The sequence below is a fragment of the Streptomyces silvisoli genome (assembly GCF_029269905.1).
GTDB lineage: Bacteria > Actinomycetota > Actinomycetes > Streptomycetales > Streptomycetaceae > Streptantibioticus_A > Streptantibioticus_A silvisoli_A.
Genome location: NZ_JARJBC010000010.1, coordinates 112,955 through 226,538, shown reverse-complemented (window position 1 = coordinate 226,538; position 113,584 = coordinate 112,955). Strand labels below are relative to the sequence as shown.

At 71.0% G+C, this 113,584-nt stretch carries 103 protein-coding genes, 2 pseudogenes and 2 riboswitches (1 of these 107 only partly in view); of the genes and pseudogenes, 40 read left to right on the top strand and 65 right to left on the bottom strand.

Going from position 1 to position 113,584, the window contains the following annotated elements:
• Positions 1-884, top strand: the 3' portion of a protein-coding gene (locus P3G67_RS18445; protein WP_276094418.1) for a phospho-sugar mutase. The gene continues 784 nt to the left of window position 1, outside the view; 884 of the gene's 1,668 nt are visible here — the last part of the coding sequence; its start codon lies off the left edge, out of view; its stop codon occupies positions 882-884.
• A 525-nt stretch (positions 885-1,409) separates the two neighbouring features.
• On the opposite strand, the gene P3G67_RS18440 is transcribed toward P3G67_RS18445, so the two are convergent.
• Positions 1,410-2,027, bottom strand: a complete 618-nt coding sequence (locus P3G67_RS18440) for a PH domain-containing protein (RefSeq protein WP_276094417.1) — start codon at positions 2,025-2,027, stop codon at positions 1,410-1,412.
• Between the two features lie 222 nt (positions 2,028-2,249).
• On the opposite strand from P3G67_RS18440, the gene deoC reads away from it, so the two are divergent.
• Genes deoC through P3G67_RS18425 form a run of 3 tightly spaced genes read left to right on the top strand, consistent with a single transcriptional unit; the run spans position 2,250 to position 5,546 of the window.
• Positions 2,250-3,254: a deoxyribose-phosphate aldolase gene (gene deoC / locus P3G67_RS18435; RefSeq protein WP_391858289.1), complete on the top strand. Its 1,005-nt coding sequence runs from the start codon at positions 2,250-2,252 to the stop codon at positions 3,252-3,254.
• A 5-nt stretch (positions 3,255-3,259) separates the two neighbouring features.
• Positions 3,260-4,690, top strand: coding sequence for an aldehyde dehydrogenase family protein (locus tag P3G67_RS18430; protein WP_276094416.1), 1,431 nt, complete (start codon positions 3,260-3,262; stop codon positions 4,688-4,690).
• Positions 4,683-5,546, top strand: coding sequence for an aldehyde dehydrogenase family protein (locus P3G67_RS18425; RefSeq protein ID WP_276094415.1), 864 nt, complete (start codon positions 4,683-4,685; stop codon positions 5,544-5,546). The genes P3G67_RS18430 and P3G67_RS18425 overlap by 8 nt, the downstream gene beginning before the upstream one ends.
• A gap of 36 nt (positions 5,547-5,582) precedes the next feature.
• Here the strand turns inward: P3G67_RS18425 and P3G67_RS18420 are convergent, their stop codons facing one another.
• Positions 5,583-5,951, bottom strand: a complete 369-nt coding sequence (locus P3G67_RS18420; RefSeq protein ID WP_276094414.1) for a hypothetical protein — start codon at positions 5,949-5,951, stop codon at positions 5,583-5,585.
• Between the two features lie 129 nt (positions 5,952-6,080).
• Between P3G67_RS18420 and P3G67_RS18415 the strand changes: the two genes are divergently transcribed.
• Complete coding sequence (locus P3G67_RS18415; protein WP_276094413.1) at positions 6,081-6,752, top strand: uridine kinase family protein; 672 nt, start codon at positions 6,081-6,083, stop codon at positions 6,750-6,752.
• A gap of 65 nt (positions 6,753-6,817) precedes the next feature.
• On the opposite strand, the gene P3G67_RS18410 is transcribed toward P3G67_RS18415, so the two are convergent.
• Positions 6,818-7,588 carry a SigE family RNA polymerase sigma factor gene (locus tag P3G67_RS18410; RefSeq protein ID WP_276094412.1) on the bottom strand — a complete coding sequence of 257 codons (771 nt, stop codon included), beginning with the start codon at positions 7,586-7,588 and terminating at the stop codon, positions 6,818-6,820.
• Between the two features lie 204 nt (positions 7,589-7,792).
• Here P3G67_RS18410 and P3G67_RS18405 point away from each other — a divergent pair, with 204 nt between their 5' ends.
• From P3G67_RS18405 to P3G67_RS18390, 4 genes are all read left to right on the top strand, one after another.
• Positions 7,793-8,470, top strand: coding sequence for a response regulator transcription factor (locus tag P3G67_RS18405; RefSeq protein WP_276094411.1), 678 nt, complete (start codon positions 7,793-7,795; stop codon positions 8,468-8,470).
• Positions 8,471-8,501: 31 nt separating this feature from the next.
• Entirely contained in the window at positions 8,502-10,079 is a 1,578-nt protein-coding gene (locus P3G67_RS18400; RefSeq protein ID WP_269853588.1) for a sensor histidine kinase, read from the top strand.
• Positions 10,076-10,669, top strand: a complete 594-nt coding sequence (locus P3G67_RS18395; RefSeq protein ID WP_276094410.1) for a hypothetical protein — start codon at positions 10,076-10,078, stop codon at positions 10,667-10,669. The genes P3G67_RS18400 and P3G67_RS18395 overlap by 4 nt, the downstream gene beginning before the upstream one ends.
• Before the next feature lie 76 nt (positions 10,670-10,745).
• Positions 10,746-11,288 carry a VanZ family protein gene (locus P3G67_RS18390; RefSeq protein ID WP_391858286.1) on the top strand — a complete coding sequence of 181 codons (543 nt, stop codon included), beginning with the start codon at positions 10,746-10,748 and terminating at the stop codon, positions 11,286-11,288.
• Between the two features lie 82 nt (positions 11,289-11,370).
• Here P3G67_RS18390 and P3G67_RS18385 read toward each other — a convergent pair whose 3' ends face one another.
• Together P3G67_RS18385 and P3G67_RS18380 are read right to left on the bottom strand one after the other, a co-directional pair.
• A complete protein-coding gene (locus tag P3G67_RS18385) occupies positions 11,371-11,700 on the bottom strand; it encodes a hypothetical protein (RefSeq protein ID WP_276094409.1) in 330 nt (109 codons plus the stop codon).
• Between the two features lie 177 nt (positions 11,701-11,877).
• Positions 11,878-13,098 (bottom strand): adenosine deaminase, encoded by a 1,221-nt coding sequence (locus P3G67_RS18380; RefSeq protein WP_276094408.1) that lies wholly within the window; start codon positions 13,096-13,098, stop codon positions 11,878-11,880.
• Positions 13,099-13,293: 195 nt separating this feature from the next.
• On the opposite strand from P3G67_RS18380, the gene P3G67_RS18375 reads away from it, so the two are divergent.
• Positions 13,294-14,004 (top strand): alpha/beta hydrolase, encoded by a 711-nt coding sequence (locus P3G67_RS18375; protein ID WP_269853592.1) that lies wholly within the window; start codon positions 13,294-13,296, stop codon positions 14,002-14,004.
• Between the two features lie 160 nt (positions 14,005-14,164).
• Here the strand turns inward: P3G67_RS18375 and P3G67_RS18370 are convergent, their stop codons facing one another.
• Positions 14,165-15,163, bottom strand: coding sequence for a LysR family transcriptional regulator (locus tag P3G67_RS18370; RefSeq protein WP_276094407.1), 999 nt, complete (start codon positions 15,161-15,163; stop codon positions 14,165-14,167).
• Positions 15,164-15,225: 62 nt separating this feature from the next.
• On the opposite strand from P3G67_RS18370, the gene P3G67_RS18365 reads away from it, so the two are divergent.
• Positions 15,226-16,482, top strand: coding sequence for an MFS transporter (locus P3G67_RS18365; protein WP_276094406.1), 1,257 nt, complete (start codon positions 15,226-15,228; stop codon positions 16,480-16,482).
• Here the strand turns inward: P3G67_RS18365 and P3G67_RS18360 are convergent.
• The 9 genes from P3G67_RS18360 to P3G67_RS18320 all read right to left on the bottom strand — a co-directional run bounded on the left by P3G67_RS18360 (position 16,479) and on the right by P3G67_RS18320 (position 25,656).
• Positions 16,479-17,069: a Uma2 family endonuclease gene (locus tag P3G67_RS18360; protein WP_276094405.1), complete on the bottom strand. Its 591-nt coding sequence runs from the start codon at positions 17,067-17,069 to the stop codon at positions 16,479-16,481. The genes P3G67_RS18365 and P3G67_RS18360 overlap by 4 nt on opposite strands.
• A gap of 97 nt (positions 17,070-17,166) precedes the next feature.
• Positions 17,167-18,444 carry a thymidine phosphorylase gene (locus P3G67_RS18355; RefSeq protein WP_276094404.1) on the bottom strand — a complete coding sequence of 426 codons (1,278 nt, stop codon included), beginning with the start codon at positions 18,442-18,444 and terminating at the stop codon, positions 17,167-17,169.
• Positions 18,445-18,475: 31 nt separating this feature from the next.
• The gene (locus P3G67_RS18350) at positions 18,476-18,874 is read right to left on the bottom strand and encodes a cytidine deaminase (RefSeq protein WP_269853597.1); all 399 of its coding nucleotides are present in this window, start codon (positions 18,872-18,874) and stop codon (positions 18,476-18,478) included.
• Positions 18,871-20,154, bottom strand: a complete 1,284-nt coding sequence (locus P3G67_RS18345) for an ABC transporter permease (RefSeq protein ID WP_269853598.1) — start codon at positions 20,152-20,154, stop codon at positions 18,871-18,873. Before P3G67_RS18345 ends, P3G67_RS18350 begins: the two co-directional genes overlap by 4 nt.
• Positions 20,151-21,284, bottom strand: a complete 1,134-nt coding sequence (locus P3G67_RS18340; protein ID WP_269853599.1) for an ABC transporter permease — start codon at positions 21,282-21,284, stop codon at positions 20,151-20,153. The genes P3G67_RS18345 and P3G67_RS18340 overlap by 4 nt, the downstream gene beginning before the upstream one ends.
• A complete protein-coding gene (locus tag P3G67_RS18335; RefSeq protein ID WP_276094445.1) occupies positions 21,281-22,849 on the bottom strand; it encodes an ABC transporter ATP-binding protein in 1,569 nt (522 codons plus the stop codon). Before P3G67_RS18335 ends, P3G67_RS18340 begins: the two co-directional genes overlap by 4 nt.
• Positions 22,850-23,067: 218 nt before the next feature.
• Positions 23,068-24,126, bottom strand: coding sequence for a BMP family lipoprotein (locus P3G67_RS18330; protein WP_269853600.1), 1,059 nt, complete (start codon positions 24,124-24,126; stop codon positions 23,068-23,070).
• A 505-nt stretch (positions 24,127-24,631) separates the two neighbouring features.
• Entirely contained in the window at positions 24,632-24,844 is a 213-nt protein-coding gene (locus P3G67_RS18325; RefSeq protein ID WP_276094403.1) for a DUF397 domain-containing protein, read from the bottom strand.
• Positions 24,820-25,656 (bottom strand): helix-turn-helix domain-containing protein, encoded by an 837-nt coding sequence (locus P3G67_RS18320; protein WP_276094402.1) that lies wholly within the window; start codon positions 25,654-25,656, stop codon positions 24,820-24,822. The genes P3G67_RS18325 and P3G67_RS18320 overlap by 25 nt, the downstream gene beginning before the upstream one ends.
• 151 nt (positions 25,657-25,807) lie before the next feature.
• Here P3G67_RS18320 and P3G67_RS18315 point away from each other — a divergent pair, with 151 nt between their 5' ends.
• The gene (locus P3G67_RS18315; protein ID WP_276094401.1) at positions 25,808-26,032 is read left to right on the top strand and encodes a hypothetical protein; all 225 of its coding nucleotides are present in this window, start codon (positions 25,808-25,810) and stop codon (positions 26,030-26,032) included.
• Positions 26,029-26,265 carry a DUF7848 domain-containing protein gene (locus P3G67_RS18310; RefSeq protein ID WP_276094400.1) on the top strand — a complete coding sequence of 79 codons (237 nt, stop codon included), beginning with the start codon at positions 26,029-26,031 and terminating at the stop codon, positions 26,263-26,265. The genes P3G67_RS18315 and P3G67_RS18310 overlap by 4 nt, the downstream gene beginning before the upstream one ends.
• 6 nt (positions 26,266-26,271) lie before the next feature.
• Here P3G67_RS18310 and P3G67_RS18305 read toward each other — a convergent pair whose 3' ends face one another.
• The 7 genes and pseudogenes from P3G67_RS18305 to P3G67_RS18275 all read right to left on the bottom strand — a co-directional run bounded on the left by P3G67_RS18305 (position 26,272) and on the right by P3G67_RS18275 (position 34,525).
• The gene (locus P3G67_RS18305) at positions 26,272-27,483 is read right to left on the bottom strand and encodes a M20 family metallopeptidase (protein ID WP_276094399.1); all 1,212 of its coding nucleotides are present in this window, start codon (positions 27,481-27,483) and stop codon (positions 26,272-26,274) included.
• A 218-nt stretch (positions 27,484-27,701) separates the two neighbouring features.
• On the bottom strand, positions 27,702-29,252 hold the full coding sequence (locus P3G67_RS18300) for a glycosyltransferase family 4 protein (protein ID WP_276094398.1): 1,551 nt from the start codon (positions 29,250-29,252) through the stop codon (positions 27,702-27,704).
• A 114-nt stretch (positions 29,253-29,366) separates the two neighbouring features.
• Positions 29,367-30,266, bottom strand: coding sequence for an ABC transporter permease (locus P3G67_RS18295; protein ID WP_276094397.1), 900 nt, complete (start codon positions 30,264-30,266; stop codon positions 29,367-29,369).
• Positions 30,266-31,405 (bottom strand): hypothetical protein, encoded by a 1,140-nt coding sequence (locus P3G67_RS18290; protein ID WP_391858285.1) that lies wholly within the window; start codon positions 31,403-31,405, stop codon positions 30,266-30,268. The genes P3G67_RS18295 and P3G67_RS18290 overlap by 1 nt, the downstream gene beginning before the upstream one ends.
• A complete protein-coding gene (locus tag P3G67_RS18285) occupies positions 31,402-32,340 on the bottom strand; it encodes an N-acetylneuraminate synthase family protein (protein WP_269853609.1) in 939 nt (312 codons plus the stop codon). Before P3G67_RS18285 ends, P3G67_RS18290 begins: the two co-directional genes overlap by 4 nt.
• 59 nt (positions 32,341-32,399) lie before the next feature.
• A pseudogene (locus tag P3G67_RS18280) lies at positions 32,400-33,176 on the bottom strand (acylneuraminate cytidylyltransferase family protein); the annotation flags it as partial.
• A 47-nt stretch (positions 33,177-33,223) separates the two neighbouring features.
• A complete protein-coding gene (locus P3G67_RS18275) occupies positions 33,224-34,525 on the bottom strand; it encodes a DUF6716 putative glycosyltransferase (protein WP_276094396.1) in 1,302 nt (433 codons plus the stop codon).
• A 187-nt stretch (positions 34,526-34,712) separates the two neighbouring features.
• Here P3G67_RS18275 and P3G67_RS18270 point away from each other — a divergent pair, with 187 nt between their 5' ends.
• The 3 genes from P3G67_RS18270 to P3G67_RS18260 are packed head-to-tail and all read left to right on the top strand — an operon-like array spanning position 34,713 to position 38,199.
• Positions 34,713-35,726 (top strand): glycosyltransferase family 2 protein, encoded by a 1,014-nt coding sequence (locus tag P3G67_RS18270; RefSeq protein WP_276094395.1) that lies wholly within the window; start codon positions 34,713-34,715, stop codon positions 35,724-35,726.
• Entirely contained in the window at positions 35,726-37,075 is a 1,350-nt protein-coding gene (locus tag P3G67_RS18265; RefSeq protein ID WP_276094394.1) for an alpha-2,8-polysialyltransferase family protein, read from the top strand. Before P3G67_RS18270 ends, P3G67_RS18265 begins: the two co-directional genes overlap by 1 nt.
• Complete coding sequence (locus tag P3G67_RS18260; protein ID WP_391858284.1) at positions 37,072-38,199, top strand: acyltransferase family protein; 1,128 nt, start codon at positions 37,072-37,074, stop codon at positions 38,197-38,199. Before P3G67_RS18265 ends, P3G67_RS18260 begins: the two co-directional genes overlap by 4 nt.
• 98 nt (positions 38,200-38,297) lie before the next feature.
• On the opposite strand, the gene P3G67_RS18255 is transcribed toward P3G67_RS18260, so the two are convergent.
• The 3 genes from P3G67_RS18255 to P3G67_RS18245 form a co-directional block, all read right to left on the bottom strand.
• Complete coding sequence (locus P3G67_RS18255) at positions 38,298-39,896, bottom strand: acyl-CoA mutase large subunit family protein (RefSeq protein ID WP_269853613.1); 1,599 nt, start codon at positions 39,894-39,896, stop codon at positions 38,298-38,300.
• Between the two features lie 432 nt (positions 39,897-40,328).
• Positions 40,329-41,360, bottom strand: coding sequence for a hypothetical protein (locus P3G67_RS18250; protein ID WP_276094393.1), 1,032 nt, complete (start codon positions 41,358-41,360; stop codon positions 40,329-40,331).
• Positions 41,357-41,998 carry an RNA polymerase sigma factor gene (locus P3G67_RS18245; protein ID WP_276094442.1) on the bottom strand — a complete coding sequence of 214 codons (642 nt, stop codon included), beginning with the start codon at positions 41,996-41,998 and terminating at the stop codon, positions 41,357-41,359. The genes P3G67_RS18250 and P3G67_RS18245 overlap by 4 nt, the downstream gene beginning before the upstream one ends.
• Before the next feature lie 389 nt (positions 41,999-42,387).
• On the opposite strand from P3G67_RS18245, the gene P3G67_RS18240 reads away from it, so the two are divergent.
• The 5 genes from P3G67_RS18240 to P3G67_RS18220 all read left to right on the top strand — a co-directional run bounded on the left by P3G67_RS18240 (position 42,388) and on the right by P3G67_RS18220 (position 46,576).
• On the top strand, positions 42,388-43,017 hold the full coding sequence (locus P3G67_RS18240; protein WP_391858283.1) for a 2-oxo-4-hydroxy-4-carboxy-5-ureidoimidazoline decarboxylase: 630 nt from the start codon (positions 42,388-42,390) through the stop codon (positions 43,015-43,017).
• A 155-nt stretch (positions 43,018-43,172) separates the two neighbouring features.
• A complete protein-coding gene (gene sdhC, locus P3G67_RS18235; protein WP_269853616.1) occupies positions 43,173-43,553 on the top strand; it encodes a succinate dehydrogenase, cytochrome b556 subunit in 381 nt (126 codons plus the stop codon).
• Positions 43,554-43,555: 2 nt separating this feature from the next.
• On the top strand, positions 43,556-44,029 hold the full coding sequence (locus P3G67_RS18230; protein ID WP_276094392.1) for a succinate dehydrogenase hydrophobic membrane anchor subunit: 474 nt from the start codon (positions 43,556-43,558) through the stop codon (positions 44,027-44,029).
• A gap of 19 nt (positions 44,030-44,048) precedes the next feature.
• A complete protein-coding gene (gene sdhA, locus P3G67_RS18225) occupies positions 44,049-45,803 on the top strand; it encodes a succinate dehydrogenase flavoprotein subunit (protein ID WP_269853618.1) in 1,755 nt (584 codons plus the stop codon).
• Positions 45,803-46,576: a succinate dehydrogenase iron-sulfur subunit gene (locus tag P3G67_RS18220; RefSeq protein ID WP_276094391.1), complete on the top strand. Its 774-nt coding sequence runs from the start codon at positions 45,803-45,805 to the stop codon at positions 46,574-46,576. The genes sdhA and P3G67_RS18220 overlap by 1 nt, the downstream gene beginning before the upstream one ends.
• Before the next feature lie 119 nt (positions 46,577-46,695).
• Here P3G67_RS18220 and P3G67_RS18215 read toward each other — a convergent pair whose 3' ends face one another.
• Positions 46,696-46,944 (bottom strand): SCO4848 family membrane protein, encoded by a 249-nt coding sequence (locus P3G67_RS18215; protein WP_276094390.1) that lies wholly within the window; start codon positions 46,942-46,944, stop codon positions 46,696-46,698.
• A gap of 192 nt (positions 46,945-47,136) precedes the next feature.
• Here P3G67_RS18215 and P3G67_RS18210 point away from each other — a divergent pair, with 192 nt between their 5' ends.
• The gene (locus tag P3G67_RS18210; protein ID WP_313880594.1) at positions 47,137-48,390 is read left to right on the top strand and encodes a D-alanyl-D-alanine carboxypeptidase family protein; all 1,254 of its coding nucleotides are present in this window, start codon (positions 47,137-47,139) and stop codon (positions 48,388-48,390) included.
• Here the strand turns inward: P3G67_RS18210 and P3G67_RS18205 are convergent.
• From P3G67_RS18205 to P3G67_RS18190, 4 genes are all read right to left on the bottom strand, one after another.
• Positions 48,302-49,303, bottom strand: a complete 1,002-nt coding sequence (locus tag P3G67_RS18205) for a YihY/virulence factor BrkB family protein (RefSeq protein ID WP_276094388.1) — start codon at positions 49,301-49,303, stop codon at positions 48,302-48,304. The two genes, P3G67_RS18210 and P3G67_RS18205, sit on opposite strands and share 89 nt — an antisense overlap.
• 185 nt (positions 49,304-49,488) lie before the next feature.
• On the bottom strand, positions 49,489-50,085 hold the full coding sequence (locus P3G67_RS18200) for a 2'-5' RNA ligase family protein (RefSeq protein ID WP_276094387.1): 597 nt from the start codon (positions 50,083-50,085) through the stop codon (positions 49,489-49,491).
• 61 nt (positions 50,086-50,146) lie between these two features.
• Positions 50,147-51,157: a tryptophan--tRNA ligase gene (gene trpS, locus P3G67_RS18195; protein ID WP_276094386.1), complete on the bottom strand. Its 1,011-nt coding sequence runs from the start codon at positions 51,155-51,157 to the stop codon at positions 50,147-50,149.
• 63 nt (positions 51,158-51,220) lie between these two features.
• A complete protein-coding gene (locus P3G67_RS18190; protein WP_276094385.1) occupies positions 51,221-52,672 on the bottom strand; it encodes a glycine hydroxymethyltransferase in 1,452 nt (483 codons plus the stop codon).
• Between the two features lie 36 nt (positions 52,673-52,708).
• A riboswitch (ZMP/ZTP riboswitch) is annotated at positions 52,709-52,799 on the bottom strand.
• 194 nt (positions 52,800-52,993) lie between these two features.
• Between P3G67_RS18190 and rocD the strand changes: the two genes are divergently transcribed.
• A complete protein-coding gene (gene rocD, locus P3G67_RS18185; protein WP_276094384.1) occupies positions 52,994-54,208 on the top strand; it encodes an ornithine--oxo-acid transaminase in 1,215 nt (404 codons plus the stop codon).
• Between the two features lie 138 nt (positions 54,209-54,346).
• Here rocD and P3G67_RS18180 read toward each other — a convergent pair whose 3' ends face one another.
• Positions 54,347-56,641: an FUSC family protein gene (locus P3G67_RS18180; RefSeq protein WP_276094383.1), complete on the bottom strand. Its 2,295-nt coding sequence runs from the start codon at positions 56,639-56,641 to the stop codon at positions 54,347-54,349.
• Between the two features lie 214 nt (positions 56,642-56,855).
• Between P3G67_RS18180 and P3G67_RS18175 the strand changes: the two genes are divergently transcribed.
• The 3 genes from P3G67_RS18175 (at position 56,856) to P3G67_RS18165 (ending at position 59,752) form a co-directional block, all read left to right on the top strand.
• The gene (locus tag P3G67_RS18175; RefSeq protein ID WP_276094382.1) at positions 56,856-57,734 is read left to right on the top strand and encodes a hypothetical protein; all 879 of its coding nucleotides are present in this window, start codon (positions 56,856-56,858) and stop codon (positions 57,732-57,734) included.
• A 301-nt stretch (positions 57,735-58,035) separates the two neighbouring features.
• Positions 58,036-58,881, top strand: a complete 846-nt coding sequence (locus P3G67_RS18170) for a papain-like cysteine protease family protein (protein ID WP_276094381.1) — start codon at positions 58,036-58,038, stop codon at positions 58,879-58,881.
• A 13-nt stretch (positions 58,882-58,894) separates the two neighbouring features.
• Positions 58,895-59,752: a hypothetical protein gene (locus P3G67_RS18165; protein WP_276094380.1), complete on the top strand. Its 858-nt coding sequence runs from the start codon at positions 58,895-58,897 to the stop codon at positions 59,750-59,752.
• 66 nt (positions 59,753-59,818) lie between these two features.
• Here the strand turns inward: P3G67_RS18165 and P3G67_RS18160 are convergent, their stop codons facing one another.
• On the bottom strand, positions 59,819-60,307 hold the full coding sequence (locus P3G67_RS18160) for a carboxymuconolactone decarboxylase family protein (protein ID WP_276094379.1): 489 nt from the start codon (positions 60,305-60,307) through the stop codon (positions 59,819-59,821).
• Between the two features lie 155 nt (positions 60,308-60,462).
• On the opposite strand from P3G67_RS18160, the gene pdxR reads away from it, so the two are divergent.
• The gene (gene pdxR / locus P3G67_RS18155; RefSeq protein ID WP_276094378.1) at positions 60,463-61,836 is read left to right on the top strand and encodes a MocR-like pyridoxine biosynthesis transcription factor PdxR; all 1,374 of its coding nucleotides are present in this window, start codon (positions 60,463-60,465) and stop codon (positions 61,834-61,836) included.
• Positions 61,837-61,882: 46 nt separating this feature from the next.
• On the opposite strand, the gene P3G67_RS18150 is transcribed toward pdxR, so the two are convergent.
• From P3G67_RS18150 to P3G67_RS18120, 7 genes are all read right to left on the bottom strand, one after another.
• Complete coding sequence (locus P3G67_RS18150; RefSeq protein ID WP_276094377.1) at positions 61,883-62,845, bottom strand: ABC transporter substrate-binding protein; 963 nt, start codon at positions 62,843-62,845, stop codon at positions 61,883-61,885.
• Between the two features lie 8 nt (positions 62,846-62,853).
• Positions 62,854-64,806: an ABC transporter permease gene (locus P3G67_RS18145; RefSeq protein WP_391858288.1), complete on the bottom strand. Its 1,953-nt coding sequence runs from the start codon at positions 64,804-64,806 to the stop codon at positions 62,854-62,856.
• A gap of 5 nt (positions 64,807-64,811) precedes the next feature.
• Positions 64,812-65,882: a quaternary amine ABC transporter ATP-binding protein gene (locus P3G67_RS18140; protein WP_276094376.1), complete on the bottom strand. Its 1,071-nt coding sequence runs from the start codon at positions 65,880-65,882 to the stop codon at positions 64,812-64,814.
• Complete coding sequence (locus P3G67_RS18135; protein ID WP_276094375.1) at positions 65,879-67,429, bottom strand: GMC family oxidoreductase; 1,551 nt, start codon at positions 67,427-67,429, stop codon at positions 65,879-65,881. Before P3G67_RS18135 ends, P3G67_RS18140 begins: the two co-directional genes overlap by 4 nt.
• A 62-nt stretch (positions 67,430-67,491) precedes the next feature.
• Positions 67,492-68,994: an aldehyde dehydrogenase family protein gene (locus P3G67_RS18130; RefSeq protein WP_276094374.1), complete on the bottom strand. Its 1,503-nt coding sequence runs from the start codon at positions 68,992-68,994 to the stop codon at positions 67,492-67,494.
• A gap of 200 nt (positions 68,995-69,194) precedes the next feature.
• Positions 69,195-69,476 carry a hypothetical protein gene (locus P3G67_RS18125; protein ID WP_391858282.1) on the bottom strand — a complete coding sequence of 94 codons (282 nt, stop codon included), beginning with the start codon at positions 69,474-69,476 and terminating at the stop codon, positions 69,195-69,197.
• 99 nt (positions 69,477-69,575) lie between these two features.
• On the bottom strand, positions 69,576-69,875 hold the full coding sequence (locus tag P3G67_RS18120) for a DUF6415 family natural product biosynthesis protein (protein ID WP_276094372.1): 300 nt from the start codon (positions 69,873-69,875) through the stop codon (positions 69,576-69,578).
• Positions 69,876-70,116: 241 nt separating this feature from the next.
• Between P3G67_RS18120 and P3G67_RS18115 the strand changes: the two genes are divergently transcribed.
• Both P3G67_RS18115 and P3G67_RS18110 read left to right on the top strand, forming a co-directional pair.
• A complete protein-coding gene (locus P3G67_RS18115; protein WP_276094371.1) occupies positions 70,117-70,929 on the top strand; it encodes a helix-turn-helix domain-containing protein in 813 nt (270 codons plus the stop codon).
• Positions 70,926-71,177 carry a DUF397 domain-containing protein gene (locus P3G67_RS18110; protein ID WP_276094370.1) on the top strand — a complete coding sequence of 84 codons (252 nt, stop codon included), beginning with the start codon at positions 70,926-70,928 and terminating at the stop codon, positions 71,175-71,177. Before P3G67_RS18115 ends, P3G67_RS18110 begins: the two co-directional genes overlap by 4 nt.
• Positions 71,178-71,222: 45 nt before the next feature.
• Here the strand turns inward: P3G67_RS18110 and P3G67_RS18105 are convergent, their stop codons facing one another.
• From P3G67_RS18105 to P3G67_RS18070, 7 genes are all read right to left on the bottom strand, one after another.
• The gene (locus P3G67_RS18105; RefSeq protein WP_276094369.1) at positions 71,223-72,401 is read right to left on the bottom strand and encodes an FAD-dependent monooxygenase; all 1,179 of its coding nucleotides are present in this window, start codon (positions 72,399-72,401) and stop codon (positions 71,223-71,225) included.
• A 352-nt stretch (positions 72,402-72,753) separates the two neighbouring features.
• A complete protein-coding gene (locus P3G67_RS18095) occupies positions 72,754-73,743 on the bottom strand; it encodes a malate dehydrogenase (RefSeq protein ID WP_276094368.1) in 990 nt (329 codons plus the stop codon).
• A gap of 161 nt (positions 73,744-73,904) precedes the next feature.
• Entirely contained in the window at positions 73,905-74,513 is a 609-nt protein-coding gene (locus P3G67_RS18090; protein ID WP_276094367.1) for a DUF2690 domain-containing protein, read from the bottom strand.
• Positions 74,510-75,166 (bottom strand): peptidoglycan-binding domain-containing protein, encoded by a 657-nt coding sequence (locus P3G67_RS18085; protein ID WP_269853644.1) that lies wholly within the window; start codon positions 75,164-75,166, stop codon positions 74,510-74,512. Before P3G67_RS18085 ends, P3G67_RS18090 begins: the two co-directional genes overlap by 4 nt.
• A 131-nt stretch (positions 75,167-75,297) precedes the next feature.
• The gene (locus tag P3G67_RS18080; RefSeq protein ID WP_269853645.1) at positions 75,298-76,518 is read right to left on the bottom strand and encodes an NADP-dependent isocitrate dehydrogenase; all 1,221 of its coding nucleotides are present in this window, start codon (positions 76,516-76,518) and stop codon (positions 75,298-75,300) included.
• Between the two features lie 40 nt (positions 76,519-76,558).
• A complete protein-coding gene (locus P3G67_RS18075) occupies positions 76,559-77,179 on the bottom strand; it encodes a DUF3017 domain-containing protein (RefSeq protein WP_276094366.1) in 621 nt (206 codons plus the stop codon).
• A gap of 16 nt (positions 77,180-77,195) precedes the next feature.
• Complete coding sequence (locus P3G67_RS18070; protein WP_269853647.1) at positions 77,196-78,059, bottom strand: bifunctional methylenetetrahydrofolate dehydrogenase/methenyltetrahydrofolate cyclohydrolase; 864 nt, start codon at positions 78,057-78,059, stop codon at positions 77,196-77,198.
• Positions 78,060-78,288: 229 nt separating this feature from the next.
• On the opposite strand from P3G67_RS18070, the gene P3G67_RS18065 reads away from it, so the two are divergent.
• The gene (locus P3G67_RS18065) at positions 78,289-79,071 is read left to right on the top strand and encodes an RDD family protein (RefSeq protein ID WP_276094365.1); all 783 of its coding nucleotides are present in this window, start codon (positions 78,289-78,291) and stop codon (positions 79,069-79,071) included.
• Between the two features lie 73 nt (positions 79,072-79,144).
• Here the strand turns inward: P3G67_RS18065 and purH are convergent, their stop codons facing one another.
• A complete protein-coding gene (gene purH / locus P3G67_RS18060; protein ID WP_276094364.1) occupies positions 79,145-80,698 on the bottom strand; it encodes a bifunctional phosphoribosylaminoimidazolecarboxamide formyltransferase/IMP cyclohydrolase in 1,554 nt (517 codons plus the stop codon).
• Entirely contained in the window at positions 80,695-81,333 is a 639-nt protein-coding gene (gene purN / locus P3G67_RS18055; RefSeq protein ID WP_276094363.1) for a phosphoribosylglycinamide formyltransferase, read from the bottom strand. The genes purH and purN overlap by 4 nt, the downstream gene beginning before the upstream one ends.
• A 217-nt stretch (positions 81,334-81,550) precedes the next feature.
• Here purN and P3G67_RS18050 point away from each other — a divergent pair, with 217 nt between their 5' ends.
• Entirely contained in the window at positions 81,551-82,177 is a 627-nt protein-coding gene (locus tag P3G67_RS18050) for a hypothetical protein (RefSeq protein ID WP_276094362.1), read from the top strand.
• 130 nt (positions 82,178-82,307) lie between these two features.
• Here P3G67_RS18050 and P3G67_RS18045 read toward each other — a convergent pair whose 3' ends face one another.
• The 8 genes from P3G67_RS18045 to P3G67_RS18010 all read right to left on the bottom strand — a co-directional run bounded on the left by P3G67_RS18045 (position 82,308) and on the right by P3G67_RS18010 (position 93,207).
• Entirely contained in the window at positions 82,308-83,606 is a 1,299-nt protein-coding gene (locus P3G67_RS18045) for a cell division protein PerM (RefSeq protein ID WP_276094361.1), read from the bottom strand.
• A 216-nt stretch (positions 83,607-83,822) separates the two neighbouring features.
• A complete protein-coding gene (gene sucD / locus P3G67_RS18040) occupies positions 83,823-84,707 on the bottom strand; it encodes a succinate--CoA ligase subunit alpha (protein ID WP_269853653.1) in 885 nt (294 codons plus the stop codon).
• 20 nt (positions 84,708-84,727) lie between these two features.
• Positions 84,728-85,900: an ADP-forming succinate--CoA ligase subunit beta gene (gene sucC, locus P3G67_RS18035; protein WP_269853654.1), complete on the bottom strand. Its 1,173-nt coding sequence runs from the start codon at positions 85,898-85,900 to the stop codon at positions 84,728-84,730.
• Positions 85,901-86,278: 378 nt separating this feature from the next.
• A complete protein-coding gene (locus P3G67_RS18030; RefSeq protein WP_276094360.1) occupies positions 86,279-87,490 on the bottom strand; it encodes a hypothetical protein in 1,212 nt (403 codons plus the stop codon).
• Positions 87,491-87,785: 295 nt separating this feature from the next.
• Positions 87,786-88,568 carry a hypothetical protein gene (locus tag P3G67_RS18025; RefSeq protein ID WP_276094359.1) on the bottom strand — a complete coding sequence of 261 codons (783 nt, stop codon included), beginning with the start codon at positions 88,566-88,568 and terminating at the stop codon, positions 87,786-87,788.
• A gap of 96 nt (positions 88,569-88,664) precedes the next feature.
• Entirely contained in the window at positions 88,665-89,834 is a 1,170-nt protein-coding gene (locus P3G67_RS18020; protein ID WP_276094358.1) for a VWA domain-containing protein, read from the bottom strand.
• Complete coding sequence (locus tag P3G67_RS18015; RefSeq protein WP_276094357.1) at positions 89,831-92,125, bottom strand: DUF5682 family protein; 2,295 nt, start codon at positions 92,123-92,125, stop codon at positions 89,831-89,833. Before P3G67_RS18015 ends, P3G67_RS18020 begins: the two co-directional genes overlap by 4 nt.
• Positions 92,122-93,207, bottom strand: coding sequence for an ATP-binding protein (locus tag P3G67_RS18010; RefSeq protein ID WP_269853659.1), 1,086 nt, complete (start codon positions 93,205-93,207; stop codon positions 92,122-92,124). Before P3G67_RS18010 ends, P3G67_RS18015 begins: the two co-directional genes overlap by 4 nt.
• A 135-nt stretch (positions 93,208-93,342) precedes the next feature.
• Here P3G67_RS18010 and P3G67_RS18005 point away from each other — a divergent pair, with 135 nt between their 5' ends.
• Both P3G67_RS18005 and P3G67_RS18000 read left to right on the top strand, forming a co-directional pair.
• Positions 93,343-94,719, top strand: a complete 1,377-nt coding sequence (locus P3G67_RS18005) for an SWIM zinc finger family protein (RefSeq protein WP_276094356.1) — start codon at positions 93,343-93,345, stop codon at positions 94,717-94,719.
• 46 nt (positions 94,720-94,765) lie between these two features.
• Positions 94,766-96,370 (top strand): DUF5691 domain-containing protein, encoded by a 1,605-nt coding sequence (locus P3G67_RS18000; RefSeq protein ID WP_276094355.1) that lies wholly within the window; start codon positions 94,766-94,768, stop codon positions 96,368-96,370.
• A gap of 32 nt (positions 96,371-96,402) precedes the next feature.
• Here P3G67_RS18000 and P3G67_RS17995 read toward each other — a convergent pair whose 3' ends face one another.
• Positions 96,403-96,816, bottom strand: a complete 414-nt coding sequence (locus tag P3G67_RS17995) for a cobalamin B12-binding domain-containing protein (protein WP_269853662.1) — start codon at positions 96,814-96,816, stop codon at positions 96,403-96,405.
• A gap of 414 nt (positions 96,817-97,230) precedes the next feature.
• Here P3G67_RS17995 and P3G67_RS17990 point away from each other — a divergent pair, with 414 nt between their 5' ends.
• Both P3G67_RS17990 and P3G67_RS36050 read left to right on the top strand, forming a co-directional pair.
• Positions 97,231-98,061, top strand: coding sequence for an esterase/lipase family protein (locus P3G67_RS17990; RefSeq protein ID WP_276094354.1), 831 nt, complete (start codon positions 97,231-97,233; stop codon positions 98,059-98,061).
• A gap of 465 nt (positions 98,062-98,526) precedes the next feature.
• Positions 98,527-99,246 (top strand): annotated as a pseudogene (locus P3G67_RS36050) (M23 family metallopeptidase); the annotation flags it as partial.
• A 43-nt stretch (positions 99,247-99,289) separates the two neighbouring features.
• On the opposite strand, the gene pcrA reads toward P3G67_RS36050, so the two are convergent.
• On the bottom strand, positions 99,290-101,731 hold the full coding sequence (gene pcrA / locus P3G67_RS17980; protein ID WP_276094353.1) for a DNA helicase PcrA: 2,442 nt from the start codon (positions 101,729-101,731) through the stop codon (positions 99,290-99,292).
• Between the two features lie 203 nt (positions 101,732-101,934).
• A riboswitch (cyclic di-AMP (ydaO/yuaA leader) is annotated at positions 101,935-102,089 on the top strand.
• Between the two features lie 7 nt (positions 102,090-102,096).
• Here pcrA and P3G67_RS17975 point away from each other — a divergent pair.
• A complete protein-coding gene (locus P3G67_RS17975) occupies positions 102,097-103,239 on the top strand; it encodes a C40 family peptidase (RefSeq protein WP_276094352.1) in 1,143 nt (380 codons plus the stop codon).
• 71 nt (positions 103,240-103,310) lie between these two features.
• Here the strand turns inward: P3G67_RS17975 and P3G67_RS17970 are convergent, their stop codons facing one another.
• Positions 103,311-103,664: a hypothetical protein gene (locus P3G67_RS17970; protein ID WP_276094351.1), complete on the bottom strand. Its 354-nt coding sequence runs from the start codon at positions 103,662-103,664 to the stop codon at positions 103,311-103,313.
• Positions 103,665-103,928: 264 nt separating this feature from the next.
• Between P3G67_RS17970 and P3G67_RS17965 the strand changes: the two genes are divergently transcribed.
• Both P3G67_RS17965 and P3G67_RS17960 read left to right on the top strand, forming a co-directional pair.
• A complete protein-coding gene (locus tag P3G67_RS17965; RefSeq protein WP_276094350.1) occupies positions 103,929-104,972 on the top strand; it encodes a C40 family peptidase in 1,044 nt (347 codons plus the stop codon).
• 537 nt (positions 104,973-105,509) lie between these two features.
• A complete protein-coding gene (locus P3G67_RS17960) occupies positions 105,510-105,908 on the top strand; it encodes an ATP-binding protein (protein WP_276094349.1) in 399 nt (132 codons plus the stop codon).
• Between the two features lie 45 nt (positions 105,909-105,953).
• Here P3G67_RS17960 and P3G67_RS17955 read toward each other — a convergent pair whose 3' ends face one another.
• Positions 105,954-106,637 (bottom strand): LuxR C-terminal-related transcriptional regulator, encoded by a 684-nt coding sequence (locus tag P3G67_RS17955; protein ID WP_276094348.1) that lies wholly within the window; start codon positions 106,635-106,637, stop codon positions 105,954-105,956.
• Positions 106,634-107,905 carry an ATP-binding protein gene (locus tag P3G67_RS17950; protein ID WP_276094347.1) on the bottom strand — a complete coding sequence of 424 codons (1,272 nt, stop codon included), beginning with the start codon at positions 107,903-107,905 and terminating at the stop codon, positions 106,634-106,636. Before P3G67_RS17950 ends, P3G67_RS17955 begins: the two co-directional genes overlap by 4 nt.
• A 151-nt stretch (positions 107,906-108,056) precedes the next feature.
• Here P3G67_RS17950 and P3G67_RS17945 point away from each other — a divergent pair, with 151 nt between their 5' ends.
• Both P3G67_RS17945 and P3G67_RS17940 read left to right on the top strand, forming a co-directional pair.
• Entirely contained in the window at positions 108,057-109,382 is a 1,326-nt protein-coding gene (locus P3G67_RS17945) for a PspC domain-containing protein (RefSeq protein WP_276094346.1), read from the top strand.
• The gene (locus P3G67_RS17940; protein WP_269853673.1) at positions 109,366-109,590 is read left to right on the top strand and encodes a hypothetical protein; all 225 of its coding nucleotides are present in this window, start codon (positions 109,366-109,368) and stop codon (positions 109,588-109,590) included. Before P3G67_RS17945 ends, P3G67_RS17940 begins: the two co-directional genes overlap by 17 nt.
• Here the strand turns inward: P3G67_RS17940 and P3G67_RS17935 are convergent.
• The 4 genes from P3G67_RS17935 to guaA all read right to left on the bottom strand — a co-directional run bounded on the left by P3G67_RS17935 (position 109,553) and on the right by guaA (position 113,342).
• The gene (locus tag P3G67_RS17935; protein ID WP_269853674.1) at positions 109,553-110,062 is read right to left on the bottom strand and encodes a DoxX family protein; all 510 of its coding nucleotides are present in this window, start codon (positions 110,060-110,062) and stop codon (positions 109,553-109,555) included. The genes P3G67_RS17940 and P3G67_RS17935 overlap by 38 nt on opposite strands.
• A 135-nt stretch (positions 110,063-110,197) precedes the next feature.
• Entirely contained in the window at positions 110,198-110,992 is a 795-nt protein-coding gene (locus tag P3G67_RS17930; RefSeq protein WP_276094345.1) for a class II aldolase/adducin family protein, read from the bottom strand.
• Between the two features lie 41 nt (positions 110,993-111,033).
• On the bottom strand, positions 111,034-111,630 hold the full coding sequence (locus P3G67_RS17925; protein WP_276094439.1) for a Uma2 family endonuclease: 597 nt from the start codon (positions 111,628-111,630) through the stop codon (positions 111,034-111,036).
• 122 nt (positions 111,631-111,752) lie between these two features.
• On the bottom strand, positions 111,753-113,342 hold the full coding sequence (guaA, locus tag P3G67_RS17920; protein WP_276094344.1) for a glutamine-hydrolyzing GMP synthase: 1,590 nt from the start codon (positions 113,340-113,342) through the stop codon (positions 111,753-111,755).
• Positions 113,343-113,584: the final 242 nt, after the last annotated feature.

Genomic DNA, 113,584 nt, shown 5'->3' with positions numbered 1-113,584 from the left:
CGGACTTCCCGACGGTGGCCTTCCCCAACCCGGAGGAGCCGGGGGCGATGGACCTGTCGTTCGCGCACGCCCGTGCCGAGCACCCGGACATCGTGATCGCCAACGACCCGGACGCGGACCGCTGCGCGGTGGCCGTACCGGACGCCGCCGCGGCGAGTGGCTGGCGGATGCTGCGCGGTGACGAGGTGGGCGCCCTGCTCGCCGAGCACCTGGTGCGCAGGGGCGCGAAGGGCACGCTGGCGGCCTCGATCGTGTCGTCCTCGCTGCTCTCGCGGATCGCCACGGCGGCCGGGCTGCCGTACCAGGACACCCTCACGGGCTTCAAGTGGATCGCCCGGGTGCCCGGTCTGCGGTACGGGTACGAGGAGGCGCTCGGCTACTGCGTCGACCCCGAGGGCGTACGGGACAAGGACGGCATCACGGCGGCGCTGCTCGTCGCCGAGCTGGCGGCCGGTCTGAAGGCTGAGGGCCGCACCCTCAGCGACCTGCTGGACGAGCTTGCCGTCCGGCACGGGCTGCACGCCACCGACCAGTTGTCGGTGCGGGTCGCCGATCTGACGCTGATCGCCGACGCGATGCGGCGGCTGCGCGAGCAGCCGCCCTCGCAGCTGGCCGGTCTCGCCGTCACCTCGGCGGAGGACCTCAGCCAGGGCAGCGACCAGCTGCCGCCGACCGACGGCCTGCGCTACCACCTCGCGGGCGGCGGGACGGTCTCCGCGGCACGGGTCATCGTCCGGCCGAGCGGCACCGAGCCGAAGCTGAAGTGCTACCTGGAGGCGGTTGTCCCGGTGGCCGGGCTCGATGCGCTGCCGTCCGCGCGGGGCGCCGCCAGCGAGGTGCTGGCGGCGCTCAAGAAGGATCTGTCGGCCGCGGCCGGTATCTGACGGTTCGCCTGGTGGGCGGGCGGGTTTCCGCCCGCCCACCCACCCGTTTGCCGTCGGCCTTCGCGCACGGTCGTCGGTGGGTCGAGGGCGCACCGGGGGTGTCTCCTTCCGTGAATCGCCGCGCTGCGGCCGGGCGGGAGCGCGAGCCCCGAAGGGGCAAGCGCAAATGCAAACGCACCCCCTGCCCGCCTTTGGGCACCCCGCCGCAGCGCGGAAACCGGCGGAAGGGGACGTGCCGGGGTGTCCCCGCAGGGTGGCGATCGAACTTCCCGGAAAGTCCCGGTTCCGGCGCAGGGAGCCACCCGAGGAGTCACCCCGGCGCGTCCCCGACCCACCGACGACAGGGCGCGACGGCACCCAAAGGCCGACGGCAAACGGGTGGGTGGGCGGGCGCACCGCCAAAAAACACGCACTGGCAGCGCAGTAGCACCACAACACCCACGCCACCGTAAGCAACGGCGAGCAGCCGGACGGCAAACCGGTGGGCGGCCGGAAGCCACCCCAAAAGCCAGTCTGAGCGGCAGCTCAGCCAGTAGCCAGCAGCACCACCAGAGCGATGCCGCCGACGACCGCGGGCGCGATGATCTCGTACGCCCAGCGGACGCTGATCTCGCCCTTGGCGGCCTCGCCCCCCGCGTGCCGCTCGGCGAGTTCCCGCAGGTCGTCCACGGCCTGGTCGGCGGGGGCGCGCAGGGGTGCGTCGGGGCGCAGGCGCAGGGCGCGCGGGCCGCGGCCGAAGGGGTCCTCGGCGGTCGCCCGGGCGGCCTGGCGGGCGGCGCGCTTACGGGCGCGCAGCGAGACGGGGACCGACCAGAGCTGGAACTTCCGCCCACCGGCGAGGACTTCACTGGAGTATCCGGAGCGGACGGCCTCCACCGCCGCCCACGGGATGGTGATGGAGCGGAACGGGTTGCGCACCAGCATCCGCGCGTCGCTCGCGTAGACCACCGGGCGGATGGTGAAGGCGATCACCAACGGCGCGGCGAGCAGCAGTGCGGCCAGCGCCAACCAGGGCGTCCGGCCGGTGCCGTGCGCCACCGCGTCGCCGACCAGCCATCCGCCGATCGCGAGCAGCAGCACTCCCCCGGCAATGCCCATCGGTGACCGGAACGCCCGGTCGGCGTACTTCTGCTCGCTCGTCATGCGGACGATTCTGCACGACGGGAGCGGTTTTTCCGACGGCTCCCCGACGTGAGCTTGCCCTCCGGGAGCGGGGCCCGGGACACGGCCCCATCCGGGATGCGTTACGTTCACCGCTGCACCGCCCGTGGGCGCTTCGCGCCCGCCCGGGGCTTGCGTCGTCGCCGTCGTCACCCCCGAGGGCTAGTCAAGCGCTACGCGCGTAGATATGCTCTGCTGGTGACCATGCAGACCCCCGGGCCCCTCACGCCCGCATACAGCCCGCAGGCCGCGGAGCGGCTGGCGTCGATGGCCGACGTCACCGCGTCCGACGCAGCGCTGCGCCGGTTCCTGCACGGGCTGCCCGGCGTCGACGCGGTCGGCCTCGAAGGCCGTGCCGCCACGCTCGGCACCCGTTCGATCAAGACCACGGCGAAGGCGTACGCCATCGACCTGGCGATCTCGATGATCGACCTGACGACCCTGGAAGGCGCCGACACCCCGGGCAAGGTCCGGGCGCTGTGCGCCAAGGGCGTCCACCCCGACCCGACCGACCGTACGACCCCCAAGGTCGCCGCGATCTGCGTCTACCCGGACATGGTGAAGACCGCCAAGGAGGCGCTCGACGGCTCGGGCATCCACGTGGCGTCGGTCGCCACCGCCTTCCCGGCCGGGCGCGCCGCCTTGCCGGTGAAGCTGGCCGACACCGCCGACGCGGTGGCCGCGGGCGCGGACGAGATCGACATGGTCATCGACCGCGGCGCCTTCCTGTCCGGCCGCTACCTTCAGGTCTTCGAGGAGATCAAGGCGGTCAAGGCGGCCTGCGCCCGTCCCGACGGTACCGCCGCGCACCTCAAGGTGATCTTCGAGAACGGCGAGTTGGCGACCTACGACAACATCCGCCGGGTCTCCTGGCTGTCGATGCTCGCGGGCGCCGACTTCATCAAGACCTCCACCGGCAAGGTCACGGTCAACGCCACCCCGCCGAACACCCTGCTGATGCTGGAGGCGGTACGGGACTTCCGCGACGCCACCGGCGTACAGGTCGGTGTGAAGCCCGCGGGCGGCATCCGCACCACCAAGGACGCCATCAAGTACCTGGTGATGGTGAACGAGACGCTGGGCGCGGAGTGGCTGACCCCGGAGTGGTTCCGCTTCGGCGCCTCCAGCCTGCTGAACGACCTGCTGATGCAGCGTCAGAAGCTGAGCACCGGCCGGTACTCCGGTCCCGACTACGTGACGGTGGACTGATCAACATGGCTTTCGAGTACGCACCGGCGCCCGAGTCGCGGTCCGTTGTCGACATCGCGCCGTCCTACGGACTGTTCGTCGACGGCGAGTTCCGCCCCGCGGAGGACGGCAAGGTCTTCAAGACCGTCTCGCCGTCCAGCGAGGAGGTCCTGTCCGAGGTCGCTCAGGCCGGTCAGTCGGATGTGGACGCGGCGGTCAGGGCCGCCCGCAAGGCGTTCGAGAAGTGGTCGGCGCTGCCGGGTGCCGAGCGCGCCAAGTACCTGTTCCGGATCGCCCGGATCATCCAGGAGCGCTCGCGTGAGCTGGCGGTGCTGGAGTCGCTGGACAACGGCAAGCCGATCCGCGAGTCGCGGGACGCCGATCTGCCGCTGGTCGCCGCGCACTTCTTCTACTACGCGGGCTGGGCGGACAAGCTCGGCCACGCGGGCTTCGGTTCCGACCCCAAGCCGCTGGGCGTGGCCGGTCAGGTCATCCCGTGGAACTTCCCGCTGCTGATGCTGGCGTGGAAGATCGCCCCCGCGCTGGCCTGCGGCAACACGGTGGTGCTCAAGCCCGCCGAGACCACACCGCTGTCGGCGCTGTTCTTCGCGGACATCTGCCGCCAGGCGGGGCTGCCCAAGGGTGTCGTCAACATCCTCACCGGTGACGGGAGTACGGGCGCCGCGCTGGTCGCCCACCCGGACGTCAACAAGGTGGCGTTCACCGGCTCCACGGAGGTCGGCAAGGCGATCGCCCGTACCGTCGCGGGCACCGAGAAGAAGCTGACGCTGGAACTCGGCGGCAAGGCGGCGAACATCGTCTTCGAGGACGCGCCGATCGACCAGGCCGTCGAGGGCATCGTCAACGGCATCTTCTTCAACCAGGGGCACGTCTGCTGCGCCGGTTCCCGGCTGCTGGTCCAGGAGTCCGTCCAGGACGAGCTGCTGGAGGCGCTCAAGCGCCGCATGTCGACGCTGCGGGTCGGTGATCCGCTGGACAAGAACACCGACATCGGCGCGATCAACTCCGCCGAGCAGCTGGCCCGCATCAAGTCCCTGGCGGACAGCGGCGAGGCCGAGGGCGCGGAGCGCTGGGCACCGCAGTGCGAACTGCCGTCCACCGGTTACTGGTTCGCGCCGACGCTGTTCACCGGCGTCACCCAGGCACACCGGATCGCCCGCGAGGAGATCTTCGGGCCGGTGCTGTCGGTGCTGACCTTCCGTACTCCGGCGGAGGCGGTGGAGAAGGCCAACAACACCCCGTACGGACTGTCGGCGGGCATCTGGACGGAGAAGGGATCCCGCATCCTGTGGATGGCCGACAAGCTGCGCGCCGGCGTGGTGTGGGCCAACACGTTCAACAAGTTCGACCCGACCTCGCCGTTCGGCGGCTACAAGGAGTCGGGCTTCGGTCGCGAGGGCGGCCGTCACGGTCTGGAGGCGTACCTCAATGTCTGAGTCAAGGTTGGGCGTCTTCAAGACCTACAAGCTGTTCGTCGGGGGCAAGTTCCCCCGGTCCGAGAGCGGGCGGGTGTACGAGGTGACGGACCCCAAGGGCAACTGGCTGGCCAACGCCCCGCTGGCGTCCCGCAAGGACGCCCGGGACGCGGTGGTCGCCGCACGCAAGGCGTTCGGCGGCTGGTCCGGGGCGACCGCGTACAACCGCGGCCAGATCCTCTACCGGATCGCCGAGATGCTGGAGGGCCGTCGCGAGCAGTTCGTCCGCGAGGTGGCCGAGGCCGAGGGGCTGTCCAGGTCGAAGGCGGCGGCCGTGGTGGACGCGGCGGTCGACCGCTGGGTCTGGTACGCGGGCTGGACCGACAAGATCGGTCAGATCGCGGGCGCCGCGAACCCGGTCGCGGGGCCGTACTTCAACCTCTCCACCACCGAACCGACCGGTGTGGTGGCCGTGTTGGCGCCGCAGGAGTCCTCGTTCCTCGGGCTGGTCTCGGTGCTGGCACCGGTGATCGCGACCGGTAACACGGCCGTGGTGGTGACCTCGGAGAAGTCTCCGCTGCCCGCACTGTCGCTGGGCGAGGTGCTGGCCACCTCGGACCTGCCCGGTGGTGTGGTCAACGTGCTGTCCGGCAAGGCGGCCGAGATGGGCCCGCACCTGGCCGCCCACAGCGATGTCAACGCGATCGACCTGACGGGCGCGGACGCGGAGTTGGCGACCGCGTTGGAGACGGCCGCCGCCGACAACCTCAAGCGGGTGCTGCGGCCGCGTGACGAGGACTGGTCGGCCGAGCCCGGCACCGACCGGCTGCTGGCGTTCCTGGAGACCAAGACCGTCTGGCATCCGATCGGGGTGTGACCCTCGTTGGTCCTGCCGGGGGGCGGCCGTTCGCGGTCAGCCCCCCGGCAGGATTTTGGTGATCGGGCCGACCAGCGGGAGTTGGGACAGCGAGTCGCCGTCGGAGAAGGGCTTGGTCAGCGCCTTGGTGCTGATCGGCTTGAAGTCGGCGATCTGGGTGCCCACGGTGTTGGTCAGCGGGTCGACGGTGGTCTTCGCCAGCGGGTACAGCTGGAGGCGCTTGACCGGGCCCACCGAACTGTCCAGGCCCTGCAACGTGCCGCTCACCACGTCCGCGCTGCCCGGCAGGTGCAGTTCGCTGCGGGCCGAGGCGGCACCCGCGCTGGCCGCCAGGGCCCCCGCGGCGGTGGACAGGGCGACCGCGGTACGGAGCAGCGCGCGGCCTGCTGGGATACGGAACGACATGGCGACCTACCTGACTTAACCCGACATCAAGGGCATTGACCTACAAACCTGTAAACACCCAGCGTAGTTGATTCATCACGCACGGTCCACCAGCGCTTCCGCGCGTCGTATGCCTCACACTGGTGTCCCGTGACTGCCTCCAACCCGTCGCCCGCCTCCGCCCTCGATCGAGGCGCTTCGCGCCCGGCGCCCTCTCCCTCCCGGGTTGTGCTGCTGACCGGGCCCTCCGGTTCCGGAAAGAGTTCGCTCGCCGCCCGTACCGGGCTTCCGGTGCTGAACCTCGACGACTTCTACAAGGAGGGCGACGACCCAACTCTGCCCGCCCTGCCGGGCGGTGGCGGTACGGACTGGGACTCGCCGCTGTCCTGGGACGCGGACGCGGCGGTCGCCGCGATCGAGACGGCGGCGCGCGGCGGTACCGCGGTGGTTCCGGTGTACTCCATCGCCACCAGCTCGATCGTCGGCATGACCGAGTTCGAACTGGGCGGCGCGCCGGTGTTCGTCGCCGAGGGGATCTTCGCTGCCGAGATCGTCGAGCGCTGCCGCGCGGCCGGGGTGCTGGGTGACGCGGTGTGCCTGAGCGGGCGTCCGCTGGTCACCGCCTGGCGGCGGTTCCGGCGGGATCTGCGCGAGGGACGCAAGTCGGTCCCCTATCTGCTCCGCAGGGGTTGGCGGTTGATGCGGGCGGAGCACGAGGTCGTCGCACGGCAGACCGCGCTCAAGGCGGTGCCCTGCGGGCAGGGTGAGGCGCTCGGGCGGATCCTGGCCGCCGCGGCCGCGCGGGAACCGGTGCGGGCGTAACTGCCGAAGGGGCGGAACCTCGCGGTCCCGCCCCTTCGGCCCCCGTTCCCCGTTTTCCCCCAGTCTCAGGCGACGAGTTCGTCGAACGCCTCGGCCTCGTCGCGGCCCTGGGCCAGCACCTCGTCGTCGCGCAGCCGGCGCAGCGAGCGCCAGATGCTGCTCTTGACGGTGCCGACGCTGATGCCGAGGATCTCGGCGATCTCCGGGTCGGTGCGGCCCTCGTAGTACCGCAGCACCAGCATGGTGCGCTGCTGCTCGGGCAGCTTGGCGAGCGCCTGCCACAGCACGGCGCGCAGTTCGGTGCCGCGCATCGCGTCGCACTCACCGATGGTCTCGGGGAGTTCCTCGGTCGGGTACTCGTTCAGCTTGCGCCGCCGCCAGGCGCTGATGTGCAGGTTGGTCATGGTGCGGCGCAGGTAGCCGCCGAGCGCCGCCTTGTCGCTGATCCGGTCCCAGGCGCGGTAGGTCGAGAACAGCGCGCTCTGCAGCAGGTCCTCCGCCTCGTGCCGGTCGCCGGTCAGGTGGTAGGCGGTCGCGTACAGGGAGGCGCGGCGCTCGGCGACGTAGGCGGTGAAGTCCGCCTCGCTGACCGCCTTCCGCGCGCTCGCCGCCTCCCCGTACGCGGTGTTGGCGGCAGCCCCCGCGGCCCCGCCGTCGATCGCGCTCAGGTAGGGCGCCCGCTGGCGCACCATCGCCGAGCCGACCGTGTTGCGTCCGGTGCCGCGTGCGCACCCCCGCCCGCTTGCGGCACCGGACAGTCCTTCGCTGTTCCACTGGGCGGTGTGCGGACGCGGCCGCACGATCGCGGCGGAGGTGGTGGTGTGCATTGCGCTCATCTCGTGCCCCCGTGAGTGGAACCGGTCAGGTCTGGATTTCGTGGTAGTCCCCAGCGGGGCTTCCCGCTGTTGACCACAACTCTGGCGGACCACTTTCATGAGCCTGTCCGTCGAGTGTCACAGCACTGTCACAGCGCTCCGCGACCTTGCTTCGCCCACTGGGGTGTACGCGGTGGCACCCCCCGGTGCGACACAATGGCCTGCGTGCCCTTCCTGTTGCTTATCGAGGACGACGACGCCATCCGTACGGGCCTCGAACTGGCCCTATCCCGGCAGGGCCACCGCGTGGTGGCCGCCGCGACCGGCGAGGAGGGTCTGGAACGGCTGCGCGAGCAGCGTCCCGACCTGATCGTGCTGGACGTGATGCTGCCGGGTATCGACGGGTTCGAGGTGTGCCGTCGGATCCGCCGCACCGACCAGTTGCCGATCATCCTGCTCACCGCGCGCAGCGACGACATCGACGTGGTGGTCGGCCTGGAGTCGGGTGCCGACGACTATGTGGTCAAGCCGATCCAGCCGCGGGTGCTGGACGCCCGGATCCGCGCGGTGCTGCGGCGCGGCGAACGGGACAGCACGGACTCGGCGGCGTTCGGCGCGATCGTGATCGACCGGTCGGCGATGACGGTGACCAAGGACGGCCAGGACCTCCAGCTGACCCCGACCGAGCTGCGGCTGCTGCTTGAGCTGAGCCGCCGCCCGGGGCAGGCGCTGTCCCGGCAGCAGTTGCTGCGGCTGGTGTGGGAGCACGACTACCTGGGCGACTCCCGGCTGGTGGACGCGTGCGTCCAGCGGCTGCGCGCCAAGGTCGAGGACGTCCCGTCGTCCCCGAAGCTGATCCGTACCGTGCGTGGTGTCGGCTACCGGTTGGACCCGCCGCAGTGAGGACGGACGTACGGGCGATAGCGAGGCCGCGGTGAAGCTCAGGGCCGCTGTGTCCCGACTGCGGTTCGGCAGCCTGCGGTTGCGCCTGGTCGCGGTGTTCGCGGCGGTGGCGCTGACCGCCGCGGTCTCCGTCTCCGGCATCGCGTACTGGCTGAACCGGGACGCGGTGCTCACACGGGCGCAGAACGCGGCGCTCAACGACTTCCGCGCGTCGATGACCCGCAACGTGGGTTCGCTGCCGGTGAATCCGCCGTGCGACGAGTTGCAGGAGGCCGCCAACCGCATGGCGGCGAGCACGCAGAGCTACCAGGTGCTGCTGATCGCCAAGGACGGCGGGGGCAACGAGTGCGCGGCCACCTCGGACCGCGACGTGTTCACCCTGGACCAGGTACCGGCCGCGTTGCAGAAGGCGGTGAACAACCCCCGGCCGCTGAAGGGCGGCAACGAGGCCGCGTACCACCTGTACTGGCAGCGGACCGCGCCCGGCGGGCGGCCGTTCCTGGTCGGCGGCGCGAAGATGATGGGCAACGGCCCGACCGGCTACATGTACAAGTCGCTGGACGCCGAGCGCTCCGACCTCAACTCGCTCGCCTGGTCGCTGGGCATCGCCACCGCGCTCGCCCTGATCGGCGCCGCGCTGCTCGCCCAGGCCGCCGCCTCCACGGTGCTGCGGCCGGTACAGCGGCTCGGGGACGCGGCGCGCAGGCTCGGCGAGGGGCGTCTGGACACCCGGCTGCGGGTCTCCGGCACCGATGAACTCGCCGAACTGTCAAGGACGTTCAACAGCGCGGCGGAGGCGTTGCAGCGCCGGGTCGAGGAGTTGAGCGGCCGGGAGGAGGCGTCCCGCAGGTTCGTCGCCGACATGTCGCACGAGCTGCGCACCCCGCTGACCGCGATCACCGCCGTGACCGAGGTGCTTGAGGAGGAGGCGGACGCCCTCGACCCGATGATCGAGCCGGCGGTACGGCTGGTGGTCACCGAGACCCGGCGGCTGGGCGACCTGGTGGAGAACCTGATGGAGGTCACCCGCTTCGACGCGGGCACCGCCAAGCTGCGCGCCGACGAGGTGGACGTCGCCGACATGGTGACCGCCTGCATCGACACCCGCGCCTGGCTAGACGCGGTCGAGCTGGACGCGCCGCGCGGCATCGTGGTCCGCCTTGATCCCCGGCGTCTCGACGTCATCCTGGCCAACCTGATCGGCAACGCGCTGAAGCACGGCGGCTCTCCGGTGCGCGTCACGGTGCGCACCGAGGACGGCACCGCGGCGCGCGGCGCCTCCGTTGAGGCCGGTGGCGGCCGACGGGCGGAACTGGTCGTGGAGGTGGCGGACAATGGACCGGGCATTCCGGAGGATGTCCTTCCGCATGTCTTCGACCGCTTCTACAAGGCGGACGCCTCCCGGGCGCGTTCGGAGGGCAGCGGGCTCGGTCTGTCCATCGCCATGGAGAACGCGCACATCCACGGCGGCACCATCACCGCGGCCAACCGGCCGGAGGGCGGCGCCGTGTTCACGCTACGACTGCCGATCCCGCCCGCGGAACACCATGACTCCGGCGATCCGTGTGACCACGGCGAGCCGAACGAGCCGGAGGAGGGGCGGAGTTGACGTCGCCAAGGCGGCTGCTGGGCGCGGGAGTGGTGCTGGCGCTGGCCCTCGGTACGGCGGGGTGCGGGATCCGCGCCACCTCGGTGCCGGTCGACGCGGGCGCCGCACCGACCCGAGTCTCCTGCGACCAGCCGCGCACCGCGCCGAGCCAGGCGCCGGGCAGGGTGGCCGTGGACGTCTACCTGGTGTGCAGCCAACGGGTCTCACCGGTGCGGCGGATCGTGTCCGACCAGCACCAGGACCGGCTCGGCACGGCCCGGACACTGCTGACGGAGTTGCAGCACAAGCCCGACCAGGCCGAGGAGAAGGGCGGCTTCGCCTCCGAGGTGCCGGGCGGACTGACGGTGAGCGGTCCGTTCCCCGGGGATCCGGCGGAGGCCCTGCGGCTGAACCAGGACCCCGACGACCTGCCGTCCTTCGCGGTGGGCCAGCTGGTGTGCACCTTCGCCGGGACCGCGGCGGGCGCCGCGGACCGCTCCGTGGTGCTCGGCGGGCCGGACAGGAGCACCCCGGCACTGCGCTACCGCTGTGACGACGCGCTGCGCACCCGCCCGGACGCCGGGGCGACCGAGGGCGCCAGGGCCTCTTGACCCGAGTGCGACATGACGTAGGTCTCGTCCGGCGGGACCAAGGAACCGCCGCAGGTCACACAGCGTCATTCCCGGCGTGCAGCGAGATGAGCGGCAGCCACTGACCCTGACCTGGGCGCGACCCCTGGGCGCGGTCCTGACCGCGGTGTATCTGGCGGTGGTCTGCTGGCTCACCCTGCGACCGATGTCGGCGACCTGGATGGCGGCGGGCAGCTTCACCCCGCTGCACACCATTCGGGCTGACCTCGCCCTCGGCCCCGCGGCGGCGCTACGGAACATCGGCGGCGGGCTGTCGCTGCTGGCGCCGCTCGGTGTGCTGCTGCCGCTGGCCGGTGGGCGGTTGGACGTACCCCCGGCGGTCTCCTTCGCCCGTACCGTCTTCACCGGGCTGATGCTCTCGTTCGGCATCGAGGCGGTGCGCACCTGGATGGCCGGTCAAGTGCTGGACGTGGACGCGCTGTTGCTCAACACGGCCGGGGTGGCGCTGGCCCATCTGCTGGTGGTGCCCGCCGCGCGGGCGGCACTGCGCAGGCGCGGCCACCGGCGGCACGAGCGCCGACCGGACCGTGAGCCGCAGAGCAGGACGCCCGCGATGTCCGGGCTCAGCGCCACCCGGTAACCCGCGCCGGGCGTGCGAACGGGCCGTGTCCCGGGGGTAGAACACGGCCCGCTCCGGTCCGACGCCCGAAGGAGGATGGGCGTCAGTGGCCGACGGCACCCACCGCGTCGGTGACCGAGGAGATGGGCAGAGTGCCCGGCTTCAGCCCGCCGAGCAGGCCGTTGCCGTCCGGACCGGACAGGCCCCGCAGCACGCCCTGGGCCGACTCGACCGTGGTGCCCACGCCGGGCAGCAGGTTGGTGGCCTGCTGGACCGGGAGCTTCTGGGTCAGGCCGTCCAGCGCGGTGGCCGGGTTGACGGCCGGGAGCGCCGACGGGGCGACGTTCGCGGCGCTCGCGGTGCCGGCAGCGGCGGCGGCGAAGGCCACACCGAGCGCTGCGGCACCGAGGGTCCTGATGGTTCCGTTCTTCATCGTTTCAAATCCTCTGGTGGCTTGTGGCGGCCCGACGGCAGCGTGACCACGCCGGGTCATGAGGCGATCACCGTTCGCAGCACCGTAGTGACGCTGCGTCGCCGGCGCAAACAGGCCGACCGGACCGTGCGCGCCACCGTGACCGCACGGCCCCAAGCGCGTTGCGGCGCCTGCCCGTCAGTCCCGCTCAGCGGGAGAATCGCTGGCCAGCGGCCGTTGCGCGGTCGCCGGACGGAACAGCCACTCGGCCTTCAACTCGGCGTAGCCGGGCTTGATCACGTCATTGATCATGGCCAGACGTTCATCGAAAGGAATGAACGCGGACTTCATCGCATTGACGGTGAACCACAGCAGGTCGTCGAGCGTGTAACCGAACGCGTCCACCAGGTGGCCGAACTCCTGGCTGAGCGTCGTCCCGCCCAGCAACCGGTTGTCGGTGTTGACGGTGACCCGGAAGTGAAGCCGCCGCAGCAGCCCGATGGGGTGCTCGTGGTAGCTGTCCGCGGCGCCGGTCTGCAGGTTGGACGTCGGGCACATCTCCAGCGGGATCCGCTTGTCCCGCACGTACGAGGCGAGTCGGCCCAGCTTGACCGAGCCGTCCTGGGAGACGTGGATGTCGTCGATCAGGCGTACGCCGTGGCCGAGCCGGTCGGCGCCGCACCACTGGATCGCCTGCCAGATCGACGGCAGACCGAAGGCCTCACCGGCGTGGATGGTGAAGTGGTTGTTCTCCCGCTTGAGGTACTCGAAGGCGTCCAGGTGCCGGGTGGGCGGGAAGCCGGCCTCCGCGCCCGCGATGTCGAAGCCGACGACGCCCAGGTCCCGGTAGCGGTTGGCGAGTTCGGCGATCTCCTGCGAGCGGGCGGCGTGCCGCATGGCGGTGAGCAGCGCGCCCACCCGGATGCGGTGCCCGGCGGCCATGGCCCGGCGCTCGCCTTCCCGGAAGCCCTCGTTGACCGCCTCGACGACCTCTTCGAGGGTGAGCCCGGCTTCCAGGTGCTGCTCGGGGGCGTAGCGGATCTCGGCGTAGACCACACCGTCGGCGGCCAGGTCCTCGGCGCACTCGGCGGCCACCCGGTAGAGCGCGTTCCGGGTCTGCATCACGGCGCAGGTGTGCGAGAACGTCTCCAGATAGCGCACGAGACCGGCACCGCCCTCCTTGGCGGGCGAGTTGGCGGCGTCCCGGAACCAGACGGCGAGCCGCGCGGGGTCGGTCTCGGGCAGGTTCTCGTAGCCGATCTCCTGGGCGAGTTCGATGATCGTCTCGGGGCGCAGACCACCGTCGAGGTGGTCGTGGAGCAGCACCTTGGGGGCCCGGCGGATCCGGTCCGGCGTCGCGGAGGCGACGTCGCCGAGGGTCTGCTCCAGCTGGTTCGTGAGCTGGCTTGTCTTCTCCATTGGCCGATGCTAGCGCCTACGCGCGTAGAAAACCGGTTGGTGCCATTCCGATACCGAACATTGACCTACCTGCCAGGTAAAGCACACCGCCCTTTCTGCCAAGGTCTTGCCATGGCTTCGCAATCGCTCGGGGGTGCGGGGGCCACCCCACGCAAAGGCGCGGCGCCCCCGCGTGGTGCTCGGCTGGGACGGGCCATGGGTGCCGTCGCCGGTACCGCGGTGCGCGCCGCGGTACTGGTGCTGCCCGCGGGCCGTGCCGTCAGCAACCGGCGCGGTTCCGCGCTGTCGGCCGCCACGGCCTGGCCGCTGGCCCGCGCGCTGGTGCGGGCGGGACGGCCGGAGGGGCTGGTCGCGCATGTGGTGCACTACCGCTACCGCGGCTGGAACGGCAACCACGCGCACCCGGCCGAGGACGCCGCGTGGGCGGCCGAGGAGATCGTACGGCGGTACGGGGACGTACCGCTGTGCCTGGTCGGCATCGACATGGGCGCCCGCGCCGCGCTACGGGCGGGCGGCCACCCGGCCGTCAACTCCGTTGCGGCGATCGCCCCTTGGCTGCCGCGCGGCCAGGAACCCGATCCGGTGAAACATCTGGCGGGCCGCCATGTGCTGATGGTGCACGGCACCAACGACGTAACATCCGACCCCGAGTTGTCCTATCGGCTTGCGGAGCGCGTCAAGAAGGTCAACCCCAACGTCTGCCGCTTCGAGGTGCACTCCGACGGCCATTTCCTCCACCAGCACCGCCCGGAAGTCCTCGCCCTCACGGCCGACTTCACCCTCGGCACGCTGTGCGACAGGGCACTGTCGCGCCCGGTGGTCGACGCCTTGGCGGCTCCGCCGCCCCTGGGCTTGCGGATGCCGCTGGCGGCGGGGTTCGGGAGGCACCTTCGCACGAAGGTATGAAAACGCGTGCGACGCTCCCGGGCGCCCGTGGGGGCCGCGCTACGGTGAGAGCGCTGCCCTCGCCGAGAGCCGCGAGATCATGGATGCGGCGGAACGCGAGGCCCTTGCCTGAGCGACGTGTGGCTCTGGGCGGATGGCCCGGCCCACGACAGAGTGACCGCTAAGGCGCCAGCAGTCGCCCCCGCCGCCCCAACAGGAACCGTTTGAACGCCGCGACCGGGGCCGTGTCGGCGTGCCCGTCCAGCCAGGCCACGCCGATCTCGCGGACCGCCCGGGTCCCCGAGACCGTCAACTCCGCGACGCCGGGGCGCGGGACAGGCGGCGGAGGCAGGAGCGCCACACCGAGCCCCGCCGCCACCAGGCCGCGCAACGTCTCCGCCTCCTCGCCCTCGAAGGCGATCTTCGGGGTGAACCCGGCCTCCGCGCAGAGCCGGTCGGTGATGCGGCGCAGCCCGTACCCGGGCTCCAGGGTGACGAACCACTCGTCGGCGGTCTCCGCCAGCCGCACCCGCTTGCGACCGGCGAGCCGGTGCCCCTCGGGGACCACGAGCCGCAGCCGCTGCTCGTCGAGGCGGCGCACCACGAGGTCCGGCGCGTCGGGCAGCGGCGCGGTCAGGCACAGGTCCAACTCCCCCGCGCGCAGCCGCTCCAGCATCGCCTCGCCGTAGTTCTGCACGAGTTGGAAGCGCACCCCCGGATGATCCGCGCGGAACTCCCGCAGCAGGCCCGGCACCGTCTCCGGGCCGAGGGTGTGCAGGAAGCCGAAGGAGACCCGGCCGGTCGCCGGGTCGGCGTCGGCCCGCACCCGCTCCGCGGCGCGCTCCACGCCGTCGAGGGCGCGCTCCACCGAGCCGAGGAACGCCCGCCCGGCGGGGGTCAGCGAGACGGTGCGGCCGTGCCGGGCGAGCAGCGTGACGCCGAGGTCGTCCTCAAGGCGGACGATGGCCCGGCTGAGGCTGGACTGCGGTACGCCCAGTTCATGGGCGGCGCGGGTCACGTGCTCATGGCGGGCGACGGCGGCGAACTGCGCGAGCCGCGGCGCGAGCACCGCGGGCCAGTTGCGCCCGTCTGCCTTACGTTGACGGATATTTGTCGCCTCGATGTCGTCTTCTTTGCGGAGCGATGACGCACCCCGCGCTGACCTGCGGTCATGCTGCATGGGATCGATTATCGCCATTCCATGCATTGGACGCATCAATGTGCCGGTCGTACGTTCGGGGTATGCCCGATGTCGATACCCCGGCGTCCGCCCGCACCGCGACCACGGACGCCGCCGCGGAGACCAAGCTCCTACCCGGCAGCGCCGCCTATCGCCGGGCGATCCTGGCGCTGTTCGCCGCCGGGACGGCCACGTTCCTCCTGCTGTACTCGACCCAGGGGCTGCTGCCCGCGATCTCCACCGACCTCGCGGTGAGTCCGGCGCAGGCCAGCCTGACGGTGGCGATGACCACGGCCGGGCTCGCCGTGGCGCTGATCCCGGTCAGCGCGCTCTCCGAGAAGTACGGCCGTACGCCGGTCATGGCGGTCGCGGTGGTCAGCGCGGCGCTGGTCGGGCTCGCGATTCCGTTCTCCCCGAACCTGACGGTGCTGGTGGTGCTGCGGACGTTGCAGGGCGTCGCACTCGCCGGGCTGCCAGCCACCGCCATGGCGTACCTGGCGGAGGAGGTCTCCAAGAAGGCGATCGCCTCCGCGATCGGCCTGTACGTCGCGGGCAACAGCCTGGGCGGCATGGCCTCCCGGGTGATCGCCGGTTTCGTCGCCCAGTTCGCGGGCTGGCGGGTGGCGCTCGGTGTGCTGGGCGTGCTGTCGCTGTGCTGCGCGGTGGCGTTCATCCTGCTCGCGCCGAAGGCCCGGCACTTCACACCGGCGCCGATCAGCCCGCGTGCGCTGCTGGCCACGCTCACCGGGCACGTCCGCAATCCACTACTGCTGCGGCTCTACCTGCTGGGCATGCTGTTCATGGCCGTCTTCGGCTCGGTCTACACGGTGCTCGGCTACCGCCTGACGGCGGCGCCCTTCGATCTGCCGGAGGGTCTGGTCGGCTCGATCTTCCTGGTCTACCTGGTGGGTACGGCAAGCTCCGCGGCGGCGGGGAAGCTGGTGGCGCGGCTCGGGCGGCGTGGTGCGCTGTACTGCGGGATAGGCGCGGTGGCGGTGGGCCTGCTGCTCAGCCTGGCCGACTCGATCGCCGCTGTTCTGGCGGGACTCGTGCTGATCACGGCGGGCTTCTTCACCGGCCACTCCGTCGCCTCCGGCGCGGTCTCCCACACGGTGACCTCGGGCCGCGCCCAGGCCAGCGCCCTTTACCTGACGGCGTATTACGTCGGCAACAGCTTGGGCGGCACGGTGGGCGCCACCGCCTACCACGACGGCGGCTGGCCCGCCGCGACGGCGGTTGGGTTGGCGGCGATGGTGGCGGCGGCGGGCATCACGCTGTACGGGACGCGGGCGGCGCGGCGCACGGCGGCGGTCGTCTAGGCGCCGGGGAAGACGCTGGTGTCGATGGTGAGGTCGAAGGGGGCAGGTAGGTGGATCTTCTCGCCGAACTTGGTTGCCTGCAGCGTCCGGTACACGCCATCGTTCGACTCGCCGAAAAGCGTGATCGTGGGGCCTCCTGGCGCCCAGCGGTCGATCAGTAGGTAGAGCGGAACCCCGGCTTGGGCGTAGCCCGCTGGCTTCACGACCCTGTCTTGTTCAGCGTTCGACTTTGACGTGATCTCCGCGATCAGCTCTGTCTCGCCGGCCATGATGAAGTTGCCTGGTACGTCCACCACACTCTCGGGGGCTACCGCGAGGTCCGGAACGAACAGCCCACTGTGCGAGGGCACGGCAACACCTAGCGTCTGGAAAACGCCCCAGTCTTCGGGGATCACGGTCAACAGCATCCGCTGCAGCCTGGACGCGATGCTGTTGTGGAAGTTCGCAGGCGGTGGCGTCACGACGAGCTGCCCCTTGATGATCTCCACCTTGCAGCCCTCGGGTACGTCCGTCTCCTCCCAGATTCGGACGAGATCGTCCCAGCCGTAATCGTCGCTGGGCACTGGCTCGACGGGCAGTGCGCTCATGGTGGTCTCCTCGTTCGGTACGTCACCGATCCCAGCATGACGAACGGGACCGATGGGCGTCCATCAGTCCCGTCCATGCGTACGAGTGAGCCGAAAATCAGGCGATACGTTCCAGCACGATCGGCTGCGGCTTGAACTCCGTGCCGGACGGCGAAATGGTCACCCCGCCCTCCAGCGCCTGCAAGGCGTAGTCGAAGCGCTCCGGGGTGTCCGTGTGCAGGGTCAGCAGGGGCTGGCCAGCCGTGACGGAGTCACCCGGCTTGGCGTGCATCTCGATGCCCGCGCCCGCCTGCACCGGGTCCTCCTTGCGGGCCCGGCCCGCGCCGAGCCGCCAGGCGGCGACGCCTACCGCGTAGGCGTCCAGCCCGGTGAGGACACCGGAGGCGGAGGCCGTCACGACATGCTGCTCACGGGCGACCGGAAGCGTCGCGTCCGGGTCGCCGCCCTGGGCGGAGATCATGCGGCGCCAGTGGTCCATCGCGGAGCCGTCGCGCAGTGCCTTCGCCGGGTCGGCGTCCTTCAGGCCCGCCGCGTCGAGCATCTCGCGGGCCAGCGCCAGCGTCAGCTCCACCACGTCGGCCGGGCCGCCACCCGCCAACACCTCGACGGATTCGCGCACTTCGAGCGCGTTGCCGGCGGTCAGGCCCAGCGGGGTGGACATGTCGGTGAGCAGCGCCACCGTCTTCACGCCGTGATCCGTGCCCAACCCGACCATGGTGCGGGCGAGTTCGGCCGCGTCCTCGCGGTTCTTCATGAAGGCGCCGGAGCCGACCTTCACGTCCAGCACCAGCGAACCGGTGCCCTCCGCGATCTTCTTGGACATGATGGAGGAGGCGATCAGCGGAATCGCCTCCACCGTGCCGGTGACATCGCGCAGCGCGTACAGCTTCTTGTCGGCCGGTGCCAGCCCGTCTCCCGCGGCGCAGATGACGGCGCCCACGTCGCGCAGCACACCCATCATCTCGTCGTTGGACAGCAGCGCACGCCAGCCGGGGATGGACTCCAGCTTGTCCAGCGTGCCGCCGGTGTGGCCGAGGCCACGGCCGGACAGCTGCGGTACGGCGGCGCCGCACGCGGCGACCAGCGGGGCCAGCGGCAGCGTGATCTTGTCGCCGACGCCGCCGGTCGAGTGCTTGTCGGCGGTCGGCCGGGGCAGCGACGAGAAGTCCATCCGCTCACCGCTGGCGATCATCGCGGCGGTCCAGCGGGCGATCTCGGCCCGGTCCATACCGTTGAGCAGGATCGCCATGGCGAGCGCGGACATCTGCTCGTCGGCGACCTGGCCCTTGGTGTACGCGTCGATCACCCAGTCGATCTGCTCGTCGCTGAGACGACCACGGTCGCGCTTGGTACGGATGACGGAGATGACGTCCATGAGGTGTTCGCGTTCCTTACGTCAGTTTGCCCTAGCGGTCCAGATCCTCGGCTCCGAAGGCGTCCGGAAGCAACTCGCGCATCGGGCGGATGCCGCGCGCGGTGTCGACCAGCAACTCCGGGCCGCCGTTCTCCCACAGCAGTTGGCGGCAGCGCCCGCACGGCATCAGCACCCGGCCCTGCCCGTCGCAGCAGGTGAACGCCGTCAGCCGACCGCCACCGGAGGCGTGCAGCGCGGAGACCAGGCCGCACTCGGCGCACAGCGCGACCCCGTAGGCCGCGTTCTCCACGTTGCAGCCGACGACGGTCCGGCCGTCGTCGACGAGGGCGGCGGCGCCGACCGGGAAGCCGGAGTACGGGGCGTAGGCCCGGGACATCACGTCCCGGGCCGCCGCGCGCAGCGCCTCCCAGTCGATCGGCTGGTCGCTCACTTGCCCTGGCCCTTCCGGTACGGCTTGCCGTCCGCCTTCGGCATCCGCAGCCGTTGCGCGGACAGCGCGAGCACCAGCAGCGTGGCCACGTACGGGGTGGCGGAGACGAATTCGTTCGGGATGGTGTCCGTCATCACGAACCACAACAGCAGCAGCGCCGCGAAGACCGCGCTCAGCACGCCCTGCCGGTAACTCTTGCGGTAGACCTTCCAACCCGCCAGAAGGGCGAGCAGGATCACCAGCAGCAACAGCAGCGCGTGCGCCGCCGGGCCACCGCTGCGCAGCGCCAGGCTGTCGGTGTAGCCGAACAGTCCCGCGCCCATGGCCAGCCCACCGGGCCGCCAGTTACCGAAGATCATCGCGGCGAGACCGATGTAACCGCGCCCGCCGGTCTGGCCCTCGTTGTAGATGTGCGACGGCACCATCGCGAGGAACGCGCCGCCGAAACCGGCGAGTCCACCGGAGAGCACGACCGCCGCGTACTTGTAGAAGTACACGTTCACACCGAGCGACTCGGCGGCGATCGGCGCCTCACCGCACGAGCGCAGCCGCAGGCCGAACGCGGTGCGCCACAGCACGTAGAACGTGGCGGCGAACAGCAGCGCGGCGAGCACGGTGAAGTAGGACAGCCCGGTGACCAGGCCGCCGAGGATGCCCGCGAGGTCGGAGACCAGGAACCAGTGGTGGTGCTCGATGCTCAGCAGCCAGTCGGACAGGCCCGGCACGGTGATCGTCGGCACCGACTTGATCGGTGGCGACTGCTTGGGGTTGCCGCCGAGCGTCGCCGCGTGGCCGGTGTTGAACCAGCGCTTGGCGAGGTACTGGGTGATGCCCTGGGCGAGCAGGGTGATCGCCACACCGGAGACGATGTGGTCCACGCCGAAGGTGACGGTGGCGACCGCGTGCAGCAGTCCGCCGAGCATGCCGCCGAGGATTCCGGCGAGCAGGCCGAACCACGGGTTGGTCTGCCAGCCGACCCAGGCACCGAAGAAGGTGCCGAGGATCATCATGCCCTCAAGACCGATGTTGACCACACCGGCCCGCTCCGACCACAGACCGGCGAGACCGGCGAGGCCGATCGGCACCGCCATCTGCAACATGCCGCTGATCTGGCCGGAGGACGTCACGTCCTGCGCGCCGGTGATCGCCCGTACCGCGCAGACCGCGAGCAGCACGCCCGCGAACAGCACCAGCATGACGGGGTAGGAGAGGCGCCCGGTGCCCTTGGCCTGCGGGGCCTTGGGCGCGGTGGCCTGGACGGCGGTCGTGGTGGCGCTCATGCCGTCACCTCTTCCTTCACGGTGGTCTTGCGCGCCGCGGCGGCGGCGAGTTCCTCGCCCACCCGGCGCTGCTGGCGGCCGAGGCCGTAGCGGCGGACGAGTTCGTAGGCGACGACGACGGAGAGCACGATGACGCCCTGCATGACGCCGACGATCTCCTTGTCGTAGCCGTTGAACTCAAGCCAGTTGGAGGTCCGGTCGAGGAACGCCCACAGCAGTGCGCCGACCGCGATGCCGGCCGGGTGGTTGCGGCCGAGCAGCGCGATGGCGATACCGGTGAAACCGATTCCGGTGGGGAAGTCGGTGGCGTACTGGTGCGACTCGTTGAGCAGGGTGGGCATGCCGACAAGACCGGCGACCGCGCCGGAGATCAGCATGCTGGTGACCACCATGCGCTTGACGTTCACACCGCTGGCCTGCGCGGCCGACTCGGACTGGCCGACGGTGCGCAGGTCGAAGCCGAACCGGGTGCGGTTGAGCACGAACCAGTAGCCGACACCCGCCAGCGCCGCGATGACGATGAAGCCCTCGATGGGACCGGCCGCCGGGTTGGCGGTGAAGGTGAAGAACCAGCCGGACTTCGGCAGCACCGTGGTGTGCACGCTGTTGGTGTTGGCGTCCAGGTGCGCCAGCCGACCGGGCTGCAGCAGGTAGCCGATGATCGCGGTGGCGATCGAGTTCAGCATGATCGTGGCGATGACCTCGCTGACGCCCCGGCCCACCTTGAGCAGACCGGCCAGGCCCGCCCACGCCGCGCCGACCAGCATCGCGACGATGATGATCAGCGGGAGTTCCAGGAAGCTGGGCAGGCTCACCGCGCCGCCGACCACCGCGGCGACGAAGGCCGCGAGCCGGTACTGGCCGTCCACACCGATGTTGAACAGGTTCATCCGGAAGCCGATGGCCACCGCGAGACCCGCCAGGTAGTAGGTGGTCGCCTTGTTCAGGATGTAGACCTGGCTGTCGCTCTTGACGCCGTAACTGCCCATGATCTGGAAGGCGTCGAACGGCTGCTTGCCGGTGGCGAGCAGTACCAGGCTGGTGACGATGAACGCCGCCAGCAGGGCGAGCACCGGAGCGGCCAGGCCGAGCAGCAGCCGCTCCTTGTCTATCTTCGCGAACTTCTTCATCGGTCCTCTCCCCCAGCGGCGGTGGAGTGCTCAAGGTGGCCGGAGGCCGCGCCGGTCATGGCGGAGCCCAGCTCCTCGGGGGTGATCTTGGCGGGGTCCGCGTCCGCGACCAGCCGGCCGCGGTACATCACCCGCAGGGTGTCGGACAGGCCGATCAGCTCGTCCAGGTCGGCGGAGATCAGCAGCACGGCGAGGCCCTCACGGCGTGCCTCGCGGATCTGGTCCCAGATCTGCGCCTGCGCGCCGACGTCCACACCGCGGGTGGGGTGGGCCGCGATCAGCAACTTGGGGTGGTGGCTCATCTCCCGGCCGACGATGAGCTTCTGCTGGTTGCCACCGGACAGCGAGGCCGCGGTGACGTCGATGCCGGGGGTGCGCACGTCGTACTCGGCGACGATCCGCTCGGTGTCCTTGCGGGCCGCGTTGGGGTCGAGCAGCGCGCCCTTGCTGTTGGGCTTCTCGGTGACGTGGCCGAGGATGCGGTTCTCCCACAGCGGGGCCTCCAGCAGCAGCCCGTGCCGGTGGCGGTCCTCGGGGACGTAGCCGATGCCGTTCTCCCTGCGCTGCCGGGTGGGGGCCTGGGAGATGTCGGTGCCGTCGAGGGTGATGACACCGGCGTCGGGGTGGCGCATGCCCATGACGGCCTCGACCAGTTCGGCTTGGCCGTTGCCCTCGACGCCCGCGAGACCGAGGACCTCGCCCTTGTGGATGGTGAAGGCGATGTCGTCCAGCACCGTGCGCTCGATGCCGTCCGCGTCCGGCGCGGTGAGCCGCAGTCCTTCGACGGTCAGCATCGGGATGTCGGTGACCGTGGACTCACGGGTCTCCGGGGACGGCAGTTCGCTGCCGACCATCAGCTCGGCGAGCTGCTTGGGGGTGGTGGTCTTCGGGTCGGCGGAACCGACCGTGGTGCCACGGCGGATGACGGTGATCTCGTCGGCCACCGACAGCACCTCGCCCAGCTTGTGCGAGATGAAGATGACGGTCAGGCCCTCGGCCTTCAGTCCGCGCAGGTTGTCGAAGAGCGCGTCGACCTCCTGCGGGACGAGGACCGCGGTGGGCTCGTCCAGGATCAGCGTACGGGCGCCGCGGTAGAGGACCTTGAGGATCTCCACCCGCTGGCGGTCGGCCACGCCGAGGTCCTCGACCAGCACGTCGGGGCGGACGCCCAGGCCGTAACTGTCGGATATCTCAAGGATCTTGGCGCGTGCCTTGGCGCCGATGCCGTGCAGTTTCTCGCTGCCGAGCACGACGTTTTCCAGCACGGTGAGGTTGTCGGCAAGCATGAAGTGCTGGTGCACCATGCCGACGCCCCGGGCGATGGCATCGCCGGGGTGGTGGAACGTCACCTGCTCGCCGTCGATGGCGATGGTGCCCTCGTCCGGCTTCTGCATGCCGTAGAGGATCTTCATCAGGGTCGACTTGCCGGCGCCGTTCTCGCCCACCAGGGCGTGCACGGTGCCGCGGGCGACGGTGATGTCTATGTCGTGGTTGGCGACAACTCCGGGGAACCGCTTGGTGATTCCCTTGAGCTGGACTGCGGGGGGAGGGGCTGACGCGTTGATGGCGCACTCTCCTCGGGGCGAAGGAGTGGGGCGGTGGGAGGGGTGAACGTACCGCGCAACTTGCTTTCTACGCGCGTAGGTTCAGCGACGTTTTCCGCGGCCGCGCGGGCGGCCGCTCACGGGGGGGGTGTCGCGGTCACGTGCGGAACGGGGCCCGGCGGAGAAGTACTGCCTCCGCCACCGGGCCCCGTGCGCCGTGCCGTTCAGCGATCTCCCGGTCAGGGAGTGGACTTGACCTTGATCTGGCCGTCCACGATCTTCTTCTTCACCGCGTCGAGCTGCGACTGGATGTCGTTGATGAACCCGCCGCTGGTGGCCAGGCTGACGCCACCGTTGTTCAGACCGTAGGTGTTGTTGCCGGTCAGCGGCTTGCCGTCGTGCACGCTCTTGATCAGGTCGAGCACCGCGACGTCCACGTTCTTGACCGCGGAGGTCAGGATCGAGTCCTTGTACTGGGCCAGGCCCGGGTCCTGGTACTGGTCGGAGTCGACACCGATCGACCAGGCGCCCTTCTGACCGTGCACGGCCTCGATCGCACCGGAGCCGGAGCTTCCGGCCGCCGTGTAGATCACGTCGATGCCCTTGGACAGCATGCCGCTGGCCGCGCTCTTGCCCAGGTCCGGGCTGCTGAAGCCGGACAGGTCGGAGCCGGTGGTCAGGTACTGCACCGTGACCTTGTCGTTCGGCTTGGTGTCCGTGACGCCCTGCTGGAAGCCGGCCTGGAAGCCCTTGATGAGCTCGTTGTCCACACCGCCGATGAAGCCGACCTGGCCGCTCTTGGACTTCAGCGCCGCCGCGACGCCCGCCAGGTAGGAGCTCTCCGGCGAGGCGAAGGTCATGCTGTCGACGTTGGCCCCGGCGACCTGCGAGTCGACGATGCCGAAGGTGGTCTTCGGGAACTTGGAGGCGACCGCCTTGACCGAGTCGGCGTAGGCGAAGCCGACCGCGACAACCGGGTTGTAACCGGCGGTCGCGAGGTCAGAGAGCCGCTGCTCACGGTCGGACTCGGTGTCCGTGGTCTTGGCGGTCAGCTCCTTCGGCGTGCCGCCGAACTGCTTGGTGGCCTGATCCAGACCACGCGCGGCGGAGTCGTTGAACGAGTGGTCACCGCGACCGCCCACGTCGTAGGCGATGCCGACCTTCATACCGCCGCCGGTCGAGCCCGAGGCGCTCGAACCGGAGGAGGACTGGGTCGAACTGGCCCCACACGCGGTGGCGCTGACAGCAAGGGCCGCGGCTATGCCTGCGGCGGCAAGTGTTGTGGTTACCCGGCGCACGAGGGGTACCCCTTCATCCAGATAGCGCCCCGTCCGGCGCTGGTCGAACGGGAGCTTAACGCGCGTAGATGCCAGGTAAAGGGGGGTTGGGAACCTGTTACCAGATCGAGCCCAACGGTCGGTTTCCGGCCAGGGACGCCCGGGTGGCGGAGGTGTGAGCCCTTCCCTACTGGGGTCCGGCTGCGCCAGGGCGGTACGAGTGCGGCACGCCTACGGCGGCCGGGAAGCACGGTGGGGGGTACGGGTCCGGCACGGCCGGAGAGGGTAGGCGCGCCGGGCGCCTGCGCGACCCGTCGACGGGAATGCTCCTAGGCGACCTGCGCTCCCGACGAACCACGAGGGATGGGAGAGGTCACGCGACACGGACCTCGATCGGCGCGGTGATCACGTCGGTCTCGTATGCCTCGGGCGCGGGCTCATCCTCGAAGTACAGTTCCAAGGCCTCACGGAGATTGTCGAGAGCCTCTTCGACTTACCCCCAAGAAACCCCGCCGTAGCGGCACCCTCAGGCCCAGCGTCCCGACTTTACGGTCCGCACGAAGGCGTTCCACGCCTCGGCGGTAAAGAGGAGCATCGGACCCTGCGGGTCCTTGCTGTCACGGACGGGTATGTGACCGGGGACGCCGTCGGCAACCTCGACGCAGTTGTCGGCATGCGCACTGCTGTAACTGCTCTTGCGCCACATCGCGGCGGTCAGATCAGGTCGGACGGCGGACATGAGTAGCGCTCCTCCATCACCTTGCGGATCAAGGCCGCGGACTCGGCAGGCGGCAGGGCGTTGGCCCTGAGCCGATCGTAGATGACGGTGAACCTGGTGACGTCTTCCAGGTCTTCGAAGATGAGCCCGGCAAGAATCCCCTCGGTGTAGGCCACCTTCTCGCCATTGGGTAGCGTCACCAAGCTCAAGTTGGAGCCGATAGCGGCGAGTTCACGACTATTGAACGGCAACACTTGTACGTCGACGCGCGGATGCTCGCCCAGCTCCAGCAGGCGCGCCAACTGCTCGTTCATCACTTCCGGTCCCCCGACCTCCCGGTACAGCGCGGACTCGTCGAGCACGATCCACAACCACGGCGGATTAGGCGCCTTCAGGATCTCTTGGCGGCCCAGCCGGAAGGCGAGCTTCTCCTCCAGATCTCCGTTGGCGTAAACCCGACCGGACTCGAACAACGCCCTTACGTACGCCTCCGTTTGGACAAGCCCTGGGATGATCTGCGAGAACTCGTGGATGACGCGCGCCCGCGCCTGGAGGTCCAGGAACCTCCGAACCCAGTCAGGAAGCGTCTCCTTACGAAGGTGCTCGTACAACTCCGACAGCAAGCCGCCCGTCCCCAGCGCAGCGTCAAGCGCGGCGCAAAGGTCGTAGGTCACCTTTGCGCCGGTCGCCGTCTCAATTTGCGCGATCCTGCTGTCCACGACGTGGATGATGTTGCCCAACTGCTGCTGGGTGAGCCCCGCCTCCGTGCGGCGGCGCCGTACCTCCTTGCCCAGAAGCTCGCGCAGCGAACCCTGCTCAAGTCGCTTGGCCATCCGTGGCGTTACCCCCAGCCTTACTCACACCGCAGTAACCCCAGACCCCCTGTTCAGCCTAGCGCCGCAGGCGCCACCGTGGGGAACAACCAGTAAAGAACCGCTTGCGCACGGTAAGCGGAGCGCAAAGGCGGCAGTGGAAGGGCGGCACATGCAGGCGGCGGAGATCCCCGAGACGGGGGCAGTGGTGCTGGACAGGGCACAGGACCGGGTGGGGGTGGTGCTGTACGTCCGGGCGGGGATGGTGCACCTGCGCCCGGCGGGCGACGGCGAACCGTGGGTCGCCCACCCGAGGGACGTCTCCCCGGCCGGCTCCAGCGACACCCTGCGGGCCAAGGTGGCGGAGGTCAACGCCGCGCGGAGGTGGGCTCGTTGAGCGCGCACACGGTGATCCGCCGCGCGGACTGGATGATCGGTCCGGAGACCGCGCCGGAGGCGCCCCGGATCGTGTTCGAGATGGAGTGCATGCGGTGCGACGAGGCGTCGCAGGCGAGCGAGGAGTTCGAGGACGTCCGCGACTGGGCCTTCCAGCACGTGGGCCGCAACCCCTCGCACACCGGCTTCCGGGAGATCATCCACCGTTTCTGGCGGGCGACGCTGCTGCGCTGAGCGCCCTCACTCCAGCAGTGCCGCCGCGGTGAACAGCTCGACACCGACCCTGATCGCTTCCTCGTCCGCGTCGAAGTCGCCTCGGTGGAGGTCACGGATGGTGGGGTCGCCCACCGGGCGGACGCCCAGCCGGGCCAGGGCGCCGGGGACGTGTTCCAGGTACCAGGAGAAGTCCTCGCCACCCAGGCTCTGCTCGGTGTCCTCGACCGCGTGGGCGCCGTGGCGGAAGGTCATCGCCTCGCGGAGCAGGTCCGCGGAGGTCGCCTCGTTGACCACCGGGGGGACGCCCCGGTGGTAGGTCAGCTCCCACTTGGCCCGGTAGATCGCGGCGATCTGGTCGATCACCTCGTGGATCAGGTCCGGCGCCTCGTGCCACGCGTCGAGGTTGAGGCAGCGGACGGTGCCCTCCAGCTCCGCGTGCTGCGGGATCACGTTGCACGCGTGGCCCGCCTCGATCCGGCCCCAGACCACCGAGACACCCGCGCGCGGGTCGATCCGGCGGGCCAGGGCGGCGGGCAGCTCGGTGGCGATCTTGGCCAGCGCCGTCACCAGGTCGGTGGTCAGATGGGGGCGCGCGGTGTGGCCACCCGCGCCGTCGAGCCGCAGCTCAAGGCGGTCGCAGGCGGAAGTGATCGCTCCGGTGCGCAGCCCGATCCGGCCGACCTCGACCTTGGGGTCGCAGTGCACGGCGAGGATCCGCTCCACCCCGTCCAGGACGTCGGCCTTGAGCATGTCAAGGGCGCCGCCCGGCATGCTCTCCTCGGCGGGCTGGAAGACCAGCCGCACCGGCCGGGGCAGCTTCCCGGCCTGGTCCAGCTCGGCGAGGACCAGGCCCGCGCCGAGGGCGACTGTGGTGTGGACGTCGTGACCGCAGGCGTGCGCCCTGCCCTTCACCGTCGAGCGGTACGGAACCTTCTTGACGTCCGGGATCGGCAGCGCGTCGATGTCGGCGCGCAGCGCGAGACGGCCACGGCCGAGCTCGTCGCCGCCGACGTCGCAGATCACGCCGGTTCCGGAGGGCAGCACCCGGGGCTCAAGGCCCGCCTGCGCGAGGCGTCTCCTGATCGCCTCGGTGGTGCGGAACTCCTCGCGGGACAGCTCCGGGTGCATGTGCAAGTCACGGCGGAATGCGACGAGTTCGGCGAACAGTTCCTCGGGCAGGGCGCCGGACGCGGGCGCGGGTAGTGAGTGGTCCACCCCCGACAGCGTAGGACTCATGACCACTCCTGGTGTGTCGTCAGTGAAAAATTCCAGCCTTCAAGTGACGAGATCATCACCCCTGTGGTGCATATTCGGCGCCGTCGCGGGTATCTCCACTTGTTAAGCCTTCGTCTTCCCTTCCACTCCATGGTGGACCAAGGCGCGGCCGATTGCGCGGCAACGGCCCCGGACGGCGGAGACTCGGTCAGGTTCGTACGTGAAGGCGCCGATACCTGTCAGGTTCGGGCGAGCAGCGCAGGTCCGGCGATCGTTGGCGCTCCCACCAGCCGCGCGTACACCTCAAGCAGCGGCGCCGACTGGCGCTGCCAGGACCACTGGCCCAGCATGGGCGAGCGCTCATAGGCCCTGCGGTAGCGCGGCCGGTTGGTCAGCACCGCGCCCACCGCGCGCACGAAGTCGGCGGTGTCGGCGGCCCGGAACACCTCCCCGTTGCCCAGCGACAGCGTGGCCGCGGCCATCACCCGTACGTCACTGACCACCACCGGTAGCCGGGCGTGCGCGTACTCCAAGTAGCGGGCGGCCAGCGCCACTTCGTGGTGCGGCAGATGGTGCACCGGGACCACTCCGATGTCGGCGGAGGCCAGGAACCCGGCGATCTCCTCGGGCGGCACGAACGGCAGGATGTGCAGCCGGGGGGCCACCCCCAGCTCGGCGGCTCGCTCGATGAGCGTACGGACGTACGGTGCGCCCGGCTCCGGCACCACGAACGCCGCGTGCAGGTCGTACAGCTTGGGCAGCGCCTCCACCACCGTGAGCAGCCCGCGCTCCGGGGCCACCGCCCCGCTGTGCACCAGCAGCGGCACCTCGGGCGCCAGCCGGCAGGCCGCCCGCACCCCGCCACCGTCGCGCGGCGCCGAACGGTCCTGGTACTTGGGCGCGTTGAGCACCACGGCGGGCGGCGCCGGCAGCTTGTGCCGGGTGCGCAACTGCTCCGCGTACGCCTCGCACACCGTGATCACCGCGTCGGCCTCGGCGGCGTGCGCCCGCTCGTCCGCGTCCCGGGCCACCGCCGCCCGGCGCGAGGAGGCCGGGGCGAGCACCGCGCACTCGTCGGCGTCCCACAGCACCTTCACCGTCCGCCCGGCGGCCTCCGCCCGTACCGCGGCGCGCAGCGCCACCCCGAGCACCCGCCGTCCGCGGGCGTGGATCAGCTGCGGGCGCCGTTCGTCCAGCACCGGGCCGTACGCCGCCTCCAGGTCGAGCAGCAGCGGATCGAGCCGCCGCCAGGCCCGCCGCACCGGCAGCAGCCGGGACAGCGCGGTTGCGAGGTTGTCCAGGAAGCCGTCCGGCACACCGCGGCGGCGCACCGCGGCCTGGTACTGGGCGGCTCGCGCCCTGGTCCAGGTCCGGCGCACCGCGTACCGCGCCCGGGCCAGGGTGTACGCGGCGCGGGCCGCGGCCTGCCGGGCCAACGGGCGGTAGACCACGTCCAGTTCGGCGGCCCGGGTGCGCAACAGCTGCTCGCGGACCGCCAGTTGTGCGGTGCGGTAGCGGTGCGCCTCCGCGCAGCGGTACGCCAGCGGCCAGCGCAGGCCCGGTCGCGGCCTGTGCGTCCGGTGGCGGAACAGCGTCTGCGGCACGTCCACGGTGATCACCGCGACGCCCGGCAGCACCGGCGCCGGTCGGCCGTCGGCGCGTCCGATGAGCGTGACGTCGTAGCCCGCCTCGGCGGCGGCGCGGGCCACCCGCTGCGCTCGTGAGTCGTTCCCCAGCGTGCTGTCCGCGAGAACCGCGATCCGCACGGCCTTCCGCGGTGTGCTCCCCATGGAAGAAGCGAACACGGCGGCGGTGATCACCGGATGGCGGGCGTGTGGCGCCGGGTTGAACGGGTCACGGATAGGTATCGATCAGGGCCGAACGCCGCACCGGGCATTGCGCGTTCAGCCACGGCCGTACTTGTCCTCGGCCTGCCAGCAGACCACCAGCCCGGTCACCAGCGCCACCGCCGCCCACACCGCGGCCAGTATCCACACGTGCGGGGTGAGCTGGGCGTAGCCGTCCAGCAGCGCGTGCCGGGCCAGCTCGATGTAGATCGCGCCGGGGTTGGACTCCAGCAGCAGCCGGATGATCCGCGGGGCGTGGCCGGTCACCTTGGCGATGCTGTAGAAGACGCCGCAGGTGTACATCCACGTGCGCAGCAGGAACGGCACCAGCTCGCCGATGTCGTGGTTGCGGGCGCCGATCCGGGCCATCAGCATCCCGCAGCCCAGGTTGAACACCGTCTGCAACGCCAGCGCCGGAACCAGCAGCAGCCAGCGGGCGCTGAACGGCTCACCGGTGGCCAGGCAGATGCTGATCACGATGCCCATGGACAGCACGAGTTGCTGGAGCTGCACCAGGGTGGAGGCGATCGGCAGGCAGGCGCGCGGGAAGTGCATGGCGCGGACCAGTTCGATCCGGTTGGAGATCGACCAGGTGCCCGTGGCGATGGACTCCCGCGAGTAGGTGAACACGAACATGCCGACGGACAGGAACGCGATGTAGTTGTCGCCGGTCCCGGCCTTCTTGTCGAGCAGATAGCCGAAGATCAGCCAGTAGACGGCGACGTTGAACAGCGGCGTCAGCACGTGCCAGATCTGGCCGAGCCGGGCCGTGGCGTACAGCGCGGTCAGCCGCGCCCGGGCGTAGGCGACGATGAAGTGCCGTCTGCCCCACAGCTGCCGCAGGTACTCGGGCAGCGGGGGCCGCTGCACGGCCGGGGTCAGCCCGTGCCGGGCGGCCAGTTCCCCGGCCTCGTCGGAGGACAGCCGGGCCGCGGGGGTGTCGAGGGCCACGCTCATCAGCTCACCGCCACCGGGTTGCGGATCGCGCCGAGCCCGTGGCGGCTGCGGGCGGCGCTGGTGATGCCGGACAGGAAGCCGTGGGCGCGCGGCGAGGCGCCGCTGGTCAGCCACGACGGGTCCACCTCGCAGACGGCGACCTCCACGCCCGTGCCGTCCAGGGCGAGGGGCAGGGTGTGCACCACGGTGGACGGGAAGCTCAGCAGGCGGGCGCCGATCGGGCCGCGCCGGGCGACGAGTTCCAGCGGCAGGTCGGGCCGCACGATCTCCAGCCCGGCCTCGGTGGACAGCCGCCGCAGTTTGTCCTCGCGCTCCCTGCGGTGCGCGAAGTAGCGGGTCGCGCCGTGCGCGGCGGCTATGCCGCGCACGGCGGCGAGGTAGGCGTCCGGATGCACCACGCCGGTCTCCACCAGCGAGGTGCCGATCAGGTCCGCGCCGCGCCGCACGCTGGGCGGCCCGAAGCGGGCCCGGGTCCACGCCAGGCGGTTGACGGTCAGCCGGGTGCCGGGCGGCGGTACGACCGGCATCGCGGTGAACAGCTCCACCCGGCGGCCGGGACCCGCGGTCAGCCGCCGCCGGGCGTTGGCGGCCACCGCCGCGAACGCGGCGTCCCGCGCGCCGCGCCCGGCGCGGTGCCAGCGCACCAGGCGCTGCCCGTCGGCGATCAGCGCCACGAACTCCATGGTCGCCGTGCCGTCGTCTATCACCACCAGGTCGCGGGCCCGGCTCAGCGGCAGCAGGGCCTGCACGAAGCGGGAGAACGGGTCGCCCAGCACCAGGCGCCTGGCCCGCAGCAGCAGCGGGGTCAGGCCCGCCAGCGTGCGCACCGGCCCGGCGGTCGCGGTGCGCGGCTCGCACCAGCGCAGCGCCAGCCCCTCGTCCCGGGCCAGCTCGGCCATCCGGCGCAGCTGGCCGCGGCTCATCGGGTCGCGCGGCGGCAGCACCACGACGGTGCAGTCGGCCAGGTCGAGTGTTCCGGCCGCGCGCTGCGCGTGCGTCCACTCCAGCAGGTTGAGCAGCTGCACCGGGGACTCGATGAGCGCCAGGGTGCGCAGGGCTTCGTACTGGTCGCCGGGTGCGCGCGGGGCCGGGACGGCGCCGGTGGCTTGTGGTGGGTCGGTGGCTGGTGAACCGCTCACGCTGAGACCGGCTCTCGTCCGGCCGCCGCCTCGGCCTCCGCCACCACGCCCGGCACCCGGCGCAGCTTCTTCATCGGGCCCAGCTCACCCTCGTACACCCGCTTCACCCCGTCGCCCAGCGACCGCTCCACGATCCGGATGTCGCGCACCAGCCGCTGCAGGCCCGAGGTCTCCACCGACGCGGCCTGGTCGGAGCCCCACATCGCGCGGTCGAGGGTGATGTGCCGCTCGACGAAAACCGCGCCGAGCGCGACGGCGGCGAGCGTGGTCTGCAGGCCGACCTCGTGTCCCGAGTAGCCGATCGGCACGTTGGGGTACTCGGCCTGCAGGGTGTGGATCATGCGCAGGTTGAGTTCCTCGTGCTTCGCCGGGTACGTCGAAGTGGCGTGGCACAGCAGGATGTTGTCGCTGCCGAGTACCTCCACCGCGTGCCGGATCTGCTTCGGGGTGGACATGCCGGTGGACAGCACGACGGTGCGGCCGGTGGCGCGCAGCGCGCGCAGCAGGTCGTCGTCGGTCAGGCAGGCGGAGGCGACCTTGTGCGCGGGCAGGTCGAACTTCTCCAGGAACTCCACGCTCGGCACGTCCCACGGCGAGGCGAACCACTGGATGCCCTGCTCACGGCAGTACGCGTCGATGGCCCGGTACTCGTCCTCGCCGAACTCGACGCGGTGCCGGTAGTCGATGTACGTCATCCGGCCCCACGGGGTGTCGCGCTCTACGTCCCACTGGTCGCGCGGGGTGCAGATCTCCGGGGTGCGCTTCTGGAACTTCACCGCGTCGCACCCGGCCGAGACGGCGGCGTCGATCAGCCGGTAGGCGTTCTCCAGGTCACCGTTGTGGTTGATGCCGATCTCGCCGGTGATGTAGACGGGACGGCCAGTACCGACGAGACGGTCGCCGATCGTACGCAGACGGGGGAGGGTGGTGGTCACGGAGGACGGTCCTTTCGTCAATTGCTGCGGGGGGCCGGGGCCGTAGCCCCGGAGGCGGGGTCGAGGGGCGCGGCCTCGGAAGCGGGGCGCAGGGGCGCGGCCCCTGGAAGACCCCCTGTGCCGAGAAGCGGCGCCAGCGCACGGGCTCGGGCGAGGTCGCCCGGCTCGTCCACCTCCAGCACCCGTTCGGGATCGGTCCGCACCAGGGCGGTGCGCCCGAAGAAGCGATGGCCGGACTTGCGGAATCCGGGGACCCGCATCGCGTACGCCGCGCCGGTCTCCAGCAGGTCCTGGGGGCGGTCCTGGCGACGCGGTCGGACGGCCCTGTCGTGGTTGACGCCGTACGCGTCGGCTTCGTCGTCGGCCGCCCGCCACAGGAAGCCGTGGAACGGGGCGACGGTCAGCGCGCTGTCCGCGCCGTCCTCCAGTACGGCGGCGGCCACGCCGGTGATGTCCTCCGCGGTGAGGAACGGGCTGGTGCACTGCGCCATCACGACGACGTCGACCACGTCGCCGTGCATGGCCTCGTACGCGTCGAGGGCGTGCAGTACGGCCGCCTCGCTGGTCGCGGTGTCGCCGGCTATGCCGGGCGGCCGGGCCACCACTTCGGCCCCGGCCGCGCGGGCCGCCTCGGCGATGCCGCCGTCGTCGGTGGAGACGACGACGGCGCTCACGTGTCGCGCGGCCACGCAGGCCCGTACCGCCCGCGCGACGAGCGGCACGCCGCCGACCTCGGCAAGGTTCTTGCCCGGCACGCCCTTTGAGCCGCCGCGGGCCGGGATGACGGCGAGGACGAGGGGCGAAGGCCTTCCCGCCGCAACGGCGTGAAGCCCCACGCCGGAGGCGGGCGGCGCCGAACTCACCGCATCCGATGGAACGTTGCTCACAGTTGCCCCCAGCGGCGGATGACCGGCGCCACGCGTTGGACGCCTTGGCGGTAGAGGGTGCGCGCGGCATTGCGGCTGAACTCCCGCACCGCGCCGCGCAGTCGGCCCCGGGCGGCCGGGGCGGGGGCGCCCGGGAGGGGGGCGCCCGTCACGTCGAGGTGGTGCCGGGCGAGGATGCCGGGCAGATAGCCGGGGGCCGTCCGGGCGGTGTAGTACGGCCGCGGCGCCGGAAGGCCGGACTCGTCCGCCAGCGCGGTGACCCGCTCGCGCACCGCCCGGAACGGGTCGTCGCCGAGCACGCCGTGCCGCCGCAGCCATCCGGCGTCGGCTTCCGGCAGCAGCCCCGCGTCCAGCTGGTCCCAGGAGGCCAGGCAGCCGGAGCCCAGGAAGTGGTGGTTGCCCAGCGCCTCGCGGACCCCGAGGTCGGTGAGGACGGCGGTGGGGATGCCGCGGTGCATCGACTCCAGGGCGGCGGTGGAGCTGACCGTCACCAACAGGTCGGTGCGGTCGAGGACTTCGCCCATGTGCCCGTACACCAGCCGCAGGTTGGGCGGCAGTCGGTGGCGCGCGGCCAGCTTGGGGTAGGGGTTCTCCTCGATGTGCGTGGTGTGCTCGCCCGGCTTGCTGCGCAGCTTCACCAGCACCTCGCGGTCGGCGTGCGCCTCCGCGTGCCGTACCGCCCGCTCCAGCAGGTACTCGCGGTCCCGGCGGCCGTCCGGCACCGACGGCTGGGCGGCGAAGACCACGGTCAACGGGCGCTCGGTGGACGGCTGGTAGGGCTGCCCGGTCAGGAACGGCAGCGCGCTCTCCACCACGCAGTCCGCGTCTGCCCCGACACCCCGGTAGACCGCGCGGAACCGCTCCGCGTCGTCCCGGCTGTTGGCCAGCACGACATCCGCACCGTGCCGCAGCAGCAGCCCGTCGGCGAGCTTCTCGTAGACCACCCCGACGTATCCGGTGACGAGCACCGGCCGCCGCTCGTGGCCCTGCCAGGCGCGGGCCAGCCCGTGCAGCATGGCCTGCACGGTGCCGCCGACGCAGGCGAGCACCACCACGTCCGCGCTGTCCCGGTCGGTCTGGGCCAGGAACTGCGCGGCGGTCACCTCGCGCATCGAGTCCGCGGGCATGCCGACCTCGGCCAACTGCCGGGTGGTCGGAGTGGCCCGCCCACGCAGCAACCGCGCGTCAAGACACGCGTCCTCGGCTATTCGACGAGCGGTCTGGGCGCCCCACTTCCAACGCGTGTCCGAATCGGCGAGTACCGTGATCTTTTTTACCGGGGTGGCACTGGTTGGCACGCCGGAGACCGTAGGAATCAAATAAAAGCGGTGGGCGTACAAGGCCGCAACAAATGGTTAACAGCGCGCCGACGACAGGGTCTACAGCCGTCCGGCGCGCCAGGTTCACGGCTCTGCCACGCTTCGTTCACCGGACGGTCCGCAGCCCGCAATCCCAAATGGCGAGCCGCCGCATAACGTTCCGCAAGTGGCCAAGCTCTCCGTCATCGTGCCGTTCTACAACGTGCAGACATTCGCCCCCGACATGCTGAGAAGTCTGGCGTCGAATGCACGCGCGGATTTCGAATTCATTCTGGTCGACGATTGTTCGACGGACCGGACGCCGGAGATTCTGGAACGCGCCGCGGGCGGCCGGCTGCCCGGCGCCAGACTCGTGCGGCACGAGCGCAACCAGGGCCTGGCCACCGCCCGCAACACCGGCCTGAACGCCGCCGAGGGCGAGTACCTGGCGTTCCTCGACGGCGACGACTGGCTGGCTCCTGGCTACCTGCCGCAACTGCTGTCATCCATCGAGGAGTTGGGCTGCGACTTCGTGCGCACCGACCATGTGCAGTGCACCGGCCGGGAGCGGGTGATCCACCGGGTACCGGACGGCCGCCGCGGTGAGGTGCTGGACCCGCGCGACGCGATCCTGCCCGCGGACACCTCGACCTCCGTCGACTACCCGTACGCCTGGGCCGGGATGTACCACCGCAGGCTGAAGGACGCGGGACTGCTGCACTTCCCGGACGGGCTGCGCACCGCCGAGGACCGGCCGTGGATCTGGCGGCTGCACCGCAAGGCCGAGTCGTTCGCGGTGCTCGGCCTGCTCGGTGTCTTCTACCGGCGGGGGGTGGCCAGTTCGCTCACCCAGATCGGCGATGTGCGGCAACTGGACTTCATACGCTCCTTCGACCAGGTGCTGACCGAGACAGCCGAGGACCCGCGGGCGGATGAGTTCCTGCCCAAGGCGGTCCGCACCTACTGCGCGATCATCGCCCACCACCTGTCCAACATCGACCGCTTCGAACCGCAGGTCGCCCGCAGGCTCAAGACGTTGAGCACCGCCGCGATGAAGCGGATGCCGCAGGACCTGCTGACCGCGGCACTGGACTCGATGGACCTCGACCGCTCGGTCCGGCTCAGGCGGCTGCGCTGGATGGACAGACTGCTGCCCACCAGGGACGCGGGCGGCCCGGACCGGAAGGAGACGGCGGCCTGATGGCGCGTACCCAGATCTTCCTGGCGTCCACCCTCTACGGCGCCGCCACCGTGGCCGCCGCGCTGGACGCCGACCGCTTCCGCCCGGCCGACCGGCGGATCCTGCTGGTCAGCAACAACGCCCCGGTGCCTGAGACCACTTCGCCGCTGGACCGGATGCCGGGCTTCGAGGCGCTGCGCGACCGCTTCGACCGGGTGCTGTCGTGGAACGAGGCCATCTCCCCGTTCCACCCCAGCGGTTGGACCCCGCGCCCCGACGACGTACCGCTGTTGGAGCGGCACCTGCGGCTGCTGTGGCAGCTGGGAGACGACGAGATAGAGCTGGCCGTGGAGTCCATCCAGGTGGAACCCGCGCTCGCCCTGGTCCAGCTCTTTCCGGCCGCGCCCATCGACGTCTACGCGGACGGCCTGATGAGCTACGGCCCCACCCGCAACAAGCTGGAGCTGCTGGTCACCAGCCGCATCCGCCGACTGCTCCACCTCGATCTCGTACCCGGCCTCACACCGCTGCTGCTGTCCGAGCACGGTGTCCGGCCCGAGGTGGTGCCGACAGACGCCTTCCGCACGGTGCTCGCGGAGCTGGCCGCGGCAACGCCGCACGACGACAAGCCGGTGGCGGCGGACGGCCCGGCGCTGCTGCTCGGCCAGTACCTGTCCGCGCTGGACATCCTCACCGTCGAGGAGGAGGAGCGGCTGCACCTGCGCATGCTGCGCGGGATCGCCGCACGCGGCCACCGCAGCGCGGTGTTCAAGCCGCATCCGACCGCGCCCGCCCACTGGCCGCACCTGCTGGAGAAGGAGGCCGCGGACCTCGGGGTGGAGCTGACCGTCTGCGACACTCCCGTACTCGCCGAGGTGCTGTTCCAGCGGCTGCGGCCGGCGCTGGTGGTCGGCTGCTTCTCCACCGCCCTGCTCACCGCGTCCCAGTTCTTCGGCCTGCCGGTGGTCCGTACCGGCACCGGGCTGCTGCTGGAGCGGCTGTCGCCGTACCAGAACAGCAACCGCGTGCCGGTCACCATCGTCGACGCCCTGCTGCCCGCGCTGGACGACCGCGAGCCCGCGTCCGGGCCGCCGTCCACCGCCGAGCTGACCGCACTGCTGCGGGCGGTGGGCTACTGCATGCAGTCCAAGGCCTATCCGCACCTGCGCGACGAGACGGTCCGCTACCTGTCCGCGCACCGGGACACCCGGCGGTACTTCAAGCGGCGGCGGCTCACCTCGCTGGCGCTTCCCGGTGGCGTGCCGTCCCAACTCGCCTTCCTGCCAAGGAACCGTACGGTGCGCAGGGTGGTGCGCAGGGCCCGGGGGCTGACCGCGCGGGCCGCGGACCGTCAGGCGGCCACCTCGTGACCGCCCAGCCGATCACCGCCGCGCGCCCCGTTTCGGCCGCGGTGTCGGGCGGCGTCAAGCGCACCGGGCGGTTGCGGGCGTTGGACGGGCTGCGGCTGGTGGCGGCGCTGTCGGTGTGCGCGTACCACTACGCCGGGCGCGGCGGCGACATCACCCGTGCCTGGGGCGCCTCGCCGCACAAGCTCTTCCCGAGCCTCGCCGGACCGGCCTCCTACGGCTGTCTGGGCGTCCAACTCTTCTTCGTCATCAGCGGGTTCGTCATCTGCATGAGCGGCTGGGGCCGCTCCCCCATGGCGTTCGCCGCCTCCCGGGCGGGTCGGCTGCTGCCCGCCTACTGGGCGGCGGTCCTGCTGATCACCTTCGTCTTCGCACTGCCCTGGGTGGCGTTCCATCCGGTCTCGCCGAGCGACCTGCTGACCAACCTGACGATGCTTCAGATGCCGGTGGGCGCCAAGCGGGTACTGGGAGTGTGCTGGACGCTCTGGGCGGAGCTGCGGTTCTATCTGCTGTTCGCGCTGTGCGTGCTGTGGCGCGGCGCGTCCAGGCGCCGGGTGCTGCTGTTCTGCACGCTGTGGACGGCGGGCGCGGTCTTCGCCGACGCCGCCCGTGAGCCGCTGCTGCAGCAGCTGCTGATGCCGGACTACGCCCCGTTCTTCGTCGGCGGCATCGGCCTGTACCTGGTGCACCGGTACGGGCATGACGCCACCGGCTGGGCGGTGGTGGCCGTCGGCTGGCTGCTCGGCCAGCACTACGCGGTACGGGAGTTGGTGGCCCCCGCGCATGTGGCGGCCTTCCACCACCGCACCCAACTCACCGTGATCGCCCTGGTGACACTGGCGTTCGCCGCGGTGGCCGCGGTCACGCTGACCCCGGTGAGCAGGGTGGACTGGCGCTGGCTGACCACCGCGGGCGCGCTGACGTACCCGTTCTACCTGGTCCACGAACACCTGGGCTGGGTGGTGATCCCCGCGCTGCACCACGGCCTGCGCCTCCCGGCGCCGGTCGTACTGGGCGCCTGCGCGGCGGCGATGCTGGCACTGGCATGGCTGCTGCACACGGCCGTGGAACGGCCGCTCACACCACGCATCCGGCGCGCGCTGCTCGCTGCGCGCGGCTTGCGGTAGTTCCGCACCACCGGCCCGGTCCGGTGTGGTCGCTCGCCGTGGCGGCGAGCGACCGCGGCGGCGTTGCCCGGCGGTCCGAACCGACCCCGGCCGGACGGCTAGAACGCGTCGGTCGGCACGTACGCTCCCCACACCCCGCGGAGCGTATTGCAGACCTCGCCGACCGTCGCGCGGGCGCGCAGCGCCTCCTTCATGGGGTACAGGACGTTGTCCGACCCTTCGGCGGCGGCCCGCAGCGCCGCCAACGCCTCATCGACCGCCGCCTGGTCGCGCGTGGCGCGCAGCTTCGCCAGGCGCTCGGCCTGCTGCGCCTCGATCGCCGGATCGACCCGCAGCGGCTCGTACGGCTCCTCCTCGTCCAGCTTGAAGCGGTTGACGCCGACCACGACCCGCTCGCCCGCGTCGGTCTCCTGGGAGATGCGGTAGGCGTTGCGCTCGATCTCGTTCTTCTGGAAGCCGTGCTCGATGGCGTTGACCGCGCCGCCGAAGTCCTCGACCTTGCGCATCAGTTCCACCGCGGCGGCCTCGACCTCGTCCGTCATCTTCTCGATGACGTAGGACCCGGCGAACGGGTCGACGGTGGCGGTCACATCGGTCTCGTACGCCAGCACCTGCTGGGTGCGCAGCGCGAGGCGCGCGGACTTCTCGGTCGGCAGCGCGATGGCCTCGTCGAAACTGTTGGTGTGCAGCGACTGGGTGCCGCCGAGCACCGCCGCCAGGCCCTGGACGGCGACCCGGACCAGGTTCACCTCGGGCTGCTGCGCGGTGAGTTGCACACCGGCGGTCTGGGTGTGGAAGCGCAGCATCTGCGACTTGGGGTTCTTGGCGCCGAACTCGTCCCGCATCAACCGCGCCCAGATCCGGCGGGCCGCACGGAACTTGGCGACCTCCTCCAGGATCGTGGTGCGCGAGACGAAGAAGAACGACAGCCGCGGTGCGAAGTCGTCCACGTCCATTCCGGCGGCGATCGCGGTGCGGACGTACTCCACGCCGTCGGCGAGGGTGAACGCGATCTCCTGCGCGGGGCTCGCACCGGCCTCGGCCATGTGGTAGCCGGAGATCGAGATCGTGTTCCACTTCGGGATCTCGGCCTTGCAGTACGCGAAGATGTCGGCGATCAGCCGCAGGCTGGGCTTGGGCGGGAAGATGTAGGTGCCGCGGGCGATGTACTCCTTGAGCACGTCGTTCTGGATCGTGCCGGTGATCTTGTCGGCGGGCACGCCCTGTTCCTCGGCGACGAGTTGGTACAGCAGGAGCAGCAGGGCGGCGGGCGCGTTGATCGTCATCGACGTGGACACCTTGTCCAGCGGGATGCCGTCGAACAGCACCAGCATGTCGTCCAGCGAGTCGATGGCCACGCCGACCTTGCCGACCTCGCCGGAGGCGATCGGCGCGTCGGAGTCGTGCCCCATCTGGGTGGGCAGGTCGAAGGCGACCGAAAGACCCATGGTGCCGTTGGCGATCAGCTGCTTGTAGCGGGCGTTGGACTCGGTCGCGGTGCCGAAGCCCGCGTACTGCCGCATCGTCCACGGCCGCCCGGTGTACATCGTGGGGTACACACCGCGGGTGAACGGATACGAACCGGGCTCGCCCAGCTTCTCCTGCGGGTCCCAGCCGGCCAGGTCGGCGGGCCCGTAGACCGGTTCGATCGGCAGCCCGGACTCCGTCAAACGGTCGCTGCCCGACTCGCGCGCCATGCCTCTACGCCTCCCGCTTCCGGATGTGGACACCGACTCACTGGCTACTTGTGGGTAACCGCCAGTCCTCGCAACGGACTGTAGTGGCGGGCGTGCGAGCCGTGCAGTCCCGCAGGCTGGGACCTTGCTCACAGCCCGGCACTACGCACAGCATGCCGCGCCGAGCGGCGTCGCGTCACAACGTGGGGCCAAGAAGCGGGGAAGACCAGGTGCAAGCCTGTCGACGCGGGTGGGGCGGGGGGAAAAGCGCCCCACCCGCGTCAGGCGCGGGCTGTGTCGGTAACGGGGGAACCAACATGCCCGCGGGCCGATGACCAGTCGACCCGTAAGCAACTGCGTCGGTTGGTTGAAAAGTGTTACAGCGCCTTTCGCGCGGGCCGCGGCGCGGTTTCCGGGCGCTCGCCGCGCGGGCTCAGCCCGCTGACAGGCAGCTCAGAGGGACGGCAGACGGAACAGCCGCTTGTTGCCCCGGCCGCCGCCGCCGTTCCCGCCGCTGCCGTTGCCGTTGCCGTTCCCGCCGTTGCCGCCGTTGCCGTTGCCGTTCGTGCCGTGCGAGAGCCGGTCGTCGCCGCCGAGGCCCAGCCGCTGGCGGCAGTACGCGTCCACGGCCTGCTGGCCGCCCGCGTCCTTGGTCAGCCACTGCCACTCGTTGCCCTGCAACCCGCCGCCGTTCTCCGCCGCCAGGTAGGCATGGCACAACGTGTCCGGGTCGTGGCCGTCGGAACCCTGGTCCCAGTTCCCCTGACCCTGCCCGTGGTCACCGCCACCCGGCTTGGAGCCGTTGGTTCCACCGAGCGCGCCGGGCGTACCCGAACCGCTGGGCGACTGGGACGGCGGCTGCGTACCGGCACCGCCCTTCGCCCCGGTGCCGGCGCCGGGCGAGGCGGGCACCGTCGAGGGCGAGCCGACCGTGCCGGGGGCCTGCGGCACCTCGCTGCCGTCCAGGGACGGCGCCTGCGAGCCGTCGGTCGACTCCGGCGACTTGTCACTGCTGCTGAACGGCGACGGGATCACCCCGGTACCGGCCGCCGCGGCGACCCCGCCGACCAGTGCGGTCGCCGCGAAGGCCGCGGCCACCGCGACCTTCGCCGAACCGGACAGTCCGCGCAGCCGCCGCAGCCGCCCGCGCCGCTCGGGCGCGAAGGGGACAGCGTTGTCCGTACTCCCGGCGACGGGCTCCTCGGGCGGCAGCGGTACGCCGACGGCCGCCGTGGTGGCCACGGCGGGGGCGGGCGCGGGCTGCTCGCGCGCCGCGCGGAAGGCCGCCAACACCGCGTCCTCACGGGTCTGTTCGACCGCGGAGCGGGTGGCCGCGGTCAACAGCTCGGTGAGGGCCCGGACGGTGGGGGTTCCGTCGCGTCCCTCGTCCCCGGCGTCGGCGGGGTCCCCGGCATTGACTGGTTCGCCGCTCAGCAGACGCTCGGCGGCTTCCTCGTCCAGCCAGTCATGGCGGCTTCCGCTCATCTCACGTCCTTCTGCGTCGGCGCGGCCGCAAACGTCACACCGTCGTCCGTCCCACTGCCCCCCGTGCCGCCCTCCAACAGCTCCGCCAACCGTCGTAGTCCGCGGTGCGCGGCCGTGCGTACCGCGCCCGGACGCTTGCCGAGTACCTCCGCCGCGCCCTTGGCGTCGAGTCCGACCACCGCGCGCAGCACCACGGCCTCCGCCTGGTCCACCGGCAGTCGCGCTATCAGTGCCATGGCCCGGTCGGTGGCAAGCGCCTCCAGTGCCTGCCCCGCGGTGTCCGCGCCGTCCGGCACGCCGTAGAGGACCGACTCGTCGCCGCCCACGGCGGGCCTTCGGCCAACACGACGCAGATGGTCGAGTGCCCGGTTCCGGGCGATCGTCGCCGTCCAGCCGCGGAACCGGTCCGCGTCCCCGGTGAACCGTTCGAGGTCCCGGGTGATCTGCAACCACGCCTCGGACGCCACGTCCTCGGCGTCCACCTCGCCGACCAGCGTGCGTACATAGGCGAGCAGACGGGGGTGGACGCTGCGGTAGACGGTGCGGAAGGCGGTCTCGTCGCCGCGCTGGGCGGCGGCTATGGCAGCCGTCACCCGCGCTTCGTCCGTGTCTTGGTCAGCCCCCACCACGTGCCTCATCATGCCCGATCCGACTATGCGCTCCGACTGCCGATCCGGTGCCCGCCGGGCGCGCGACACACCATGGTGTCCAAGTCGCGCCGGACCGGCCGGGGTTGGGCCCGGAGCGGCAGGTGTGACACTTTCGCGCCCGTTGGCGCTGTCTTGAATAAGCGACGCGCAGAACGGCACGCGCCGCGAGACGGCGACCGGAGACGCTCCTGTGGGGGGAGGCGACTCCGGTCGCCTCTGCCGTTACGGCCACCCCGTCCACCTGGTGGTCGCTTCCTCTCCCGTACGAGTGAAATTCGCACATCTGGCGGTCAAGTGCGCGCATCCGCCGATACGTTGTCCGAGTCCCTCTTCCGGCATCATCTTCTGCCGCTTCCCCGGGCGTCCTCTCCCGATTGTTGTTCCGCAACATTTCCGTATCGCATCCATCGCATCAGGAGTCCGAGCTGGCCAGCGACCTCCCCGGAACGTCGACGCCGATACCGCGGCAGGACCGCGCCATCGGCGGCCCCGTCACGGGGCTCGCGGCGCTCAACCGTGCCGCGGCCGCCGCCGCCGAGACCGCTCTGCTCACCTGCTGCGGCTGCCGCCGGTGGGCGCGCCGCATGGCCGCGCACCGTCCGTACCCCGATCTGGGCTCGCTACTCGCCGCCGCGGACACCGCCGCGTACGGGCTGACCCCGGGCGATCTGGCCGAGGCGCTGGCCGGTGAGCGGCCGTTGCCGCTGCCGCCGGGCGGCGGGCTGGCGGCGCACACCGCGCTGCGTGTCGGACTCGCCGAGTACGAGCGGCGCTTCGGCCACCCCTTCGTCGTCTGCCTTGACGGCGTTCATCCGGACGAGCACCTCGACCACGTGCTGGCCGGTCTGCGGCTGCGGCTCGGCAACACCCCGGAGGAGGAACGCGCCGTCGCCGCCGACGAACTGCGCGCCCTCGCACGCGGCCGGCTGGCCCGACTGGCCCGGCCCGCCTGCCGGAACACGCCCCGGCTGGGGGCCCGGGGGTCACCCCCCGGGGGGACGCAGTAGCCCGCACGTGCGGGATCGATCACACCTGAGCTACCCCGATCACCAAGTCGGCAAGGGCGTCGCTACGATGTCGGGGGCCGGTGGACCGTATCCGGCCGGGCCCGACCGACAGTGAAGCCGGCAAGGCCCCTAATCCCGTATCCGGAGGGTTTTCAGTGCCGGCTGGAACGCTGTACCGCGGCCGGGAAGGTATGTGGTCCTGGGTGGCTCATCGAGTCACCGGCGTCCTCATCTTCTTCTTCCTGTTCGTACACGTCCTCGACACCTCGCTCGTTCGCGTGTCACCGCAGGCCTACGACAACGTGGTCGCGACCTACAAGAACCCCATCGTGAACCTGATGGAGTACGGCCTGGTCGCGGCCATCCTCTTCCACGCCTTGAACGGCCTGCGCGTCATCGCCGTGGACTTCTGGGCCAAGGGCCCGAAGTACCAGCGCCAGATGCTGTGGTCCGTGGTCGGTATCTGGATCGTGCTGATGGCCGGGGCGTTCTACCCCGTCCTTGAGCACACCCTGCGCACTCTGTTCGGGAGCTGAGAATGTCTGCCGAGACTCCTGTCGACGCCCCGGTGGCCGGCGCGGGCACCTTCAGCCCGGACAACCCGGCCCCGGTCATCGAGCCGCCGCGTGCCCGCACCAAGCGCACGCCGCGCGCCACCCGCACCAACTTCGAGATGTACGGCTGGCTGTTCATGCGGCTGTCCGGCATCGTCCTGGTGGTGCTGGTCCTGGGCCACCTGCTGATCCAGCTGGTGCTGGACGGCGGCGTCACCAAGATCGGCTTCGCCTTCGTGGCCGGCCGCTGGGCCTCGCCGTTCTGGCAGATGTGGGACCTGTTGATGCTGTGGCTGGCGATGCTGCACGGCGCCAACGGCCTGCGGACGGTCATCAACGACTACGCCGAGCGGGACACCACCCGGTTCTGGCTGAAGATGCTGCTGTACACCGCCACGGTGTTCACCGTCTTCCTCGGCACGCTGGTGATCTTCACCTTCGACCCGAACATCCAGTAGACCCGGGGCTGACGCGACCATGCAGATCCACAAGTACGACACCGTCATCGTCGGCGCCGGCGGCGCCGGCATGCGCGCGGCCATCGAGTCGACCAAGCGCAGCCGCACCGCCGTGCTGACCAAGCTGTACCCGACCCGCTCCCACACCGGCGCCGCGCAGGGCGGCATGGCCGCCGCCCTCGCCAACGTCGAGGAGGACAACTGGGAGTGGCACACCTTCGACACGATCAAGGGCGGTGACTACCTGGTCGACCAGGACGCCGCCGAGATCCTGGCGAAGGAGGCCATCGACGCGGTCCTCGACCTGGAGAAGATGGGCCTGCCGTTCAACCGGACGCCGCAGGGCACCATCGACCAGCGCCGCTTCGGCGGCCACACCCGCAACCACGGCGAGGCCGCGGTGCGCCGCGCCTGCTACGCGGCCGACCGCACCGGCCACATGATCCTCCAGACGCTGTACCAGAACTGCGTCAAGGAGGGCGTGGAGTTCTTCAACGAGTTCTACGTGCTCGACCTGCTGCTCACCGAGGTGGACGGCGTCAAGCGCACCGCCGGTGTGGTGGCCTACGAGCTGGCGACCGGCGAGATCCACGTCTTCCAGGCGAAGGCCGTGGTGTTCGCCTCGGGTGGCACCGGCAAGTTCTTCAAGGTGACCTCCAACGCGCACACCCTCACCGGTGACGGCCAGGCGGTCGCCTACCGGCGCGGACTGCCGCTGGAGGACATGGAGTTCTTCCAGTTCCACCCGACCGGCATCTGGCGGATGGGCATCCTGCTCACCGAGGGTGCCCGTGGTGAGGGCGGCATCCTCCGCAACAAGGACGGCGAGCGCTTCATGGAGAAGTACGCGCCCGTCATGAAGGACCTGGCCTCGCGTGACGTGGTCTCCCGCGCGATCTACACCGAGATCCGCGAGGGCCGCGGCTGCGGTCCCGAGGGCGACCACGTCTACCTGGACCTCACGCACCTGCCGCCGGAGCAGCTGGACGCCAAGCTGCCGGACATCACCGAGTTCGCGCGTACGTACCTCGGCATCGAGCCGTACACCGACCCGGTGCCGATCCAGCCGACCGCGCACTACGCGATGGGCGGCATCCCGACCAACGTCGAGGGCGAGGTGCTGGCGGACAACACCACCGTCGTGCCGGGCCTGTACGCGGCGGGCGAGGTGGCGTGCGTCTCGGTGCACGGCGCCAACCGGCTGGGCACCAACTCCCTGCTGGACATCAACGTGTTCGGCCGCCGGGCGGGCATCGCCGCGGCCGAGTTCGCCTCCCGCAACGACTTCGTCGAGCTGCCGGAGGACCCGGCCTCGCTGGTGGTCGACCAGGTGGAGTCGCTGCGCGACGCGACCGGCAACGAGCGGGTGGCGGACATCCGCAAGGCGCTGCAGGAGACCATGGACACCAACGCCATGGTGTTCCGCACCGAGCAGACGCTGAAGCAGGCCGTCGAGGACATCGCCGAGCTGAAGCAGCGTTACCGGAACGTCAGCGTCCAGGACAAGGGCAAGCGGTACAACACCGACCTGCTGGAGGCCATCGAGCTGGGCAACCTGCTGGACCTGGCCGAGGTACTGGCCGTCTCCGCGCTGGCCCGCAAGGAGTCCCGCGGTGGTCACTACCGCGAGGACTACCCGAACCGTGACGACGTCAACTTCATGCGGCACACCATGGCGTACCGCGAGGTTGGCGAGGACGGCAGCGAGTCGATCCGCCTCGACTACAAGCCGGTCGTCCAGACCCGCTACCAGCCGATGGAGCGTAAGTACTGATGAGCACCCCTACGCTGGACAAGCACTCCGCCGCCCTGGACGCGGCCGAGAACGGCGCCTTCGAGCAGATCACCATCACGCTGCGGGTCCGCCGGTTCAACCCCGAGATCTCCGACGAGGTCACATGGGTGGACTACCAGCTGGAGATGGACCCGAAGGAGCGCGTCCTTGACGCCCTCCACAAGGTCAAGTGGGAGATCGACGGTTCGCTGACCTTCCGCCGTTCCTGCGCGCACGGCATCTGCGGCTCGGACGCGATGCGCATCAACGGCCGCAACCGGCTGGCGTGCAAGACGCTGCTGAAGGACATCAACCCGGAGAAGCCGATCACGGTCGAGCCCATCAAGGGCATGGCGGTGCTGAAGGACCTCGTGGTCGACATGGACCCGTTCTTCCAGGCGTACCGCGACGTGATGCCGTTCCTGATCACCAAGGGCAACGAGCCGACCCGGGAGCGCCTGCAGTCCGCCGAGGACCGTGCGCGGTTCGACGACACCACCAAGTGCATCCTGTGCGCCGCGTGCACGTCGTCCTGCCCGGTGTTCTGGAACGACGGGCAGTACTTCGGCCCGGCGGCCATCGTCAACGCGCACCGCTTCATCTTCGACTCGCGTGACGAGGGCGGCGAGCAGCGCCTGGAGATCCTCAACGACAAGGAAGGCGTGTGGCGCTGCCGCACCACCTTCAACTGCACGGACGCCTGCCCGCGCGGTATCGAGGTCACCAAGGCCATCCAGGAGGTCAAGCGGGCGCTGATCACGCGCCGGTTCTGACCTGACGGGCCGAAGGCCCCGGTCCTGGCGGACCGAAGGCCCTGCGCCCGACACATCGAAGGTCCCGTTCCGACTCGGAACGGGACCTTCGCTTTGCTCCGGTACTCGCCTCGCTGTTGCTACACGCTCCGCGCCTGGGCCCGCTGCGCCCGCAGGCCGCGCAGGCCAAGGACGCCCACGGCGGTGCCGAGGAGGAACGAGGTGATGGCGAGCAGCAGGTGCACCCAGAAGTAGGCGGTGGGCTGGCCGTTGTGGAACGCCAGGCCGCTGGCGTCGGCCCACAGGTTCTTGGCGAAGGTGATCCAGATGCACCAGCTCCACACGCCGAAGGCGGTGAGGAACCAGGAGGCGCGGCGACTGAGCTTCATACCGCCAGTATGAGACGGGACCCGCGCGGCATGGACGGCAGGGGCCGCGGGGCGGTACTGGACGGAACGTCAGGAGTGGGAAGACGCCGCGAGGTCGCCCGGGGGTTCCCTCCGGCGGCCGTGTCGCTCCTCACCCCTCCGGGTCAACTCTGCGATGTCCGCTCTTCCACCGTCTCCCTGTACGTTCGGTTGGTGCTCTCGAATCGTCCGGCCCTGCGCCGTCCCGCGCTGACCGTGTGTGCCGCCGCCCTGGTGGGCACCGCGCTGTTTCCGGCCGCTACTGCCGCGTCCGCCGTGCCCCGCCCGGGTCAACCGGCGAAGACGCCCCAGCAGCCGGAGGAGCCGCGGCCGCCCGAGAACATGTCAACCATCGGCGGTGACCGGCTCGCTCAGGCGGGCACCCAGGTCGACCTCACGTCAGGTGTGCCCCCGCTACCCAAGACCACGGCCCGTGCGTGGATCGTCTCCGACGCGGAGACCGGCGAGGTACTGGCCTCGCACAACGCGCACTGGCCGCTGGCCCCCGCGAGCACGCTGAAGATGCTGTTCGCGGACACGCTGATCACCAAGTTCCCCAGGAACCAGTCCCATACCGTCACCCCGCAGGACATGGCGGGAATAGGCGATGGCAGCAGCATGGTCGGGATCAAGGAGAACCTGCCGTACACCGTGCAGGACCTGTGGCGCGGGGTCTTCCTGCGCTCGGGCAACGACGCGGTGCACGTGCTGTCCGCGATGAACGGCGGCGTGGACAAGACCGTGCGTGAGATGCAGGAGCGCGCCAGGGACCTCCAGGCCAACGACACGCATGTGCTCAGCCCCGACGGCTACGACATGCCGGGTCAGGTCTCATCGGCGTACGACCTGTCGCTGTTCGCCCGGGCCGGGCTGCAGAACGCGGACTTCCGCGAGTACTGCTCCACGGCGAGCGCCCAGTTCCCCGGTGACTTCAAGAAGGGCAGCAAGGAGCGGGAGTCGTTCGGCATCCAGAACACCGACCGGCTGCTCAGCGGCATCGACGGAGTCAAGCCCTATCCGGGCCTGGCGGGCGTCAAGAACGGGTTCACCACCAACGCCGGCAACACCTTCACCGGTGTCGCCGACCACGATGGGGTGAAACTGCTGGTCACGGTGATGCACCCGGCGCCGGGCGACAACGAGGTCTACAAGGAGACCACCGCCCTGCTCGACTGGGGCTTCCAGGCCGCGGGCAAGGTCAAGCCAGTGGGCACGCTGGTGGCACCGAAGAACGCCCAGCCGACCGCAGGCCGCAGCGAGACGCCCAAGGGCAGCACCTCGGCGTCCGCGGCCGCCACGCCCGGTTCCAGCGGAGGCGGGGTGGCCATGGCGGCCGGGATCACGGTCGGTGCGCTGGTGGTGCTGGGCGGCGTGACGCTGGTGGTTCGGAAGCGCTGGCCGCTGCCGAAGCGGCACGACGAGTCGTAGCGGGCGGTTCCGGGGAGGCGTCGGGGGCCTCCCCGGAACTGTCCGGCCGCTCGGCGACCGGGGGTGCGCTGGCCGGCGTGGCGGTCCAGGCGGCGCAGTACAGCAGCAGCTTCGCCATGAAGTTGATCCACAGCAGCAGGGCGACCGGGGTGCCGAACGTGCCGTACATGCTCTTGGTGGCCACGCCCTGCAGATAGCCGCTGAGCGCGACCTTCAGGATCTCCAGGCCGACCGCGCCGAGCAGGCCCGCGACGACGAGCGAGCGGCGGGTGGGCCGGACGCCCGGCAGCCAGGTCAGCATGTAGACCAGCAGCAGGAAATCGGCGAGTACGGCGATGCAGTACCCGGCGACGGTCAGCAGCACGCTGCCCGCGCCGCCCTGCCCCAGCCCGACCTGGCGCGCGGTCCAGCCCACGGCGGTGGTCGCGAAGGCCGACACGGCCAGCGAGAACAGGCCCACCAGGCCCAGCCCGAGCAGCACCCCGGCGTCCTTGGCCTTGCGCAGCAGCGGGTTCTCCTGGTCCTCCTCCCGGCCCCAGACGGCCCGTAGGCAGCCACGCAGCTGGCCGACCCAGCTGATGCCGGCCAGCAGCAGCACGGCGCCCGCGACCACGCTGACGGTGCCCGCGTTCGCGGCCAGCGCGGCGATGTCGAACTGCTTCGACAGGCCCGGCACCTGCTGGCCCAGCTTCTGCTCGGCGGTGTGCAGCTGACCGTTGGTCAGCACCGCGGCGCCGATCGCCGCGCCCAGGGTGAGCAGCGGGAACAACGCGATGAAGCTGATGAAGGTGATGGCCGCGGCGAGCCGGGACCAGTGGGCCCGCTGCGCGTGCTCGAAGGCGCGCCAGGCGTGCGTCCGCATGCCCCTGGCGATCCACGGTCCGATGACGGGTAGCCGGGTCAACCACTCCATGATCACCGCCTACCCTCGGTGACCGCCCGCACTCCTGGAAGTCCGCCGATCTACCGGAACGGGCCGCATCCACCGGTTGGCGGCCGGGCGGTACGCCATTCGCGCCAAAACTTCCGGAACCCGGCGTGGCGCCACGTTCTACGAAATACCGGCTTTTCTCCACACCATGTGATAAAGCGCTCACGCTACGCGTGCAGCGGGTCCCCAGGGGACGGCATCGCGTCCAGGCGGGCCGTCTGCCCCGGCACGGCCGCCGCCGTGCCCGGGCGGCCGAAAGGGAAGTCGCCCCTTGAACGCCACACGCCGTCGTCCCCCTGCTCGTAGAGCGAGAAGCCGGTGACCGTCCAGTGGGCGGTGAAGCCCGCCAGCTCGCGCTGGGCGCGGTCCATCGCCTCGTCCTCGATGCCGTGCGCCACCGTCACATGCGGGTGGTACGGGAACTGCAGCTCCCGTACCACCGGCCCGGACCGCACCCGTTCCTGCAACAGGGAACAGTCCACCGCGCCCTCCGCGAGCCGTACGTACACCACCGGCGACAGCGGCCGGAACGAGTCCGTGCCGTCCAGCCGCAGCGGAAAGGCGCGGCTGGACTCGGCGACCACCGACAGGTGCCGCCGAAAGCCGGGCAGCGCGGCGGTGTCGACCTCGGTGGGCGGCAACAGCGTGATGTGCGTGGGGATGGCGTGGGCCGCCAGGTCCCCGAAGCCCGCCCGGCGCTCCTGGAGCAGTCTGCCGTACGGCTCCGGGACCGCGATGGACACACCGATCGTGCTGGTCCCCATGCGCACACCCCTTTCGAACCGTCGGATCGCGGAAGATCTGGAGGATAAGGCGCGCCGTCGCCTAGTGCTTGGCCGGAACGAATCCGATCCGGTCGTAGACGGTGGCCAGGGTCTCCGCCGCCACCGCCCGGGCCTTCTCGGCGCCCTTGGCGAGAACAGAGTCCAACGTCTCCGGATCGTCCAAGTATTCCTCGGTGCGGGCGCGGAACGGTGTGACCCATTCCACGAAGACGTCGGCGAGGTCGGTCTTCAGGGCACCGTAGCCCTTGCCCGCGTAGCGCTCCTCCAGTTCCGGGATGGAGCTGCCGGTGAGGGTGGAGTAGATGGTCAGCAGGTTGCTGATGCCCGGCTTGTTCTGGGCGTCATAGCGGATCACCGTGTCGGTGTCGGTGACGGCGCTCTTGAACTTCTTGGCCGAGGCCTTCGGCTCGTCCAGCAGGTTGACCAGGCCCTTGGGCGAGGACGCCGACTTGCTCATCTTGGTCGTCGGGTCCTGGAGGTCGTAGATCTTCGCCGTCTCCTTGACGATGTACGCCTCGGGGACGGTGAACGTCGGCGCGTAGCGGGTGTTGAACCGCTCGGCCAGGTCCCGGGTCAGCTCGATGTGCTGCCGCTGGTCCTCACCGACCGGCACCTGGTTGGCCTGGTACAGCAGGATGTCGGCGACCTGGAGGATCGGGTACGTGAACAGGCCGACCGTGGTGCGGTCGGCGCCCTGCTTGGCCGACTTGTCCTTGAACTGCGTCATCCGGGACGCCTCGCCGAAGCCGGTCAGGCAGTTCATCACCCAGCCCAGCTGGGTGTGCTCCGGCACATGGCTCTGCACGAACAGCGTGCAGCGCTCCGGGTCGAGGCCGGCCGCCAGCAGCTGGGCCGCCGCGAACCGGGTGTTGGCCCGCAGCTCCTTGGGGTCCTGCGGCACGGTGATCGCGTGCAGGTCCACGACCATGTAGAACGCGTCGTGGGTTTCCTGGAGCGCCACCCACTGGCGCACCGCGCCGAGATAGTTGCCGAGGTGGAACGAGCCCGCGGTGGGCTGGATGCCGGAGAGCACACGAGGTCGGGAGGCCATGCCCTCATTGTCTCAGGTCGGCGGAGCGGCCAGGCACCCCGCGCGCCCTCCGGCGGCGCGCCGTCAGCTCAGGTCGATGCCCGGGTAGAGCGGGAACCCGGCGAGCAGTTCACTGGCCCGGCCCGCGACCCGCTGGGCCACGGCCGGGTCCAGCGTGTACTTGGCCTTGGACGGCTTGCCGTCCGCGCCGGAGCCGGGTGCGGTGGCGGCCAGCACGGTGTCGATCAGCTCGGCGATCTCGTCCATCTCGGCGCCGCCCAGGCCACGGGTGGTCAGCGCGGGGGTGCCGATCCGGATGCCGGAGGTGTACCAGGCGCCGTTGGGGTCCTGCGGGATGGAGTTGCGGTTGGTGACGATGCCGCTGTCCAGCAGCGCGGCCTCGGCCTGGCGGCCGGTCAGGCCGTAGCCGGAGACGTCCAGCAGCACCAGGTGGTTGTCGGTGCCGCCGGTGACCAGTCGGGCGCCGCGCTTGAGCAGGCCCTCGGCCAGCGCCTGGGCGTTGTCGACGATGCGCTGCGCGTAGTCCCGGAAGCCGGGCTGCCGGGCCTCGGCGAGCGCCACCGCCTTGGCGGCCATCACATGCGGCAGCGGACCGCCGAGCACCATCGGGCAGCCGCGGTCCACGTGCTCGGCCAGCTCGGAGTCGCACAGCACCATGCCGCCGCGCGGGCCGCGCAGCGACTTGTGGGTGGTCGTGGTGACGATCTGGGCGTGCGGTACCGGGTCGAAGTCGCCGGTGAGCACCTTGCCCGCGACCAGGCCCGCGAAGTGCGCCATGTCGACCATCAGCGTCGCGCCGACCTCGTCGGCGATCTCGCGCATGATCCGGAAGTTCACCAGCCGCGGGTACGCGGAGTACCCGGCGATGATGATCAGCGGGCGGAACTCGCGGGCGGAGGCGCGCAGCGCGTCGTAGTCGACCAGGCCGGTGGCCGGGTCGGTGCCGTAGGAGCGCTGGTCGAACATCTTGCCGGAGATGTTGGGGCGGAAGCCGTGCGTGAGGTGGCCGCCCGCGTCCAGCGACATGCCCAGCATCCGCTGGTCGCCCAACTCGCGGCGGAGCGTCGCCCAGTCCGCCTCGGTCAGGTCGTTGACGTGCCGTACTCCGGCCTTGTGCAGGGCCGGGCTCTCCACCCGCTGGGAGAGCACCGCCCAGAAGGCGACCAGGTTGGCGTCGATGCCGGAGTGCGGTTGTACGTAGGCGTGCGCGGCGCCGAAGACCTCGCGGGCGTGCTCGGCGGCGAGCGCCTCCACCGTGTCGACGTTGCGGCAGCCGGCGTAGAAGCGGCGGCCGACGGTGCCCTCGGCGTACTTGTCGCTGAGCCAGTTGCCCATGGCCAGCAGCACCGCCGGGGAGGCGTAGTTCTCGCTGGCGATGAGCTTGAGGGACTCGCGCTGGTCGGCGAGCTCGGCGCGGATGGCGTCGGCGACGCGCGGCTCGACGCCGCCGATCACGTCGAGGGCGGAGCGGTAGGCGATCGTCTCGGTGGTCGGGGCACTCGGCTCTGCGGCCATGGGGACTCTCCTGAGGGCGTACGGACAGCTCTGCGTTGCGACGGCCCAGGCGCACGGCTCCCTGTTACTACCCGAGCCGCTCCCCGATGGTCATTCCCATCCCAGCGCGCCAGTCACGGCCCGTCCTGAGCCTATCGCCTCCGGCGCTCGATCTTCCGGGGCCGCCTCCGAAGACTCCCGGCCCACCGGGGCACAGGAGGAAAATCCGCCGCGACGGCGGGCAACTCCACGAAAGTGTGCCGCCGCCGGGGTTCCGGGCCGCACACTTGAGGCGGCAAGCTGCTGCCTCGTCGTGTGAGACGTGTGACGAGAGGAGCCCGTATGACCACGCACGCCACTTCCGCGGAGCTGATCCGGGAAGCCGACGCGCGCAGCGCGCACAACTACCACCCGTTGCCCGTAGTCGTCGCGACAGCGGAAGGCGCCTGGATGACGGATGTCGAGGGCCGTCGCTACCTGGACATGCTCGCCGGGTACTCGGCGCTCAACTTCGGCCACCGCAACCAGCGGTTGATCGACGCGGCCAAGGCCCAGTTGGACCGCGTCACCCTCACCTCCCGCGCGTTCCACCACGACCAGTTCGCCGCGTTCTGTACGGAGCTGGCGGACCTGTGCGGCATGGAGATGGTCCTGCCGATGAACACCGGCGCCGAGGCCGTGGAGACCGCGGTCAAGACCGCCCGCAAGTGGGGATACCGGGTCAAGGGCGTGCCCGACGGCCAGGCCAAGATCGTGGTCGCCGGCGACAACTTCCACGGCCGGACCACCACCATCATCAGCTTCTCCACCGACGAGGAGGCCCGCCGGGACTACGGCCCCTACACCCCCGGCTTCGAGATCGTGCCGTACGGCGACGCGGCCGCGATCGACGCGGCGGTGGACGAGCGCACGGTCGCCGTACTGCTGGAGCCGATCCAGGGCGAGGCCGGGGTGCTGGTGCCGCCGCCCGGCTACCTCGCCGAGGTACGGCGGATCACCGAGCGGCGCGGCACGCTGTTCATCGCCGACGAGATCCAGTCGGGCCTCGGCCGCACCGGCCGCACCTTCGCCTGCGAACACGAGGGCGTCGTGCCGGACATGTACGTCCTGGGCAAGGCGCTCGGCGGCGGTGTGGTGCCGGTCTCCGCCGTGGTGTCGTCGAGCGCGGTGCTCGGCGTGTACCGGCCGGGCGAGCACGGTTCGACGTTCGGCGGCAACCCGCTGGCCTGCGCGGTGGCCCTGGAGGTCATCGCGATGCTGCGGACCGGTGAATTCCAGCAGCGCGCCGCCGAGTTGGGCGCCCATCTCCACCGGGAGCTGGGCGCGCTGGTGGGCGGCGGCGCCGTGCAGGCGGTACGCGGCCGGGGCCTGTGGGCCGGAGTGGACATCGCGCCCGGGCACGGCTCGGGCCGGGACGTGTCGGAGGCGCTGATGGAGCGCGGGGTGCTGGTCAAGGACACGCACGGCGCCACGATCCGCATCGCCCCGCCGCTGGTGATCTCCAAGGAGGACCTGGACTGGGGCCTGGAGCAGCTGCGCACGGTGCTCGACGTGTAGCGCCGCTCCGGCGGATCCTGGCCCGCCGCGACCGTCTCGGCGGCGCCGCGCCAGGGGAGTTGCTCAGGTCGCTTGTGGACTTGGGGACTTGGGGACTTGCCCCTGCGAGAAGACCCGCCGCAACCACGGCACCCGTGGTCAGGATCCGCTCGGGAGGGTCTGAACCGCCTTGCCTCCCCGGTCGCGGGTCTCGGCCACCGGAACGCCCAGCGGCCGGGCCAGGCCGACCACGCCCTCGTGCAGCCGTTGCAGATGCCGCAGCACCCGGAACGTCACGGAACCGGGCTTCGGCCCGACCGCCTCCGGCCCCTCCAGCATGGAGGCCACGCTCGCGCCGGACTCGACCTCGCTGGTGGCGTTCTCGTCCTCCAGGTGCTCGATGAGCACGTCGATGTTGCGCCGGATGCGCCGACCGGCCCGCTCAAGCCGCGGGTCGGCGGCGATCCGGGTGCTGCTGGGTACGAGTTCGGCGGTGGCCGCCAGACTGCGCGCGTGGTACGCGCAGGTCTCCAGCAGCGCCACCAGATAGCGCGCGGTACGGCGGCGCACCCGCAGCGGGGTGATCGGGTGCGTCAACGGCCGGGTGGAGCGCCGCAGGTTGTCCAGCGCGCTGTCCAACTCCCGTGCCAGGTCCAGCAGATCGGCCGCCGGACCGCCGCTGAGCTGCTCGACCGCGGCCGAGCTGACCTCACCGAGCTTGTCGAGCACCTCCCGCAACTGCCGGTCGGTGTGGTGGTGCGTGCGCACCGGCAGGACGAACAGCGCGGCGATGATGCCGCACGCGGCGCCCAACGCGGTCTCCTCGATGCGCAGTTCCAGCACGGCGATGCTGTAGGTGCTCAGCAGCGTGTAGAGCAGGCCGAGCATCGCGGTGAGGAAGAACGACATCAGCACGTACGACAGCGGCGCGGTGAAGAACGCGCCGAACACGCAGAGCAGTACGAGGGCGAACGCCGTCCAGGTGTGGTGGCCGACCAGTCCGGCGAGCACCACACCGGCGATCACGCCGATGACCGTGCCCAGCAGCCGCCGGTAGCCCTTCACCAGGATCTCGCCGGTCGAGGAGGTGTTGAGGAAGACCACCCAGCAGGTCAGCACCGCCCAGTACCAGCGCTGGCTGGACAGCAGTTCGCCGCCGGCGATGGCCAGCGCCGAGCCGACACCGACCTGGAAGGCCGCCCGGGTGGTGGGCCGTTGCAGCCCGGCCAGCGTCTCCTCGGGCTCCTCCTCCCGGACGATCGCCACGTCCTCGGCGTCGAACTCCTCGCGGGAACGGGTCGTCTCCGGGCTGTCGTCCGTCTCGTCCTGCGGGCCGTCCAGTGCCAGCCGTAGGCCCAGCACCGCTCGCGCGGCCTCACCGACGCCGCGGAACGCGTCCTGTACGGCGAGCGAGGCGCGCGGCAGGTTCTCGTCCTCCCGGTAGTCCAGCAGGCGGTTGCGGATCACGGCGAGGCCGGTGCCGCGGTCGTTCGGGGCGAGGCGGCTGATCAGCAGGTGCAGTCCGGCGAGGTCGCGGCGGAGCCGCCGGGTCGTCTCGTCCTCCACCGGAGCCTTCGCCGGGGCGTCCAGTGCGGGGGCGTCCGGCAGGTGCAGGGTGAGGGTGTCGGCGCTGTCGAAGTGCCGGGCCTTGAGCAGCAGTACGCCGAGGCGCTCGGCGGCGATCTCGGCGTCGGCGACGCGGCGTTGCAGCAGCGCGGCGGAGGTGGCGTCGCGGGTGCCGTCCTCCAGCCGCCCCTGGATCATCAGCGCGCACTCGTGCAGGCGGGCCGTCTGCCGCCGCAGGTCGTCAACCGCCTTGTCCAGCTTGTCCGGTGCGGTCTCCCCCACCAACGCCATCTGTGCTTCCACCACTTGGGCCAGACGCGCTCTGAACGCCCTGCGCAGCCGCTGCAACGTGGACTCGGGCGTGGCCCGTACCAGTACGAACCGCGCCACCGCCGCGCAGCAGAACGCGGCGAACAGCGTTCCGTAAAGCTGCGGCAGCGTGGCGACGCGGGCGTGCACGAACAGCGAGACGAAGTAGACCTGGAAGCCGATGAGGCCGAGCGAGGTGCCGCGGTCGCCGAACCGGCGTACGTAGACCGCGGCGAAGATCAACGCCACGAAGAACAGGTCGCCGATGATGACGTAACGATTCAGCAGGGCGCCGAGGGACATAGCGGCGAACGCGGTGGGCAGCCCCCAGGCGAGGGTGACCGCCTGGTCCCTGGGCAGCGGCTCGCTGATCGCGAACGTCGCGACCATGGCCGCCATCGCGCCCGCGACGAGCAGGCTCACCGGGATCTGGAACGCGGCCAGCACCGCGAGGGTCAGCACGATGGACGCGACGGTGCGGAGTCCGGCCATCAGCCGGATCAGCCCCGGGTCGGACGCGACGAACCGGTCCCACACCTCGTCCCACGCCTGCCGTACCCGTTGAAGTGCTTCTGCCATTCCGCCCTCCGCGCGAAGCCCGCCTCGCGCGGACCGCCGACCAGCGATGATCTATCGCGTACAGCTTCCCACGGCTACCGCCGTAGCTGCGGAAATATCCTTCCGGTAACGGCGGCCTGACGACCGGGCCCGCCGCGGCGGCGGAAGGTGGCGGTGCCGTCACCGTGGCAGGCGCCGCCCGGCAGGCCCTCGGGCGCCGCGTAGAGTCCAGTGCGTGGTTCTGGGATTGTTGTGTGCGCTGGGGGCGGCGGTCTGCTTCGGCACCGCCTCCGTTTTTCAGGCTGTCGCGGCGCGGCGGGCCGCTACCGGGGAGGACTCCGCGGGGGTGGACCCCCGCCTGCTGGTGCGCGCGTTGCGGCAGTGGTGGTACGTGGTCGGGCTGGCGTTGGACGGCGCGGGGTTCGGACTGGAGCTGGTCGCCCTCCGTACCGTGCCGATCTACGCGGTCGGTGCCGCGCTGGCGGCAAGCCTCGCGGTGACCGCGGTGGTCGCCTCCCGGCTGCTCAAGGCACGCCTCGGCAAGGCGGAGTGGGGCGCCGTAGCCACCGTCTGCCTGGGCCTCGGCCTGCTGGCCGCCGCCTCCGGCGCGGAAGGGCACAGCTCCGGCAGCCCGGAACTGCGCTGGGGCGTGCTCGCCGCCGCGGCGCTCGTACTGCTGGCGGGCCTGGCCGCCGGATGGCTGCCGGAACGCGTGCGGGCCGCCGCACTCGGTCTCGGCGCGGGCTTCGGCTTCGGCGTGGTGACCGTGGCGGTACGGCTGGTGCCGGACTTCAACATCATGGACATGCTCACGAACCCGGCGACCTACGCGGTGCTGCTCGGCGGAGCCTCGGCGTTCATGCTGCTGACCACCGCGCTCCAGCGCGGTTCCGTGACGGTCGCGACGGCGGGCATGGTGATCGGCGAGACGATCGGCCCGGCGCTGGTCGGCGTGCTCGCCCTGGGCGACCGCACCCGGGCGGGCCTGGGCGGCCTGGCCGTCGCGGGCTACGCGCTCGCCGTGCTCGGCGCGCTCGCACTGGCCCGCTTCGGCGAAGGCGGCGCGGAACCAGCGGCCGACACGTCGGCGACGAAGGTCGGCGCGGAATCCTGAGACGGTCCGTCGAGTACTACCGCCAGTAACCAACAGACAGAACACAGACAACGTCCGCAGTCGCGGCCCCGAATCCCCTGGCCTGGGGTTCGGGGCCGCGACTGCGTTCGTCACAGCCTGCGACTACTCCCCTTCATTTCACGGATATTGACGGAGAGTCATTGCCTCGCGGTGTTCGGGTGCTGTAGTAATTCCCCGCGCGGGGCGGCGAGTTGGTCCGCCCGGCACAGGTACGCGTCGCACGCCGTTTCCTGCCGTTTGGCGTGCGCGTGTCTTCCCCCACGCCCGAAAGAGTCCTTCCATGCACGCTTCCCGCTTCTCCCTGCCGGGCAGAGCATTGGCGGCGGTCGCGGCATCCGCGCTCGCCGCCGTACTTCTGCTCAGCGGCGGCGGCCGCGCCCAGGCCGATTCCCCGACCGGTACCGTCGTCGGCGGCCAGGGCAATTACCGCACCATCAACGAACGCCAGGCGCCGCGCCTTTCCGCGCAGATAGTCGGTCAGGCCACCGTGGGCGGCACCGTCTCCATGACCTGCCAGGTACAGGGCGACACGGTGGAGAACGACGCCCGCTGGATCTGGTCCGCACCGGGGTCCTTCTACATAGCCGACGCGTTCATCTCGGAGAACACCGACAACCTGCCCGTCTGCTCGTCGCGGCCCGACGTGCGGGTCACCCTGAACATCGCGATGCAGAAGCAGGTCCAGGACGAGTGGTGCTGGGACGCCTCCGGCCTGACCATCGCGGACTACTGGGGCTACACCCAGTACAGCCAGAACGACTTCTGCCGCCTGGCCGCCCAGAACGGCAACCTCAGTTGCGATGACCAGCCGGCGACGCTGGACGACATGGCCAACGCCTGGTCCAACATGGGTTTCACCAGCACCGGTTACGACCTCTACCGCAGTGCGTCCTTCTCCGAAACCGGCAAGGAGATAACCAGCGGACGGCCGTTCGCCGTCCGTATCGGCTGGCGTTCCGGCGGTGGCCACATGAACGTCGTCTACGGATACGACCCGTCGTCGCAAATGATCGCGGTCGGCGATCCCTGGCCGTCCACCCAGACCTACACGTGGTGGAACTACAACGACTACGTGAGCAACTCGTCGTTCCAGTGGACTCATAGCCGTGTCGGGATCTACAGCTAAAGGCGGGCGGCAAATGCACAACAGTGACGGTAAAAGAAGAAGAATTCCACGACTGGCCCGCGACCTGTCCCTCGCTTCACTCTCCGTGACGGCGCTTCTGCTCGCCGTATGCCCCCAGGCCCAGGCCGCCGACGGCCCCGCGGGCGTTCCGAACTACCAGGGCGCGCGCCAGGTGTTGCGGTCGGCGCGGGTTCACGACACCGTCTCCCGGTTCCTCAGCGCCACGGCGAACGTCGGCGCCGACGGCGGCCAGCAGGACGCGCCGATGAACGCGGGAGCGCGCGACAACCAGCAGACGTTCAGCGTCAACGACCCGGTCGCGCTGTACGAGATCACGCCCGGCTTCGTCACCGGGAAGGCCCGCCCGACCGCGGCGGGTGCGCTGCGGCTGTCGTATCTGGCCGCACTGGTGCGCGGGGCGGGCGGTCACCAGGCCACCGTGCTGCTGTCCGCCGGGCCCAGGGGCACCGCCTGGCAACTGGCCGGAGTGCGCGACGGCGGTGGTGACATCGGCTACGCCGACCAGGCCACGGCGGACTCAACGGTCTTCACCGAGCCGCAGATCCACGCCTGGTACCGCCTCAAGGGCGGCAGTGTCCAACCGCTCAACCAGGAGGCGGTCGCCGCCTTCGGCGGCAAGCGGACGATGTCGCTCGGCGCGTACCAGCAGCTGGTGCACGGCCGGTACGCCGACAAGCTGCCGGGGTCGGCCTACGACCGCAAGGGCCTCGCCGGGGGCTACGGCCTCGCCGCCCCGGCGCGTCCTTCCGCGGGTCCCGATCCGGCGCTGCTGGGCGGCTCGGGCGCGGCCCTGGCACTGGTGGCGGTGGGCGGCACCGTCGCCGTACGCAGGCGGACCCGGTCCGCCTGACACCCGGCGTGCCCATGTCCCGCCACGGCGCGGCGGGGCATGGCCCCCGCCGCCGTGGGGGCCGGGCTACGCGTGGCGGTGGGCCGGGGACAGGCGGGACGCCACACCGATGCGGTTCCAGGCGTTGATGACGATGGCCATGCCCATCACCCGGCTCAGCTCCTGCTCGTCGAAGACCTTCGCCGCCTCGTCGTAGACCTCGTCGGGGACGCCGTGCTCGCCCAGGTGGGTGATGGCCTCCGTCAGCGCGAGAGCGGCGCGCTCGCGGGCGGTGAAGAACGGCGTCTCCCGCCAGACCTGCACGCCGAACACCTTCTGCTCCGACATCCCCTGGCTCCGCGCGTCACGGGTGTGCATGTCGAGGCAGTACGCACAGCCGTTCAGCTGCGAGGCGCGGATCTTGATCAGTTCCCTGATGTCCGGGTCGAGCCCGTCCGACGCGGCGCGGTCGAGCGCGACCATCGCCTTGTAGAAGTCGGGCATGAGCTTCGCCAGCGCGATCCGCTGGGTGGGGGCCGGGACCAGGGCTTCTGCGGGGTTCACCGTTGTCGTCATGACATCCACCGTAGGTGCGCACTGGTATGCGCGCATGGTCCACTTGTGATGTGTTTGAACGGGCCATTCAACCGCACGGTTCTGACCGGTGTGGCAGGCAGCATGACAGCGGTACGAGCGATTCAGACCCCTCTGGTCATGGACTTGACCTGCATTTGGAACTTCGCTCTGGCGGTGGGCTGCGCAGCGGCCTGGAATCCGCGCTGCGCAACGCGGTACGCGACGGACGCCTCGCGCCGGGCACCAGACTGCCCTCGTCCAGAGCCCTCGCCCGGGACCTCGGCCTGGCCCGCAACACCGTCGCCGACGCGTACGGACAGCTGGTCGCCGAAGGGTGGTTGACGGCACGCCAGGGCTCCGGGACCCGGGTGGCGCCGGGCGCCCGCCCGCAGAAGCCGGTGTCGACATCGGTCGCGCTGGCGTTCCCGGGGCTGGCCGCCGGTGACCACCTGCCGTACGACCTGCGGCCCGGCTCGCCCGACCTGTCGTCCTTCCCGCGCACCGCGTGGGTCGCCGCCACCCGGCAGGCGATGGCCAAGGCGCCGCACGACGCCTTCGGCTACACCGATCCGCGCGGCCGGGTGGAACTGCGGGAGGCGCTCGCGGAGTACCTCTCCCGGGTGCGGGGAGTACGGGCGAACCCGGACCTGATCCTGGTCTGCACGGGCTATGTGCAGGCCATCGGCCTGCTGGGCAGGGCGCTCACGGAACTCGGCGGGCGGCGGATCGCCGTGGAGGCGCTGGGGTTCCCCGACACCCGCACCGTGCTGCGGGAGTCCGGTCTCGCCACCGTGGAACTGCCGGTGGACGAGTACGGCGCCGACGTCGGCACGCTGTCCTCGCTGGCCGCGGAGGCGGTGCTGCTGACGCCCGCGCACCAGTTCCCCTCCGGGGTGGCGCTCTCGCCGGAGCGGCGTACGGCGGCGGTGGCGTGGGCGCATGCCAGCGGGGGCGTGGTGGTCGAGGACGACTACGACGGGGAGTTCCGGTACGACCGGCAGCCGGTCGGAGCGCTCCAGGGGCTTGATCCGGCCAATGTCGTGTATGCGGGGACCGCGAGCAAGAGCCTGGCGCCGGGGGTTCGGCTTGCGTGGCTGGTGTTGCCCCAGCGGCTCATGGAGCCACTGGTGCGGCAGAAGCGGCTCGCCGACCGGCAGTCACCGGTCGTCGATCAGTTGACGTTGGCGGAGCTGATCGCCGGCGGCGCGTACGACCGGCATGTGCGGCGGATGCGGTCGCGGTACCGGCTGCGGCGGGACCGCCTCGTCACCGCGCTGGCGGCGCGGGCGCCTGGGGTACGGGTCTCCGGCATCGCTGCCGGACTGCACGCGGTCATCGAACTGCCTGACGGCTACCCGCCGGAGGCGGACCTCATCAAGCGCGCGGCGCAACTGGGCCTGGCGGTGACGGGCATGCGGATGTACGGCGCGACGGGCCAGCGCCCCGCGCTGGTCGTGGGATACGGCACCCCCCCGGAACACGCCTTCGCCGGCGCGCTCGACGCCCTCTGCACCACGCTGGCGCCGTAGTTTCCGCCCGCCCACCCAGGCAAAACGGGTGGGCGGGTGGGAAGAACTACTTGGGCAACCAGGCCCGCCACACGTCCGGATGGGCGTCAACCCACCGCTTCGCCGCCGCCTCCGGCGACAGCTTCTGCTCCGCGATCATCTGCGAGACCTCGTTCTGCTCGTCCTTCGTCCAGTGGAAGTTCTTCAGGAACTGAGCAGCCTTCCCCCCGTGCTTGGCGAAGTTCGCGTTCAGGTACTTCTGCAACGGAGTCGTGGGGTAGGCGCAGTCGATGTCCGCGGGTGCCTTGGCGCCACAGGCGTCCGTGTGCGGCGGGAGTTTCACCTCCACCATCGGCACTTCGTTGAACAGCCACTGCGGCGTGTACCAGTACGTCAGGAACGGCTTCCTGTCCTTGGCGAACTGCTTGATCTGGGTGATCTGCGCCGCCTCGGAACCGGCGAACACCGGCTGGTAGTTGAGGTGGAGGTTCTTCACCAGCGCCTTGTCGTTGGTGACGTAGGACGGCGAACCGTCAAGCAACTGCCCCTTGTTGCCGCTCTCCGCGGTCCGCATCAGATCCGCGTACTTGTCGAGGTTCCGCCAGTCGAGGATGTCCGGATGCTCGTCGGCGAGATACTTCGGCACCCACCAGCCGATGTGCCCGGTGACCCCCTCGCCCCCGGCGGAGACGATGGTCTTCTTCTCCTGGACGTACCGCTTCTCCTGGTCGGGGTGCCCCCAGTCCTCCAGGAGCGCGTCCACGCGGTCCTGGCTGAGCGCGTCCCACGCGGGCACCTCGTCCACCTGGACGGTGTCCACCCGGTACCCCAGCTCGTGCTCCAGCAGGTACTGGGCGACCGCCACGTTGGCCTGCGAGCCCACCCACGACTGCACGGACAGGGTCACCGTCTTCGCACCGGAGGCGTTCGCGTACGGCGAGGTCTGCTTGGTCATGTCGGCCGCACCGCAGCCCGTGGCGGTGACCAGCACGCCACCCGCGAGCAGCGCGCCCAGCAACTTCCTACGCATGATCACCATCACCGTCCCTTCGCGGAGGCGACCGGCTGCGTCACCCGGTCCAACATCAGCCCGAGGCACACGATCGCCGTACCGCCGATCAACCCGGTGGCCAGATCGCCCTGGGCGAGCCCGAAGACCACGTTGTAGCCGAGCGCACCGCCGCCGATCATGCCCGCGATGACGACCACCGCCAGTACCAGCACCACCCCCTGGTTGACCGCGAGCAGCAACGCGGGCCGGGCGAGCGGCAGTTGCACCTGCCGTACCTGCTGGCCTCCGGTCGCGCCCAGCGACCGCGCGGCCTCCATCGCCCCGGGGTCCACCTGCCGCAGGCCCTGCGTGGTGATCCGCACGACCGCCGGTACCGCGTACGCCACGGCCGCCGCCGCGCCCGCGGCCCGGCCCGCGCCGAACAGCGCGACGACCGGGATCAGATAGACGAACTGCGGCATGGTCTGGAAGACGTCCAGCACCGGCCGGAGCAGCGCTTCGAACCGACGGCTGCGCGCCGCCGCGATGCCGATCACGATGCCGACGACGAGCGTCACCGCCAGCGCGGCCAGCACCTGCGAGAGGGTGTCCAGCGAGACGCTCCACACCCCGAGCACGCCGATCGCCGCCATCGCCAGCACGGCGGTGAGCGCCGTGCGCCAGGTACCGATCAGCCAGGCCAGCGCGCCCACGACCAGCAGCACCGACCACCACGGCAGACCCTGAAGGCCGTCGCGCAGCGGGTCGAGGACCCAGGTGGTGAACCCGGCCGCCCAGTCGGCGGTCCCGCCGATCACCGGAACGCCGGTGTTGAGGTGCCCGGTGATCCAGCCGACGACGCTGTTGACCGGTGCCGCGATGCTGACCGTCCAACTCCCCGGCCAGGAAGCCGAGTCGAGCAACCGTCCGACGAGCGCGCACCCGGCGATCGCCGCGGCGAGCACGCTCCACACGACCCAGCCGCGCCCGAACCGCTCGCGATCGGATCCGATCCGCGCCCCGGCGGCCGCAGTCGTGCGGTCGAGCACGACGGCGAGCAGCACGATCGGGATGCCCGCGGCCAGCGCGTTGCCGACGTCGACGGTGGACAGCGCCTGGTAGACGCGGTCGCCGAGGCCGCCCGCGCCGATCACCGAGGCGATCACGGCCATCGACAGCGCCATCATGATCGTCTGGTTGACGCCCAGCAGCAGCTGCCCGCGGGCCAGCGGCAGCCGCGCGGTCAGCAGCCGCTGCCGCCCGGTAGCCCCCAGCGAGGTGACCGCCTCCAGCACGCCGGAGTCGGCGCCGCGCAGCCCGAGCGCGGTGAGCCGGGCCATCGGCGGGGCCGCGTAGACCACGGTGGCCAGCACCGCGGGCGGCACGCCGATGCCGAAGACCCAGACGAACGGCAGCAGATAGGCGAACGCGGGGAGCACCTGCATGGTGTCCAACACCGGCCGCAGCACCCGGAACATCCGGTCCGACAGCCCGGCGGCAAGACCGAGCAGCGCGCCCACGGCGACCGAGGCGAGCACGGCCACCACCATCAGCGCCAGCGTCTGCATGGTCGGCACCCACATGCCGAGCGCCCCGCAGGCCAGCAGCGAGACCAGCGCGGTGAGCGCGACCCGCCGCCCGGCGAACCGCCAGGCCAGCAGCGTCGCCGCGGCGGTCACCCCGGTCCAGCCGAGGGCCAGCAACAGGAGGTAGACACCGCGTACGGCGTAGCCCACGCCGTAGCTGACGTAGCCGAAGAAGTAGAGGAAGACCGGGCTGCTGTCCCGGTTGTCGATGATCCAGTTGCTGGCCTTGCCCAGCGAACCCGACGGGTCGACGGTCAGCGCGGCGGGCCAACTGCCGCTGCCCCAGCGCGAGTCCACCAGCGGCACCACGACCGCCGCGACAACGGCGAGCAGCACCAGCTTGGCGAGCCCACGCCGCCGTGCCACCAACTCCCGGACGGAACCGCCGACGGGCTTGGCCGCGGCCGTACTCACAGCACTCACGCGACGGCCTTCTCAGTCGGCGCACCCGAACCGGCGCTCTCAACCCCCGCCACCACCGCCAGCAGCACCTGGTGGTCCACGACCCCGAGGCAGCGCGCGCCCTCGACCACCCGGACCGGACCGCCGGTCCTGGCCACCGCCTCGATCGCCTCGCTGACCAGGGTCGTTGGGGCCACCGCGGGACCGCTGTCGGCCTCACCGCCCACGGCGGGCCGCATCGCGCGGCGCACCGTGAGGACCTGCTCGCGCGGCACGTCCCGGACGAAGTCGCGCACGTACTCGTCGGCCGGGGAGCCGACGATCTCCTCCGGGGTGCCGCACTGCACGATCCGGCCGGCGCGCATCAGCGCGATCCGGTCGCCGAGCCGCAGCGCCTCGGACAGGTCGTGGGTGATGAAGACCATCGTACGGCCCTCCTCCCGGTGCAGGCGGACGACCTCCTCCTGCATGTCCCGGCGGATCAGCGGGTCGAGCGCGCTGAACGGCTCGTCGAACAGCAGCACTTCGGGGTCGACGGCGAGCGCCCGGGCGAGCCCGACGCGCTGCTGCTGGCCACCGGAGAGCTGGCCGGGGCGTCGGCCCTCAAGGCCCGCCAGGCCGACCTTCTCCACTATCTCGCCGGCCTTGGCCCGCCGTTCCGCCTTGCCCGCGCCCTGGATCTCCAGGCCGTAGGCGACGTTGTCCAGCACCGAGCGGTGCGGCAGCAGGCCGAAGTGCTGGAAGACCATGGCCGCGCGGTGGCGGCGCAGCTCGCGCAGCCGGGCGGTGTCCATGCCGCGCACGTCCTCGCCGTCGATGGCGATCCCGCCGGAGGTCGGCTCGATCAGCCGGGTCAGACAGCGCACCAGGGTGGACTTGCCGGAGCCGGACAGGCCCATGACGACGAAGACCTCGCCCTTGCGCACGTCGAAGGAGACGTCCCGTACCGCGACCGTGCAGCCGGTGCGCTGCCGCAGGTCCTCGCCGCTCAGGTCGGCTTCGGGGGATCCGGGGATCCGGTCGGCCTTGGGGCCGAAGACCTTCCACAGGTTGCGGACGGCGAACACCGGGTTCGTGGAGTCGCTCATCGGGCATCACCGCCTCGGGTCGTGGTCGCGCCGAGCAGTTCGGCGGCCTTCTCCCCCACCATCAGCACGCCGATCATCGGGTTCACCGCGGGCATCGTCGGGAAGACGGACGCATCCGCGATACGGACGCCGTTCAGGCCTCGGATCCTCAACTGCGGGTCGACGACGGCGAGTTCGTCGTCGTCGGCGCCCATCTTGCAGGTGCCCGCCGGGTGGTAGACGGTGTGCGCGACCTTGCGGGCGTACTCGGAGATGTCCTGGTCCGAGGTGACCTCGGGACCCGGGCAGACCTCGCGCTTGAGCCAGCTGGCCAGCGGCTCGGTCCTGGCGATCTCCCGGGCGATGCGGATGCCGTCGACCAGGGTGCGTCCGTCGTAGTCCTCGGGGTCGGTGAAGTACCTGAAGTCCAAGGCGGGCTTGACCGACGGGTCCGCGCTGGTCAGGTAGAGACGGCCGCGGCTGCGCGGCTTGGGGATGTTGGGGGTCATCGACACCCCGTGCGGGGGCTTTTCGTAGCCGAGGCGCTCGGGGTTGTCGGTGAACGGGATCTGGTAGAAGTGGAACATCAGGTCGGGGCCCTTGGAGTCCGGGTCCCGGCGGACGAACAGGCCCGCGTCGGAGTCCATCGCGGAGTTGTCCGGGATCGGCCCGTCGGTCTCCCAGACGATCACCGACTCGGGGTGGTCCAGCAGGTTCTCGCCGACGCCCGGCAGGTCGTGCACCACGGGTATGCCCAGCGCCTCAACGTCCTGCTTCGGGCCTATGCCGGAGTGCATCAGCAGCCGCGGGGTGTCCACCGCGCCCGCGCACACCAGCACCTCGCGGGCGGCCCGGACGAGGATCTCCTCGCCGTCCTTGGTGCGCACCCGCACACCGGTGGCCCGCTTGTCGGCGTCCAGTTCCAGCTTGTACGCCCAGGTCTCCAGCATCAGGTGGAGGTTGCCTCGGTCGAGGAAGGGGTGCAGGTAGGCGACCGACGCGGAGGACCGCCTGTTGTTCTCCGGGTGGTACGCCAGGTCGAAGAAGCCGACGCCCTCGTGGAACGGCTTGCGGTTGAAGCCCTCGACGCGCGGCACGCCGATCGCCGCCTGGGCGGCGTCGATGAAGTCACGGGCGATGGCGTTCCGGTCCTTCTCGTCCACCGCCACGATGTTGTTCCGCAGCCGGTCGAAGTACGGGTCCATGGCCGCCGCGTCCCAGCCCTCGGCACCGGCCTGCGCCCACTCGTCCCAGTCGGACGGCAGCGGCTTGAAGCTGATCAGCGTGTTGTGCGAGGAGCAGCCGCCGAGCACCCGGGCGCGGCTGTGCCGGATGTGCGAGTTGCCGCGCGGCTGCTCGGTGGTCGGGTAGTCGTAGTCCAGGTCGCCGCCGAGCAGTCCCAGCCAGCGGCGCAGCGTGAGCACGTCCTCGCGGTCGACGTCGGACGGCCCGCCCTCGATCACCGCGACCTGGACCGAGGGGTCCTCGGTGAGCCGGGAGGCGATGACGGATCCTGCGGTGCCGCCGCCGATCACGACATAGTCGTAAACGTGGTCATTCACGGGCATGGGGGTACTGCTCCTCTGGTGCGGTGGTGCGTGAACTCGGGCCCTTTGGAACGGTTCGGCGGTCAGCCGCCGAACCAGCGGACCGGGCGCGGCGCCAGGTTCTGGTAGATGTGCTTGGGCTCGCGGTACTCGTTCAGCCCGGACGGGCCGAGTTCGCGACCGATGCCGGACTTGCCGAAGCCGCCCCACTCGGCCTGCGGGAGGTACGGGTGGTAGTCGTTGATCCACACCGTTCCGTGCCGCAGCCGTCCGGCGACCCGCCGGGCGCGGCCCGCGTCGGTGGTCCACACCGCGCCCGCCAGGCCGTACTCGGTGTCGTTGGCCAGCGCCACCGCCTCGTCCTCGGTGTGGAAGGTCTCCACTGTGAGGATCGGCCCGAAGGTCTCCTCGCGGACCACGCTCATCTCGCCATGGCAGTGGTCGAGGACGGTCGGCGAGTAGAAGTAGCCGGTGGCCGGGCGGATCTGGCTGGGCTCGGGGCGGGAGCCACCGCAGCGCAGGCTGGCGCCCTCGGCGAGCGCCGCCGCGACGTAGCGTTCCGTCTTGGCGAGTTGGGCCGCGGACACCAGCGGGCCGCACTCGACGCCCGGCTCGGTGCCCCGGCCGAGCTTGATCCGCTCGGCGCGGCGGGCGAGTTCGGCGACGAAGCGGTCGCGCACCGAGTCCTCGATGATCAGCCGGGCACCGGCCGAGCAGACCTGGCCGCTGTGGATGAAGGCCGCGTTCAGCGCCTGGTCGACGGCGGTGTCGAAGCCCTCCTCGGTGGCGCAGGCGTCGGCGAAGACCACGTTCGGGTTCTTGCCGCCCAGCTCAAGCGCGACCTTCTTCACGCTGGCCGCGGCGGCCTCCATCACCTTGGTGCCGCTGGCCAGACCGCCGGTGAACGAGACCAGGTCCACGTCCGGGTGCTCGGCCAGCCGGGCGCCCACCGGGTCGCCGGAGCCGGTGACCACGTTGCCGACTCCGGCCGGAAGCCCTGCCTCCACCAGCAGCTTCATCAGGTGCACGGTGGACAGCGGGGTGACCTCGCTGGGCTTGATGACGAAGGTGTTGCCCGCCGCCAGCGCCGGAGCGATCTTCCAACTGGCCTGGAGCAGCGGGTAGTTCCAGGGCGTGATCATCGCGCACACGCCGACCGGCTCGTAGACGACCACGCTGTGCACGTCGGGCGATCCCGCGTCCACCACACGGCCGCCGCTCTCGTTCATCACCAGGTCGGCGAAGTAGCGGAACGCGTTGGTCACGTCGTCCACGTCGACGCGGCCCTCTTCCAGGGTCTTCCCGGTGTCCCGGCTCTCGGTCAGCGCGATCGCCTCGCGGTCCCGCTGGAGCAGGTCGGCGACCCGGCGCAGCAGCGCGGCCCGCTCGGCGACCGGCGTCCGCGGCCAGGCCCCCTCGTCGAACGCCCGGCGGGCCGCGGCCACCGCCGCGTCCGTGTCGGCGACGCCGCCCTCGGCCACCAAGGCCAGCGTCTTCGCGTCTGCGGGGTCGAGGACCTCCCGCTGCGCGCCGGACGCGGCGGCCTGCCACGCCCCGTTCACATGAATGGTCTCGACTGCCGACACGTCTGTTCTGCCTTCCAATGTCCGATTTGCACAAGCTGGCTGACCAGCAGCGAACCCCTAACCGGAAGGCGCATACGTATGCGTGTTTTCTTGAAAAGAGTGACGCTAGTCACCTTTCCGCCATTGCGCGGCGGCCGATCCTGCCGGGGCGGCCGGAGCCCCCGTCACGTACTCCCCGGCCGCCCCTTCGGAGGGATGGTTCAGCGGTTGGTCCACAGGTTCCAGAAGACACTTCCGTTGGCGCACTGGTACTGGTCCCACGCACCGCGCTGGACGCCCTGCTGGCCGTCGCTGTTGCAGCCGTCGAACGTCCAGTACTTGCCGCGGTCGATCCATCCGGCCGGGGCCTGGTCGCTGTGGTGTGCCACCACGGCGTGGTGCCGCGGGACGGCCTGGGCGGCCGGTGCGACGAAGCCGAGGCCCGCCACGGCGGCCACGCCGGCGGCCAGCGCCGCGGTCTTCCGAATGAGCACGGATGCCATTGTTTTCCCCCTTGGTCTCGGTGCTGCTGTGACCTTCACCAGCTACACGAGCGAGGGGGCGCCCTCGTATGACACCCGTGTCCATGATTTTTTTCGGCGCTACGCCGTCAGGCGTTTGTGGTGCAGCAGCAACGCCTGGCAGGCTCGCGCCAGTTGCTGTGCGTGCAGGACGGCGGACGCCAGTCCCGTCCCGGTGTCGCCGCGCAACTTCCGCCGGGCCTCCGCGATTCCGGCCAGCGCCAGCGTGCGGCACAGGTCGTCCTTCGGCTGCGCGCATGCCAGCGTCTCCACCTCGGGGATCAGCAGCATGATGTGCCCACGCAGGCACAGGACGAGTTCCTCGACCTCCTCGTACCGGGGGTAGGCGGCGCGGTCGCCCAGGACCGTGTGCACGGTCATGGCGATTGTCTGCACGTCCACCGGCGCCGCGTCTGTAAACGTCCTCTCTCCGCCAACTCCCGGCAGGGGAACCGGCATTCGATCGGGTGGGCTTTCAGCGTTCATGCCCCGAGGCTGCCCTGGTCAGGGCTACGGTTTCGAGATCCACGCAGGGTACGGGGCCGCTGACGCGCTGTGCGGTGGATCTGTGCGGTGGTTGCGCGGTGCGCGCTTCGTGCTCATCGATGAGGGGAGAATCGTGATGAGCGACGGCAACACACCTGTGAGCTTGCGGATCATCGGCACCCAGGTCAAGGCCCTACGGCTACGAGCCGGGCTCACCCAGGCTCAACTCGGTAAGAAGGTCGGGTACTCGGAGTCCCAGATCCGCAGTATCGAGTCGGGACGAAGGACCCCGAAGCCCGACCTTCTCGTTCGGTTCGAGGAGTTGTTCAAGGTGCCGGGGGTCTTCACGTCGGTGGCGGACGAGTTGCTGAAGGAGCCGCACCCGTCCTGGTTCCAGCCGTTCGCGGATGTGGAAGCGGAGGCTGTCGCTCGATGCGCATACGACTGCCAGCTCATCAACGGCCTGCTGCAGACCGAGGCCTACGCACGTGCCGTACACGAAGAACACCGCCCGGCCCTGGACGACGGTGAGATCGAGGTTCGAGTCGCTGCCCGAATGGCCCGACAGAGACTCCTGACTCGCGTGCCAGCTCCATCCCTCAGCTTCGTCCTCGAAGAGGTACTGCTACAACGCCCCATCGGTGGCGAACGGGTCATGCGCGAACAGTTGGAGCGCTTGGTGGAAGTTGCTCAGATGCGGCACGTCGAACTCCAGGTGATGCCTACCGAACGCACAGGGCACGCCGGACTCGAAGGACCGTTGTTGCTGGTCGAACCACCCGACCAGGAAATGCGCGCGTACCTGGAAGTCCAGAACACCGGCCGCCTGATCACTGACCGCCCAACCGTCAGCAAGATCGCGCAACGGTATGCGATCCTGCGAAGCCAGGCCCTTACACCTGATGAATCGGTCAGCTTTATCAAGCAGTTGGCAACGGGAGCGACATGAACGAGCTCGTTTGGTTCAAATCCAGCTACAGCGGCGGAGGCGGCGGCGAGTGCGTCGAAGTCGCCTACGACTGGCGGAAGTCCAGCCACAGCGGGGGCGAAGGCGGCCAGTGCATCGAGGTCGCCGCGCACCCCGCCACCGTCCACGTCCGGGACTCCAAGGACAAAGCCGGTCCCGTTCTGGACTTCACCCCCGAACAGTGGTCCGCCTTCGTGGAGTTCGCCCGCGCGTACCCCACCGTCGTCTGAACACGGTGAAGTGGCCGCCCCCACGCGGGGGGCGGCCACTTCCCGTCAGTACGTCTTGAGGGAGTACGACGTCACCACGTCGCGGAACTCCTCGTGGTCCCCGCTGTCGCCCATCGCTTGGGCTATCTCCTCCTCGGACATCCCGGCGAAGGCCTCCTCCGCCGCGGCGCGCTGTTCGGCGTTCTCCAGGGCGATGCCCTGGTTCCGCTCCACGAAGCCGCGTAGCTCGTCCTCGTAGGCGGCGAACGCCGCGACGTGGTCGCCGCCCGCCGCCTTGAGCTCGCCCGCGAGGACGTACGCGCCGATCAGCGCCATGCTCGTGCCCTGACCGGACATGGGCGAGCCGCAGTACCCGGCGTCGCCGAGCAGTACGACCCGGCCGTTGGACCAACTGTCCATGCGGATCTGGCTCATGGAGTCGAAGTGGAAGTCGGGGGCGTCCCACATGTACTTGAGCGCGTTGGGGAACTCCCAGCCGACATTGGCCATCTGCTCGGCGATCAGCCGCTTCTGCGCGGTGAGGTCGCGGAAGTCGTAGTCGATGGGTTCCTTGGACTCGAAGCCCATGTAGACACGGAGTTCGCTGTTGTCGCGGAGGCTCATCATGATGCCGCCGAGTCGGTGGAAGACCTGCCAGTGGTCCAGGCCAAGGAAGTTGGGAGCGGTGAACACGGCCAGGTAGGAGCCGAGGTAGCGGAAGAACCGCGACTCGGGGCCGAAGACCAGCTTGCGGACGTTGGAGTGCAGTCCGTCCGCGCCGACGACGATGTCGAAGTCGCGCGGTGCGCTGTTCTCGAAGGTGACGTGGGCGGTGTGCTCGTCCTGGGTGATGCTGGTGATCGAGTCGTTGAACAGGTACTCGACGCCGTCGCCGGTCGCCTCGTAGATCAGACGGGACAGGTCGTCGCGGACGATCTCGATATCGGAGTTGGCGATAGGACCGCCGGTGAAGGTGTGTTCGGTGGTGCGGTACAGCTCCTTGCCGGTGCTGTCCACGATGGACATGCCGCGCACGTCGGTCTTGAGACGGCGCGCCTCCTCCAGGACGCCCATCCGCTCAAGGACATCGAGCGCGGCGGCCCGCACGTCGATCGCCTGCCCGCCGGGACGTAGGTGGGGCGCCCGCTCGACGACGGTGACGTTGAAGCCGTACCGGTTCAGGAAGTACGCCAGGGCGGGGCCACCGACGCTTGCTCCGGAGATAAGGACATTGACGTTCTCCATCTGTGGCTCCTCGACATCAGGTGGGATCTATCCGGTTCGACGCGAGACGTGATGCCTGGCGTTGCCACCGATCCTGGCCATTCCGCCTGACAACCCACTGACAAGCCGTTCCGGCCACTGTCAGCCCGCTGACAAAGGGCCTCGTGTCCTGGCACGTGCCACCTCTTCACCCAGCCCAAGGACGGCGCCTACCTCAGCGAACTCACCGCCGCCTTCGGCGTGCCCGTCGACCTCACCGACACCGTCATCGGACTGACCCTTACCACCGCCGAGTTCCCCCGCGACTGAACAAATCACTGGGCCCCGCCACCGGCAACGTGCCGACGGCGGGGCCCAGTTGGTGTCTGCGGGCTCAGATGAGGCCGAGGGCGCGGACGGCCTCGCGCTCCTCCTCAAGCTCCTTGACGGAGGCGTCGATGCGGGTGCGGGAGAACTCGTTGATCTCCAGGCCCTGGACGATCTCGAACTTGCCGTCCTTGGTGGTGACCGGGAAGGAGGAGATCAGGCCCTCCGGAACACCGTAGGAGCCGTCGGAGACGATGCCCATGGAGGTCCAGTCGCCCTCCTTCGTGCCGTTGACCCAGGTGTGAACGTGGTCGATGGCGGCGTTGGCGGCGGAGGCGGCCGACGAGGCGCCACGGGCCTCGATGATGGCGGCGCCGCGCTTGGCGACGGTCGGGATGAACTCCTCGGCCAGCCACTTCTCGTCGTTCACGACCTCGGCGGCGTTCTTGCCCGCGACCTCGGCGTGGAAGATGTCCGGGTACTGGGTGGCGGAGTGGTTGCCCCAGATCGTCAGCTTGCGGATCTCGGAGACGGCGACGCCGGTCTTCTTCGCGAGCTGGGTGATCGCGCGGTTGTGGTCCAGGCGGGTCATCGCGGTGAAGCGCTCGGCCGGTACGTCGGGGGCGGCGGCCTGGGCGATCAGGGCGTTGGTGTTGGCCGGGTTGCCGACCACCAGGACCTTGATGTCGTCGGCGGCGTGGTCGTTGATCGCCTTGCCCTGCGGCTTGAAGATGCCGCCGTTGGCCTCCAGCAGGTCGCCGCGCTCCATGCCCTTGGTGCGGGGGCGGGCGCCGACCAGCAGGGCCACGTTGGCACCGTCGAAGGCCACGTTGGGGTCATCGGAGATGTCGATGCCCTTGAGCAGCGGGAAGGCGCAGTCGTCCAGCTCCATGGCGGTGCCCTCGGCTGCCTTCAGGGCCGGCGTGATCTCCAGCAGGCGCAGCTTGACCGGAACGTCGGCGCCGAGGAGCTGCCCGGACGCGATGCGGAAAAGCAGTGCGTAGCCGATCTGGCCAGCCGCACCGGTGACAGTGACGTTGACGGGAGTGCGGGTCATTGCGATCTCCTGCGCTGTGTTTTTTGGGCGCCCCGGCCCCTGTTGTTTCGGGATGGTCCGGCGCCGGTGACTGCCGATGTCTCGACGCCGAGAGATCCGCCGTCAGGCTATCGGACCTAGGGCGCGTCGAGCCCTCGGGAGGGTGTGGCCCGGGTCACCGCTTACGGGTGTCCTTCGTCCGGGTGTGCTTCGGGGTGCGCGCAGACCCGTCCGTCGCGGGCGGCGAGGCAGGCTTCCACGGCCTCGCCGCGCGTGTCCGGGATCATCGGGGTGAACGCCCGTACCCCGGTGCCCTGGGCGTTCTGCCACCGTACGTCGCCGTGCGCGCCGCGCACCTCGATGGCGTCGCTCGCCCGGGGATCGCGCAGCAGCGCCCAGGCGGCCCGGCAGCGGGTGCTGACCCGCAGGTCGACCTCGCGCCCGGCGAGCCACGCGGACGCCGTGGTCACCGCGTCGTCGGCGCACAGCGTGACGTCCGGGTCCAGACCGGCGCAGCTGCGGCCCTGGCAGAACGGCGGCGCGACCTCGGTGGCGGTGGAGTTGGGCACCGCGCCGACGAGGAGCAGCACGGCGCCCACGGCGAGGGCCACCGCGCCCGCGGCCAGCGCGGTCCAGACGGCCAGCTCCAGTCGGCTGCGGGTGGGTTCGGGCCACGGCTGCTCCGGTTCCCCCGGCTGCCCCCGCGCGGGCTGACCGAATCCTGCTCCCTCACACGAGGGACATTCCGGGTGGCCGGCCGGATTGGCCGGGTCGTCGGTCAGGCGGCTCACGCGCGCAACCGCACCCAGGTGTCCTTGCCCACCACACCGTCCGCCGGGAGGCGGTGGGTCCTCTGGTAGGCCTTGACGGCGTCCGCGGTGCGCCGCCCGAAGTGACCGTTGACCGTGCCGGTGTCCACCCGCTGGCGCCGCAACAGGCACTGGATCTCGGTGACTTGGGGACCGTTCGCGCCCTCGCCCACCACGTCCGTGCTGGTCTGCACGTAACCGGCGTAGTGGCGGCCGTCCTGCACCTTGTCGTGGCAGGGGAAGCCGGGCAGCTCGCCCGCCGCCCCCGTACCGGTGTCCCGCTGCGCGCCGGGCAGCAGCGCGTAGCCGCTGGCCAGGCCGCCGCCGAGCACCACGATCGCCACGGCCGCGGCGAGCACCGCGCGGCGCTGGCGGGACCGGCGCTCGGAGACCAGCGGCGCGGTGAAGTCCTCGAAGCCGACGAAGGGTTCGCGGCCCCACACCGGCGGATCGACGCTCGCACCACGCGCCGCGGTCTCCCACAGCTCGACCAGCCGCAGCGTGTCACCTCCAGCCAAGGCGCCCCGCGGCGCGACCATTCGCCGTGGCGGGCGGTCCTTGGTGCCGCGGGTGTACCGCACCAGCTCGCGTAGCTGGGCCTCAAGGCCGTCCGGTAACGGCTGCCAACGTGCCATGCCTCTCCCCCGCCCATCTATGCAACGCGTCCCCCGATGGGAATCACCCCACACGGTGATTACCCCAAGCCATGCCTGTCAGGCAGCGGTTGGTCGCAACGCGTCGCGTCGGCCATAGCATTCCGGCCAGATCAGGCGAGAGCGAGCCGCGCCCTCAGGTGCTCGTCGATCGCGGCGAGGAACTCCTCGGTGGTCAGCCACGGTTGGTCGGGGGAGATCAGCAGCGCCAGGTCCTTGGTCATCTGGCCGCCCTCGACGGTCCACACGCAGACCCGCTCCAGGGTGTGCGCGAAGTCGCTGACCCCGGGGGTGCCGTCCAGCTTGCCGCGGTGGGCCAGGCCGCGGGTCCAGGCGAAGATCGAGGCGATCGGGTTGGTGGAGGTCGGCCTGCCCCGCTGGTACTGGCGGTAGTGCCGGGTGACGGTGCCGTGCGCGGCCTCGGCCTCCACGGTCCGGCCGTCCGGTGTCATCAGCACCGAGGTCATCAGGCCGAGCGAGCCGAAGCCCTGCGCCACGATGTCGGACTGCACGTCGCCGTCGTAGTTCTTGCACGCCCACACGTAGCCGCCCTCCCACTTCAGGGCGGCGGCGACCATGTCGTCGATCAGCCGGTGCTCGTAGGTCAGCCCGGCCCTGCCGAAGTCGTCGCGGAACTCGGTGTCGAAGACCTCCTGGAAGATGTCCTTGAAGCGTCCGTCGTACTTCTTCAGGATCGTGTTCTTCGTGGACAGGTAGACCGGGAAGCCGCGGTCCAGGCCGTAGCGGAACGACGCCCGCGCGAAGTCGCGGATCGAGGCGTCCAGGTTGTACATCGACAGCGCCACACCGGCCCCGGGGAACTCGTAGACCTCAAGCTCCACCGGGTCCGAGCCGTCCTTCGGCGTGAAGGTCATGGTGAGGGTGCCCTGGCCGGGGACCTTGAGGTCGGTGGCGCGGTACTGGTCGCCGAAGGCGTGGCGGCCGACCACGATCGGCCTGGTCCAGCCCGGGACCAGCCGGGGGACGTTGGCGATGATGATCGGCTCGCGGAAGATCACGCCACCGAGGATGTTGCGGATGGTGCCGTTGGGAGACCGGTACATCTCCTTGAGGCCGAACTCGTCGACCCGGGCCTCGTCCGGGGTGATGGTGGCGCACTTGACGCCGACGCCGTACTTCTTGATCGCGTTGGCGGCGTCCACGGTGACCTGGTCACGGGTGGCGTCGCGGTGCTCGATGCCCAGGTCGAAGTACTTCAGCTCGATGTCGAGGTACGGCAGGATCAACTGGTCCTTGATGAACCGCCAGATGATCCGGGTCATCTCGTCGCCGTCCAGCTCGACCACGGGACGGGCGACCTTGATCTTGGCCATGGCGCCGCTTCCGTTTCCGCTTCCCCCGTTCCATGGAACGTCAGCGGACGGCGAAGTGCACGATGTCGTCCAGGAAGGGCAGGTGCAGGATCGGTTTCGGCTGGATCATCAGGGCCAGCAGCACGATGGCGGAGCCCAGCCCGCCGTAGGTGATCAGGTCGGTGAAACGGCTGCGGACGGCGAGCATGCCGACCTCGGGCAGCAGCCAGCGCAGCACCGCGCCCAGCAGCAGGCACGCGCCCACCAGGATCAGCCCGACCCGGAAACCGCCCGCGGCCGTGATGGCCAGGCCGAGGGCGACCCCGCCCAACACGGTCAGCAGCGGCCACTGCCGGGCCGGGGCCGGAGCCGCCCCGCCGGCGGCCCGGCCGCCGCCCTCGGGGCGCGCGGTGTCCTGGGTGACCTCGGGGAAGCGGTGGGACGGCGCGCCCGCCTTGGCGGCGGGCTTGCCGGTGGCTCGGCCCGCGGTGCCGTTCGCCTTGGCGCCCGCGCCGTTCGCCTTCGCGGCCGTGCCGTTGGCCTCGGCGCCCGCGCCGTCGGGCTGCTTGGCGGCGGCGGTCGCCCGGGCGGCGGTGTCCTTCAGCTTCGCGGCGGTGCCGTTCGCCTTGGCGCCCGCGCCGTTCGGCCCGGGGGCTGCCCCCCGGGGATCTGTTCCGGCCACGAGGGGCCCCTCTCCGTCAGTGCGCGGCGTCGGCCGCCCGCTCGGCCGCTTCCACGACGTTCTGGACCAGCAGGGCGCGGGTCATCGGGCCCACACCACCCGGGTTCGGCGACAGCCAGGCGGCCACCTCACGTACGCCGGGGTGCACATCGCCGACGATCTTGCCGTTCTCGTCCCGGCTGACGCCGACGTCCAGCACGGCGGCGCCCGGCTTGACGTCCTCCGGCTTGACCAGGTGCGGCACGCCCGCCGCCGCCACGATGATGTCCGCCTGGCGCAGCAGGCCCGGCAGGTCCCGGGTGCCGGTGTGGCACAGGGTCACGGTGGCGTTCTCGGAGCGCCGGGTGAGCAGCAGGCCGATGGAGCGGCCGACGGTGATGCCCCGGCCGACGACGACCACGTGCGCGCCGTTGATCTCCACGCCGTGCCGGCGCAGCAGCTCCACGATGCCGTTGGGGGTGCACGGCAGCGGCCCGGTCTCGTTGAGCACCAGGCGGCCCAGGCTCATCGGGTGCAGGCCGTCCGCGTCCTTGGCCGGGTCCATCAGCTGCAGCACGCGGTTGGTGTCGATGCCCTTGGGCAACGGCAGTTGGACGATGTAGCCGGTGCATGCCGGGTTCTCGTTGAGCTCCCGTACGACCGCCTCGATCTCCTCCTGGGTGGCGGTGGCGGGCAGCTCGCGCTGGATGGAGGCGATGCCCACCTCCGCGCAGTCGCGGTGCTTTCCGTTGACGTACCAGCGGCTGCCCGGGTCGTCACCGACCAGCAGGGTGCCCAGGCCGGGCGTGACGCCCTGGGCCTTGAGCGCCTTGACGCGCTCGGCTAGCTCGGACTTGATCGCGGCGGCGGTGGCCTTGCCATCGAGAATCTGGGCGGTCATGCTCCCATCCTCGCGGATGCGGCCCGCCGTGAACCAATCCGGACCAGATCCGTCCGGTCATTCGCCGTAATTCCCCACATACCGGCTGGCCCAGTGGGTGCTGTCTGGACATGGCCCGCCGGGTGCTAGAACCATGGGGTCGCTGGACCACGGGGGAACAGGGTGCTCAATCATGCCCGGATCTTTCATGGTCCGGTTCGTCCCCGCTTCTCGTTGTAAGGACTGTTACGTGAGCTACCCGCCCGGACCCCAGGACCCGTACGGCCAGCCGCCGCAGCAGCCGTACGGCTACCCGCAGCAGCAGCCTCCGGGCCAGCCGCAGTACGGCTACCCGCAGCAGCCGCCGCAAGGACAGCCTCCGTACGGCTACCCGCAGCAGCCGGGCTACCAGCAGCAGCCGGGGTACGACCCGAACGCCGCGCCGTACGGCTACCCGCAGCAGGCGCCGGGCACGGTCCAGGCCAACAACGGGTACATCAACATCGCCTACCTGGGCACCGTCCAGGTCGCCACGATGGGCCAGCGCTTCCTGGCCCGGCTGATCGACGGCCTGGTCGCCGGAATCGTGATCACCATCGTCATGTTCGCGGGCATGGCCAGCGTGATGGGCGTCGCGCACAGCAACAAGGACTGCTCGGTCTACACCTACGGCACGCCCGAGTACTCGCAGTGCCTGAACGACAACCTCAACGCGGGCTCCGGCGTCATCGCGGTGATGTTCGCCTTCATCGGCACGTTCGCGCTGTTCGCGCTGCTCTACGAGTGGCTGATGATCTCCTTCCTCGGCGCCACGCTGGGCAAGATGGCGATGGGCCTGAAGGTGGTCAAGGAGTCCAACGGCCAGGCCCCGGGCCTGGGCGGCGGCTTCATCCGCTACATCATCCCGATCGTCGGCGCCTTCCTGTGCTACATCGGCGCGCTGCTGGTGTACCTGTCGCCGTTCTTCGACAACTCCGGCAAGCTCCAGGGCTGGCACGACCGCGCGGCCGGAACCGTGGTCGTCAAGAAGTAACGCGTGAACCCCAAGGGGCGGCCCGCGACTGCGGGCCGCCCCTTACGCGTTGGCGGCTTCTTCCTGGTCTGCGTCAGTGGAAGAAGTGCCGCGTGCCGGTGAGGTACATCGTGACGCCCGCCTTGCGCGCCGCCTCGATCACCGCCTCGTCGCGCACCGAACCGCCCGGCTGCGCAACGGCCTTGACGCCCGCCTCGGTCAACACCTCAAGCCCGTCGGGGAACGGGAAGAACGCGTCCGACGCCGCGTACGAGCCCGCCGCGCGCTCGGCGCCCGCCCGCTGCACCGCCAGCCGCGCCGAGTCGACGCGGTTGACCTGGCCCATGCCGACGCCGACCGTCGCGCCGTCCTTGGCCAGCAGGATCGCGTTCGACTTCACCGCGCGGCAGGCCCGCCAGGCGAAGGCCAACTCCCGCAGGGCCGCCTCGTCCAGCGGATCGCCGGTGGCCAGCGTCCAGTTGGCCGGGTCGTCGCCGTCCGCCTGCAACAGGTCCTTGACCTGCATCAGCAGACCGCCCTCGATCCGCCGGAACTCCCGCCGCTCACACGGCTGGTGGGCGCAGCGCAGCACCCGGATGTTCTTCTTCCGGGACAGTACCTCGACCGCGCCGTCCTCGTAGCCGGGCGCGATGATGACCTCGGTGAAGATCTCCGCGACCTGCTCGGCCAGCGCCACGCTCACCGGCCGGTTGACCGCGATCACGCCGCCGAACGCGGAGAGCGGGTCACAGGCGTGCGCCTTGCGGTGCGCCTCGGCGACGTCCGAACCGATCGCGATGCCACAGGGGTTGGCGTGCTTGATGATCGCCACGCACGGCTCGTCGTGGTCGTAGGCGGCACGGCGGGCGGCCTCGGTGTCGACGTAGTTGTTGTACGACATCTCCTTGCCGTGCAACTGCTCCGCCTGCGCCAGGCCGGGGGTGCCGTCGGTGTAGAGGGCGGCGCCCTGGTGCGGGTTCTCGCCGTAGCGCAGCACGTTCTTGCGCTCGAAGGCGGCGCCCAGGAACTCCGGGAAGGCGGTGTCCTGGTCGGCGGCGTAGTCGGTGGCGAACCAGTTGGCCACCGCCACGTCGTAGGCGGCGGTGTGCGCGAACGCCTCGGCGGCCAGCTTCCTGCGGGCGGCCAGGTCGAAGCCGCCGTCCGCCGCGGCCTTCAACACCTCTTCGTAGTGGGCCGGGTTGACGACCACCGCGACCGACGGATGGTTCTTGGCGGCGGCGCGGACCATCGAGGGGCCGCCGATGTCGATCTGCTCCACGCACTCGTCCTGCGAGGCGCCGGAGGCGACGGTCTCCCGGAACGGGTACAGGTTGACCACCACCAGCTCGAACGGGGCGACGCCCAGCTCGGCGAGCTGCTCGCGGTGCGACTCCAGCCGCTGGTCGGCCAGGATGCCCGCGTGGATCCTCGGGTGCAGGGTCTTGACCCGGCCGTCCAGGCACTCGGGGAAGCCGGTCAGCTCCTGGACCGGGGTGACCGGCACCCCGGCGTCGGCGATCCTCTTCGCGGTCGATCCGGTGGAGACCAGCTCGACCCCGGCCGCGTGCAGCCCTCGGGCCAGTTCCTCAAGGCCGGTCTTGTCGTAGACGCTGACCAGGGCCCGTCGGATGGGGCGCTTCGTACTCACGGGACGATGACCTTTCTTCCCTCAATGCGGTAGCCGTCGCGGGCGATCCGCCCGACGACCTCGACGAGCAGCCGTCGCTCGACTTCCTTGATGCGCTCGTGCAGCGTGTCCTCGTCGTCCTCGTCCCGGACCTCGACCGCGCGCTGCGCGATGATCGGGCCGGTGTCGACGCCGTCGTCGACGAAGTGGACGGTGCAGCCGGTGACCTTGGCGCCGTACGCGAGAGCGTCCCGGACCCCGTGGGTGCCGGGGAAACTGGGCAGCAGCGCCGGGTGGGTGTTGATCACCCGGCCGCCGAAGCGGCCCAGGAACTCCTTGCCCAGGATCTTCATGAAGCCCGCCGAGACGACCAGGTCCGGCTGGTACCCGGCGACCGCCTCGGCCAGCGCGAGGTCCCAGGCGGCGCGGTCCTCGTGGTCCTTGACCCGGCACACGAAGGTGGGCAGCCCGGCCCGCTCGGCCCGCTCCAGACCGGCGATGCCCTCCCGGTCGGCGCCCACCGCCACGATCCGCGCCTTGTACTCGGGGTCACCGGCGATGGCGTCGAGCAGGGCCTGGAGGTTGGTGCCGGAACCGGAGACCAGGACGACCAGGCGGCACGGGCGGGCGGACGGTACGGACTCGGCGGGGGCCACGGCAGGGGTTCTTTCTCGCGGGACCGTTCGTTTGTGTGGTCGTACAAAACGGAGGGTCCTTGAGATCCAGGGAACCCTACGAAGGCGCCGACCGTCAGCAACGATACCGGCACGGCGTCCGGCCCCCACGGGGACGGGGGCGACGGAGCCGGGTAGCGTCTGATGACGTGCGACGACGCACGAGGAAGCCGACGGCAAGGGGATGGCGCAACCAACCATGAGCAGCGTCCGCATCACCACCTATCGCGATCCGGGCCCCGCCCCGCTCGCGACCCCCGCGCTGCGTGAGCGCCAGGCGCCGTCCGACGAGCAGGAGCGGGATCCGTTCGCGCCGCCGCCGAAGGGCACGCCGGATCGGCCGTGGCAGCCGAGGAGCGGCCAGGGCGAACGGTGGAGCGACCGGCAGCCGGAGCGTCACGACCCGTCCAACGGCCAGTTCGGCTCCCGTGGCCCGGTGCGGCCCGAGGGACCTCGGTTCGATGTGACCGACCCGGCGCAGCGGCGGGCACGCTACGCGCTGCTGGCGGGTATGTGGGGGCTGTTCTTCGGGCTGTTCAGCATGGCTCCGGTGGCACTGCTGCTGGGGGTGCTGGCGCTGTACTGGGGGGTCAGCTCGCTGCGCGCCAAGCCCAAGGAGGGGCAACGGCCGCAGTTCACCGCGGCCTTGAGCGGAATCCTGACGGGCGTCGTGGCGCTGGCGATCGTCGCCGCGAGCTTCACGTTCCAACTGGCGTACCGGAACTACTACTCGTGCGTCAACGACGCGCTGACGCAGCCCGCGCGGCAGGCTTGCAGCCAGTTGCTGCCCTCGCAACTCCGACAGGTCCTCGGGGCTCAGGACTGACGTCCTCGCGCGTTCCGCCCTCCGAGTTGGAGGCGCGTTGGGAGCGCCGGTCGGGTTTCGTCGTTGTCGGGCGCCGTCACGGCGGATTTCCTCGGGGCGATCCCCCCGGGTCCACCGCGGCCCGCGACGGCTACACGCCTGCCCCGGCCCGGGACAGCAGCCACCAGCGGACGCCGAGCGCTCCGGGGAGCCCCAGACCCAGCATCCAGCCGAAGTGTGCCACTCCCATGGACCAGGCAACCGGACCGAAGCTGGAGAGGGCACCGGTGCCCATGGGACCGGCCACCAGCAGGGCGGACCAGGCCAGCACAGCGCCACCGCACAGGGCGGCCAGCGCCACCACCGCCGCGGTGCCCGGCACCGTCCAGTCGTGCTGTACCGCCGCGTGGGCCACGTACCAGCTCAACACCGCCGCGGCGGCGACCGGGACCGCCAACACCAGCCACAGGAAGGGTGATCCGCCGTCGCGACCGGTCGGTGAGGGCAGCGCCGCCAGTAGTGGGAAGTGCGGCAGCACCCGCGGATACCCGTAGGCCCCGGCGGGCGACACCGCACCGCCGACGCCCAGCGCGAACCCCGGCCCCAGCGCGTAGGCCGCGCCCCACAGCGCCACATTGGGCACCAACGCGACGATCAGCAGCAGCACCGCGAACCGTCCGGAGAACGAACCGGTGAGCTGGCCGAAGTCATCGCCCACCGCGCCCGCGTGCCACGCCAGCGCACCGCCGCTGAGCAGCGCGCCGCCGACCACCACCGCGCCCACCGCCACCCCGGCGGCCCGCAGTCCCGTGCTCGCGCCGCCGCGCGGCAGCAGCCAGGCCACCGGAGGCGGCGCCCAGTTCGCCAGCGCCGACGTCGGCCGCCCGTACGCCGTCCAGGCGCCCACGGCCGCCACCGGCGCGGCCACCAGCGGTACGCACAGCAGCGCGGACAGCGGTTCCCCGCGCAGCGGACCGTCGTCGGTGTAGAGCGCGGCGGCCAGCGCCACCAGCAGATACCCGGCGACCAGCCATCCGGTGGCGGCGACCGGCCCCAACTCCGGTTCGCCGTCCGGGCCTTCACCGTCGGCCAGCGGGTCGGGGGTGAGCGCCTGCGCGGCGATGCGGTGCAGCAGCCACGCGGGCAGCGCGGTCAGCAGCAGCGGGGTGACCCCGATCGGTACGGTGCCGCCGGTCAGCCCGTCGCTTCGGGACAGCTCGGCGCCGTGCGCCAGCAGCCACAGCGCGGCGGCGACGTGCAAGGCGGTGCCGGGGCCTCCGGCGGAGTACGGCGAGATGGTCCACAACGACAACGCCAGCACCGCCAGCGCCGCGAGCCCGGCCCCGGCGGCGACCACCCCACCGAACATGGCGGTGGCGGCCTTCGGCGAGAAGCGGAGGGCATGGTCATGCCGGTACAACAACCTGAAGCGGTGCAGCAATTGGGTCACGTCACCTAATGCTGCATGTTGCGCGCGAATGCGTGCGGTACGGCACGAAAAGGAATGGTTTCGCCCCCCGAAAGGGGGTTGGGGTCCGGAGGCCGCGCCCCCGCAGGCCCCCTTTCGGGGGCTCCGCCCCCGGCCGCTCACGCTCTGCGCGGTACGAAGACGAAGAGGTCCGCCCCCCCCTGTCGGGGAGGCGGACCTCTTCGGTCAGCTGGGGGCTCAGCCGTTGAGCGCGGCACGCGCCAGGCGCGCCGTCTCGGACGGGGTCTTGCCGACCTTGACGCCCGCGGCCTCCAGGGCCTCCTTCTTCGCCTGGGCGGTGCCGGACGAACCGGAGACGATCGCGCCCGCGTGGCCCATCGTCTTGCCCTCGGGGGCGGTGAAGCCGGCGACGTAGCCGACGACCGGCTTGGTCACGTGCTCCTTGATGTAGGCCGCCGCGCGCTCCTCCGCGTCGCCACCGATCTCACCGATCATCACGATCAGGTCGGTGTCGGGGTCCTCCTGGAACGCCTTGAGGCAGTCGATGTGGGTGGTGCCGATGATCGGGTCACCGCCGATGCCGACCGCCGACGAGAAGCCGATGTCGCGCAGCTCGTACATCATCTGGTAGGTCAGCGTGCCGGACTTCGACACCAGACCGATGCGGCCCGGCTTGGTGATGTCCGACGGGATGATGCCCGCGTTGGACTGGCCGGGGGTGATCAGGCCGGGGCAGTTCGGGCCGATGATCCGGGTCTTGTTGCCCTTGGCCTGGGCGTGCGCCCAGAACGAGGCGGTGTCGTGCACCGCGATGCCCTCGGTGATCACGACGGCCAGCGGGATCTCGGCGTCGATCGCCTCGATGACCGCGTCCTTGGTGAACTTCTCCGGCACGAAGATGACGGTGACGTCGGCGCCGGTGGCCTCGATGGCCTCCTTGACGGAGCCGAAGACCGGGATCTCCTGGCCGTCGAAGTCGACCTTCTGGCCGGCCTTGCGCGGGTTCACGCCGCCGACGATGTTGGTGCCGGAGGCGAGCATCCGCCGGGTGTGCTTCTGACCCTCGGAGCCGGTCATGCCCTGGACGATGACCTTGGATTCCTTGGTGAGGAAGATAGCCATGGTGTTGGTGACCTCGTCCCTTACTTCGCAGCCAGCTCGGCGGCCCGCTCCGCGGCGCCGTCCATGGTGTCCACCTGCTGGACCAGCGGGTGGTTAGCGTCGGTCAGGATCTTGCGACCCAGCTCGGCGTTGTTGCCGTCGAGTCGGACGACCAGCGGCTTGTTGACGTCCTCGCCCTTGGACTTCAGCAACTCCAGGGCCTGCACGATGCCGTTGGCGACCGCGTCGCACGCGGTGATGCCGCCGAAGACGTTGACGAACACGGACTTCACGTCCGGGTCGCCCAGGATGATCTCCAGACCGTTCGCCATCACCTCGGCGGAGGCGCCGCCGCCGATGTCGAGGAAGTTCGCGGGCTTGACCTTGCCGTGCTTCTCGCCCGCGTAGGCGACCACGTCGAGGGTGCTCATCACGAGGCCCGCGCCGTTGCCGATGATGCCGACCTCGCCGTCCAGCTTGACGTAGTTGAGGCCCTTGGCCTTGGCGGCGGCCTCCAGCGGGTTGGCCGCGGCCTTGTCCTCCAGCGCCTCGTGCTCCGGCTGACGGAAGCGGGCGTTCTCGTCCAGCGAGACCTTGCCGTCGATCGCGAGGACCTTGCCCTCGGGAGTCTTGGCCAGCGGGTTGACCTCGACGAGCAGCGCGTCTTCCTTGATGAAGACGGTCCACAGGCTCTTGAGGACCTCGACCAGCTGGTCGTGCAGCTCGGCCGGGAACTTGGCGGCCTCGATGATCTCGCGGGCCTTGGCGTCGGTGACGCCCTCGTTGGCGTCGACCGGGATCTTGGCGAGGGCCTCGGGCTTGGTGGCCGCCACCTCTTCGATCTCCATGCCGCCCTCGACGGACGCCATGGCGAGGAAGGTGCGGTTGGCGCGGTCCAGCAGGAAGGAGACGTAGTACTCCTCCGCGATGCTCGCGGTCTGGGCCAGCATCACCTTGTGGACCGTGTGGCCCTTGATGTCCATGCCCAGGATCGCGGTGGCCTTCTCCACGGCGTCCGCCGGGTCGTCGGCCAGCTTCACACCACCGGCCTTGCCGCGGCCGCCGGTCTTGACCTGGGCCTTGACGACCACGCGGCCACCGAGACGCTCGGCCACCTCGCGCGCTGCCTCAGGGGTGTCAATGACTTCGCCGCCGAGCACGGGTACTCCGTGCTTCGCGAAGAGATCCCTCGCTTGGTACTCGAACAGGTCCACGCGCGTCCGTCCCTTTGCTTCTCTAAATCGCAGTCTGGTGATCGCGGGTTAGTTGTCTGCGTGGGCGTGCCGTGATGTGACGGGCAGCGTGACTACGCGATCTGTTAGAGGGCGCTCACGTCGACCAGGTACGCGGCATGTCCGCCTCGCAGGTTATCCCTGCCTGTGGCACCGGTCTAAATTCCAGACCGCACCGAAGCGGTGAGAACGGTCACAGAGTCAGCGACCGAACTGCTGTACCAAGCCACAGATGCAAGGCGGACGCCACGAAACGGGCGTAAAAACGCAGGCCGGGCGGCCCCGGACGAGTAAGGGGAGGTACTCGCCCGGAGCCGCCCAGTCGGGTGGCGCGCCGTCCGGGTCGGACGGCGGCCCGGCTCAGACGGCGGCCGGCAGGCCCGGGACGGCGGCCGGGCCGGTCAGACCGGCCGCGGTGCCGCCCTCGGGCAGCGAGGCGACGACCAGCTTGACGTCGTACACGGTGCCCTCACCGATCACCGTGACGTGGCCGGCGACGTTGCGCGCGGTGTACTGGGCGAACCCGGCCGCCTCACCGGCGACGCCCCGGGCCAGCGGGCCGACCTGGGCGGCCGCACCCTCGGTGAACGGCACCGCCTGGGCGGCGACGCCCTTGGCGAACGGCACGGCCTGGGCGGCCACACCGGCCGCGAACGGCTTGACCTGGTTGACCACACCGTTGGCGAACGGCGGCAGCTGGGCGCCCTCGGTCTGCGCCAGGGTGCCGGCACCGGTGACCGCGCCCTGGGCCACCGGCAGCACACCGGCCACCACGCGCTGCCCCAGCGGCGGCAGCACATCGGCGGTCACCTGCGCCACGGCCGGCGTCACCTGCGCGGTGACGGCGTGCACGGCGCCGGGCACGGCCGGAACGGAGGGCACCGACGGCAGACCCGCGGTCGGCACGGCGGTGGGCAGGCCGGACGGCACGCTCGGCACGGTGGACAGGCCGGACGGGAGCTTGGCGGCCTTGGTCAGCTTGGTCAGGGCGTCAAGCCGGGAACCCACGGCCAGGACGCCGTTGGCCAGGTCGGTGGCCCGACCCGGGTTCGGCAGCTCGGGCAGCGACGGGACCGAGGTGGTCGACGGCAGCTGACCGACGTGCTTGACGGCGCCGTTGGCCGTGTCGGTGACGTGCTTGACGGCCCCGGTCGGCAGGCCCTTGCCGGTCAGGCCGTGCGCCGCGCCGGTCAGCGTGTCGACGGAACGGGTGGGGGCGACCGGCAGACCCTTGACCGGGCCGCGGCCCTTGCCCTGGGGGGCCAGCCCGGGGTGCATGGTGTGGCCGGCGCCGGTCAGGCCCTCGACGGACCGGACGGCGCCGGTGGCGGTACCGGTCAGCGAGCCGGTGCCGGGCAGCTGGCCGGTGACCGAGCTGACGGCGCCGGTGGCGGTACCGGTCAGCGAACCGGTGGCGGGCAGCTGGCCGGTGACCGAGCTGACGGCGCCGGTCAGGGTGCCGGTGCCGGGAACGGTGGGCAGTACGGCCGCGTTGGCGGCGACGCTGCCCACCGCCCAGATACCGGAAGCGGCGGCGGCGACGATGACGGCACGGCGAATGCTGGTACGCATGGTGAACCTGCTCCTTGCGGATCACTGATCTACGCAGCGTCGATCAACTGGGCTGCGTGACAGGGGGATTGATTAGGCGTCGACTGACGAGCGACGCCGGCTGATGCGTCATGGAACGGCTCGACCACGCGATGCGCTGGGAGCGAGGGGCGGTGCGCCCGTACCTGCGGAGTCCGAGACCGGCTGAACAGCGACCGGCGGCGGTCCGCCACATGGCCACATGACTACAAGGAGCCGCGTGGGGCACGTGGGGCGCGATCACCCGTGCCAACGCACCGGGTGGTGCCGGGACCGCCTAGTCCGGCTGGACGGAGACGTCCGTCGACCGACGGGACGGCGACGAACCGTTCGCGGGGCGCGGCACGTCCGCGCCCAGGTGGAACCGCGCACCGTCCGCGAACAGCGCGGCGTGCGCGTCACCCGTGTGGTGGGTGGAACCGTCACCCTCGCCGGGGTGGCCCGAGTGGCCTGCGGGGAACGGGAGTTGGGCCGGTGCCCGCCCGTCGCGTCGCTGGTGCGCCGGGTGCGCCGCGGCACGGTGCGCGGCGCCCGCCGGGTACCGGCCCGCCACGGAAGCGGTGGGTCGGGCGGCGGGTGCGGTGCCGACGTGCGCCGGAACCGCCTTGTGCGGTAGGGGCCTTGGCGCGCTGCTGACCGGGTTGCCGGGGTCGCCGTGCCCTGCGCCGGTGGCACCGGCGATGGGCGACGTGACCTGGCCGGCCGCGTCTTGGACGGCACCGAGCAGGCCGGTCACCGGCCGCACGCTGCTGGTGGCCGCCGCCACCGTGTCCTTGACGCCCCGGTCGGCCTGCTGCGCGCCAGCGGCGAACCGCTGTGCGGCGCCCTGCGCGACGGCGTGGAGCGGTGCCGCTGGCGCGACCTCGTCCACCGCGCCGAAAGGTGTCCCCGCGTATCGCAGGGACACCGCGTCCGGTGAGTCCGCGTGCGCCTGCCCGCTCAGTACGAACGCCAGCGCGAGGAAGCCCCCGAGCAACAGCGCCACCTGGAGCGCACGCCGAGCGGCCGTGGTGCGCGGACGCACGACGGCAGCAGGCAGGGCAAGCGCGGCAGGCAGCAAGTGGGAGACCTTCCCGTACGGATGACACACGTTCCGGGTGACAGCCTCGATCCTTGCGGGTACGGGCTTGCTGGCGCAAGCCCGGTATTCCGCTTGCTACTGATGGGGCTTCATGTCCGTTATGGGCGGAGCGTCGTCGGGGATGGGCAGCGGTCGCTTCTCGATGGCCGCCGCCATCACCTCGGGAAACAGGTCAGGGGTGCAGGCGAACGCGGGCGCGCCCAGCGCGGCGAGCGCCGCCGCGTGCTCCCGGTCGTAGGACGGCGCTCCCTCGTCCGACAGCGCGAGCAGCGCCACGAACTGCACGCCCGCGGCCTTCATCGCCGCGACCCGCTTGAGCATCTCGTCGCGTATCCCACCCTCGTACAGGTCGCTGATGAGCACCACCACGGTCTCGCTGGGCCGGGTGATCAGCGTCTGGCAGTACGCGAGCGCACGGTTGATGTCGGTGCCGCCGCCGAGCTGGGTGCCGAACAACACCTCCACTGGGTCGTCCAGTTGATCGGTGAGGTCCACCACTGAGGTGTCGAAGACGACCAGTTTGGTGGCGATCGACCGCATCGAGGCCAGTACGGCGCCGAACACGGAGGAGTAGACGACGGAGGCCGCCATCGACCCCGACTGGTCGACGCAGAGCACCACGTCCTTCCTGACGCCCTGTGCCGCCCGCCCGTAGCCGACCAGCCGCTCGGGCACCACCGTGCGGTGTTCCGGAAGGTAGTTCTTCAGGTTGGCGCGTATGGTGCGCTCCCAGTCGATGTCGCGGTGCCTCGGCCGCCGAACGCGTGCGCAGCGGTCCAGGGCGCCGGTCAGCGTCGCCCGGGTACGGGTCGCCAACCGCGCCTCCAGGTCGGCCACCACCTTGCGCACCACGGTCCGCGCCGTCTGCTTGGTGGTCTCCGGCATCGCCTGGTGCAACGAGAGCAGCGTGCCGACCAGATGGACGTCCGCCTCCACGGCCTCCAGCATCTCGGGCTCCAGCAGCAGGGCGGACAGCCCGAGCCGGTCGATGGCGTCGCGCTGCATCACCTGGACCACCGAGGTGGGGAAGTACGTGCGGATGTCGCCCAACCAGCGGGCCACCCTCGGCGCTGAGCCGCCGAGCCCCGCCGCGCGGTCGGCAGCGGACTGGTTGCCGCCGCCGTAGAGCGCGGCGAGGGCGGCGTCCATCCGCAGGTCCCAGCCGGCCAGCCGGCATCCGGTGCCGTCCGCCTCGCCGCCCAGCACCAGCCGCCAGCGGCGAAGCCGCTCGTCGTCGGTCGTCATGCGCTGCTCCCCTCCCTGTGACCGACCTGGGCGCCGGCCCCCAACAGCAGCCGCAGCGTGGGCAGTACGGCATCGGCGCGGGCGGCGTCGAGTCCCTCCCCGAAGCCGTTGCCGTACACCTCGGCCGCCCCCGGCCCGGCCGCTCCCGGCCCACGTCGCACCAACTCCCCCACCGTGCGCCGCACACCGGGCTCGAACTCGGCGAACGTCCGCCGCACCAACGGCAGTACGTCGGTGAACGCCTCGTCCGGTACCGCCGACAGCCAGCCGTCGATCAGGGCCAGCAACTGCCGGTCGTGCACCAGCAGCACTCCGCCGCCGGACAGGAACCCGTCCAGCCAACCCGCGGCGTCCCTCGGCGTGCTGCCGGGTGACAGGGCGAGCCCCATCAGCCGGGCGGCCCACGCCGCGTCGAACCGTCCCTCGTCCAGCAGCAGCCGGGCGGCCCGGCCGCGTATCGTGCCCGCGACCGTGCTGTCCCGGGTGGCCAGCGAGGTCAGCACGGCCGTCCAGCGCTCGCCCGGCCGGTACGCCGCCAGCAGGCCGACCGCCGAGTGCACGGCGTCGAGATGGCCGCGCATCTCGGTGGCGCCCGCCTCGTCCAGCGCCACGCAGGCGGGCGGCAGGCCCACACAGATGCGCAGCGCGATGCCCTCGGCGACCTCGCGCAGCGCGCCCGCGTCGGTGCCGCGTACGTCGCCGTAGCGCGCGGAGCGCGCCAACGCGGGCAGTGCCTGGGCGAGATGGCCGACGTCGGCGTCGAGCGCGGCCTTGTCGGCGAGTACCCGCAACACGGTCGGCAGGGCGTCGGGCAGCGCGGCGAGCAGACACCGCTCGGCGAGCGCGGTGACCTCGCCGAGCCGGGCGGCGGCCACCACGGTGTCCTCGACCTTCGCCGTGGCGGCAGACTCCACCGTGGTGCCCCACACCCCGGCCTCGGCCACCCGCACCGCCAGTTCCGGCTCCCAGCGCAGCCGCCAACTCTCCCGGAACGTTCCGGTGTTGGCGGTACGGGAGCGGACCGGCTCGCCCCAGGGGATGCCGAGCAGGGCCAGCCGGTGCAGCAGTCGGCTGCGGGCGGCGTCGGTGCCCTGGCGCAGGTCCAGGTCCAACTCCCGTTCCGCCGCCTCGGGTTTGAGCCGCAGGGTGCGCTGCTGGCGGGCCAGGTCGCGGGCCAGCGGTACGGCGGGGGCGGTGTCGGGGACCTCGCCGAGGTCGTCGCCCACCACCAGGCGGTCGTGGATCAGCGCCAGCGGCAGCTGTGATCCCTCGCACATCACCGCCCGTACCGCGTCCATGGTCTCGGCGAGACCGGCCAGCGGCCGACCGCGCATCCCGGCCAGCGTCTCGGCGAGCCGTACCGCCTCGATGACGTGGGCGGACGACACCTGGCGGTCCTCGGCCCTGAGCAGCCCGGCGACCGCGGTCATCCACCGCACCAGGGGGCGGTCCGGGGCCGTGAACAGGTGCCGGTACCAGCCGGGCGAGTCGATTCCGGCGCCGTAGCCGCTGCGGCGGCGCAGCCTGCGGTGGGTCCAGGGCACCCAGGTGATCTCGGTCCTCACCTTGGGCAGGCCGCGCAGCGTCTGCCGGTCGGCGGTGGCGGTGGCGGGCGCGGCCAGCGCCGGTACGTGCCAGGCTCCGCAGACCACGGCGGTGCGGTCGTACTCGCGGGCGGCCTCGCGGATCCGCAGCCGCATATGGGCCTCGCGTACCGCGTCGCGGGGGTGGCCGCCGTCCGCGTGCCGCTCGCGCAGCGCGGTCATGGCCTCGGCGAGCGCGGTGAACGGGGCCAGCGGGTCGGCGTCCGGGCCGCCGTCGGCGCGGTGCTCCACGACGTCCTCCCACCAGCGCTCCGGGTCGTCGTGTCCGGCGGCCCCGGCCAGCACCGCCAGCGGATCGACCCGCGCGGCGGCCTCCTGCCCGCTCTCCTCGTCGGCCTCGTCGGCCTCGTCGCGCAGGGCGAGGGTGTGGGCGGCGGGCAGGTCGATGAAGCGCACCGGCACGTCCCGGCCGAGCGCCCAGCGGATCGCCACCCACTCCGGCGAGAACTCGGCGAACGGCCAGAACGCGGCCCGCGCCGGATCGTCCGCCGCGTGCGCCAGCAACGCCACCGGTGGCCGCAGCCCCGCCTGCGCCGCGATCCCCACCACGGCGTCCGCCTCGGGCGGCCCCTCCACCAGCAGCGCCTCCGGCCGGTACCGCTCCAGCGCGGCGCGCACCGCCCGGGCGGAGCCCGGCCCGTGGTGCCGCACCCCGAGCAGTAGTGGCCGCTCATGCGGGACGCTCATCCGGTCACCTCGCGGCAGGCCCGGTAGAAGTCCTTCCAGCCGTCGCGCTCACGCACCACGGACTCCAGGTACTCCAGCCAGATGACGCGGTCCGCCGCCGGGTCGCGCACCACCGCGCCCAGGATTCCGGCGGCGACGTCGGAGGGGCGCAGCACCCCGTCGCCGAAGTGCGCGGCCAGCGCCAGGCCGCCGGTCAGCACGGAGATCGCCTCGGCGGTGGAAAGCGTGCCGGACGGGGACTTCACCTTGGTGCGGCCGTCGGCCGTGATGCCGTCGCGCAGTTCGCGGAAGACGGTGACGACGCGGCGGATCTCGTCCGTGCCCTCGGGCACCGGCGGCAGCTCAATGCCCCGGCCTATCTGGTCCACCCGCCGCGCGACGATGTCCACCTCGTCCTCCACGGTGGCGGGCAGCGGCAGCACGACGGTGTTGAACCGGCGGCGCAGCGCGCTGGACAGGTCGTTGACACCGCGGTCCCGGTCGTTCGCGGTGGCGATGAGGTTGAAGCCGCGTACCGCCATCACCTCCTCGCCCAACTCCGCTATCGGCAGGGTCTTTTCCGACAGGATGGTGATGAGGGTGTCCTGGACGTCGGCGGGGATGCGGGTCAGCTCCTCGACCCTGGCGATGCCGCCCCCGGACATGGCGCGCATCACCGGCCCGGGCACCAGCGCGGCCCGGCTGGGGCCGTGCGCCAGCAGGTGGGCGTAGTTCCAGCCGTAGCGGATCGCCTCCTCGGGCGTGCCCGCGGTGCCCTGGACCAGGAGCGTGGAGTCGCCGCTGACGGCCGCCGCGAGGTGCTCGGACACCCACGTCTTGGCGGTGCCGGGCACGCCGAGCAGCAGCAGCGCGCGATCGGTGGCGAGGGTGGAGACGGCCACCTCGATGATCCGCCGCGGTCCCACGTACTTCGGGCTGATGACGGTTCCGTCGGACAGCGTGCCGCCCATGAGATAGGTCGCCACCGCCCACGGCGACAGCCGCCAACGGGCGGGGCGCGGGCGGTCGTCGACGGCCGACAGCGCCTTCAGCTCCTCGGCGAAGGCGTCCTCGGCATGCGGACGCAGGGCCTCTTCGGACATGACTCCCCCAACGGTCGTTCCTGGCAGGGAACTTGTGTGGCCCCAGGTTGCACGAGACCACTGACAATCCCCCTCGGAGAGGGGTAAGCCGCAGGTCAGGGCCGGTTGTCAGTGGTGGCTCGTAGCGTCGTGGGCATGGAGGACACCGAGCAGCGGTGGTCGGTGGAGCAGGTGCTCGCGCTTGCTCCTGACGCCGCGTCGCAAAAGGCGGGTACCCGGCTGGCCGTACCAGGGCCGTGGTCCGGCACGGGCGCCGCGGGACCGTCGGGGGACGGTGGCGGTGCGGTGGTGTGGGGGCTGTGCGCGGGCAGCGGCGGCAAGCCGTACCGCACGGCCGTCGATCTCGCGGGTCCGGCGTTCAACTGCAGCTGCCCCAGCCGCAAGTTCCCGTGCAAGCACGCCCTGGGGGTGCTGCTGCTTTGGGCGCGGGGCGAGTTGCCCGCGGGCACCGACGAGGCAGAGCCGCCGGAGTGGGTGGCGCAGTGGTGTGCCAAGCGCACGGCGGCGGTGCGCGAGAAGGCGGCCAGGCGCGACGGCGGGGGCGCGGTGGCCGACCCACAGGCCGCCCGCGGACGAACCGAGCGGCGCGCCCAGCGGGTGGCGGCGGGCGCGGTCGAGCTGGAGGCCCGGCTGGTCGACCAGTTGCGCGGCGGGCTCGCCACGGGCCGGGAGGACCAGCACGACTGGCACGGCGTGGCCGCCCGCATGGTCGACGCCCAAGCGCCCGGACTCGCCGCGCGGGCCCGGGAGTTGGGGGCGATACCGATGTCCGGCGGCGACTGGCCGTCGCGGCTGCTGGAGGAGTACGCGATGCTGCACCTGCTGGCCCGCGGCTGCCTCGCCCTGGACTCGCTGCCCGGCCCGCTGGCCGACACGGTCCGTGCCCGGCTCGGATTCACCACCGTCGGCGCGGAGTTGCTGGCCGGTCCGACGCTCCGGGACAGCTGGCTGGTGCTCGCCCAACAGGACAGTGTGGACGGGGCGATGACCACCCGCCGCATCTGGTTGCGCGGTGTGCGCAGCGGTCGCTCGGCGCTGCTGCTGTCGTTCGGAGCGGCGGGCCGGGCGCCGGAGGTGGCGCTGCCGGTGGGCCGGTCGCTGGAGGCCGAGCTGGCCTACCACCCGGGTGGGCTGCCGCTGCGCGCCGCGCTGGGCACCCGGCACGGCCCACCGGTCCCGGGCCACACACCGCAGGGCGTGCCGGTCGGGGAGGCACTGTCCGGGTACGGGGAGGCGCTGCGCGCGGACCCCTGGCTGGACGAATGGCCGGTGGTGCTCTCCGGGGTGGTGCCGATACCCGACCCGGGCGGCTGGCAACTGGCCGACGGACAGGGGGACTCGGCGCTTCCGGTGGATCCGCGGCGGCTGGGGCGGCCGGGCCTGTGGCGGCTCGCCGCGGTCTCCGGCGGCCATCCGGTCACCGTCTTCGGCACCGTGGGGCACCGCGGTCTCACCCCGCTGACCACCTGGTCGGCGGCGGGCGACGGGGCGGCGCAGGCGGTGGCGCTGTGACGCGGCTCGCGGCGCCTTGGCGGCGGCAACGAACGGGAGGGGAACCATGAGCATCACCGAGCGCGCGGCACCGGCCTGGGAGGAGCTGGTGTCCGCCGCACTGCTGGGCACCGCCCGGCGCAGACCGCCCATCGAGACCGGCGACGAGCACCCCGACCCGGCGGCCGCGCTGCTGGACGCGGCGGCCGTCGCCACGGTGCGCCGCCGCGCCGGACTGCGCCCGGCCCGTAGCGCACCACATCCCGCACCGGCTCCGGACGATCCGCGTCCGCTGCCCCCGCCGGCCGCCCGGGCCAGGCTCCGCGACCTGCTCAACGACCGTACGCTTCAGGGCGGTTCGGGAGGCGGACGGCGCGGCGCGGCACCGAGCCTCGCCGAACTGCTGCCGCAGTGGCTGGCGGCGGCCGGACGGCACGGCTACCGCGCCCCGGACGCGGTGCTGCCGGATCTGCTGGACGCCGCCCGGGCGCGCACCGATCTGCGGCCCGACGCACTGGCCCTGGCCGGTCCGCGCGCTGTGTGGCTCGCCGAGCTGAACCCGGAGTGGAGGTTCGCCCTGCGCGCGGGCAACCGCGGTGCGGCCGGAGACGCCGCCGCCGATCCTCGGGCGGCCCGGCGGCTGTGGGCGGAGGGCCTGTTCGCCGAACGCGTCGCGCTGCTCACCGGTGTACGGGAGCGGGATCCGGCCGCCGGACTGGCGCTGCTGAGCGGCACCTGGGCGCAGGAGCGGGCCGAGGACCGGCTGCTGTTCCTGGACGCGCTGCGCGGCGGTCTCGGCCCTGACGACGAGCCGTTCCTGGAGCAGGCGCTCACCGACCGCAGCCGCAACGTCCGCGCCACCGCCGCCGAATTGCTGTCCGCGCTGCCCGGCTCCGCGCTCTCCCACCGCATGGCCGAACGGGCCCTGGCCTGTGTCGCGTTGGACCGTACGGGGGTCGGTCCGCGCATCGTGGTCGAGGCGCCGCACGCCTGCGATCCGGCGATGGAACGGGACGGGGTGACCGCCGGTCCGCCGCCGGGGCGTGGTGAACGGTCCTGGTGGCTGGGCCAGTTGGTGGAAGGCGCACCGCTGGGGATATGGCCCGCCCGGTTCGGGGGCCGCACGCCGGAGCAGATCGTGGCGCTGGAGGTGGCCGACGACTGGCAGCCGGACCTGCACGCGGCGTGGTGCCGCGCGGCGGTGCGGCAGCGGGACGCCGAGTGGGCCAGGGCGTTGCTCGGGCCGCCGCCGGTACCGGCGGGTGCGGTGGTGGCCGTCGGGGATCCGGCGAAGCTGCTGTCCGTGCTGCCGGAGGACGAACGGGCCGTGTGGGTGGCCGAGTTCGTCGCCGGGCACGGTCTGTCGGAGGCGTTCCAGCTGCTGGGCGCGTGCGCGGTGCCGTGGGCCGAGCCGCTGGGCCGGGCGGTGGTCGACGCGCTGGACATCGCCCGCGAGGCGGGCAGCTACCCGTGGAGCTTCAGCGGCGTGATGGGCCTCGCGGAACGCTGTCTCGACCCGGCGCTCGCGGACCGCCTGGACCCGCTCACCGCGACCCCGGAGGACGGCTCCAACGCCTCTCCGGGCGCCGGGGCGTACTGGTCGGAGGCGTTCCAGCGGCTGGTCAGCACGCTGCGGCTACGCGCGGCCATGCTGGCGGAGCTGGCGGGGTAGTCCACCCCGACCGCTCGGGCCGGGGATGTCGTTCAGGCCTGGGCGGGCTGCCGTACGTTCTCCCGCACCCAGGTCACCACGTCGCCGGTCGGCGTGCCCGGAGTGAAGATCGCCGCGACGCCCAGCTCCTTGAGCGGAGGGATGTCCGCCTCGGGGATGATCCCTCCGCCGAACACCTTGATGTCGCTCGCGTCCCGGTCCCGCAGCAGCTCGATCACCTTGGCGAACAAGGTCATGTGCGCGCCGGAGAGGATGGACAGGCCGATCGCGTCGGCGTCCTCCTGGATCGCGGTGTCCACGATCTGCTCCGGGGTCTGGTGCAGACCGGTGTAGATGACCTCCATGCCCGCGTCGCGCAGCGCTCGCGCGATGACCTTGGCCCCCCGGTCGTGGCCGTCGAGACCCGGCTTGGCCACCACCACGCGGATCGGACCGGACACACCCATCACTGCCTCCATGCCATGCCATCGCTGCCATCGAGCGCCATTCGGCTCCAGCGTGAACGAACGTTATCTCCAGCATTGCGCACACGGCAGTTTCACGGTGCGCAGGGAGGGGGAAATCACACGTGGGACACGTTCGCACAGCGATCGGCCCGCATCTGCGCCCTCGTCGTTTGTAGCGCCTCGTCGTAGCGCGCCACCCGTAGCGACCGGGTGGTGGCAGGCGGGCCGCTCGTCTACCTGGGGAGCCGCAGCCAGGTCGCCGTACCCCCGCGCCGTCAGCCGCACGGCGCGGCGGTACGGCTTTGCCCGCCGACACCGTCGGTGCGGGCGGGCCACGGGCACCACCCGGCGACCCACAAGGGCCGCGGGGGGCCAGGCCTGTCTTCCCTGCGCCGAAAAGGGGGAGGTCGGGCCATGGTTGATCTGTCCTTGACGGACGTGGGCTGGCGCGGACTGATGCGCTCGCTCGCACTGCTCCGGGCCACCAGCGTGGAGCTGGCGGTGCTCACCGGGCACCTCCTCCTCTACCCCACCGGTGTCCTTCAGGAGCGCGCCGCCGACGTGCGGGCCGCTGCGGACGACGCGCTCGCCGGGCGCCGGATTCCGGCCGCGCCGAGCGGGCCGCCGCCGGTGCTGCTGCTGCACGGCTTCGTGGACAACCGGTCGGTCTTCGCCCTGCTCTCCCGCAGCCTGCGGCGGCACGGCTGGACGACCGTGCAGGCGCTCAACTACTCGCCGTTGACCGGCGATGTGCGCGACGCGGCGGCGTTATTGGGACAGCAGGTGGAGCGGCTGTGCGAACTCACCGGTCACCAGCGGATCGACATCGTCGGACACAGCCTGGGCGGCCTGGTCGCCCGCTATTACGTGCAACGGCTGGGCGGCGACGCCCGGGTGCGCACGCTCATCACCCTCGGCACACCGCACTCCGGTACCCGTGTCATACCGTTCGCCAGCCCGCACCCGCTCATTCGGCAAATGCGGCCGAATTCCGAACTGCTGCGCGAACTCGGGAAACCGGCGATCGGCTGCCGCACCCGCTTCGTCGCTTTCTGGAGCGAACTCGACGAATTCATGGTGCCCGCCGAAACCGCCCGGCTCGACCATCCCGACCTGACCGCCCGCAACGTCCTGGCGCCGGGCATCGGACATCTGACGTTCCCGGTCAACAGCGCGGTCGTCGCGGCGATTCGGCAGACACTGAGCACCGAGGAGGAATCCGACGGAGCCATGGACGCCGCATGACGCCGGACGCTCGGATGTTCTTCGCGCGCATGCCCGAATCGGCGCGTAGATTGTCGCCGTCCGGTAGTGCGGGATACAGTCGCCGCTGATTCTTCCGATGCCGAGGCGAAAGCGAAGTTGGCGGTGGACGAGTACGGCACGTACGGCTACGACGGTTATTCCACCGGGGCGTACGAGACCGGCACGTATGCGCACTTCGACAGCACGGCCGTCGCATACGCCCCGGGCAGCGCATATGACCCCTGTACCGCGCAGGGCTTTCACGAGGTCCATGACACCGGCGGCTACCCGGTATTCCACACATACGACACGGGGACGTATGAGACCGGCAGCTACGTCCTCGACCCCCAGGAAATCGATGACTATACGGCGGTAACAACGGAACCCGCCGAACCGGCGCAGGACGAACTCCCTCCCCCGGCGCCCCAACCCGAGCCCGCCGTAAGGCAGTCGGGCGGGCCGGGACGCCGGCGGCGCGCCGTCAGACGCTCCCGGCGGTCCGCGATGCTCACCGTCGGCGTGCCGTCGATGGCCGTCATGGGGGTCACCGCCGCCGCGGTGAGCAGCGTCGCCGCCGGACACCACGACGGCGCGCCGCCCCAGGCCGAGGCCACCCCAACCCAGGCCCCGGCCACCAAACTCGACCAGCAGCTGTCCGATGTCAGCCACGGTGCCGACGACTTCACCGACCGGGCCAGCCGCGCCCAGCAGCGCCTCGACCTCAGGAACCGGCAGGCCGAGGAGGCCAAACGGAAGGCGGCCGAGGCGGCCCGTAAGGAAGCGATGCGGCCGAAGTTCGTACTGCCGGTCGCCCAGCGGGGATTGAGCGCCTACTTCGGCCAGGCGGGCGTCAACTGGATGTCGGTGCACACCGGTATCGACTTCCCGGTGAGCGAGGGCACCCCCGTCGTGGCGGCCACGGACGGCACGGTCCGCACCAAGTGGAATCCGTCCTACGGCAACATGGCCATAGTCACCGCTCCCGACGGCACCGAGACCTGGTACTGCCATCTGAGCAGCACCAAGGTCCGCAGCGGGGCCGTCCAGGCGGGCACGGTGATCGCCTACTCCGGCAACACCGGCAACACCACCGGCCCCCATCTGCACTTCGAGGTCCGCCCTCACGGCGGCGAACCGGTCGACCCCCTACCGTGGTTGACCTCCCACGGCCTGGACCCGCGCTGAACGAGGCGGGTCCAGGGGCGGGGGCCGAAGCCCCTGATCGTTCCTAGAGCTTCTCGACCGGCGCGTACCGCAGCAGAAGCCGCTTCGGCTTCTCGTCCCCGAAGTCGACCGTCGCCTCGGCGTTGTCGCCGCTGCCCTTGACCGCGACCACCGTGCCGAGCCCGAACGAGTCATGGGTGACCCGGTCGCCGACCGCCAGCGAGACGACCTCCCGCTCCTTCGCCCGCCGGGTGGCGAACCCGGACGGCCCCGCCTTGCCGGTGCGCCCGGACGACATCGCGGCGGACGCGGCCGACACCGAAGGCGCCGAACCGCCGGTGCGCTTCCACTCGATGAGCTTGTCCGGAATCTCCTCAAGGAACCGCGACGGCGGGTTGTACGACGGCTGGCCCCAGGCGCTGCGCATCGCGGAGCGCGTGAGGTACAGCCGCTCGCGGGCGCGGGTGATGCCGACGTAGGCCAGTCGGCGCTCCTCCTCCAGTTCCTTGGTCTGGCCGAGCGCGCGCATGTGCGGGAAGACGCCGTCCTCCATGCCGGTCAGGAACACCACCGGGAACTCAAGGCCCTTGGCGGTGTGCAGCGTCATCAGCGTGATGACACCGCTGCCGTCCTCCTCGTCCGGGATCTGGTCGGAGTCGGCGACCAGCGCTACCTGCTCAAGGAAGTCCGAGAGCACACCCTCCGGCTGCTCCTGCTCGAACTCCAGGGCCACCGCGGCGAGTTCCTGGAGGTTCTCGATCCGGGTCTCGTCCTGTGGATCGGTGGACGCCTGCAACTCGGCGAGGTAGCCGGTCTGTTCCAGTACGGCTTCGAGCACGGTCGCCGGTCCGGCACCCGACTCGACGATGGTCCGCAGCTCCTCCATCAGCTCGTTGAACCGCCGGACCGCGTTGGCGGAGCGGGCCGCCATGCCGTACGCCTCGTCCACCCGGCGCAGTGCCTGGGGGAAGGTGATCTTCTCGCGCAGCGCCAGCGCGTCGATCATCGCCTCCGCGCGCTCGCCGATGCCGCGCTTGGGCACGTTGAGGATGCGGCGCAGCGGAACGCTGTCTTCCGGATTGGCCAGAACGCGTAGGTAGGCCAGTACGTCCCGGACCTCCTTGCGCTCGTAGAAGCGCACACCGCCGACGACCTTGTACGGCAGGCCGACCCGGATGAAGATCTCTTCGAAGACCCGGGACTGGGCGTTGGTCCGGTAGAAGACCGCCACATCGGAGGGTTTGGCATCGCCCGCGTCACTGAGGCGGTCGATCTCCTCGGCGACGTACTGCGCCTCGTCATGCTCGGTGTCGGCGACATAGCCGGTGATCACCGGCCCGGCGCCCGCCTCGGTCCACAGGTTCTTCGGACGGCGGCTGGTGTTGCGTTCGATGACCGCGTTGGCGGCGGACAGGATGGTCTGCGTGGAGCGGTAGTTCTGCTCCAGCAGGATCGTGGTCGCCGTCGGGTAGTCCTCCTCGAACTGGAGGATGTTGCGGATCGTCGCGCCGCGGAACGCGTAGATCGACTGGTCCGCGTCACCGACGACGCACAGCTCGGCGGCGTCCGTTCCGGTAGCCGACTGTGCCGTGCCGACCAGTTCGCGCACCAGCGTGTACTGCGCGTGGTTGGTGTCCTGGTACTCGTCCACCAGCACGTGCCGGAAGCGGCGCCGGTAGTGCTCGCTGACGTCCGGGAACGCCTGGAGCAGGTGGACGGTGGTCATGATGATGTCGTCGAAGTCCAGCGCGTTGGCCTCGCGCAACCGGGCCTGGTAGAGCGCGTACGCCTCGGCGAGCTTCTTCTCGAACGGGTTCTCCGCCCGGGCGGCGAAGGTCTCCTCGTCGATCAGCTCGTTCTTGAGGTTGGAGACCTGGGCACTGAACGACTTCGGCGGGAACTGCTTGGGGTCCAGGTCGAGATCGCGGCAGACCAGCGCCATCAGGCGCTTGGAGTCGGCGGCGTCGTAGATCGAGAAGCTGGAGGTGAAACCGAGCTTCTTGGACTCGCGGCGCAGGATGCGCACGCACGCGCTGTGGAACGTGGACACCCACATCGCGGCGGACCTCGGCCCGACGAGCTGCTCCACCCGCTCCTTCATCTCACCCGCGGCCTTGTTGGTGAAGGTGATCGCGAGGATCTGGCCGGGGTGCACATGGCGTGCCGCGAGCAGGTGGGCGATGCGGTGGGTCAGTACGCGGGTCTTGCCGGAGCCCGCACCGGCGACGATGAGCAGCGGTGAGCCGGAGTGGACGACGGCGGCGCGCTGCTGCTCGTTCAGCCCCTCCAGCAGGGCCGAGGCGTCGACCACGGGCCGCGGCGCGCCGTCCCGGTAGTACGTGTCGCGCAGCGTGCCCAGGGAGTGCGGCGGCGTGTCGTACCGGCCCCCGAACAGGTCGTCCGGAAGGTCTTCCGCCGGGTGCTCGTCCGGCGGCGGAGGGTGTTCCCCGCCCGGCTCCGCGGCGGCCATGTCGGCCAGGAAACTGTCATCGAAGAGGCTGCTCATCGTCCACCGAGTCTAGGCGTCCGCACCGACAGCCCGGGCCCGGTCCGGTCAACGCGCCCCCGGGGACCGTTCGGAGGACCAGTCGCACACAGGATCACGGAATGGTTGCGTACAAATCACGCCACGGGCTTCACACCAGCCACACACGTTCGCTAGCGTGCTCGACCAGGCGTCCGTCCCCCAACTCGGCGACCATGCCGAGGCGTACGCCTCCGCTGAGTCCGGCCCGTCCGGAACCGGGGACCCATCCGCACGACCTGGGGTGAATCGGCACGCGCGGCCCCCGCGCGAGCCGTAGGGCAACCTTCCGACCGCCCGAACCCGACAGCTAACCCGGTAAGCGGTCCACGGAAGGAGCGCCCGCGTTGGCGTCGCATCGCAAAGCCCGCAAACCGCTGAGCCTCGCCCTGGCGGCACCGGGTACCCGCTCGGCCATAGGTCTGACCTCGGCCGCGCTCGCCACCGTCACCCTGCTGAGCGAGACCGCCTCCGCCGCGCCGGCGCAGCCCTCCGCGCAGCCGTCGATCGAGGCGGTGCAGCAGCAGGTCGACCAGCTCAACCATGACGCCGAGGTCGCCACCCAGAAGTACAACCAGGCGCAGGAGAACACCGACGCGCAGCGCAGGAAGGCGGACGCGCTGCTCGACCAGGTCGCGAGCGGGGCGCAGAAGCTCAACGCCACCCGGCGCACGCTGGGGCAGTACGCCGCAGCGCAGTACCGCACCGGCGGACTGGGCAAGACCGCGCAGTTCTTCCTGGCCGCCGATCCGCAGCAGTACTTCGACCAGTCGCACCTGTTGAACCGGGCCTCCGGCAAGGAGCAGCGGGTCCTGGCGGACTACGAGACCCAGCAGGCGCAGGCCGCCAGGCAGCGCGGTACCGCGGCCAGGAGCCTGCAGTCGCTCAGCGACGCGCAGCAGCAGCTGGCGACCGACAAGGCGACGGTGCAGAAGAAGCTCACCCAGGCGCAGGACCTGCTCAACAGCCTCACCGCGCAGCAGAAGGCACGGCTGGCGGCGCTGCAGAAGCAGAAGGAGGAGCAGGCGCAGCGGGAGGCGGAGCGGCTGGCCGCCGAGCAGCGGCAGAAGCAGCGGTCACAGGGATCGCAGCAGGGGCCGGGGTCGGGCGGCGGCGGTTCGTACGCCGGATCCTCCTACGCCGCCAAGGCGGCCAAGGCGATCGCCTTCGCCAAGGCGCAGCTCGGCAAGCCGTACGTGTGGGGCGCCACCGGGCCCAACTCCTACGACTGCTCCGGCCTCACCCAGGCCGCGTGGGCCGCCGCGGGGGTCACGCTGCCCCGCACCACATGGGACCAGGTGAACGTCGGCCAGCGCGTCGCGGTCTCGGACCTCCAGCCCGGGGACCTGGTCTTCTACTACAGCGACATCAGCCATGTCGCGATGTACATAGGCAACGGCCAGATGATCCAGGCTCCGCACACGGGGGCCGTGGTGGACATCCAGCCCGTCACCGAAATGCCGATCTACGGGGCGACGCGCCCCGCGTAGCGAGACGGCAGGGCCTTCGGGGGCTCGGTCTCCGAAGGCCCTGCCGAGGGCTCACCCTCGGAGGGGGTGCCCTACGTCCACAGGACGGCGATGAAGATGTTGGCCATCGTGAGGCCGCCGACCGTGGCGAGGGCGCCCTTCTCCACCGTCTCCTCGTCCCGCTTGACGTAGACCACACCGAGGATCACCACCAGCAGCGCCAGCTTGACGCCGATCTTGATGGTGTTGATCTGCTGGTGCTGGGCCTCGTTGAGGCCCACCAGCACGATGCCGGTGGCGAGCATCGTCAGTGCGCCGTGCAGCATCGCGGGGACCATCCGGGCCTCGCCGCGCCCCATCGCCTTCATCTGGGTGAGGAAGCCGCCGAGCAGCGCGGCGATGCCGATGATGTGCAGGCCGACGAAGAGATGAATCAGCACGTCCATGGGCGTGAGCCTAATCTCGGCCATAGCACCCACTCCCACCCGGGTGCGCTCCAACCCGCGCTTCGGTCGTCGCCGCCGACGAAACCACGTCGCCCGCATAACGCGACGATCATGTTCGATCACCACATGATCGCTTGGCGCCAGTCCCGATCCATGCCCCGCATCCGCGTAACCCTCCGGTCTAGCGTCCCTCAGCAGAACCGAAGCGCTCCCCCGAACCAGTCGGGGAAGACCGCGCCATCGCGGAGACGGAGAAGTACCCCCGTGGCCTCGCACCGAAAACCCAAGCGGCGCGCCCTCACCGGAGCCACCGCCCGCACCGCCGCCACATTCGTGATCGCGGGAGCGGGCGCGGCCAGCGCCCTGACCGACACCGGGCACGCGACCCCCAAGCCCGCACCTGAGCAGGTCAAGTCGAAGGTGGACGCGCTCTACCAGCAGGCCGAACAGGCCACCCAGAAGTACGACGCGGCCAAGACACTGGCCGACGCCGAGCGCGGAGAACTCGCGGCACTACAGGACCAGTTGGCCCACCGCACCCAGCAGATCAACCAGTCCCGCGACCGCCTGGGCACGGTCGCCGCCGCCCAGTACCGCTCCGGCGACCCCGACCCGGCCATGCGACTGCTGCTCTCATCCCGGCCGGACCAGTACCTGGAGCAGGCGGGCATGCTCCAACGGGCGGGCCGCAGCCAGGCGGCGACCCTCGGCGGCCTGACCACCCAGGAGCGGCAGGCACAGGCGCTACGCGACCAAGCGTCCCGCAAACTCACCACGCTTCAGGCCACCGAGCACGAACTCGCCGCCAACAGGCAGACGGTGACAGCGGAGCTGGACCACGCCCGCGAGCTGCTCGGCCAACTCCCCCCGAGCCAGGCAGCGGCGAGCCAGCCCGCGGCCCCCCACACCCCCGTTGCCGCGCACCCCGCCCCCGTTGCCCTCCCGGTCCATGCCCCCAACTCCCGTGCCGCGCAGGCCGTATCCTTCGCACACGCGCAACTGGGCAAGCCGTACGTGTGGGGTGCGACCGGCCCCAACTCCTACGACTGCTCAGGGCTCACCCAGGCCGCCTGGTCCGCCGCCGGAGTCTCCCTCCCCCGCACCACGTACAGCCAGATCAACTCCGGCGCGCGGATCTCGCAGGACCAACTCCAGCCGGGAGACCTGGTGTTCTTCTACTCCAGCATCAGCCACGTCGGCCTGTACATCGGTGACGGCCAGATGATCCACGCCCCGCACCCGGGCGCTCCGGTCCGCGTCTCCCCGGTCTCCGAGATGCCGTTCGCCGGAGCCACCCGGCCGGCCTGACCGGCGGAAGGTCGCCAATCCGGACTCTTTCAGTCAGTCTTGACGAGGATTCACATAGCAAATGCATTAGACACGCAACAGCAGAAACCCACCCTGCCCGTCTCCCGCCGCAGAGCGCTCCGCCAGGAGCGCCGACCAGGAGGGGAAACACCGAGATGTTCCGCACCGCAGCCGTCGCCACCACTGGCGCCCTCGCCGCCCTGAGCTGCCTCACCCTCACCACGGCGGGCACGGCCACCGCCGCCACCCCGACGGTCGCCCAGTGCGCCACGGGAGACCTGAAGGCCGACTTCCAGCTCCAGCCGAACGTCGGCGACCGGCCCGAGACCGAGGGGTCGGCGCTCATCATGGTGACCAACCACTCCAAGCACACCTGCTCCGTACGCGGCTTCGTCGGCACCAACCGACGGCCCGGGACCGGCACGCGGTGGCGTCGCGACCCCGGGCCGTCGCGTTTGTCACGCGACGGGCACAACAGCGCTCCGTACCCGTACCGTCACTCCACACGCCCCCTTCCGGAGCGGCACCGTATGAGCCGTGAACGACGTCGAACGGCGCTTCCCGCGCCACTCCCGCAGCGTCGGCCGGGCCCGGAAGTGGCTGCGGCAGCAGGTGAGTTCGTGGGCCATTCCGGATGAGACGGCGCAGACCGCCCTACTGCTGCTGAGCGAGTTGATGACGAACGCCTGCCGCCACGCCCGGGTCCCGCCCGGCCGTCAGATCGGTGTCCGCTGCGTACGCACGGCGGACACCCTGCGCATCGAGGTCTCGGACGCCAACAACGACTGGCCGCGGCCACGTCAGGCCTCGGCCCGGGACTGCTCGGGCCGGGGTCTGACGCTGGTGGCGATCCTTGCGAGCGCCTGGGCCGTACAGCCCCGCCCGTACGGGATCGGCAAGACGGTGTGGTTCGAGCTGCCGGTGAGATCCCGGTAGGCGGCGGGACGCCCTCCCCGCCTTCGGCACCGGGCCCGGCGCCGCCTAGACCAGCCTGCGGGCCGTGGCCCAGCGGGTCAGCTCGTGGCGGTTGGAGAGCTGCAGCTTGCGCAGCACCGCCGAGACGTGGGACTCAACGGTCTTGACGGAGATGAACAGTTGCTTGGCGATCTCCTTGTACGCGTAGCCGCGGGCGATCAACCGCAGTACCTCGCGCTCGCGTTGGGTGAGCCGGTCCAGGTCCTCGTCGACCGGTGGGGCGTCGGAGGAGGCGAAGGCGTCCAGGACGAAACCGGCCAGCCTCGGGGAGAAGACCGCGTCGCCGTCGGCCACCCGGAAGATGGAGTCGACCAGGTCGGGACCAGTGATCGTCTTCGTCACATAGCCGCGTGCGCCGCCGCGGATGACACCGATGACGTCCTCGGCCGCGTCGGAGACGGAAAGCGCCAGGAAGCGCACCGGCTGCTCGGCGTCGGCCATCAACGGCGCGCAGCGGCGCAGCACCTCCACCCCGCCGCCGCCCGGCAGATGGACGTCCAGCAGCACGACGTCGGGACGGGTGGCGGTCACCACCGTCACCGCCTGGTCGACGTCGGCGGCCTCGCCGACCACGTCGACACCGGTGCGGTTGGTGTCGCCGATCTCGGCCTGCACACCGGTGCGGAACATCCTGTGGTCGTCGACGAGCACCACCCGTACCTGCCGCGTCGCAGACGTCTGTTCGCTCATCCCGCCGACCTCTCCATTTCCAGTTCCACTTCGGCACCCCCGCCCGGTGCGGCGTGCAGCCGGGCCTCGCCGCCGTTGCGCTTCATACGGCCGATGATCGACTCCCGGACGCCCATCCGGTCGTCCGGCACCTGGTCGATGTCGAAGCCGGGGCCACGGTCCCGTACCGAGACGAAGACCCGGGCGTCCTCGACCTCCGCGTACACCTGAACCGCTTCGTCGCCACCGTACTTGGCCGCGTTGACCATCGCCTCACGCGCGGCCTGCATAAGCGCGCCGAGGTTGCCGTCCAACGGGCAGTCACCGACGCACACCACCTCGACCGGAACCCCGTGGTGGTCCTCGACCTCGGCCGCGGTCCGGCGCACCGCGTCGGCCAGCGTGGTCGGCTCGTCCTCCTTGCCGGTGCCCTCCGGCCGGTACAACCAGGCACGCAGCTCGCGCTCCTGCGCCCGGGCCAGCCGGGCCACCTCGCGGGGATCGTCGGCGTGCCGCTGGATAAGGGTCAGGGTGTGCAGCACGGAGTCATGGACGTGCGCCGCGACCTCGGCGCGCTCCTGTGCGCGGATGCGCATCATCCGCTCCGTCGACAGGTCCTGGGTCATCCGCACCACGTACGGCCCGGCGAGCAACGCGATGCCGACCAGCACGGCAAGCGACGCCTGGAGCACCGCACCGAAGTCACGGGCGGAACTGCGCACCACCAGGAAGCCGGTGACGCCGGCGGCCACCAGGATCACGCCCGCCGCGCCCCGGGCCACCGGCCAGAACCGCTTGCCCCGGCTCATCTCCACCCAGCGGGCCCGACGGGCGTTGTCCGCCTGCCGCCACACCAGCGCCACACCCGCGCCGATCAGGACGACGGGCCAGATGTAGTGGTTGGCGGCGCCCGGGTTGAGGTTCTTCACCAGCACCGCGAAGCCCGCGATCACCGCGGCCATCGCGAGGATCTGCCCCCGGTCGGGCTTGCGGCCGGACGCCAGCCAGGCGCGCGGGTTCAGCGGCTGCCTCGCCGCCTGGTCGACCCCGCCCACCCCGAGCGGGACGACGAACCAGAACGCCGCGTACAGCGGAATGCCGAGGCCGCCGATGGTCAGCAGCACGGCGAAGGCGATCCGCACCCAGGACGTCGGCAACCCCAGGTGACCTGCCAGCCCACGCGCCACACCACCGATCATGCGGCCCTCCGAGCTGCGGTACAGCTTGGGCGGCGGATCGTCGTCGAAGTCGGCGCGGGCGGACCCGGCGGGCGCGGACACGGCAGGCATGTATCCGATCGTCACATGCCGCGGCGGCGTCCGGCATCAGGGTTGCCCCCGAGGTCTTCCCCGACCTGGGTGTCCCTGAGCAAGGAATCAGGGTCGGACCAGGGGAGTCACCGATTCCGGCGGACCGCGGGCAACCCGCACCATAGGAGGCATGACAGACGAGGACCCGCGGGGTGAGGAACGCGTCACGCTGGGCAAACAGCTGCGCAAGGGGCTGGCCCGCAGCCGCCGCCAGAAGGTGGTCGGCGGTGTGTGCGGCGGCCTCGGCCAGTACTTCCGCATGGACCCGGTGATCTTCCGGGTGGTGCTCACCGTGCTCGCCCTGACCGGTGGCGTCGGTCTGATCGCGTACGGCATCGGGTGGCTGCTGATCCCGATGCGCGGTGAGGACGAGACCGAGCTGCACCGGCTGCTCTCCGGCCGGATCGAGGGGAGCGCGCTGACCGCGCTGCTGTTCACGCTCGTCGGCTCGGGGCTGTTCCTGTCCACCATGGACAACGGGAGCAGCCAGGCGTTCTCCATCTGCCTGGTGGCCGCGGTGGTCGGGGCGATCTACTGGTCCACCCAGCGACGGTCGGCGCTGGCCCGGGCCGGGGCGGACGGTGAGGGAACCGCCAGCGCCACGAACCAGGTGTCCGACGCGCCCCCGGCCGCGCAGCCGCCGCCCGCCGACGCCCCGTCGTGGTGGCGGGAGCACCGGGCCCACGCGTCCACCGGGTACCTGTGGGGTCCTGACGACTCGGACGAAGGGGCGCCGTACGAGAAGTGGTCGGCGCCGTTCACGAAGTCCCGGGAGCCGCGGGAACCCCGGACCGCCGGCGAGTACCGGCAGCGGCGCGAGCGGTCGGGGTTCGGCCTGGGGACCTTCTGTCTCGCCGTGCTCGCGGCGGGCGCCGGTACGGCGCTGTCCTGGCGGCACCACCCGCTGGGCACGGTCATGGAGATCGGCCTGGTCAGCGCGCTCGGCGTGTTCGGCCTGTGCCTGGTGCTCGGCGCCTTCCGGGGGCACCGGGCACGCGGCACCATCCTGTGGGCGGCGCTGAGCACCGTGCTGCTGGTGGGCGCGGCCTCGCTGCCGAAGTCCGTGGGCACCGACTGGCACCGGGAGACCTGGCGACCTACGGCCGCCGCGCAGCTGCGGCCCACCTACCAACTCGGCACGGGCCAGGGGACCTTGGACCTCACGGGCCTCAACCTCAAGGGCGGTAACGCCAGCACGACCGTGGACATCGGTGCCGGGCGACTGGAGGTACGGGTGCCGGAAGACGCGACGGTCAACGTGCACGCCAAGGTCGGCCTCGGCGACCTGCGACTGCCCGAGGCGCCCGGCTCACACCGGGTCGACCTACAGCCCCCCGGAATGGACCGTTCGGCGACGCTGGAACCGCCCGCGGGCACCAGGTCCGGCGGGACGATCACACTCAACCTGAAGGTCGGCGTGGGAGAGGCGGTGGTGCTGCGTGGCACCGGATCGTGAGCGGCGCTTCGAGCCGGCGACGCTGGTGGCGGGCCTGGTCTTCCTGGCCATCGCGGGCGGGTTCGGGCTGGCAGCGGCCGGATCCTGGCACCCCCGCCCCACAATGGCCCTGCCGGTGATGGGCCTCGGCCTGGTGCTGACCGGGCTGGTAAGGGCGGTGACGCGGTCGGTCAGGAGCCGCTCGCGGACTTCCGGCGGCGCGCGATGAGCGCGTCCAGCGACAGGTACGGCGCCCCGGCCAGCACCAGCGGCAACCACGCCATCAGGTACGGCAGATCGTTGCCGTAGTAGTACGGCGTGCTCGCCCAGCTCACCGTCAGCCACAGACTCAGCGAGATCAACGCACCGCCGAGCGCGGCCGGACGGGCCAGCAGACCGCACAACGTGCCCAGCCCGGCGGCGAGTTCACCGAAGGCGATGGCATGGCCGAACGCGTCCGGGTTCTTCAACGCCAGATCCACCATCGCCGGTATCGCCGCGCTGTCACGCACCGCGTGCAACGTGGCGACCAGCGAGCCCGGGGCGCCGGCGGAGAAGAAGGCGGGATGGGAGAGCTTGTCCAGCCCCGCGTAGACGAACGTCACGCCCAGGAAGACGCGCAGCGGCAGCAGCGCATGGCGGGCCGCGGCGGCCCGCCATCTCCCGTGGGACTCAAGCGCCGTCGCATGCGCACCACACATCGCGTCTCCGCCTCTCCGTCGGTTCCCACATCAGGTACGGGAGCCGGGCGGCTTCCGCTCAATACTGCGCGGGATTCCCGTGCCGACTTGTGGTGCGGACTCGTTGTGCGGGCCCGAGGCGCCTGGCGCGCGGCGTCAGTCGAGCAGGTCGGGCTCGCTGCGGGTGATCTGGTTGTACAGCGGCTGGTAGTTGATCCACGCCACGAGGTCGTTCCCGAGCTGTTCGCGGGTGCGCACCGCGTTCTCGTAGGAGATCGGCACCGGCTTGCCCGCCGCCTTCGCGGTGAGCTGCACCTGGCAGGAGCGTTCCATGGTGATGAACCACCACGCGGCGGCGTCCACCGAGTCGCCCACGGTCAACAGCCCGTGGTTGCGCAGGATCACCGCCTTGTGCGGGCCGAGCGCCGCCGCGATCCGGCGGCCCTCCTCCTCGTCCACGACCACGCCCGTGTAGTCGTCGAACAGGGTGTGGTCCTCGAAGAACGCGCAGACGTCCTGGGTGATCGGCTCCAGCAACTCACCGAGCGCGGACAGCGCCCGCCCGTAGGTGGAGTGGCTGTGGGCGGCGGCGATGACGTCCGGGCGCGCCTTGTGGACCTGTGAATGGATCGCGAACGCGGCCTGGTTGACGTGGTGGCGGCCCTCCACCACCTGACCGGAGTGGTTGACCAGGATCAGGTCGCTGACCGTGATGTGCTTGAAGGACATCCCGAACGGGTTGACCCAGAAGTGGTCGGTGAACTCCGGGTCCCGCGCGGTGATGTGTCCCGCGACGCCCTCTTCGAACCCGAACCGCCCGAAGAGCCGGAGCGCGGCGGCGAGCCGCTCCTTGCGGTACCGGCGCTCGTCCTCGACGTTGTCGAACGTCGGCGGAAGCGCGAACTGGAGTTGGTCCGTGGGTATGGGCTGCGGCGGCGTCTTCTCACTCATGAGGCGGAAGTTACCGCGAGGTACAGCACATGGCCAGGGTCTTACAGGTGGTCGATCTCGGTGAGGTCGATGTCGATGGTGAAGGGGACGCCGACCTTGAGGTGGTCGTGGTGGATGCCGGTGACGACGTAGGTCCTGGTGACCGCGTCCAGTTCGTAGACGTAGACCACCGGGAGGTCCTTCTCGCCCGTCATCTCCACCCGCCAGAAGTGCGGGATGCCCGCCTGCGCGTACTTGTGCGGCTTGGTGTCCCGGTCCCGCTCCTCCGAGTCCGGTGAGACGACCTCGACCGCGAGCACGACGTCCTTCGCCTCGTATCGGGTCTGCCGCCGCCCAGTGACCGCTTCGGCCTTCAGCACCAGCACATCGGGTTCGGGAGCGGTGCGGTTGCTCAGCACGATGGTCATCTCCCGCCGCACCCGCAGGTGCTCAGGGGCCGTCCGGCGCAGGCCCATGAGCAAGACCTCAACCGTCAACGCATGAAAATCCCGCTGCGGGCTCACGAAGACCAGGCTCCCGTCGATCAACTCGGTGTGCGGCGGGAGGTCGGGCAGCGTGAACAGGTCATCCACGGTGTAGCCATCACGCGGCGGTTCAGGCCACGACGAGGCGGTGGCGGGCAGCGGTTCGGCGGTCATGGTTCCTCCCATGGACGGGATCCTGCACCGTACGGACAGCGTACCGAGCGTGAACGACAGCGCCGCCACTCATACGTATGAGCGGCGGCACGAGTCGTTGACGCGTTCGAATGGGGGTCAGGTCACTCCCACTCGATGGTGCCCGGCGGCTTGCTGGTCACGTCCAGCACCACGCGGTTGATCTCGCGCACCTCGTTGGTGATCCGGGTGGAGATCTTCCCCAGGACGTCGTACGGCAGCCGCGACCAGTCAGCGGTCATCGCGTCCTCGGAGGACACCGGGCGCAGCACCACCGGGTGGCCGTAGGTGCGGCCGTCGCCCTGGACGCCGACCGAGCGCACATCGGCCAGCAGGACGACCGGGCACTGCCAGATCTCGCGGTCGAGACCGGCGGCGGTCAGCTCCTCACGGGCGATCGCGTCGGCCTCGCGCAGCAGGTCGAGGCGGTCGCGAGTGACCTCGCCGATGATCCGGATGCCCAGGCCGGGGCCGGGGAACGGCTGGCGCCAGACGATCTCGGACGGCAGGCCGAGCTCCTCGCCGACCTTGCGCACCTCGTCCTTGAACAGCTTGCGCAGCGGCTCGACCAGCCGGAACTGGAGGTCCTCCGGCAGGCCGCCGACGTTGTGGTGCGACTTGATGTTGGCGGTGCCGGTGCCGCCGCCGGACTCCACGACGTCCGGGTAGAGCGTGCCCTGGACCAGGAACTCCACGGCCTCGCCGTGCGCGCCCGCCTCGGCGACGATCTCGGAGGCGGCCTGTTCGAAGACCCGGATGAACTCCCGGCCGATGATCTTCCGCTTCTCCTCCGGGTCGGTCTTCCCGGCGAGCGCGTCGAGGAACCGCTCCTGTGCGTCGACCACCTTGAGCTCAACGCCGGTGGCGGCCACGAAGTCCTTCTCGACCTGCTCGGCCTCGCCCTTGCGCAGCAGGCCGTGGTCGACGAAGACACAGGTCAGCTGGGAGCCGACTGCCTTCTGCACCAGGGCCGCGGCGACCGCGGAGTCCACGCCGCCGGACAGACCGCAGATCACCCGCTTGTCGCCGACCTGCTCGCGGACCGCGGCGATCTGCTCCTCCACGACGTTGTGCGTGGTCCAGGTGGGCTCCAGGCCCGCGCCGCGGTAGAGGAAGTGCTCCAGCACCTGCTGGCCGTGCGTGGAGTGCATCACCTCGGGGTGGTACTGGACCCCGTACAGCCTGCGTTCGTCGTTTTCGAAGGCGGCGACCGGAACGCCGTCGGTGGAGGCGGTGACGGTGAAGCCCTCCGGCGCGGCGGAGCAGGCGTCACCGTGCGACATCCACACCGACTGCTCGGTGGGCGTGCCCTCGAACAGGGTGGAGTTGGCGCCGTGCCGGTTGACGTACAGCGGGGTGCGGCCGTACTCGCGGCGGCCGTTGTTGTCGACCGTGCCGCCGAGCGTGGTGGCCATCAACTGGAAGCCGTAGCACATGCCGAAGACCGGGACGCCCGCCTCGAACAGGGCGCGGTCGATGGAGGGCGCGCCCTCCTCGTACACCGACGACGGTCCGCCGGAGAGGATGATGGCCTTCGGGTTCTTGGCGAGCATCTCGCTGACCGGCATGGTGCTCGGCACGATCTCGCTGTAGACCCGGGCCTCACGGACGCGTCGGGCGATGAGCTGGGCGTACTGCGCGCCGAAGTCGACGACCAGGACGGTGTCGGCGGGAGCTGGGGTAGCTGATGCCACGGGCGGCCTTCCGGCGGTTGCTACAAGGGATCGATTCCCGATTCTACCGTTGCTACGAGAAACGCCTCCCGCTGCGGGTTCGCCACCCGGGCGCGGTGGGCGGCGGTCGTGCATAATGGCCGCCATGTTCAGCAGCACGCACTTCGTCTTTACCTATGGCACCGGCTGGTCCGGCTGCCATGGTCGTGCTGTCTGAACGAACCACAGACACCAACAGGCGCCCCGGACCGGTAGCGGTCCGG

Excerpts from the sequence above, each read along its gene's own strand:
- P3G67_RS18115 (WP_276094371.1), top strand. The coding sequence starts at position 70,117 with ATGAGCGACGGCAACACACCTGTGAGCTTGCGGATCATCGGCACCCAG.
- P3G67_RS18135 (WP_276094375.1), bottom strand. The coding sequence starts at position 67,429 with ATGCCCGTGAATGACCACGTTTACGACTATGTCGTGATCGGCGGCGGC.
- P3G67_RS18160 (WP_276094379.1), bottom strand. The coding sequence starts at position 60,307 with ATGACGACAACGGTGAACCCCGCAGAAGCCCTGGTCCCGGCCCCCACC.
- P3G67_RS18105 (WP_276094369.1), bottom strand. The coding sequence starts at position 72,401 with ATGGAGAACGTCAATGTCCTTATCTCCGGAGCAAGCGTCGGTGGCCCC.
- P3G67_RS18320 (WP_276094402.1), bottom strand. The coding sequence starts at position 25,656 with ATGGCCAAGCGACTTGAGCAGGGTTCGCTGCGCGAGCTTCTGGGCAAG.
- P3G67_RS18110 (WP_276094370.1), top strand. The coding sequence starts at position 70,926 with ATGAACGAGCTCGTTTGGTTCAAATCCAGCTACAGCGGCGGAGGCGGC.
- P3G67_RS18410 (WP_276094412.1), bottom strand. The coding sequence starts at position 7,588 with ATGAGCGCAATGCACACCACCACCTCCGCCGCGATCGTGCGGCCGCGT.
- P3G67_RS18205 (WP_276094388.1), bottom strand. The coding sequence starts at position 49,303 with ATGGAGTGGTTGACCCGGCTACCCGTCATCGGACCGTGGATCGCCAGG.
- P3G67_RS18005 (WP_276094356.1), top strand. The coding sequence starts at position 93,343 with ATGGAGGACACCGAGCAGCGGTGGTCGGTGGAGCAGGTGCTCGCGCTT.
- sucD (WP_269853653.1), bottom strand. The coding sequence starts at position 84,707 with ATGGCTATCTTCCTCACCAAGGAATCCAAGGTCATCGTCCAGGGCATG.
- P3G67_RS18315 (WP_276094401.1), top strand. The coding sequence starts at position 25,808 with ATGCAGGCGGCGGAGATCCCCGAGACGGGGGCAGTGGTGCTGGACAGG.
- P3G67_RS18385 (WP_276094409.1), bottom strand. The coding sequence starts at position 11,700 with ATGAAGAACGGAACCATCAGGACCCTCGGTGCCGCAGCGCTCGGTGTG.
- trpS (WP_276094386.1), bottom strand. The coding sequence starts at position 51,157 with ATGGCCTCCCGACCTCGTGTGCTCTCCGGCATCCAGCCCACCGCGGGC.
- P3G67_RS18345 (WP_269853598.1), bottom strand. The coding sequence starts at position 20,154 with ATGAGCGCCACCACGACCGCCGTCCAGGCCACCGCGCCCAAGGCCCCG.
- P3G67_RS17970 (WP_276094351.1), bottom strand. The coding sequence starts at position 103,664 with ATGGACGTGCTGATTCATCTCTTCGTCGGCCTGCACATCATCGGCATC.
- P3G67_RS18200 (WP_276094387.1), bottom strand. The coding sequence starts at position 50,085 with ATGGGGACCAGCACGATCGGTGTGTCCATCGCGGTCCCGGAGCCGTAC.
- P3G67_RS18085 (WP_269853644.1), bottom strand. The coding sequence starts at position 75,166 with ATGGCACGTTGGCAGCCGTTACCGGACGGCCTTGAGGCCCAGCTACGC.
- P3G67_RS18170 (WP_276094381.1), top strand. The coding sequence starts at position 58,036 with ATGCACGCTTCCCGCTTCTCCCTGCCGGGCAGAGCATTGGCGGCGGTC.
- P3G67_RS18050 (WP_276094362.1), top strand. The coding sequence starts at position 81,551 with ATGAGCAGCGTCCGCATCACCACCTATCGCGATCCGGGCCCCGCCCCG.
- P3G67_RS18375 (WP_269853592.1), top strand. The coding sequence starts at position 13,294 with ATGGGTGCCGTCGCCGGTACCGCGGTGCGCGCCGCGGTACTGGTGCTG.
- P3G67_RS18440 (WP_276094417.1), bottom strand. The coding sequence starts at position 2,027 with ATGACGAGCGAGCAGAAGTACGCCGACCGGGCGTTCCGGTCACCGATG.
- P3G67_RS17935 (WP_269853674.1), bottom strand. The coding sequence starts at position 110,062 with ATGTGTGGTGCGCATGCGACGGCGCTTGAGTCCCACGGGAGATGGCGG.
- P3G67_RS18125 (WP_391858282.1), bottom strand. The coding sequence starts at position 69,476 with ATGGCATCCGTGCTCATTCGGAAGACCGCGGCGCTGGCCGCCGGCGTG.
- P3G67_RS18430 (WP_276094416.1), top strand. The coding sequence starts at position 3,260 with ATGGCTTTCGAGTACGCACCGGCGCCCGAGTCGCGGTCCGTTGTCGAC.
- P3G67_RS18250 (WP_276094393.1), bottom strand. The coding sequence starts at position 41,360 with ATGAGCGGAAGCCGCCATGACTGGCTGGACGAGGAAGCCGCCGAGCGT.
- P3G67_RS17955 (WP_276094348.1), bottom strand. The coding sequence starts at position 106,637 with ATGAGCGAACAGACGTCTGCGACGCGGCAGGTACGGGTGGTGCTCGTC.
- P3G67_RS18010 (WP_269853659.1), bottom strand. The coding sequence starts at position 93,207 with ATGTCCGAAGAGGCCCTGCGTCCGCATGCCGAGGACGCCTTCGCCGAG.
- P3G67_RS18140 (WP_276094376.1), bottom strand. The coding sequence starts at position 65,882 with ATGAGCGACTCCACGAACCCGGTGTTCGCCGTCCGCAACCTGTGGAAG.
- rocD (WP_276094384.1), top strand. The coding sequence starts at position 52,994 with ATGACCACGCACGCCACTTCCGCGGAGCTGATCCGGGAAGCCGACGCG.
- P3G67_RS18215 (WP_276094390.1), bottom strand. The coding sequence starts at position 46,944 with ATGAAGCTCAGTCGCCGCGCCTCCTGGTTCCTCACCGCCTTCGGCGTG.
- P3G67_RS17950 (WP_276094347.1), bottom strand. The coding sequence starts at position 107,905 with ATGCCTGCCGTGTCCGCGCCCGCCGGGTCCGCCCGCGCCGACTTCGAC.
- P3G67_RS18325 (WP_276094403.1), bottom strand. The coding sequence starts at position 24,844 with ATGTCCGCCGTCCGACCTGATCTGACCGCCGCGATGTGGCGCAAGAGC.
- P3G67_RS18030 (WP_276094360.1), bottom strand. The coding sequence starts at position 87,490 with ATGCGTACCAGCATTCGCCGTGCCGTCATCGTCGCCGCCGCCGCTTCC.
- P3G67_RS18070 (WP_269853647.1), bottom strand. The coding sequence starts at position 78,059 with ATGACCGCCCAGATTCTCGATGGCAAGGCCACCGCCGCCGCGATCAAG.
- P3G67_RS18165 (WP_276094380.1), top strand. The coding sequence starts at position 58,895 with ATGCACAACAGTGACGGTAAAAGAAGAAGAATTCCACGACTGGCCCGC.
- P3G67_RS18080 (WP_269853645.1), bottom strand. The coding sequence starts at position 76,518 with ATGGCCAAGATCAAGGTCGCCCGTCCCGTGGTCGAGCTGGACGGCGAC.
- P3G67_RS18300 (WP_276094398.1), bottom strand. The coding sequence starts at position 29,252 with ATGGGGAGCACACCGCGGAAGGCCGTGCGGATCGCGGTTCTCGCGGAC.
- pcrA (WP_276094353.1), bottom strand. The coding sequence starts at position 101,731 with ATGAGCAGCCTCTTCGATGACAGTTTCCTGGCCGACATGGCCGCCGCG.
- P3G67_RS18370 (WP_276094407.1), bottom strand. The coding sequence starts at position 15,163 with ATGCAGCATGACCGCAGGTCAGCGCGGGGTGCGTCATCGCTCCGCAAA.
- P3G67_RS18015 (WP_276094357.1), bottom strand. The coding sequence starts at position 92,125 with ATGAGCGTCCCGCATGAGCGGCCACTACTGCTCGGGGTGCGGCACCAC.
- P3G67_RS18355 (WP_276094404.1), bottom strand. The coding sequence starts at position 18,444 with ATGGACGTCATCTCCGTCATCCGTACCAAGCGCGACCGTGGTCGTCTC.
- P3G67_RS18365 (WP_276094406.1), top strand. The coding sequence starts at position 15,226 with ATGCCCGATGTCGATACCCCGGCGTCCGCCCGCACCGCGACCACGGAC.
- deoC (WP_391858289.1), top strand. The coding sequence starts at position 2,250 with ATGCAGACCCCCGGGCCCCTCACGCCCGCATACAGCCCGCAGGCCGCG.
- P3G67_RS17925 (WP_276094439.1), bottom strand. The coding sequence starts at position 111,630 with ATGACCGCCGAACCGCTGCCCGCCACCGCCTCGTCGTGGCCTGAACCG.
- P3G67_RS18190 (WP_276094385.1), bottom strand. The coding sequence starts at position 52,672 with ATGGCCGCAGAGCCGAGTGCCCCGACCACCGAGACGATCGCCTACCGC.
- P3G67_RS18000 (WP_276094355.1), top strand. The coding sequence starts at position 94,766 with ATGAGCATCACCGAGCGCGCGGCACCGGCCTGGGAGGAGCTGGTGTCC.
- P3G67_RS18220 (WP_276094391.1), top strand. The coding sequence starts at position 45,803 with ATGAGCACCCCTACGCTGGACAAGCACTCCGCCGCCCTGGACGCGGCC.
- P3G67_RS18230 (WP_276094392.1), top strand. The coding sequence starts at position 43,556 with ATGTCTGCCGAGACTCCTGTCGACGCCCCGGTGGCCGGCGCGGGCACC.
- sdhA (WP_269853618.1), top strand. The coding sequence starts at position 44,049 with ATGCAGATCCACAAGTACGACACCGTCATCGTCGGCGCCGGCGGCGCC.
- P3G67_RS17995 (WP_269853662.1), bottom strand. The coding sequence starts at position 96,816 with ATGGGTGTGTCCGGTCCGATCCGCGTGGTGGTGGCCAAGCCGGGTCTC.
- P3G67_RS18020 (WP_276094358.1), bottom strand. The coding sequence starts at position 89,834 with ATGACGACCGACGACGAGCGGCTTCGCCGCTGGCGGCTGGTGCTGGGC.
- P3G67_RS18340 (WP_269853599.1), bottom strand. The coding sequence starts at position 21,284 with ATGAAGAAGTTCGCGAAGATAGACAAGGAGCGGCTGCTGCTCGGCCTG.
- P3G67_RS18425 (WP_276094415.1), top strand. The coding sequence starts at position 4,683 with ATGTCTGAGTCAAGGTTGGGCGTCTTCAAGACCTACAAGCTGTTCGTC.
- P3G67_RS18295 (WP_276094397.1), bottom strand. The coding sequence starts at position 30,266 with ATGAGCGTGGCCCTCGACACCCCCGCGGCCCGGCTGTCCTCCGACGAG.
- P3G67_RS18245 (WP_276094442.1), bottom strand. The coding sequence starts at position 41,998 with ATGAGGCACGTGGTGGGGGCTGACCAAGACACGGACGAAGCGCGGGTG.
- P3G67_RS17990 (WP_276094354.1), top strand. The coding sequence starts at position 97,231 with ATGGTTGATCTGTCCTTGACGGACGTGGGCTGGCGCGGACTGATGCGC.
- P3G67_RS18180 (WP_276094383.1), bottom strand. The coding sequence starts at position 56,641 with ATGGCAGAAGCACTTCAACGGGTACGGCAGGCGTGGGACGAGGTGTGG.
- P3G67_RS18360 (WP_276094405.1), bottom strand. The coding sequence starts at position 17,069 with ATGAGCGCACTGCCCGTCGAGCCAGTGCCCAGCGACGATTACGGCTGG.
- P3G67_RS18095 (WP_276094368.1), bottom strand. The coding sequence starts at position 73,743 with ATGACCCGCACTCCCGTCAACGTCACTGTCACCGGTGCGGCTGGCCAG.
- P3G67_RS18305 (WP_276094399.1), bottom strand. The coding sequence starts at position 27,483 with ATGAGTCCTACGCTGTCGGGGGTGGACCACTCACTACCCGCGCCCGCG.
- P3G67_RS18380 (WP_276094408.1), bottom strand. The coding sequence starts at position 13,098 with ATGGAGAAGACAAGCCAGCTCACGAACCAGCTGGAGCAGACCCTCGGC.
- P3G67_RS18150 (WP_276094377.1), bottom strand. The coding sequence starts at position 62,845 with ATGCGTAGGAAGTTGCTGGGCGCGCTGCTCGCGGGTGGCGTGCTGGTC.
- P3G67_RS18420 (WP_276094414.1), bottom strand. The coding sequence starts at position 5,951 with ATGTCGTTCCGTATCCCAGCAGGCCGCGCGCTGCTCCGTACCGCGGTC.
- P3G67_RS18120 (WP_276094372.1), bottom strand. The coding sequence starts at position 69,875 with ATGACCGTGCACACGGTCCTGGGCGACCGCGCCGCCTACCCCCGGTAC.
- P3G67_RS17930 (WP_276094345.1), bottom strand. The coding sequence starts at position 110,992 with ATGAGTGAGAAGACGCCGCCGCAGCCCATACCCACGGACCAACTCCAG.
- P3G67_RS18255 (WP_269853613.1), bottom strand. The coding sequence starts at position 39,896 with ATGGCGCGCGAGTCGGGCAGCGACCGTTTGACGGAGTCCGGGCTGCCG.
- P3G67_RS17945 (WP_276094346.1), top strand. The coding sequence starts at position 108,057 with ATGACAGACGAGGACCCGCGGGGTGAGGAACGCGTCACGCTGGGCAAA.
- P3G67_RS18265 (WP_276094394.1), top strand. The coding sequence starts at position 35,726 with ATGGCGCGTACCCAGATCTTCCTGGCGTCCACCCTCTACGGCGCCGCC.